Source organism: Olsenella sp. AGMB03486 (genome assembly GCF_040884255.1).
GTDB lineage: Bacteria > Actinomycetota > Coriobacteriia > Coriobacteriales > Atopobiaceae > Olsenella_L > Olsenella_L kribbiana.
Window position 1 is genome coordinate 1 of the sequence record NZ_JBEVTM010000005.1, and the last position, 115,343, is coordinate 115,343.

Annotated in this window: 94 protein-coding genes and 1 pseudogene (1 of these 95 running past the window's edge); 18 read left to right on the forward strand and 77 right to left on the reverse strand. The window is 61.0% G+C overall.

Annotation, left to right across the window (positions count from 1 at the left end):
- The 26 genes from ABVS03_RS03550 to ABVS03_RS03675 form a co-directional block, all read right to left on the reverse strand.
- Positions 1-1,076, reverse strand: a 1,076-nt coding sequence (locus ABVS03_RS03550; RefSeq protein WP_368018073.1) for a Gfo/Idh/MocA family protein, incomplete at its 3' end; no start/stop codon positions are given.
- 123 nt (positions 1,077-1,199) lie between these two features.
- Complete coding sequence (locus ABVS03_RS03555) at positions 1,200-1,889, reverse strand: N-acetylmannosamine-6-phosphate 2-epimerase (RefSeq protein ID WP_368018074.1); 690 nt, start codon at positions 1,887-1,889, stop codon at positions 1,200-1,202.
- Positions 1,890-1,900: 11 nt separating this feature from the next.
- Positions 1,901-2,866 carry an ROK family protein gene (locus ABVS03_RS03560; protein WP_330971199.1) on the reverse strand — a complete coding sequence of 322 codons (966 nt, stop codon included), beginning with the start codon at positions 2,864-2,866 and terminating at the stop codon, positions 1,901-1,903.
- Between the two features lie 25 nt (positions 2,867-2,891).
- Entirely contained in the window at positions 2,892-3,815 is a 924-nt protein-coding gene (locus ABVS03_RS03565; RefSeq protein WP_330971200.1) for a dihydrodipicolinate synthase family protein, read from the reverse strand.
- Positions 3,816-3,853: 38 nt separating this feature from the next.
- On the reverse strand, positions 3,854-4,729 hold the full coding sequence (locus ABVS03_RS03570; RefSeq protein WP_368018075.1) for an acetylxylan esterase: 876 nt from the start codon (positions 4,727-4,729) through the stop codon (positions 3,854-3,856).
- Complete coding sequence (locus ABVS03_RS03575) at positions 4,729-5,685, reverse strand: acetylxylan esterase (RefSeq protein ID WP_368018076.1); 957 nt, start codon at positions 5,683-5,685, stop codon at positions 4,729-4,731. Before ABVS03_RS03575 ends, ABVS03_RS03570 begins: the two co-directional genes overlap by 1 nt.
- Positions 5,686-5,690: 5 nt before the next feature.
- Positions 5,691-6,530 carry an ABC transporter ATP-binding protein gene (locus ABVS03_RS03580; protein ID WP_330971203.1) on the reverse strand — a complete coding sequence of 280 codons (840 nt, stop codon included), beginning with the start codon at positions 6,528-6,530 and terminating at the stop codon, positions 5,691-5,693.
- Between the two features lie 2 nt (positions 6,531-6,532).
- Positions 6,533-8,584: a dipeptide/oligopeptide/nickel ABC transporter permease/ATP-binding protein gene (locus tag ABVS03_RS03585; protein ID WP_368018077.1), complete on the reverse strand. Its 2,052-nt coding sequence runs from the start codon at positions 8,582-8,584 to the stop codon at positions 6,533-6,535.
- 1 nt (position 8,585) lies between these two features.
- On the reverse strand, positions 8,586-9,542 hold the full coding sequence (locus tag ABVS03_RS03590; RefSeq protein ID WP_330971205.1) for an ABC transporter permease: 957 nt from the start codon (positions 9,540-9,542) through the stop codon (positions 8,586-8,588).
- A 119-nt stretch (positions 9,543-9,661) separates the two neighbouring features.
- Entirely contained in the window at positions 9,662-11,281 is a 1,620-nt protein-coding gene (locus ABVS03_RS03595) for an ABC transporter substrate-binding protein (RefSeq protein ID WP_368018078.1), read from the reverse strand.
- 316 nt (positions 11,282-11,597) lie between these two features.
- Positions 11,598-13,589: an excinuclease ABC subunit UvrC gene (gene uvrC, locus ABVS03_RS03600; RefSeq protein WP_368018079.1), complete on the reverse strand. Its 1,992-nt coding sequence runs from the start codon at positions 13,587-13,589 to the stop codon at positions 11,598-11,600.
- Positions 13,590-13,591: 2 nt separating this feature from the next.
- The gene (locus tag ABVS03_RS03605) at positions 13,592-14,731 is read right to left on the reverse strand and encodes a peptidoglycan bridge formation glycyltransferase FemA/FemB family protein (RefSeq protein WP_368018080.1); all 1,140 of its coding nucleotides are present in this window, start codon (positions 14,729-14,731) and stop codon (positions 13,592-13,594) included.
- Between the two features lie 103 nt (positions 14,732-14,834).
- Positions 14,835-15,221, reverse strand: a complete 387-nt coding sequence (gene hisI / locus ABVS03_RS03610; RefSeq protein WP_330971209.1) for a phosphoribosyl-AMP cyclohydrolase — start codon at positions 15,219-15,221, stop codon at positions 14,835-14,837.
- A gap of 9 nt (positions 15,222-15,230) precedes the next feature.
- Positions 15,231-15,998 (reverse strand): imidazole glycerol phosphate synthase subunit HisF, encoded by a 768-nt coding sequence (gene hisF / locus ABVS03_RS03615; protein WP_368018081.1) that lies wholly within the window; start codon positions 15,996-15,998, stop codon positions 15,231-15,233.
- A 2-nt stretch (positions 15,999-16,000) separates the two neighbouring features.
- The gene (locus ABVS03_RS03620; RefSeq protein WP_368018082.1) at positions 16,001-16,744 is read right to left on the reverse strand and encodes a HisA/HisF-related TIM barrel protein; all 744 of its coding nucleotides are present in this window, start codon (positions 16,742-16,744) and stop codon (positions 16,001-16,003) included.
- Complete coding sequence (gene hisH / locus ABVS03_RS03625) at positions 16,741-17,409, reverse strand: imidazole glycerol phosphate synthase subunit HisH (RefSeq protein WP_330971212.1); 669 nt, start codon at positions 17,407-17,409, stop codon at positions 16,741-16,743. Before hisH ends, ABVS03_RS03620 begins: the two co-directional genes overlap by 4 nt.
- Before the next feature lie 12 nt (positions 17,410-17,421).
- Positions 17,422-18,009 (reverse strand): imidazoleglycerol-phosphate dehydratase HisB, encoded by a 588-nt coding sequence (hisB, locus tag ABVS03_RS03630; protein WP_368018083.1) that lies wholly within the window; start codon positions 18,007-18,009, stop codon positions 17,422-17,424.
- Positions 18,010-19,104 (reverse strand): histidinol-phosphate transaminase, encoded by a 1,095-nt coding sequence (hisC, locus tag ABVS03_RS03635; protein WP_330971214.1) that lies wholly within the window; start codon positions 19,102-19,104, stop codon positions 18,010-18,012.
- 2 nt (positions 19,105-19,106) lie between these two features.
- Complete coding sequence (gene hisD / locus ABVS03_RS03640) at positions 19,107-20,498, reverse strand: histidinol dehydrogenase (protein ID WP_330971215.1); 1,392 nt, start codon at positions 20,496-20,498, stop codon at positions 19,107-19,109.
- Entirely contained in the window at positions 20,498-22,162 is a 1,665-nt protein-coding gene (gene hisG / locus ABVS03_RS03645; RefSeq protein WP_330971216.1) for an ATP phosphoribosyltransferase, read from the reverse strand. Before hisG ends, hisD begins: the two co-directional genes overlap by 1 nt.
- A gap of 433 nt (positions 22,163-22,595) precedes the next feature.
- Entirely contained in the window at positions 22,596-24,236 is a 1,641-nt protein-coding gene (gene murJ, locus ABVS03_RS03650) for a murein biosynthesis integral membrane protein MurJ (RefSeq protein WP_368018084.1), read from the reverse strand.
- Positions 24,236-24,739 (reverse strand): Cys-tRNA(Pro) deacylase, encoded by a 504-nt coding sequence (gene ybaK / locus ABVS03_RS03655; RefSeq protein ID WP_330971218.1) that lies wholly within the window; start codon positions 24,737-24,739, stop codon positions 24,236-24,238. The genes murJ and ybaK overlap by 1 nt, the downstream gene beginning before the upstream one ends.
- Entirely contained in the window at positions 24,726-27,635 is a 2,910-nt protein-coding gene (gene uvrA / locus ABVS03_RS03660) for an excinuclease ABC subunit UvrA (RefSeq protein ID WP_368018085.1), read from the reverse strand. Before uvrA ends, ybaK begins: the two co-directional genes overlap by 14 nt.
- A 179-nt stretch (positions 27,636-27,814) precedes the next feature.
- Positions 27,815-28,561 carry a glutamine amidotransferase gene (locus ABVS03_RS03665; RefSeq protein WP_368018086.1) on the reverse strand — a complete coding sequence of 249 codons (747 nt, stop codon included), beginning with the start codon at positions 28,559-28,561 and terminating at the stop codon, positions 27,815-27,817.
- Positions 28,548-29,969 carry a MurT ligase domain-containing protein gene (locus tag ABVS03_RS03670; protein ID WP_368018087.1) on the reverse strand — a complete coding sequence of 474 codons (1,422 nt, stop codon included), beginning with the start codon at positions 29,967-29,969 and terminating at the stop codon, positions 28,548-28,550. The genes ABVS03_RS03665 and ABVS03_RS03670 overlap by 14 nt, the downstream gene beginning before the upstream one ends.
- 367 nt (positions 29,970-30,336) lie before the next feature.
- Positions 30,337-30,792, reverse strand: coding sequence for a YhcH/YjgK/YiaL family protein (locus tag ABVS03_RS03675; protein WP_330971222.1), 456 nt, complete (start codon positions 30,790-30,792; stop codon positions 30,337-30,339).
- A gap of 188 nt (positions 30,793-30,980) precedes the next feature.
- On the opposite strand from ABVS03_RS03675, the gene ABVS03_RS03680 reads away from it, so the two are divergent.
- Genes ABVS03_RS03680 through ABVS03_RS03690 form a run of 3 tightly spaced genes read left to right on the forward strand, consistent with a single transcriptional unit; the run spans position 30,981 to position 34,712 of the window.
- On the forward strand, positions 30,981-31,802 hold the full coding sequence (locus tag ABVS03_RS03680; protein ID WP_368018165.1) for an Mrp/NBP35 family ATP-binding protein: 822 nt from the start codon (positions 30,981-30,983) through the stop codon (positions 31,800-31,802).
- 10 nt (positions 31,803-31,812) lie between these two features.
- The gene (locus tag ABVS03_RS03685) at positions 31,813-33,054 is read left to right on the forward strand and encodes an aminoacetone oxidase family FAD-binding enzyme (RefSeq protein ID WP_368018088.1); all 1,242 of its coding nucleotides are present in this window, start codon (positions 31,813-31,815) and stop codon (positions 33,052-33,054) included.
- Entirely contained in the window at positions 33,051-34,712 is a 1,662-nt protein-coding gene (locus ABVS03_RS03690) for an NAD(P)/FAD-dependent oxidoreductase (RefSeq protein ID WP_368018089.1), read from the forward strand. The genes ABVS03_RS03685 and ABVS03_RS03690 overlap by 4 nt, the downstream gene beginning before the upstream one ends.
- 68 nt (positions 34,713-34,780) lie before the next feature.
- Here ABVS03_RS03690 and uvrB read toward each other — a convergent pair whose 3' ends face one another.
- The 6 genes from uvrB to pepT all read right to left on the reverse strand — a co-directional run bounded on the left by uvrB (position 34,781) and on the right by pepT (position 41,157).
- Positions 34,781-37,036, reverse strand: coding sequence for an excinuclease ABC subunit UvrB (gene uvrB / locus ABVS03_RS03695; RefSeq protein ID WP_368018090.1), 2,256 nt, complete (start codon positions 37,034-37,036; stop codon positions 34,781-34,783).
- A gap of 50 nt (positions 37,037-37,086) precedes the next feature.
- Complete coding sequence (locus tag ABVS03_RS03700; protein ID WP_368018091.1) at positions 37,087-37,689, reverse strand: lytic transglycosylase domain-containing protein; 603 nt, start codon at positions 37,687-37,689, stop codon at positions 37,087-37,089.
- Entirely contained in the window at positions 37,686-38,297 is a 612-nt protein-coding gene (gene coaE, locus ABVS03_RS03705) for a dephospho-CoA kinase (RefSeq protein WP_368018092.1), read from the reverse strand. Before coaE ends, ABVS03_RS03700 begins: the two co-directional genes overlap by 4 nt.
- A 9-nt stretch (positions 38,298-38,306) precedes the next feature.
- The gene (locus ABVS03_RS03710) at positions 38,307-38,711 is read right to left on the reverse strand and encodes a hypothetical protein (protein WP_330971228.1); all 405 of its coding nucleotides are present in this window, start codon (positions 38,709-38,711) and stop codon (positions 38,307-38,309) included.
- A 114-nt stretch (positions 38,712-38,825) separates the two neighbouring features.
- Positions 38,826-39,890, reverse strand: coding sequence for a peptidase M42 (locus tag ABVS03_RS03715; protein WP_368018093.1), 1,065 nt, complete (start codon positions 39,888-39,890; stop codon positions 38,826-38,828).
- A gap of 1 nt (position 39,891) precedes the next feature.
- On the reverse strand, positions 39,892-41,157 hold the full coding sequence (gene pepT / locus ABVS03_RS03720) for a peptidase T (RefSeq protein WP_368018094.1): 1,266 nt from the start codon (positions 41,155-41,157) through the stop codon (positions 39,892-39,894).
- Between the two features lie 251 nt (positions 41,158-41,408).
- Here pepT and ABVS03_RS03725 point away from each other — a divergent pair.
- The 5 genes and pseudogenes from ABVS03_RS03725 (at position 41,409) to ABVS03_RS03745 (ending at position 48,540) form a co-directional block, all read left to right on the forward strand.
- Positions 41,409-43,162, forward strand: a pseudogene (locus ABVS03_RS03725) (ABC transporter substrate-binding protein).
- 86 nt (positions 43,163-43,248) lie between these two features.
- On the forward strand, positions 43,249-44,871 hold the full coding sequence (locus tag ABVS03_RS03730) for an ABC transporter substrate-binding protein (RefSeq protein ID WP_368018095.1): 1,623 nt from the start codon (positions 43,249-43,251) through the stop codon (positions 44,869-44,871).
- Between the two features lie 296 nt (positions 44,872-45,167).
- Positions 45,168-46,592, forward strand: a complete 1,425-nt coding sequence (locus ABVS03_RS03735) for an efflux RND transporter periplasmic adaptor subunit (protein WP_368018096.1) — start codon at positions 45,168-45,170, stop codon at positions 46,590-46,592.
- On the forward strand, positions 46,589-47,320 hold the full coding sequence (locus ABVS03_RS03740) for an ABC transporter ATP-binding protein (RefSeq protein ID WP_330971234.1): 732 nt from the start codon (positions 46,589-46,591) through the stop codon (positions 47,318-47,320). The genes ABVS03_RS03735 and ABVS03_RS03740 overlap by 4 nt, the downstream gene beginning before the upstream one ends.
- Entirely contained in the window at positions 47,317-48,540 is a 1,224-nt protein-coding gene (locus tag ABVS03_RS03745) for an ABC transporter permease (RefSeq protein ID WP_368018097.1), read from the forward strand. The genes ABVS03_RS03740 and ABVS03_RS03745 overlap by 4 nt, the downstream gene beginning before the upstream one ends.
- A gap of 77 nt (positions 48,541-48,617) precedes the next feature.
- Here ABVS03_RS03745 and ABVS03_RS03750 read toward each other — a convergent pair whose 3' ends face one another.
- The 10 genes from ABVS03_RS03750 to ABVS03_RS03795 form a co-directional block, all read right to left on the reverse strand.
- Positions 48,618-49,685 (reverse strand): ABC transporter ATP-binding protein, encoded by a 1,068-nt coding sequence (locus tag ABVS03_RS03750; RefSeq protein WP_368018098.1) that lies wholly within the window; start codon positions 49,683-49,685, stop codon positions 48,618-48,620.
- Between the two features lies 1 nt (position 49,686).
- Positions 49,687-50,763, reverse strand: a complete 1,077-nt coding sequence (locus tag ABVS03_RS03755; RefSeq protein ID WP_330971237.1) for an ABC transporter ATP-binding protein — start codon at positions 50,761-50,763, stop codon at positions 49,687-49,689.
- Between the two features lie 12 nt (positions 50,764-50,775).
- Positions 50,776-51,747 carry an ABC transporter permease gene (locus ABVS03_RS03760; protein ID WP_330971238.1) on the reverse strand — a complete coding sequence of 324 codons (972 nt, stop codon included), beginning with the start codon at positions 51,745-51,747 and terminating at the stop codon, positions 50,776-50,778.
- Positions 51,747-52,682, reverse strand: coding sequence for an ABC transporter permease (locus tag ABVS03_RS03765; RefSeq protein WP_330971239.1), 936 nt, complete (start codon positions 52,680-52,682; stop codon positions 51,747-51,749). The genes ABVS03_RS03760 and ABVS03_RS03765 overlap by 1 nt, the downstream gene beginning before the upstream one ends.
- A gap of 201 nt (positions 52,683-52,883) precedes the next feature.
- Positions 52,884-54,524 (reverse strand): ABC transporter substrate-binding protein, encoded by a 1,641-nt coding sequence (locus ABVS03_RS03770; RefSeq protein ID WP_368018099.1) that lies wholly within the window; start codon positions 54,522-54,524, stop codon positions 52,884-52,886.
- Between the two features lie 276 nt (positions 54,525-54,800).
- Positions 54,801-55,988, reverse strand: coding sequence for a 30S ribosomal protein S1 (gene rpsA, locus ABVS03_RS03775; RefSeq protein WP_330971241.1), 1,188 nt, complete (start codon positions 55,986-55,988; stop codon positions 54,801-54,803).
- A gap of 354 nt (positions 55,989-56,342) precedes the next feature.
- Positions 56,343-57,227, reverse strand: a complete 885-nt coding sequence (locus ABVS03_RS03780) for a PTS system mannose/fructose/sorbose family transporter subunit IID (RefSeq protein WP_330971242.1) — start codon at positions 57,225-57,227, stop codon at positions 56,343-56,345.
- Between the two features lie 2 nt (positions 57,228-57,229).
- Positions 57,230-57,997: a PTS sugar transporter subunit IIC gene (locus ABVS03_RS03785; protein ID WP_330971243.1), complete on the reverse strand. Its 768-nt coding sequence runs from the start codon at positions 57,995-57,997 to the stop codon at positions 57,230-57,232.
- A gap of 91 nt (positions 57,998-58,088) precedes the next feature.
- Positions 58,089-58,571, reverse strand: coding sequence for a PTS sugar transporter subunit IIB (locus tag ABVS03_RS03790; RefSeq protein WP_330971244.1), 483 nt, complete (start codon positions 58,569-58,571; stop codon positions 58,089-58,091).
- Positions 58,572-58,684: 113 nt separating this feature from the next.
- Positions 58,685-59,650, reverse strand: coding sequence for a hypothetical protein (locus ABVS03_RS03795; RefSeq protein WP_330971245.1), 966 nt, complete (start codon positions 59,648-59,650; stop codon positions 58,685-58,687).
- A gap of 317 nt (positions 59,651-59,967) precedes the next feature.
- Here ABVS03_RS03795 and ABVS03_RS03800 point away from each other — a divergent pair, with 317 nt between their 5' ends.
- On the forward strand, positions 59,968-60,750 hold the full coding sequence (locus tag ABVS03_RS03800; RefSeq protein ID WP_330971246.1) for an HAD family hydrolase: 783 nt from the start codon (positions 59,968-59,970) through the stop codon (positions 60,748-60,750).
- On the opposite strand, the gene ABVS03_RS03805 is transcribed toward ABVS03_RS03800, so the two are convergent.
- The 4 genes from ABVS03_RS03805 to ABVS03_RS03820 form a co-directional block, all read right to left on the reverse strand.
- The gene (locus ABVS03_RS03805) at positions 60,747-61,121 is read right to left on the reverse strand and encodes a heavy metal-associated domain-containing protein (RefSeq protein ID WP_330971247.1); all 375 of its coding nucleotides are present in this window, start codon (positions 61,119-61,121) and stop codon (positions 60,747-60,749) included. The genes ABVS03_RS03800 and ABVS03_RS03805 overlap by 4 nt on opposite strands.
- Positions 61,122-61,270: 149 nt before the next feature.
- The gene (gene rnhA / locus ABVS03_RS03810; RefSeq protein ID WP_368018166.1) at positions 61,271-61,750 is read right to left on the reverse strand and encodes a ribonuclease HI; all 480 of its coding nucleotides are present in this window, start codon (positions 61,748-61,750) and stop codon (positions 61,271-61,273) included.
- A 66-nt stretch (positions 61,751-61,816) separates the two neighbouring features.
- Complete coding sequence (gene polA, locus ABVS03_RS03815) at positions 61,817-64,516, reverse strand: DNA polymerase I (protein ID WP_368018100.1); 2,700 nt, start codon at positions 64,514-64,516, stop codon at positions 61,817-61,819.
- A 150-nt stretch (positions 64,517-64,666) separates the two neighbouring features.
- Entirely contained in the window at positions 64,667-66,757 is a 2,091-nt protein-coding gene (locus ABVS03_RS03820; RefSeq protein ID WP_330971249.1) for a glutamine synthetase III, read from the reverse strand.
- A 688-nt stretch (positions 66,758-67,445) separates the two neighbouring features.
- On the opposite strand from ABVS03_RS03820, the gene ABVS03_RS03825 reads away from it, so the two are divergent.
- Complete coding sequence (locus ABVS03_RS03825; RefSeq protein WP_368018101.1) at positions 67,446-67,721, forward strand: hypothetical protein; 276 nt, start codon at positions 67,446-67,448, stop codon at positions 67,719-67,721.
- Positions 67,722-67,944: 223 nt separating this feature from the next.
- On the opposite strand, the gene ABVS03_RS03830 is transcribed toward ABVS03_RS03825, so the two are convergent.
- Positions 67,945-68,430 carry a hypothetical protein gene (locus ABVS03_RS03830; protein WP_368018102.1) on the reverse strand — a complete coding sequence of 162 codons (486 nt, stop codon included), beginning with the start codon at positions 68,428-68,430 and terminating at the stop codon, positions 67,945-67,947.
- A 121-nt stretch (positions 68,431-68,551) separates the two neighbouring features.
- Here ABVS03_RS03830 and ABVS03_RS03835 point away from each other — a divergent pair, with 121 nt between their 5' ends.
- Positions 68,552-68,734 carry a transposase gene (locus tag ABVS03_RS03835; RefSeq protein ID WP_368018103.1) on the forward strand — a complete coding sequence of 61 codons (183 nt, stop codon included), beginning with the start codon at positions 68,552-68,554 and terminating at the stop codon, positions 68,732-68,734.
- Positions 68,735-69,703: 969 nt separating this feature from the next.
- Here the strand turns inward: ABVS03_RS03835 and ABVS03_RS03840 are convergent.
- The 4 genes from ABVS03_RS03840 to ABVS03_RS03855 form a co-directional block, all read right to left on the reverse strand.
- Positions 69,704-70,243 carry an HdeD family acid-resistance protein gene (locus ABVS03_RS03840; RefSeq protein ID WP_368018104.1) on the reverse strand — a complete coding sequence of 180 codons (540 nt, stop codon included), beginning with the start codon at positions 70,241-70,243 and terminating at the stop codon, positions 69,704-69,706.
- 117 nt (positions 70,244-70,360) lie between these two features.
- On the reverse strand, positions 70,361-71,488 hold the full coding sequence (locus ABVS03_RS03845; protein ID WP_330972497.1) for an ABC transporter substrate-binding protein: 1,128 nt from the start codon (positions 71,486-71,488) through the stop codon (positions 70,361-70,363).
- 169 nt (positions 71,489-71,657) lie between these two features.
- A complete protein-coding gene (locus tag ABVS03_RS03850) occupies positions 71,658-72,191 on the reverse strand; it encodes a DUF308 domain-containing protein (RefSeq protein WP_368018105.1) in 534 nt (177 codons plus the stop codon).
- A gap of 110 nt (positions 72,192-72,301) precedes the next feature.
- Positions 72,302-72,877: a manganese efflux pump MntP family protein gene (locus ABVS03_RS03855; protein WP_368018106.1), complete on the reverse strand. Its 576-nt coding sequence runs from the start codon at positions 72,875-72,877 to the stop codon at positions 72,302-72,304.
- Positions 72,878-73,020: 143 nt separating this feature from the next.
- On the opposite strand from ABVS03_RS03855, the gene ABVS03_RS03860 reads away from it, so the two are divergent.
- Complete coding sequence (locus ABVS03_RS03860; protein ID WP_368018107.1) at positions 73,021-73,974, forward strand: hypothetical protein; 954 nt, start codon at positions 73,021-73,023, stop codon at positions 73,972-73,974.
- Between the two features lie 76 nt (positions 73,975-74,050).
- Here ABVS03_RS03860 and ABVS03_RS03865 read toward each other — a convergent pair whose 3' ends face one another.
- The 5 genes from ABVS03_RS03865 to ligA form a co-directional block, all read right to left on the reverse strand.
- Positions 74,051-74,344: a hypothetical protein gene (locus tag ABVS03_RS03865; protein WP_368018108.1), complete on the reverse strand. Its 294-nt coding sequence runs from the start codon at positions 74,342-74,344 to the stop codon at positions 74,051-74,053.
- A gap of 74 nt (positions 74,345-74,418) precedes the next feature.
- On the reverse strand, positions 74,419-75,882 hold the full coding sequence (locus ABVS03_RS03870; protein ID WP_368018109.1) for a glutamate synthase subunit beta: 1,464 nt from the start codon (positions 75,880-75,882) through the stop codon (positions 74,419-74,421).
- A 3-nt stretch (positions 75,883-75,885) separates the two neighbouring features.
- Positions 75,886-80,529, reverse strand: a complete 4,644-nt coding sequence (gene gltB / locus ABVS03_RS03875) for a glutamate synthase large subunit (protein ID WP_368018110.1) — start codon at positions 80,527-80,529, stop codon at positions 75,886-75,888.
- Positions 80,530-80,781: 252 nt separating this feature from the next.
- Entirely contained in the window at positions 80,782-81,951 is a 1,170-nt protein-coding gene (gene tnpB, locus ABVS03_RS03880) for an IS200/IS605 family element RNA-guided endonuclease TnpB (RefSeq protein WP_368018111.1), read from the reverse strand.
- A gap of 233 nt (positions 81,952-82,184) precedes the next feature.
- Positions 82,185-84,371, reverse strand: a complete 2,187-nt coding sequence (ligA, locus tag ABVS03_RS03885) for an NAD-dependent DNA ligase LigA (protein ID WP_368018112.1) — start codon at positions 84,369-84,371, stop codon at positions 82,185-82,187.
- Positions 84,372-84,551: 180 nt separating this feature from the next.
- Between ligA and ABVS03_RS03890 the strand changes: the two genes are divergently transcribed.
- Complete coding sequence (locus ABVS03_RS03890) at positions 84,552-85,811, forward strand: chloride channel protein (RefSeq protein WP_368018113.1); 1,260 nt, start codon at positions 84,552-84,554, stop codon at positions 85,809-85,811.
- A gap of 187 nt (positions 85,812-85,998) precedes the next feature.
- Positions 85,999-86,412, forward strand: a complete 414-nt coding sequence (locus ABVS03_RS03895; RefSeq protein ID WP_368018114.1) for a hypothetical protein — start codon at positions 85,999-86,001, stop codon at positions 86,410-86,412.
- Between the two features lie 93 nt (positions 86,413-86,505).
- Here the strand turns inward: ABVS03_RS03895 and ABVS03_RS03900 are convergent, their stop codons facing one another.
- The 3 genes from ABVS03_RS03900 to ABVS03_RS03910 all read right to left on the reverse strand — a co-directional run bounded on the left by ABVS03_RS03900 (position 86,506) and on the right by ABVS03_RS03910 (position 90,920).
- Positions 86,506-89,097, reverse strand: a complete 2,592-nt coding sequence (locus tag ABVS03_RS03900) for a heavy metal translocating P-type ATPase (protein WP_368018115.1) — start codon at positions 89,095-89,097, stop codon at positions 86,506-86,508.
- A gap of 91 nt (positions 89,098-89,188) precedes the next feature.
- A complete protein-coding gene (locus tag ABVS03_RS03905; RefSeq protein ID WP_368018116.1) occupies positions 89,189-89,521 on the reverse strand; it encodes a metal-sensing transcriptional repressor in 333 nt (110 codons plus the stop codon).
- Positions 89,522-89,705: 184 nt separating this feature from the next.
- Entirely contained in the window at positions 89,706-90,920 is a 1,215-nt protein-coding gene (locus tag ABVS03_RS03910; RefSeq protein WP_368018117.1) for an alanyl-tRNA editing protein, read from the reverse strand.
- Between the two features lie 233 nt (positions 90,921-91,153).
- Here ABVS03_RS03910 and ABVS03_RS03915 point away from each other — a divergent pair, with 233 nt between their 5' ends.
- Both ABVS03_RS03915 and ABVS03_RS03920 read left to right on the forward strand, forming a co-directional pair.
- A complete protein-coding gene (locus tag ABVS03_RS03915) occupies positions 91,154-92,242 on the forward strand; it encodes a DUF2891 family protein (protein WP_368018118.1) in 1,089 nt (362 codons plus the stop codon).
- Between the two features lie 173 nt (positions 92,243-92,415).
- On the forward strand, positions 92,416-93,531 hold the full coding sequence (locus tag ABVS03_RS03920) for a 5-methyltetrahydropteroyltriglutamate--homocysteine S-methyltransferase (RefSeq protein ID WP_368018119.1): 1,116 nt from the start codon (positions 92,416-92,418) through the stop codon (positions 93,529-93,531).
- A gap of 122 nt (positions 93,532-93,653) precedes the next feature.
- On the opposite strand, the gene ABVS03_RS03925 is transcribed toward ABVS03_RS03920, so the two are convergent.
- From ABVS03_RS03925 to ABVS03_RS03965, 9 genes are all read right to left on the reverse strand, one after another.
- Positions 93,654-95,330, reverse strand: a complete 1,677-nt coding sequence (locus ABVS03_RS03925; protein ID WP_368018120.1) for a DUF2130 domain-containing protein — start codon at positions 95,328-95,330, stop codon at positions 93,654-93,656.
- A 128-nt stretch (positions 95,331-95,458) separates the two neighbouring features.
- Positions 95,459-96,793, reverse strand: coding sequence for a S1C family serine protease (locus ABVS03_RS03930; protein WP_368018121.1), 1,335 nt, complete (start codon positions 96,791-96,793; stop codon positions 95,459-95,461).
- 226 nt (positions 96,794-97,019) lie between these two features.
- A complete protein-coding gene (locus ABVS03_RS03935) occupies positions 97,020-97,694 on the reverse strand; it encodes a DNA-binding response regulator (RefSeq protein WP_368018122.1) in 675 nt (224 codons plus the stop codon).
- Positions 97,695-97,879: 185 nt separating this feature from the next.
- Positions 97,880-98,725, reverse strand: coding sequence for an ABC transporter substrate-binding protein (locus tag ABVS03_RS03940; RefSeq protein WP_368018123.1), 846 nt, complete (start codon positions 98,723-98,725; stop codon positions 97,880-97,882).
- A 27-nt stretch (positions 98,726-98,752) separates the two neighbouring features.
- Positions 98,753-99,610 carry an amino acid ABC transporter ATP-binding protein gene (locus ABVS03_RS03945; RefSeq protein ID WP_368018124.1) on the reverse strand — a complete coding sequence of 286 codons (858 nt, stop codon included), beginning with the start codon at positions 99,608-99,610 and terminating at the stop codon, positions 98,753-98,755.
- Entirely contained in the window at positions 99,603-101,042 is a 1,440-nt protein-coding gene (locus tag ABVS03_RS03950) for an ABC transporter permease subunit (RefSeq protein WP_368018125.1), read from the reverse strand. The genes ABVS03_RS03945 and ABVS03_RS03950 overlap by 8 nt, the downstream gene beginning before the upstream one ends.
- A 76-nt stretch (positions 101,043-101,118) precedes the next feature.
- Entirely contained in the window at positions 101,119-101,964 is an 846-nt protein-coding gene (locus tag ABVS03_RS03955; RefSeq protein ID WP_330972474.1) for a transporter substrate-binding domain-containing protein, read from the reverse strand.
- 429 nt (positions 101,965-102,393) lie between these two features.
- On the reverse strand, positions 102,394-103,734 hold the full coding sequence (locus tag ABVS03_RS03960) for a glutamine synthetase family protein (protein ID WP_330972473.1): 1,341 nt from the start codon (positions 103,732-103,734) through the stop codon (positions 102,394-102,396).
- Positions 103,735-103,982: 248 nt separating this feature from the next.
- On the reverse strand, positions 103,983-104,210 hold the full coding sequence (locus ABVS03_RS03965) for a FeoB-associated Cys-rich membrane protein (RefSeq protein WP_368018126.1): 228 nt from the start codon (positions 104,208-104,210) through the stop codon (positions 103,983-103,985).
- A gap of 132 nt (positions 104,211-104,342) precedes the next feature.
- On the opposite strand from ABVS03_RS03965, the gene gpmA reads away from it, so the two are divergent.
- Complete coding sequence (gene gpmA / locus ABVS03_RS03970; RefSeq protein WP_330972471.1) at positions 104,343-105,107, forward strand: 2,3-diphosphoglycerate-dependent phosphoglycerate mutase; 765 nt, start codon at positions 104,343-104,345, stop codon at positions 105,105-105,107.
- Positions 105,108-105,191: 84 nt separating this feature from the next.
- Here the strand turns inward: gpmA and ABVS03_RS03975 are convergent, their stop codons facing one another.
- From ABVS03_RS03975 to ABVS03_RS04010, 8 genes are all read right to left on the reverse strand, one after another.
- Entirely contained in the window at positions 105,192-105,545 is a 354-nt protein-coding gene (locus tag ABVS03_RS03975) for a sensor histidine kinase (protein ID WP_368018127.1), read from the reverse strand.
- Between the two features lie 62 nt (positions 105,546-105,607).
- Positions 105,608-105,751: a hypothetical protein gene (locus ABVS03_RS03980; RefSeq protein WP_368018128.1), complete on the reverse strand. Its 144-nt coding sequence runs from the start codon at positions 105,749-105,751 to the stop codon at positions 105,608-105,610.
- 203 nt (positions 105,752-105,954) lie between these two features.
- On the reverse strand, positions 105,955-106,362 hold the full coding sequence (locus tag ABVS03_RS03985) for a flavodoxin domain-containing protein (protein WP_368018129.1): 408 nt from the start codon (positions 106,360-106,362) through the stop codon (positions 105,955-105,957).
- A gap of 180 nt (positions 106,363-106,542) precedes the next feature.
- Positions 106,543-107,520 carry a type I phosphomannose isomerase catalytic subunit gene (locus ABVS03_RS03990; RefSeq protein WP_368018130.1) on the reverse strand — a complete coding sequence of 326 codons (978 nt, stop codon included), beginning with the start codon at positions 107,518-107,520 and terminating at the stop codon, positions 106,543-106,545.
- Positions 107,521-107,729: 209 nt separating this feature from the next.
- Positions 107,730-108,758, reverse strand: coding sequence for a helix-turn-helix domain-containing protein (locus ABVS03_RS03995; protein ID WP_368018131.1), 1,029 nt, complete (start codon positions 108,756-108,758; stop codon positions 107,730-107,732).
- 158 nt (positions 108,759-108,916) lie between these two features.
- Entirely contained in the window at positions 108,917-111,586 is a 2,670-nt protein-coding gene (locus ABVS03_RS04000) for a ferrous iron transporter B (protein ID WP_368018132.1), read from the reverse strand.
- 127 nt (positions 111,587-111,713) lie between these two features.
- Positions 111,714-111,956 (reverse strand): ferrous iron transport protein A, encoded by a 243-nt coding sequence (locus ABVS03_RS04005; protein WP_330972464.1) that lies wholly within the window; start codon positions 111,954-111,956, stop codon positions 111,714-111,716.
- 41 nt (positions 111,957-111,997) lie between these two features.
- Positions 111,998-112,276, reverse strand: a complete 279-nt coding sequence (locus ABVS03_RS04010; RefSeq protein ID WP_330972463.1) for a FeoA family protein — start codon at positions 112,274-112,276, stop codon at positions 111,998-112,000.
- A gap of 584 nt (positions 112,277-112,860) precedes the next feature.
- On the opposite strand from ABVS03_RS04010, the gene ABVS03_RS04015 reads away from it, so the two are divergent.
- Positions 112,861-113,289 carry a hypothetical protein gene (locus ABVS03_RS04015; RefSeq protein WP_368018133.1) on the forward strand — a complete coding sequence of 143 codons (429 nt, stop codon included), beginning with the start codon at positions 112,861-112,863 and terminating at the stop codon, positions 113,287-113,289.
- Positions 113,290-113,422: 133 nt separating this feature from the next.
- Here ABVS03_RS04015 and ABVS03_RS04020 read toward each other — a convergent pair whose 3' ends face one another.
- Positions 113,423-115,343: the 3' portion of a phosphoenolpyruvate carboxylase gene (locus ABVS03_RS04020; RefSeq protein ID WP_368018134.1), read on the reverse strand. 818 nt of this gene lie beyond the right edge of the window; only the last 1,921 of its 2,739 coding nucleotides appear in the window; its start codon lies off the right edge, out of view — the gene reads right to left on this strand; the stop codon is at positions 113,423-113,425.

Genomic DNA, 115,343 nt, shown 5'->3' on the forward strand with positions numbered 1-115,343 from the left:
TTCTTTTCCTCTTCAGGGTAGACGACACCCCATGCCCTTCTTGTTTCCGTCATGATCTTCATCACATCGGACGCATAGCCAATGAGGCTCTGAGCCTCTTCGTCCCCTGCCACGGCGCGCTCGAGGTCTGCTGCCTCGTAGTCCAAGGCATAGCCTTCAACACCTGCTGCGACCTCTTCGCGCCTGCCATCCTCGGTCCAGACGATCTCTGCCTTGTCAGCGCGAGGATAGTCCATGATCTCGATGTAGCAGCGGTCGAACGAGAGCACGGCACGCTTCGGCTGCTTCGAGTGGAGCGTGAGCGAGATGACGCCGAGCTGGCCCTCCTGGTTCCTGCAGACGATGCCTCCCGCCTCATCGACGCCCGTCTCTGCAAGATTTCCGAGCGAGACGACTTCTCGAGGTGCGCTCTCCATGAAGAGGCGCATGATCGTGAGCGCATAGACGCCGATATCGAGCATCGCGCCGCCCGCAAGGTTCCTGTTCCAGAAGCGGTTCTTGAGGTCGCCGTATTCCTTGTAGCTGCCGAAGGCCACCTGCGCGATATTCATGCGGCCGAACTCGCCGGCACGGGCACGCTGAAGCAGCTCTCGATAGAGCGGCATATGGAGAATCGTCGTCGCATCCATGAGCTGGACCTGGTGCTCCTTGGCCAGCGCGCGGGCCTCTTCGAGCTCCTCCGTGTTGAGCGTGATCGACTTCTCGCAGAGCACATGCTTGCCGGCAGCAAGGGCGCCTCTGAGATAGCGGATGTGCGTGTTGTGCGGCGTCGTGATATAGATTGCCTGGATGGCAGGGTCTGCACAGAGCTCCTCGAACGTGGGGTAGACCTTCTCGACGCCGTACTTCTCGGCGAAGGCCTCGGCCTTGCTCTCGGTCCTGTTCCAGACGCCAGCAAGCTTTCTTCCGGCCAGCGCAAACGACTCTGCCATCTGGTGCGCAATCACGCCGCAGCCGACGACAGCCCATCTGAGCTCGGGAGCCGTGAATATATCATCCGGGAATGGCTGGTTCCTGACTTCCTCGAAGGCTGCATCTGCCGCCTGCGCCGCATCGAGCGCCTTGTCTCTCTTCACTTCAGGCCGCCTTTCCGATAGCTTTTCCTGCCTTCAGTCTAGCGGATACCTGTCCCAGCATAGGGACAGCCCCGCAACTCACACGAGCTGCAGGGCTGCCAAGGGGAGATATGCCGGATGGAATCAGGCCTCCATCGCGGCACGGAACCACTTCGTGAGGCTCGTCGGGTGCGTGATGCCAGTGCCGACGACTACGGCCCAGGCGCCTGCATCCTTTGCAGCCTTTGCATCGGCCGGTGTATGGACATGGCCTTCGCAGACGATGGGCAGGCCCGGGAACTCATGGGTCGCCTCCTGGAGCAGGGCGATATCCGGTCCTTCATCCATCGTCGTCTGGATGGCCGGCTTGTTGTGCGAAAGCGTCGTCGAGACGATGTCGCAGCCGACCTCGACGGCATTCCTGATGTCCTCGATGGTCATGCAGTCTGCCATGACAAGGGTCTCGCACTGGGCACGCAGGTCGCGGACCGTCTCTGCGAAGGTCCTTCCGTCCGGGCGGGGACGGTCGGTCGCATCGAGTGCGACGATGTCGGCGCCCGCGTTCACGCAGGCAATGGCATGGCGCAGCGTCGGCGTGATGTAGACCCCCTCATGCCCTTCCTTCCAGAGGCCGATGACGGGGATCTCGACCCTGCCCTTGATGGCAGCGATGTCGGAGAGTCCCTGGCAGCGGATGGCAGCGCATCCTCCCTGCTCGCAGGCCTCTGCCATCTGTGCCATGGTCTCGGGATGGCGAAGAGGCTCTCCAGGATAGGCCTGGACCGAGACAATGAGCTTGCCTTTGAGCGACTGAACCAAAGGCGCGATTTCCATTTGAGCCCTCCTTAGGCAATCTCGACGTAGGCAGACTGGAGCACGTTCTGCGCAGCACCGATCAAGGGTGCATCGTCTCCGAGCGCACCGTCGACGACAGGAGTCTTCGAGACCGGCGGCATGACAGTCTCGGACCAGCCCTTCTGCATGGCCTTGTGCCAGACAGGGCCAGACTTTGCGACGGAGCCAGAGAGGATCACGCAGTCCGGATCGAACATGTTGACCATCGAGGCCAGGACCTCGCCGATAGCATGTCCCGAGCGCTCCTCGGCAGCGATGGCAGCCTCGTCTCCCGACTCTGCCGCCTCCGAGATATAGGCACCATCGACCGGCGTTCCGTCGTCGAGCGTGCGGCGTCCGCCGAGCTCGAGGTAGCGCTCGATGATGCCAGGACCTGCGGCGATGGGCTCGAGGTGTCCCGTCGCTCCGCAGGAGCAGGGGATGCCTGCAGCATCCGTGCAGGCGACATGTCCGATGTGTCCTGCCTCGGAGTGTGCGCCGAGCATGATGTGGCCACGCTCGACATAGGCGCCGCCGATGCCGGTGCCGACCGCACAGACAAGCGTACTCGTCTTGCCGAAGCCCGCGCCCCAGAATGCCTCGCCGAAGGCGTGGGCATGGACATCGTTCATGACCTTGACGGGGATGCCGAAGATGGCATGGAGCTCGGCTCCGAGGTGCGTGCCGCCCCAGCCCGGCATCATATCGTTTGCATAGGTGACATTGCCGGTCGCAGGATCGATGACGCCGCCGGACGAGACGCCAATGCCGAAGACCCTGCCATCAGCTGCGTCGATGACACGGCGGGCAGACTCGATGGCATGCTGCAGCACGACCTTGCCGCCACGCTTCGCCTCGGTCGGCACCTTCCCGTAAAGCGATACTTCAGGACGCTCGCCCTCCTTGAAGGTCACGAGAGCCGATGCAATCTTCGTGCCGCCGATATCGAGCGCGACTACCTGCCTGGTTTCTCCCATGGTGCATCCTTTCGAAAAAGCTAGCCTACAGAAGCCCGTTCTCCTCGAGTACCTTCTTGATGGCCTCGCGATTCTCGCCCTTGAGCGTACGAACCGGGCGCGGCATCGTGTCGTGGTCGAAGATGCCCATGAGGTTCAGCGCCGTCTTGAAGGCGCCGACACCGCCAGCATAGCCTACGACGCCGGTCGTGACATCGAAGATATGCGAGACCTCGTTGATCTGGTTCTGGATCTCGCGGACACGCTCCCAGTCGCCTGCCTGGTAGGCATCCCACTGCTTCACATAGGGCTCAGGAATCACGTTGGCAAGGCCCGGCACCGAACCGTCGGCACCGGAGAGATAAGCGCCGTCGACGACGATCTCGTGTCCCGTGAGGAGGCTCAAAGGATGTCCTGCCTTCTCGTTCTCCTGGACAAGGTAGCGGAAGTTCACGTCGTCGCCCGAGGAGTCCTTGACGCCGGCAATGACGCCGTCACGGCCGAGCTTGAGCGCCAGCTTCCAGGGAATCTTCGCATGGACGCAGACCGGGATATCATAGGCGAAGATCGGAAGCTTGACCTCGTCGTGGATGATGCGGAAGTGGTCCTCGATCTCCGTGAGGCCGCCCAGGGCATAGAACGGAGCCGTGACGACGATGCCGTCAGCGCCGAGCGCCTCAGCATGCTTCGCATGCTCGATCACGCGGTCAGTCTCCGTATCGATGCAGCCGACAAGCACCGGCACGCGGCCGTCGACGATGCGGATGCCCTCGCGCACAATCTGCTCTCGGTGCTCGTCAGACGAGAAGGCGACCTCGCCCGTGGAGCCGAGGAAGAAGAGGCCATGGACGCCGGCATCGAGCATGCGGTTGATGAGGCGCTCATAGGAAGGCACGTCGACCGTATGGTCAGGAAGATCGGGCGTCACGACAGGAGGCACGACACCGCGCAGAGCAAACTTTTCAGACATTGCGAGACCTTTCTCTTGCATTGCTGCAGAACTGCTTATCAGGACATGAGCCAGCTGGAGACGAACGAGAATGTGGCATCCTCGAACGCATTCACCCGCTCATGCGCCCATCTAGGATAGACGTTGCGTGTGACAGGACCTGAGAGCGCAGAGGCAAGGACATCCTGCGCCTCAGGAGGGGTGACGGGATCGAGCCCCGAGGTCCCGAAGAGCACCGGAGCCCCGATGGCAGGAGCGCATGCTTCTGCCTGGACATACGAGAGCGTACGGAAGAGATCGTCTGACGTCTTTGCCAGAGAATCCTTCTCCCGGAAGTAGCGTGTGAGGCCGGAGGCAATGCCTTCGGGCATCCCCTTCTCCCAGACACGCCTCAAGGCACAGGGCAGAGGGTTGAGGATGCAGAAGAGATCTGCTCCCTTGCCCTCAAGCGCTCCTGCTGCGGCAACGCCCAGACCGGCGCCCAATCCTTCGCCGTAGACAATCAGCGGCACGCTCGGAAAGAGCCTGCGTGCGAGCAGCATCGCCTCTGCCGTATCCTTCTCCTGGCGGACGAGAGCAAGGCTCGCTGGCGCTCCCGCCACATAGCCTTCGCAGACATCCTCAGACCAGAACCTGCGCTCCGGCGAGAGCACGGCGCATCCGAGCGCGAGCCAGCGCCCCAGATGGTGCCAGCCACGCACGGGACGCCCTGCATCGTGGAAGGCACAGACGACGGCGAGCGGCGAGATGCGTGCAGACTCGAGCATGCGTGCCTTGAGCACCTGCCCGTCCTCTGCCTTCCAGAAAACTGTCTGGGCCTTTCCGGAAGCAGTCGAGAAGGCAGGCTCTGGCTCTGTCGACACGAGCTCAGGCACAGCCCCTGAGAGCTGTCCCTTCCAGAAGGAAGCGATCTCTTCGAAGCTGGCGTCTGCCATCAGAGGCCCTCCTTCCCGAAGAAGGCGATGAGCGCATCGTCGAAGGCCTGTATCTCCTCATGCCCGAAGGCAGGATAGAAGAGACGCCGCTTCGGACACTGGAGGCGCTCGTAGACTGTATCCTGCGTCGCAGGCGGGCAGATCTCATCTGCGAGCCCGGTGCCGAAGAGCACCGGACACTGCACATACGGAGCAAACGAGGCCGTATCGATATAGGCAAGCTTCGAGAAGGCCTCCTCTGCTTTGGCGCCGTCTGCATCGAACCAGCGGGCCCAGTAGCGCAGGCCTTCATAGGCAACAGCATCGGCACCGAGCTCCATCACTTTCCGGAAATCCGAGAGGAAGGGATAGAGGATGCCTGCCGCTGCCACTTCAGGGTTCAGGGCCGCCGCGGCAAGACCCACTCCCCCTCCCTGCGAATCGCCGTAGACGAAGGCCTGAGCGTGGGCAAGCCGAGGCTCTGCCGCAAGCACCCGGAAGAGGATCCGGATGTCCTGCTGCAGGCGCACATAGTAGAGGTCCTTCGGCTCGCCTTCGAGCCCCAGCACGACATGTCCTGCGACCGTCGTGCCCGGAAAGCCTCCTATATCTTCCGAGCGTCCTCCCTGGCCGGGGTTGTCCATCGAGACGAGGATCATGCCTTCTGCTGCCCAGGAGGCATTCTCGAGCCAGGAACGGGTGCGTCCCGGATACCCATGGAAGCGCATGAGCAGCGGAAGGGGGCCGCTCCTAGCAAAGGCCTCGGTCGGCACCAGGACCTTTGCATAGAGCTGGGCGCCACGCATGCCACGGAACCAGAGGTCATAGGGCACCGCGCAGGGAGCCGGTGTCACCTCGGAAGCTGGCACGAGCTCCCAGGAAAGAGGCACGGCATCTGCTTCAGCCATGCGCTCTTTCCAGAAGGAGGAGAAATCTTCGGGCTCCCGAAAGCTTTCTATGGGATAGCCGGCATCCATCGCATCTATTGCCCGAGCTTCGGATGGAGAAGCGACGGCGCAGCACCGAGGAGCGTCTTCGTATAGGGATCCTGCGGGTGCTCGAAGACCTGCTTGGCCGGACCTTCCTCCATGATCTGGCCGTGGTTCATGACAATGATGCGGTCAGAGATGTAGCGCACGGTCTGGATATCGTGGCTGATGAACATCATCGACAGCCCCAGATCGTGCTTGAGGTCGGTGAGCAGATTCAGGATCTGGGCACGCACGGAGACATCGAGGGCGCTTGTCGGCTCGTCTGCAATGATGGCAGACGGGTTCAGGGACATGGCACGGGCGATTGCGACACGCTGGCGCTGGCCGCCGGAGAGCTGGCCCGGAAGGGCGCGCAGGGCGCTCTTGGGAAGGCCGACAAGCCCGATGAGCTCGCTGATGCGCTTCTCCTGCTCTGCTTCCGTGCCGACATGATGCACGAGCAGCGGGTCGAGCAGCTGGTCATGCACGATCATGCGCGGGTTCAGAGCCGTGGCCGGATCCTGGAAGACGACGGAGACGACGCGTCCGATCTCCTTCCTGAGCTCGGGCGTCCTCTTCGTGACATCGCGTCCCTTGAAGTAGACATGTCCCTGCGTAGGTGCCTGGAGGCCGCACATGACATTGGCAGTCGTCGACTTGCCGCAGCCCGACTCGCCGACGATGCCGATGGTCTCGCCGGGCATGAGCTTGATGCTCACGTTCTGCACGGCGTGCACGAGATTCGGATGGAGCAGCGTGCCGGTACGGGTCTTGAACGTGACCGATATGTCATCGAGGAAGATGATCGGCGTGTCCTTGTCCTGGGACACGGTCTTGGTATCTTCTGCCATCGCTACTTCGCCTCCTTGGCGCCTGCGAGGGTTGCGAGGTACGGGGTGAGCCCGTTCTCCTCGAGATAGCTGTCGGGAAGCTCGGAGAACTTGTGGTGCTTCGAGGCATCAGGCAGCTGCTTGATGACGGGATGGACATTGAGGCCGAGCGTCGGGTGGCTCGAGCGTGGAGCGAAGCGGTCGCCCTTCGGGAAGTCCTCTGGAGACGGGACCGAGCCCGGCACCTGGTGGAGCCTCGTGCCGTCCTTGGCGCCTTCCTCGATCGAGAGGACCGATCCCAGAAGGCCACGGGTGTACTCGTGGATCGGGTTCGTCAGCAGCTCGCGCGTCGGCGCCTGCTCGACGACCTGGCCTGCATACATGACCGTGATCTCAGAGGCAACCTCTGCCACGAGTGCCAAGTCGTGGCTCACGAAGATCATTGCGAAGCCGAGCTTGGCCTGAAGATCGTTCAGGAGCTTGATGACCTGCTTCTGGACCGTGACGTCGAGAGCCGTGGTCGGCTCGTCGCAGATGACAAGGGACGGGTCGCGCGTCAGAGCCATAGCGATGAGGACGCGCTGACGCTGGCCGCCGGAGAGCTCATGCGGATAGGACTCGAGCGTGCGCTTCGGGTCGAGGCCGACGAGCTCGAGAAGCTCTTCTGCAGACCTCGTGCCGCCGCGCTCCGTGAGCTGCTTCATCTGCGTCGAGATGAGCATGGAGGGGTTCAAGGACGAAAGGGCGTCCTGGTAGACCATGGCAAGCTCGGTGCCGAGGAGCTGGCGGTGCTCTTCGCGCGAGAGCTTCAAGAGGTCCTGGCCCTTGTAGAGCACCTCGCCCGTGATGGTCTCCTTCGGGTCCGTGAGGCCCATGATGACCTTCGTCGTGATCGACTTGCCGCAGCCAGACTCGCCCACGAGCGCCATGCACTGGCCGGGGCGCACATCGAAGGACACATTGTCCACGACGTGCACAGAGCCATGCGACTCGAAGCTGATCGAGAGGTTCTTGACCTGGAGGAGCGGCTCGACCGAGAAGTCGGGAACGTGGCGATCGGTACGCTTGAGCTCGACTTCCTTGAGCGCTGCAAGACGGCGACGGAGTGCCGGCTCCTGCTCCTTGTAGGCACGCACAGGATCGGAGGCGAGGATGTCGTCCTTGCGCCTGGACTCTGCGTTGTCTGCATCGATCGGAGCGCCAGGCGCTGCTGCCATAGCGTCAGTCAGGCCCTCGGAGAGGATGTTCAAGGCAAGGCAGGTGATCATGATGGCAAGGCCCGGGAACACTGCCTGCCACCAGCGTCCTGCAAGGACGCCCTGGCGGGCATTGGAGAGGATGTTGCCCCAGGTCGGCGTCGGCTCGGTGATGCCGGCTCCGATGAAGGTGAGCGATGCCTCGAAGATGATTGCGTCAGCGACGAGCGTGACCGTGAAGACCATGATCGGAGCGATGCAGTTCCTGAGCACGTGGCGCCAGAGGATCCAGGGCGCACGGGCACCGGAGACAATGACCGCACGGACATAGTCCTCGCCGTACTCGGAGACGACGTTCGCACGCACGATGCGGGCAATCTGCGGCGTATACATGAAGCCGATCGAGAAGATGATGGCCGGCACGGAGTTGCCGAGGATCGTCACGAAGACAGCGGCAAGCGCGATGCCCGGGATCGACATGATGATGTCGAGGATGCGCATGATGACTTCAGATACCGCCTTGCGCGACACAGCGGCAAGCGCGCCGATGATGGAGCCGCACACAAGTGCCATGCCGGTGGCACCGAAGCCGATGATCAGCGAGTAGCGGCCACCGTAGAGCATGCGGGAGAGGATGTCTCTGCCCTTGTCGTCGGTACCGAAGAGGAACCCATCTCCTGGTGCCATGCGGGCATTGAAGATTTCGGTCGGGTTGTGCGGGGCAAGGATGGGCGCCAGGATCGAAGCTGCCGCCACGAGGATGAGGAGTACGAGCGAGATCTTCGAAGAGGTGCGCATCTTCTTCCAGCCGCCGAACTTCTTGTTCTGGGCCGCAGCCTCTTCGAGCTTCTTTGTCTGCTCTTCGCGAATCTTCTGCATGCTACACCGTCCTTATGCGCGGGTTGATGAGGAGGTAGAGCATGTCGACCACGATGTTGATGATGATGAAGGAGAGGGCGACGACAATGACGACACCTTGGACGAGCATCGTCTCATTGCCCTGGATTCCTTCGAGGATGGCCGTGCCCATGCCCGGCAGGTTGAAGATGACCTCGATGACGACAGCGCCGCCCATGAGGTAGCCGATCTTGAGGCCGAGGGTCGTGACCGGCGTGATGAGGGCATTGCGCAGGACATTGCGTCCGACGACGACACGCTCAGGCAGACCGGCACCGCGAGCCGTCTTGACATAGTCCTTGTCAAGCTCCTCGACCATGGCGGTACGCACGATACGCGTCATCTGGCCGGTGAGCGGGAAGGCAAGGGCGATGGCCGGCATCAGCATGCGGGCAAGATAGCCGCCCGGATTTGCCGAGAACGCCGGCAGCTGGCCCGATGCCGGAAGGACATGCAGATACGACGAGAAGAGAAGGATGAGAAGCACGGCGAGCCAGAAGGACGGCGTCGCGATGCCTGCAATCGAAATGACGCGAATCAGCTGGTCAGGCCACTTGTCCCTATAGAGTGCCGCAAGGACACCCAGCAGAAACGACACAATAGCGCCGATGATGAGGCCGATGAACGTGAGCTGCATCGTGACCGGCAGGGCCTGGGAGATGCGCTCGCCGACGGAGTAGTTTGCAGCACCATAGGTACCGAGGTCTCCATGCAGGAGATCTCCCATATAGCGGACATAGCGGACTGGCCATGGATCGTCGAGGCCGTGCTCCTCATGGTACTGGGCTACGGCTTCAGGCGTGGCAGACTCGCCCAATGCATTGTAGGCAGGGTCGACCTTCGAGAACGACATCAGGAAGAATACGAGAATCGTGACGCCGAAGGCCATGATCGGCAATGCGATGAGCCGCCGGCCGATAAGGCGCAGAAGGTTGTTCACGCGCTCCCCTTTCTCTTGCTGCGTACATGAAGTGGGGCCCGGAGAACTGGGGTCCTCCGGGCCTCCCGGCGGAGGCATCTATCGAGGCCTCCGAAATTCGCTGGACAAGCCCAGGCGGACTAGGCAGAGACGGTGACAGCGTCGATGAACGACAGGCCGGTCGTGCCGATGCCCTTGAAGTTCTTGATGGCAACGCCGTTGGGTGCCTTCGAGGTGTCCTGCCAGGAGCCGGTGCAGGTCTGGACCTGGAGCACCGGATAGAGGACGCAGTTGTCGGCAATGAGGTCGAAGCACTTGTTCCAGGTCTCCTGCTGCTCGGAGCCGCTCTGTGTGAGAGCGGTGCTCATGAGCGACTGGAGCTGCTTCCACTCGTCGGAGGTGTTCCACGGGCAGCGCGTCTTCATCCAGGTGTTGTCGCCGTACCACCAGTTCATGAGGAGGTCAGGATCGGCGCCGAAGCAGGACGGATCGCCCGGGGCGAGCAGGAGGTCATAGGAGTTGTCGCCGGTGTCGATAGCGGCATAGGTGGCCGCAGACGTATCGGTCGCAATCGTGACATTGAAGCCGAGGGCGTCGAGGTCCTCCTTGACCTGCGTTGCCATTGCCACGACCTGCTCGTTGTCCGTCGTGCGGAGCTGCACGGCACCCGGCGTGATGCCAGCTTCGGCGAGCAGGCTCTTGGCCTTGTCCGGATCGTGCGTGAAGACCGTCGAGGCCTTGTGGTAGTTCGTGAAGTTCTCGGGCAGGTAGCACGTCGGTGCTGCGGCAAGGCCCGCGAAGGCATTGTTGATCATCTTGTCGTAGTCAAGCGCATACATGACAGCCTGACGGACACGCTTGTCGTTCCACGGCGCCTTCGCGACATCGAACATCATGAACCTGGTGCCAAAGCCCTGGACCTTGTCGATGTTGCAGCCGAGGTTCGTGAGCGTATCGACCGCGTCGGCCGTGACCATCTCCATGACGAGGGTGGAGCCTTCCTGCTCGGCCGTCAGGCGTGCCGTTGCATCCTTCAGGATGTCGTAGTGGATCTTCTCGTCCTTGGCAGGATGGTCGCCGTTGTAGTTCGGGTTCGGGACGAGCTCGAGCGAGCTATCGGAGATCGTGTCATACATCCAGGGGCCCGAGCCGATCGGCTTCTTCGTCATTTCGTCCTTCGTCGAGCTTGCCGGCACGACGCGGATGATGGCGAGGCGCTCCTTGATGAGCGAGAAGTTCGGGACGTTCGTCTTGATTATGAGTGTCTTGTCATCCTTCTTCTGGATGTCGGCGATGGGGGCAAGCATCGAGGTATAGATGTTGCCGCTCCAGTCGGCCGCCTTGCCGGACGAGCGCTGGAAGGACTCGATGACGTCCTCAGGCGTCACGGCGTTGCCGTCGGAGAACTTTGCTCCGTCGCGCAGGGTGACCTCGAACGTCGTGTCGTCGACCTTCTTGGGGTCGTCGGCAGCAAGCTCGTTGAACGTGCTGTAGTCATGGAAATCGATGCCATAGAGGCCTTCGACGACCTGCCAGTTCGTGCCGCAGGCAAGAGCGGAGGACGTGCTCGACGGATCGTAGTTCTGCGTGCTGTAGGCGGTGCCGGCCGTGATCGTGCCGCCACCCTCGGTGCCAGCCTGGGAGCTGGAAGAAGACGAGCTGGAGCTGCTCGAGCCCGAGCCTCCGCATGCAGCAAGGCCCAGAACGGCTGCAGAGGCACCCGTCAATCCGATGAAGTTCCTACGTGTGAGATTGTTCATGGTTCTCCCCTTTCGCAGTGCATGGTGCTTGGAACTGCCGCTCCAGACGCTTCCCGTCAAGCGTCTGAGGCCGGCCCTGATGGCACCTATATTGCACTCTTGCAGAAGCTGGAAACGTTACCAATTAGGAAATTGGTAGTAACCATCGCCCAATGGAAAACTGCATAATCCCAGTGGTGCAATACTCCAATCAGACGGTTTGCACGTTCTTTCCACAAACAGGAGAACAGCAGCCCAGCCTTCCTGCATCGCTGAGCTGCCGTTTATCTAAATCGCTGATATAAAAGCTTTTCCGTTACAGACAATTGATGAATTGTTACTTGAGTTTTTCAGGCTTTTGCCCTTCATCCTCGGCGAGCTCCTGCTTTCTGGCTGCATTGTCCTCGTCGAAGGCCCGGAGCGTCTCGTATACCGCCTCTGCGACCGCCTTCGGGATGCCCGGCGTCTCGGCAAGCTCCTCGACGGAGGCGGCCTTGATCTTCTTGAGCGACCCAAAGCGACGCATGAGGGCACGCTTCCTCGTCGGCCCCACCCCTTCGATATCATCGAGCACGGATTTTGTCATAGCCTTGTCGCGGAGCTCCCTGTGGAACGTGATTGCGAAGCGGTGCGACTCGTCGCGGACGCGCTTGATGAGGTAGAGCGAAGGCGAGCCTGAAGGAAGGACGATCGGCGTCTCGTCCCAGGGGACGAAGACTTCCTCGTCGGACTTGGCAAGGCCGCAGCACGGGATATCGAGGCCCAAAATCTTGAGCTGTTCTATGGCAGCCGTGAGCTGGGGCTTGCCACCGTCGAGCACGAGCAGGTCCGGGCGAGATCCGAACTTCTTGTCTGCCATCGTCTTTGGCCCATAGCGGCGCGCAAGCACCTCGCTCATGGACACGAAGTCATTTGCCTCGGTGAGCGGCGTCTGGATCTTGAAGCGGCGGTACTGCGACTTGTCGGGGCGTCCGTTCGTGAAGACGACCATCGAGGCTACCGTGAAGTGGCCATGGATCGTCGAAATATCGAAGCACTCGATGCGCATGGGCGGCGCCTCGAGCGCAAGCGCGCTTTCGAGCTCGAGCAGTGCCTGGTTTGTGCGGTCATCCGCGTATCCGGTCCTTACCATGTAGCGGTTGAGCGCATGATGGGCATTCTGCTCTGCCATCTTGAGGAGATTGCTCTTCTCGCCTCTCTGCGGCCGATGAAGGCGGCAGATGTGCCCCCGCTTCTCCGTGAGCCACTGCGAGATGTTCTCCCCGTCAGGCAGCTCTATCGCGACATCGACCTCGGAGGGGATATCTGCAGTCTCGTCGTAGTAGCGCTTGATGAAGGACTCGGCAAGCTCGGTCTCGGAGACATCGAGGCCCTTGTCGAGGATGAATTCGACGGAACGGATCGTCCTGCCTTCGCGCACGACGAAGACGCAGGCGCATGAGATCGTCTCCTCGCGGTAGAACCCGACGAGGTCGAGGTTCACATCGGAGGCGAACATGACCTGCTGGCGTACATTGAGTGCTGAGAGCGACTCGAGCCGGTGCTTGAGCCTGCCTGCCCGCTCGAAGTCGAGGTCTGCTGCGGCTTCCTTCATCTGGCTCTTGAGCTCGTCGGTGATGCCGCTCCTCTTGCCCTGCAGGAACCTTTCCACCTGGTCCACGTTCTTCGCGTAGTCCACCGTGTCGACGGCGCCGATGCAGACGCCCGGGCCCTTGCCGACGTGGTAGTCGAAGCAGGGCCTGCCTTCGCGGGCCAGAAGCAGGTTCGCGACGTCTATATCGTCGGGATGCGCTTCGAGGATGCGCTTCGCGCGCTTCCACTCGACGCAGTTCGCAGAGCAGATCGGCACGACCTTGCGCAGCGTATCGACCGTTTCCCGTGCCGCATGGGCATCCGTATAGGGGCCGAAGTAGCGTGTCCCCTTGCGGTGGCGCTCGCGCGTGTATTTGATGGCCGGAAACGTATCGGATTCCGTGATGGCGATATAGGGGTAGGACTTGTCGTCCTTGAAGTCGACGTTGTAGTAGGGGTGGTACTGGGCGATGAGATTGCGCTCGAGCACGAGCGCCTCGTGCTCGTTCTCGACGACGATGTAGTCGAACGAGCGCACCTCCTGCATCATGAGCGGGATCTTTGCGCGGTCATCCGTCAGGTTGATGTACTGCCGCATGCGGTTGCGGAGGTTCTTTGCCTTGCCGACATAGATGACCGTGCCCTGGGCATTCTTCCAGAGATAGCAGCCAGGATCGGTGGGGACCTGGTCCACCTGGTCTCTCAGAGACGGCTCCCCATTGCGAGAGATGTCCCAGGGCAGAGGTGCGCGCGCCATGGCTATTTCCCGGACTCTTCCGACTTCTTCTCAGCGTTCTCGGCATCCGCCTCAGCGAGCTTCTCCGACTCATGCTTCGCCTTTTCGGCGTGAGCCTTCTCGAGCTCTGCCCTGTGCTTGCGCTCCGCCTCGTCCTCGGCACGCTTGCGGCGGGCGACAACGACGTCGCGTGCCTTCACGAGCAGCGCATAGAAGCCACGGCGGACCGGGATATCGCGGGAGGGGGCGACCTCTGCCGTCTCCTTCGTGAACTTGCACTTGAACTCATTGAGGCCGAGAAGCGACGGCGCGAAATCGGAGCCGATGCCCATCATGTCATACGACTCGATGCCCTTGTTCTTCGCGAGGTCGCAGCACTCGAAGTAGACAAGCTTGTCCGTCACATGCTGGCGCATATACTCATTCAAGGATGCTCCGTAGTAGCGCACGGCACGCTTGCCGGAAATCGTGACGATGGACCAGGTAGCGACCTTGCCGTCGACCCTGCCCGCATAGACGCGGCAGTGCTCGGGCCCGAGGAGACGGATCATGTCCTCGTAGTCGGAGATCGGTGCCGGCACAAAGCCATCGCGCTTGCCGGTCTCGACCATCACATCGTAGTAGTCCTGGAAGGACTTGGTCGCTGCCTCGGTCTCATCGGCGCAGACCGCCGGGCTCTCGCGCAGAGCCTTCCTCACATCGCGACGGCCACGCGGCTTCATGCGGGAGAGGATCGCGTCATCTCCGCCCGTGACATCGATGATCACGGTATGGTCATACGGCACGGTCGAAAGGGCAGGATGCGATTCTGCGATGTCGTGCACGAGGGCCATGCGGATGAAGACCTGCCTGCGGTCATGCTTGTGGAGATAGTCGGCAAGGGCCTCAGCAAGCTCCTCTTCCTCATCCTCTGTCGGCTCATGGAACCAGATGGGCCCATGAACGGCATTGAGGTAGTGGTAGCCATGCGTCTGGAAATCGAGGAACGAGCACACCGCTACGTCGGATCCGTCCACACTCGCCGCAAGCGCGCCCCAGGGCGTGCGTCCGGAAATCGTTGCCTGATACTTCGCCCAGATAGCGGACTGCTCGATTGGGAGCAGGACGTTCTGGCTCTTGACTTCCTCTTCGAGGCTGCCGAGCGAGATCTCGCGGATATCCATCGTGTAGGGGGCCTCCCTGTATCTGCTTTCTTCCTGAGCACACCATTCTAGCAGCGGAAAGCAGAAGATAGCTGCCCTGCATCAGATAAGCACGTGAAGGTCCTTACGCGATATCGCTCCTGAGCTCGCGGAAGAAGCAGCTTCTGTGGCCGGTATGGCAGGCAGGGCCCGGGGAATCCACCTCGTAGATGAGCGTGTCGGCATCGCAGTCGCAGAGCACGCGCTTGACCTCCTGCATGTTGCCGCTCGTGGCGCCCTTGTTCCAGAGCTCTGTGCGCGAGCGGGACCAGAACCAGGAGGTGCCAGTCTCGAACGTCTTCAGGAGCGCCTCCCTGTTCGCCCAGGCAACCATGAGGACCTCGCCCGTGTCCCACTGCTGCACGACGACGGGGATGAGCCCATGGGAGTCGTATTTCAGCGCATCGAGATCGAGCTTTGTCTCCTGAACAGGCTCTCCTGCATAGCTTCTTGCGGCATAGCCTTCTGCCATCGTGTCCTCCTAGAAGTCCAGACGCACCGGGATGCCCTGGGTCGCGAGATACTCCTTCACCTGGCGCACGGTATAGGTGCCGAAGTGGAAGACGCTCGCGGCGAGCACGGCATCCGCCTCGCCGTCGATGATGCCCTCGGCAAAGTGCTCGAGCGTGCCGACACCGCCCGAAGCGATGACCGGAATCGGGACAGCACGTGCCACCGCGCGCGTGAGCGGGATATCGAAGCCATCCTTCGTGCCATCGCGGTCCATGCTCGTAAGCAGGATCTCGCCGGCACCACGCCTCGCTGCCTCTTCTGCCCAGGCGACGGCGTCGATGCCTGTCGGCAAGCGTCCGCCGTTCAGGTAGACCTCCCACCTGTCGCCCTTGCCGACCTGCTTTGCGTCGATTGCGACGATGACGGCCTGAGAGCCGAATGCCTCTGCCGCAGCCGTGATGAGGCCGGGCTCGCGCACGGCAGCGGAGTTGATCGAGACCTTGTCGGCACCTGCGGCGATCATCGTGCGGCAGCCTGCGATGTCGCGGAAACCGCCGCCGACCGTATAGGGTATGCGGAGCTCTGAGGCTGCACGCGAAGCCAGGTCGATTGTCGTCTTCCTGTTGTCGGACGTCGCCGTGATATCGAGGAAGACGACCTCGTCTGCACCCTCGCGGTCATACTTTCTTGCCAGCTCGACCGGATCTCCTGCGTCGACGAGGTCGACGAAGTTCACGCCCTTTACGACACGGCCGTCCTTCACATCCATGCAGGGAATGACTCGTTTGCACAGCATGGCTACTCCTCACCTCGGGAAGCTGCAAGAGCCTCTTCCAGCGTGAATGCGCCTTCGTAGAGGGCCCTGCCGCAGATGGCTCCCTCGATTTTGTCCGGCCCGAGCGCAGCCAGCGCCCTGATATCGTCGATGCGGGCGATGCCGCCCGAAGCCACGACCGGAAATCCTGCGACCTCGGCGATATGCGCATAGGCGGCCGCATCGATGCCGGTCTGCATGCCGTCACGGGCGATATCGGTAAAGACGAGATGACGGAATCCGAGACCAGAGAGATGGCGCGCGAGCTCGTCAGCAGAGAGCTTCGCATCATCCCGCCAGCCCGAGACCTTGACCTCGCCGTCCTTTGCCGCTATATCGGCCACGACCGCGTCTCCATACTCCTTGGCAGCTGCCTCGGCGAAGGCCGGATCGCGCACAAGCGCCGTGCCGATCGCGACACGCCTGACGCCGAGCGCAAGAAGCTCCTCGATGTCATGAAGGGACCGGATGCCGCCTCCCGCATCGACCGAGATGCCAGGCGTCTTGCAGATGGCCGCAAGGGCACGCCTGTTGGCAGAAAGCGCCTCCTCGTCCTCGCCAAAGGCACGGGAGAGGTCGACGACGTGGATCCAGGAGGTCCCTGCCTCCCTGAACTCCTCGGCGACGCCGGCAGGGTTCTCGCTGTAGACGTCCATATGGGCACGGTCGCCCTTCTGGAGCCGCACGACCTTGCCACCGACCAGATCTATCGCAGGAAAGAGGATCACCGGACTCCCCCTTCTTCGACGATTCTGATGTAGTTCTCGAGCATGCGGAGACCTACCCTCGAAGACTTCTCCGGGTGGAACTGGACGCCGAAGATGTTGCCCTTCCAGATCGCAGAGGCAAAGGCACGCGCATAGAACGTCTTGCCTGCGATGACAGAAGGATCGGTATCCTCGTCGAGCGCATAGGAGTGCGTGAAGTAGACATTGGCACCTTCAGGCACACCTTCGAAGAGCGGGCAGGCAGCACCGTGCTCTGTGAGATGCAGCTGGTCCCAGCCGACATGCGGCACCTTGAGGCGGCTCGACTCGAGACGGGTCGCAGAGCCCTTGATGAGAGCAAGGCCGGAAACCCAGCGTCCGCTATCCGCAGGCTCTGCCACGCGCTCGTCACCGCGCTCTGAGAGGAGCTGAAGCCCCAGGCAGATGCCCAGAAGCGGCACGCCACGCTCGACCGCATCCAGCACGGCATCCTTCTCGCCGCTCTCCTCGAGGTAGATCATCGCGTCCTCGAAGGAGCCGACACCGGGGATGATGAGGCCAGAGGCGGAGGCAATCTTCTTCGGTTCGTCCGTTATCTCGGCGTCGCCGCCTGCCTCGGTGGCAGAGCGGACGACGGAGAGCAGGTTTCCTTTGTGATAGTCGACGACGGCAATGCGTCTGGGCATAGCATGCCTCCTCTAGAGCGTGCCTTTGGTCGAAGGGATGCCGGTCACACGCGGGTCGGACTCGACGGCAGACCTGAGTGCCCTCGCGCAGGACTTGAATGTGGCCTCGATGATGTGATGGGCATTCGAGCCACAGAGCTCACGAAGGTGCAGCGTGATCCCTGCCTGGCGGGCAAAGCCGCAGAAGAACTCCTGGGCAAGCTCTGTATCGAAGGTCCCCACCTTGTCAGGGCCGATCGGCACATCCCAGAAGAGCTCTCCTCTGCCAGAGATATCGAGGGCGCACTGGATGAGCGCCTCATCGAGCGGCACAGCACAGTCCGCAAAGCGGCGGATGCCGCGCTTGTCGCCGAGCGCCTGGGCAAGCGCCTGGCCGAGTGCTATGCCGGTATCCTCGACCGTGTGGTGGTCATCCACCCACGTATCGCCCTTGACCGCGATATCCATATCGATCAGGGAGTGGCGGGAGAGCGCCGTCAGCATATGGTCGAAGAAGCCCACGCCTGTATCAATCGTGGATGCTCCTGTCCCATCGAGATCGATCCTGATCTGGATATCGGTCTCGCCGGTCTTGCGTGCCACTTCGGCAGTGCGTCCCATCTAGGCCTCCCTTGAGAGCAGCGCCTCGAGCGCTGCGACAACTGCTTCGTTCTCCGTATGCGTGCCCACCGTAATCCTGAGACAGTCCTCGAGGCCCGGCATCGCCGAGAAGTTCCTCACGAGGATCGAGAACTCGTCCCGAAGCGCTGCCCACTTCTCAGCTGCCTTGGGCACCCGCACGCAGAGGAAGTTCGCAGAGCTCGGCCACACATGCACGCCCGGAAGCTCCGAGAGCGCCTCTGTGAGCCATCCACGTTCTTTCACGATATCGTCGATGGCCGCATCGAAGGCACCAAGCTCATGAAGGCATGCAAGCGCCGCTGCCTGGCTGAACGAGTTCACGGAGTAGGGCTGGCGCACGGCGACCAGGGCATCGAGCACGTCAGGGGCACCCAGGAGATAGCCGATCCTGCCGCCTGCAAGGCAGAGCGCCTTCGAGAAGGTGTGGAGCACGATCAGGTTGTCGCACTCGTCGAGCAAGGGGGCAGCGCTCATGCCGGCGGGCGCGAACTCGCCGTATGCCTCATCGGCGAGGACGATGCCCGGGCAGGCTTCGCAGATGCGCTTCACATCAGCGGGAGCCATACAGTCTCCTGTCGGGTTGTTCGGCGAGGTCAGGACCACAAGCGAGGCAGTCTTTGCAGCCTCGACGAGCCCGTCCACATCAGGCAGGAGCGTCACCGGATCGCGCGGCACCTCGACGACCGGCGTCTCGACCATCTCGGCGTAGAGCTTGTAGACAGAAAACGTCGGCGGGCATGTCACCATGGTGTGCCCGGCGCCTCCAAAGGCGAGGAACAGGTTGAAGAGCGCCTCGTCGCCGCCATTCGAGACAAGCACCTGCTCGGGCGTCACCTCATGCCACTCGGCAAGGGCCTCCCTGAGCTCAGGAGCCAAGGGTGCCGGATAGCGGTTCACGACGACATGCGCCAGCGCCGCCTGCACGGAGCGCCTGACCTCTTCAGGCATCCCATGCGTGTTCTCATTGGCAGAGAGGTTGATGCGTACCGGCGTGAAGCCGGGATCGTACGGCTCGAGATCGGCGACACTCGGACGGGCGAGCGCACGCACACGGGGAGAGAGTCCTTTCCCCATGGCTACTCCCCCAGAGGCACGCGGCCAGGGGTGGAAAGCTTCGTCGGCCAGGCAATTTCCTGCGCCCCGGCAAAGGCAGCATCGGCGTCAGCGATGTGGTCCTGGCCTTCCTCGACGAGCTTCCTCCTCAGTCCTGCCGAAAGGGCATGTGCCCAGAGGCCTTCCGCTTCTGCCATGGCCTGGGTTGCCGGGGCATCTGCCATGAGGCCCTGGGGCGTATAGGAGATGACGGAAGAGCGCTTCTGGAAGTCGTAGACCCCAAGAGGATTCGAGAAGAGCGCCGTGCCACCGGTCGGCAGCGTGTGGTTCGGGCCTGCGACGTAGTCTCCCAGAGGCTCGGAGCTCCAGGGACCGCAGAAGATGGCGCCAGCGTTCTTGATCTTGCCGAGGATCGAGAAGGCCTCCGGCACATGGAGCTCGAGGTGCTCAGGGGCGATCACATTGACGGAGTCGATGGCAGCGTCGAGCGAAGGCGCAATCACGATCTGGCCACGGTTGTCGAGGCTTGCCTTCGTGATCTCGGCACGCGGACTCTCCTTGAGAAAGCCATCGATTGCAGCAAGCACCCTGTCCGGCAGCTCCGGCGCATCTGTCACGAGGTAGCACGCAGCCATCGGGTCGTGCTCTGCCTGTGCCATGAGGTCGGCAGCGACGATCACAGGATCTGCCGTCGAGCCGGCGAGGACGCAGACCTCGGAGGGGCCAGCCACCATATCGATGCCGACATCGCCCGAGACATAGCGCTTCGCAGCGGCCACATAGGCATTGCCCGGACCGACAATCTTCGCGACCTTCGGGATGGACTCCGTGCCATAGGCAGCAGCAGCGATGCCCTGGGCACCGCCGACAGCGTAGACCTCGTCGACCCCTGCGATGGCGGCAGCGGCGAGCGTATAGGCAGAGAGCGTGCCATCCTTCTGGGGCGGCGTCAGCATGATGACACGCTCGACGCCTGCAACCTTTGCCGGGACCGTGTCCATGATGACGGTAGAGGGATACTGGGCGCGTCCTCCCGGAACGTAGACGGCAACAGAGGGCACCGGCGTGACCTTGACGCCCAGGATCGTGCCATCAGGCCTCGTCTCGAACCAGGAATCCTCGCGCTCGTGCTCGTGGAACTCGCGCACCTGCGCATAGGAGCGCTTCACGGCCTCGACGAAGCGCGGATCGACTTTCTCGAGCGCGCCTTTGACGGCCTCGTCGGGCACGCGGAAGCTCTTGGGGCAGGCACCATCGAACTTGAGACAGAAGTCGCGGACAGCCGCATCGCCGCGCTCGCGCACCTCGTCGACGATTGCCTGGGCAGACTCCATGACCTCCTTCGGCAGGGCACCTGTCCTCTTCAGGTCAGCATTGGTGAGGGTCTCTCCCTCGGACAGCACGATCTTCCTCATTATTCCTCCTTGCTGGCTGCAGCCGCGAGGCGGTCAGCCAGGGAACGTATGCGGGCATCGGAGCGATAGGCAGCAGGGCCTGCGAAGAAGCGGGCACTGCACTCGAGCACGTCGTCGACAATCTCGAGGTCGTTCTCCCTGAGCGTCGTGCCCGTCGCCGTGATATCGACGATGCGGTCTGCCATGCCGACAATCGGGCCAAGCTCGATGTTGCCGTGGAGCGGCAGAATCTCGACCTGCCGGCCGATACGGTCATAGTACGCCTGCGTGATGTGGGGGTACTTCGTTGCAACGCGCTCGTAACCGCGCCAGGCATAGGCACGGTCGGTCTTGCCGGCAGCGCTTCTCGGCTCTGCGACGACGAAGCGGCAGGCACCGTAGCGCAGGTCCACAAGCTGCAGGAGCTCGACCTGGGCCTCGAGGATCGAGTCGTTACCGCAGATGCCGCAATCGGCACCACCATAGCCCACGAAATACGGGGCATCCTGGGCACGGACGATCACATAGTCGACCCCGTCCTCATGCACGATGAGGCGGCGTCCCGGGTCCTTGAGCCCCTCGACCGGAAGCCCAGCCTTCTCGAGCAGCTTCACGGTATCGCCGAAGAGCGATCCCTTCGGCACGGCAATGCGGATCGGACGCTCTGCCAGGCGCACGCCCGGCGTCACGACGCCGGTATCTCCCATCTCGCCCAGGACCTCCTGGAGACGCTCGAGCGAGAGGGCGAAGCCGCAGGCGCAGGTATCGGGCATGCCGAGGTTCTTGAGGACTGCATCGTAGCGGCCGCCGGAAGCAAGGGATGCGGCGATGCCTTCCGAATAGGCCTTGAAGATGATGCCCGTGTAGTAGTCGAATGAGTTGATGATCGAGAAGTCGAAGGCAAGCTCCCCTGCCTGGGCAAGGTCGGAAAGCGATGCCACGAGGGCCCTGAGCTCAGAGGTGCCTCTTCCCTCCTGGGGGACACCGGCACCATCCAGGAGCTCGTCGAGCGCATCGATCGTCTCAGCTCCGCCATTGAGCCTTGGCAGCTCGTGGAGCGCACGTGCCGCCTCGGACGCAAGCGAAGAGGCTGCGACAAGCTCATCCAGGCTCACAAGATCGCTCTCATGGACGAGGGCAAGCGCCTGCTTCGCGAATGCCTCATCCGGTGCGCAGGTCTGGAGCAGCGCCTTCAGGGGCGAGACAGAGCCGCAGACAATCTTCCAGGCCGGCACATGGAGGGCCTGGAGCACCTCGCCCAGAAGGGAGACGACCTCGGATTCTGCCTTCACGTCGTCTCCGCCGATGAGCTCGACGCCGAGCTGCGTGAACTGGCGCGGCTGGCCCTTGAGGCTTGCACGCTCGCGCACGACAGGCGCCACATACCTGAGGCGTGCCGGCAGCTGCCCTGCCGCGAACCTTGCTGCTGCCATGCGCGCGATCGGCAGCGTGAGATCGGGCCTGAGCACGAGGAGCTCGTCGTCCTCCGCGTCGAAGAGCTGGAACGGCAGGTTCTTGATGCGTCCTGCCTCCTCGAGGGTATGGCGGTCTTCGAGAAGCGGCGTCTCGACCGGAAGATAGCCATGGCTCGCGAAGCAGCTCCTGACTGCGTCGCAGATTCGCTCGCGCGCCAATGCCTCCTTCGGCAGGATGTCGCGGAATCCTTGGGGTGTACCGCTCAGCACGATGTCGCTCCTTCATGTCCAGGATGCTTCTGCATCCATCTTGTCTGCTGGTGGCACTTTAGCACACTAAAGTGCTTGCCGCAGCGAGGACGCCGCTCTGTAACGTAGCGGCAATGGAGCGTGCCTGCCCATCCTGGAGCCCGGCCTATTTCCCCAGATACTTCTTCAGCGCCTGGATTGCGAGAATCAGCAGGTAGAAGACAAGGACCATGAAGACGATGACGGGAATCCAGATGAGGGCAGAGAGTCCTCTGAAAAGAGATCAAGGAGCATGGCACATCTTCTCCGGCAAGCGTGGGCTCTTGGGTTCTGTCCCGCATGGTACCAAGCAGGCAAAGGCCGAGATCTCACCTGTGCCATTGTTTCGGCAGATGCAGCGAGGCCCCCGCCAAGCGGAGGCCTCGAAATCGTTTCGATGCTATCTGGCTGTTCTCTACCTGCGCAGGCGTGCCGGCAGGAAGCGGTCCATGAGGCGGCCGATTGCATCAGCCTCAGGGATCTTCAGGGCGACCGCTCCGCCGTAGGTCACGATCAGGGCCGGGATGCCGCCGATGACGGAATAGAGGATGCCCTTGAGCATCGAGCCGTCCGTGGGGCCGAAGAAGTGTCCGAGGAGCTGGAGGATGAGGAAGGCAGCGACAGCGCCTGCGGCACCGAGTGCGAGCGAGCGCACGGCAGAGACTGCCATATGGCGGATGCCGACACCGCCGATCCGGTGATGGAGCTCCATGAAGGCCACGATATCGACGATCACATAGAAGACCGTGTTGCCCCAGGCCGAGCAGTTGAGGCCGTATCTCGGCGTCGCGACCATGAGGTAGATGACCTCGACGACGCCGGCCACGATGTTGGCAACAGCGAAGAGCATCATATGGCGCATCGAGGAGCAGATCTTCTGGAGATAGATATAGACGCCGTAGAGCGGAAGCGAGAACGCAAGGGCGATGAGGAAGCTCGCCGTCATCTCGATCTCATCAGCAGAGAAGCTCCTGCCTGCCATCACGGTAATCAGGGGCGTCGAGAACACGATCAGGAAGAGCATCATCGGGATCAAGAGGAACAAGATCTTGCTTGTGCCGGACGAGATGCCGCGCCTATATCCCGTCATATCGTGCTTCGCATAGAGGTCTGAGAGCTCTGTGAACATGGCCGTCGTGATTGGCACGCAGAGAATCGAATACGGCAGCGTATACCAGATGCGGGCATAGTAGGCGACCGAGGAGCCGGAGACCGAAGACTGCATCTCGCAGGATGTCTGCACGGAGGACGTGACGAACATCACGATCGTGCAGAGAAGCGACGGGATGCCGATGGAGAGCGTGTCCTTGATGGCAGGATCGTGGAGGTCGATCTTGAAGTGGATGCGCACGCCCATCTTGTGGAGGCTCGGCAGCTGCACGAGGAGCTGCACGGCAACGCCCAGAGGGTTGCCGAGCGCCAGGATCAGGAGCGCCAGCCCCTGGTTCGTGGGAACGAGCCAGGCATAGAGCACGAAGGAAGCGATCGTCACGAAGTTGTTGAAGATCGGCGCTGCCGTGCTCCAGAAGTACTCGCGTTCGGCATTTAGGATGCCGGAGACGACGGTCGAGAGCGAGTAGAGCATGATCTCGATTGCGAAGAAGCGGAAGAAGTAGACCGAGAGGTCGAAGTCGAACTCCTTGGTCGCCGAGAACGTCTGCGTCCACACGACCGGCGCCGCGAAGATGATGCAGAGGATGGAGAGGCCGCCCATGATGAGGAGGATGAGCGAGAAGAGGTTCGAGGCGTAGGCATTGGCACCTTCGCGTCCGAGCTTGCGCTTCACGTTCATGTAGACAGGCAGGAATGCCGTGACGAGCATGCCGCCCATGACAAGCTCATAGAGCAGATTCGGGAGGTTGTTCGCGATTGTGTAGCACGAGGCGAGCATCGTGACGCCGACGGCATATGCCTGCGCCCAGGTGCGGAAGAAGCCCGTGATACGCGAAATCATCACGAGCACGCTCATCATTGCAGACGAGCGGCCTACCGACTCGGCAAGCGCCTCTTCCTCGTCAGTCTGCTGCTCCTCGATGTCCATTTCTCTGTTCTCCATCATCGCCCTTCCTGCACGATATCGACGAAGCGTGCGTCCAGGAACTTGGCCAGGGGCTCCGGTGCCACGATGAGGCCGACGCCACGCTTCCCGCCCGAGATGCCGATCTCATCGAAGAGTTCGGCCGTCTCGTCGATCAAGGTCGGGAACTTCTTCTTCATGCCGACAGGGGTGCAGCCGCCACGCACATAGCCCGTGACGCTCTCGAGCTGCTTTATCGGCATGAGCTCGAGCGACTTCTCCCCTGCTGCCGCTGCTGCCTTCTTGAGGTCGAGCTCTTCTGCCACAGGTATGCAGCACACGACGTGGTCCCGTGTCGGCGAGACGCAGACAAGCGTCTTGAACTGGCTCTCGGGGTCTGCCCCGACCTCTTCTGCCATGCGGACGCCGAGTCCTCTCGAGATATCCTCTTCACCCTCGACGACCTGCACCCTATAGGGGATGTGTGCCTGGTCGAGCTCGCGCATCGCATTCGTCTTGACCTGCCCCTCACGCTTCGACATCTGCTGCATCCTCCTTCTCCATGCGTGCCCGGTCGCGCGCAAGGATCGGCGCAAGATAGCGTCCGGTATACGATTCTTTGACCTTCGCGACCTCTTCGGGCGTGCCATAGGCAACGACCGTGCCACCCCCATCGCCGCCTTCAGGGCCCATATCGATGAGACGGTCCGCCATCTTTATGACGTCCAGATTGTGCTCTATCACAAGGACCGTGTTGCCGGCATCCACCAAACGCTCCAATACCTGAACAAGCTGGCGCACGTCCTCGAAGTGGAGACCCGTCGTCGGCTCGTCGAGGATATAGAACGTCCTGCCTGTCTGGACACGCTGGAGCTCCTTGGCAAGCTTCACGCGCTGTGCCTCGCCGCCGGACAAGGTCGTTGCCGGCTGTCCCAGGTGCACATAGCCCAGGCCCACATCGAAGAGCGTCTCGAGCTTGCGGCGGATCTTCGGGATGTTCTGGAAGAATGAGAGCGCCTCTGTGACCGTCATGTCGAGGACATCGGCAATGGACTTGCCGTTGTACTTGACCTCCAGGGTCTCCCTGTTGTAGCGCTTGCCATGGCAGACATCGCAGGGTACATAGATGTCAGGCAGGAAGTTCATCTCGATCTTGATCTGGCCATCGCCCTTGCAGGCCTCGCAGCGGCCTCCCGGCACGTTGAAGCTGAAGCGCCCTGCGCTGTAGCCTCGGGCACGGCTCTCAGGCGTCGAGGCAAAGAGCCGCCTGAGATCGTCCCAGAGGCCGATATAGGTGGCCGGGTTCGAGCGCGGCGTGCGCCCGATCGGGCTCTGGTCGATATCGATGACCTTGTCGATGCACTTCCTGCCATCCTCGTCCTCGAGCCCCTCGAGCGTACGGTAGGGGCCGACAGGACGCTTCGAGTGCTGGATGATGTTCGTCAATGCTGGTGCCAGGGTATCGGTCACAAGCGATGACTTGCCCGATCCCGAGACGCCCGTCACGACCGTGAAGGTACCGTATTCGACCTTGACCTTCACGTTCTTGAGATTGTTCGCGCGGCAGCCCGTGATCTTGAGGGCACCGCGTCCAGGATTCCTGCGCTCCTTCGGAAGGCGGATCATGCGCTTGCCGGTGAGGTAGGCGCCCGTAAGCGACTTCTCGTCTGCCATGATCTCTTCCGGCGTTCCTGCCGCCACGACGTGGCCTCCGAGCTCGCCGGCACCCGGACCCATATCGATCACATAGTCGGCAGCACGGATCGTATCCTCATCGTGCTCGACGACGATCACGGTATTGCCCTGGTCGCGCAGGCTCTTGAGCGTTGCGATCAGGCGGTCGTTGTCGCGCTGATGGAGGCCGATCGAGGGCTCATCGAGGATATAGAGGACGCCCATGAGGCCGGCGCCGATCTGGGTGGCCAGGCGGATGCGCTGCGCCTCGCCGCCGGAAAGCGTCGCCGAGGCACGCGAGAGCGTCAGGTAGTCGAGACCGACGTTCACGAGGAAGCGCAGGCGTGCGCGGATCTCCTTCACGATCGGCCCGCCGATCACCTCATGGCGCTCATCGAGCTTGAGATGATCGAAGAAGTCGAGCGCCTCCTTGCAGGAGAGATCGCAGAGCTGCTTGATGCTGAGGTCTCCCACCGTGACTGCCAGATACTCAGGCTTCAGGCGTGCGCCGTGGCAGGTCGGGCAGGGCTCTTCGCGGATGTACTTCTCGAGGTGTGTCCTCATGGTCTCAGACGTCGTCTCCTGGTACTTCTCGAAGAGGATCGTCCTCACGCCTGAGAACTTCGTGAGCCAGCTCGTGTCGCGCCCATCGAGCGTGCGGTAATCGACACGGATCTTCTTGTCTCCCAGGCCATCGAGCAGCGCATTCTGGGCCTTGCGGGGCAGCTCGTCCCACGGCGTATCGGCAGAGACGCCGATATAGTCGCAGACTGCACGCAGGATCTGCGGATAGTAGTTCGAGCGGTTGAAGAGGCTTCCGAAGACGCCCTGGGCAACGGAGAGATGCGGATCCTCGATGAGCGAGCGTGCATCGACCGTCTTCTTGAAGCCGAGGCCATCGCAGTCAGGGCAGGCGCCATAGGGCGCATTGAACGAGAAGTCGCGCGGCTGCAGGTCGTCGATCGAGTGGCCATGGATGGGGCAGGCAAGCGCAAGCGAGTACTGCAGGAGCTCTTCCGGCATGTGCTCGGGGTCTTTCCTGTCGGCAAGCAGGAGCACGCCGACCTTGCCGGAGGCGAGCTTCGTCGCCTGCTCGACGGCCTCGGCGATGCGGCCGAGGGAGTTCTCGCGGATCACGATGCGGTCGACAACGACCTCGATCGTGTGCTTGATCTTCTTGTTGAGCACGATCTCTTCGGTGAGCTCATGCACCTCGCCGTCGACGCGGACGCGGGAGAAGCCTTCCTTTGCAAGGTCCTGGAAGAGCTTCTGGTACTCGCCCTTGCGGCCAAGGACGACAGGCGCGAGCACAAGCGCACGCCTTCCCTGCCCGGCTGCCAGCACCTTGTCTGCGACCTGGTCCGTCGTCTGGCGCTCGATGACACGTCCGCACTCGGGGCAGTGCGGCACGCCGACGCGGGCATAGAGCAGGCGCAGGTAGTCATAGATCTCCGTGACGGTGCCGACGGTCGAGCGCGGATTCTTCGACGTCGTCTTCTGGTCGATGGAGACAGCCGGCGAGAGGCCTTCGATTGAGTCCACATCGGGCTTGTCCATCTGGCCCAGGAACTGCCGGGCATAGCTCGAGAGGCTCTCGACGTAGCGCCTCTGGCCTTCTGCATAGATCGTGTCGAAGGCAAGAGACGACTTGCCGGAGCCCGAGAGGCCGGTGATCACGACAAGCTTGTCGCGGGGAATCGTCACATCGACGTTCTGCAGATTGTGCTGCCGGGCACCGCGAATGACGATGGAATCTGATGCCATGCTTCCAACCTTCTATCCAAACGGCAGCAGGAACTGTCAGTCCCTGCTGCTGAAGAGCAGTCTTCACCCATCTCGAGATGGATACATCCATGGTAGCAATAAGGACCCCGCCCCGAACCTCCAAGGTCCGAAGCGGGGTCCCGAAACCCGCATGCCACCAAAGAACCAACAAGAAATGGCTATATCGTGAGATGCATCCCCGGCATACGGAACGTGCGCACGCGCGTGTCATGGGCAGCCCGTGCCTCCTCCTCGAAGGCAAGGGAAGCGTCCTTCTCCCCCATCTCGTCCAGGAGCCAGCGCACGAAATCGGGATTCTCCGGCAGGAGCGGACCTATGATCCAGGTAGCGATGAGGCCGCCCCGTCTCCAGCCTTCGAGCTTCGTCTCGACGTTGAGGCCGAATCCCACCTCGTCCTCGCAGAAGAAGCAGGACTCGTTGTGCCCTTCCATCTGCGTGAACTGTGCCTTGAAGCCGGCAATCTCGATAGGGTCTTCCCCCGGTGCCGGCACGAACGTGCCGAGCACGACATCGAGGTAGCGCTTCGGCATGTTCCGGTGCGTCGTGAAGCTGAAGAGGTCGAGTGCAGGGTTCGTCGTGCCGTCCGGATCCACGATCCAGGTGCCGAGGAGCTCGGCTGCGCTTCCACAGAAGAGCATGGGGACGCCACTATCGGCCAGCTCGGCGAGCCTCTCCTTATAGGGCATGAGCTCCTTGACCGATATGTCCTGCTGCTGCTCTGTCATGTTGCAGCAGAGGATGAAGGAGGGCACGTGCTCTGCGAAATAGGGCACATCTCCCCTATGCGTATGGATGAAGCGGGCATCGGGCAGGCAGGCTCTGAGATACATCTCGTTGCCATTGTCTCCGCCCTGGTTTCCGAACTCCGGAAAGAGGACTTCGATCGTCGTATCAGCGCTCACCATCTGCCTCCTCGATCCTTTTCGCCAGGGCATCTGCTGCCTTGCTCGCGATGCCGACATTCGAGACGGCAAAGGCGATGTAGGTCGCATCGGCTTCCATCGGATGCACGGCATTGACGGCATCCTCCCAGCCTGCGACCTTTGTGATCTTCTCTGCCGGCACGCCTGCCAGCCGCAGGCGCAGCGCCTGCTCATCTGCCGTCGCGCCGACGAGCACGATCTCCTTCACGGATGGATCGTCCAGGAGCTCATAGTCCGTGAGATAGAGCCAGCCCGGGTATTCCACTTCATCGGCATTCTCTGCCATGTGTCCATCGGAAAGGAGCATGATCAAGGCCTTCGTGCCCGGCTCCGACATGACGGTCTGAAGCGCGACCGAGGTGGCTGTGCCGTTCTCCCCCTTCGAGGCGATTGTCACGATGCGCCTGTCGCAGACGCTGCGTGCCTGGTAGCGCTCGGTCGTGATGTTGATGCCATGCTCGAGCGAGTGCGCAATCTCCTCGGCAGAAAGCCCCATCTCGCGCACGGCGACGATAGCGGCAAGCAGGTTGTATGCGTTCGTGATCGAGAGCGACTGAAGATAGTACTCATGCGCAGGCGACCCCTCGTGGCAGCGCTCCTCTATCGTCAGGAGATGCTTCTCGTGGTCAATCTTCGTGAGCACATAGTCGGGCTCGGGATTCGTGTAGCCGCAGGACGTGCAGCGTGCATGGCCGAGATGGCGGAAATGGGCGTAGTCATACTCGAGCCTGCCGCCACAGACCGGGCAGGCCGGCAGGTCGCAGACGATGCCCTGGGGCTCCTTCGTATCCTCGGGCTGAGGGGCTATCGCATAGTAGACACGGCTCTTCGTCTGCGGTGCCATGCGGCAGGAGATGAGGTCGTCTGCATTGAGGACAAGGCGCGTATCCGGCGAGATGTTCCTGCTCATGACCGAAAAGACATAGTCGGGATTTGCCGAGCGCGTGAATGTGTCCGAGTAGAGGTTCGTCACGACGACGAGCTCCGGGTCCACATAGGGCATGACCTCATTGAAGCAGATCTCGTCGAGCTCCATGACAGCCGTATCGGCACGTGGATGGCCGCCCGCGTCAGCATTGGCAATGAGCGTCGAGGCGATGCCGGTACCGATATTGCCGCCCTCGCGGTTCGTCACGAGCATCCGCCCGTTATCGAAGAGGATATCGGCGATAAGGTTCGTGGTCGTCGTCTTGCCATTCGTGCCGGACACGAACACGAGGTGCTCCGGCATCGGGATATGTGCAAGGAAGTCTGGATCCACCTTCTCGGCAACGACGCCGGGAAGCTGTCCTCCCACATGTCCGGTCTTCCTGAGCACGCCGCGCACAAGCTTCGAGGCTGCCAGCGCGCAGCGGAATCTGATGGGGGAACCCATGCGTGATGCGGCCACGTTCTTGCTCCTTTGCCTAATCGCCTCCAGCGCAGAGAGTCCAGGGCATGTCTTGGCCACAGCCATGCTGCCTGGTCCCGCGCATCGTCTGCACCACCCTGCCCAGATGCGTTCCCGGAGAGCGGACAATCTTTTCATTATTTCTTAATGGTACCTTAAGATGCATCCTGTGCCCACCCAGAAAGGCATCGTCCAGAGTAATTCGGCAAGATTGCCTTTCCGCAGTTCAATTCAGCACCTTCCTCCCCTGGGCGTAAACATGGTACAGAGAGCCTTCGGCTTTCTCCTCATGCCAAAGCATGAGAGGCATGAGAAAGCCCCCGCCCAAAGGCAGGGGGGCCAAAGACGCTGGATTCTGTGTCGTACGCTACAGGGCGACCTTCACAACGACCTTGCGTACATGCTCGGGACCTGCAAGGGCACATCCTGGCTTGTGTGCCTCCTCGGGACCCAAGATCATGAGCTCGCCTGCATGGAGCGGAACCCACGAGCAGGCCTTTGGCTCGTCGTAGAGGCAGAAGTCGGATGCCTCGTCGAACTCCTGGAGTGCCTTGACGCCTTCGACCGGCGTAACGGCAATGGCCTCCTCGCCCGAGATGATGTATTGGATATCGAAGTAGCGCCTGTGCGCCTCATAGTGCTTCTGGGCTGCCGGCACCGTATCGTATTCCTGGACGTTCGCGAATACCTCGTCGCCTGCGACCTCATGCTTCCCGAGCGGAAGTGCGCTGAGGTCGTTCTGGCGCAGGAAGGCATAGGCCTTCTGGAATCGCTCGTTCGAAAAGTCGTAGCGGTCGACATAGCCAAGCGTTGCTGCAAGCATGCTCAATCCCTTCAGACGGATGCATTGCCTCCCATTATGCACCCAGAGGCGGCTTTTCAGGCACCGCAAGCATGGTGAAAGGGCCGTGCGGGGTATGATAGGTGGGAAACAGCATTTACCTAAGAGAAAGGCGCACCATGCCGCTTTCACCTGAAGAGGAACAGCAGATACGCGAAGAGATGGGCCAGATGCACGAAGATGCACCCCAGGCCGAGCAGGGACCCCAGATCTTCCCGCTCAACGAGAACTCGAACATCAAGCATGTGATCGGTGTCATCTCCGGCAAGGGAGGCGTCGGCAAGTCGCTCGTGACCGGCATCCTGGCCACCGAGCTTGCCCGTCACGGTGCCTCTGTCGGCATCCTCGACGCCGATATCACCGGCCCCTCGATCCCGAAGATGTTCGGCCTCGCCGACGATATGGTCACCGCTGACGGAAACAACATGGTCCCGTGCGAGACCGCGAACGGCATGAAGGTCATGTCGACAAACCTCCTGCTCGAGCACAACGATGATCCGGTGCTCTGGCGTGGACCCATCCTCGCTGGCGCCCTCCAGCAGTTCTGGGGCCAGACGAACTGGGGCAACCTCGACTTCCTGCTCGTCGATATGCCTCCAGGAACCGGTGACGTAGCCCTCACCGTCTTCCAGTCCCTCCCAATCGAGGGTGTCATCATCGTCTCCTCGCCGCAGGACCTCGTCCAGATGGTCGTCGGCAAGGCCGTGAAGATGGCATCGATGATGGAAGTGCCGTGCCTCGGCCTCGTCGAGAACATGGCCTATCTCACCTGCCCGCACTGTGGCGAGAAGATCGAGCCGTATGGCCCGAGCCGCGCCGAGGAGACTGCAAAGCGCTACGACCTCGACTTTTTGGGCCAGCTGCCGATCGATCCTTCCTTCGCGCAGATGTGCGATGCCGGCAGGATGGAGCAGGACCTCCCCGACGGCCTCATCCCCGATGCGATTGCCGCGATCGTCGCCTCTGCGACCGTGATGGACGCACTGAAATAGAAAGGCTCCCATGGCAGGAGGCAGAAGACAGAAGACCGCACGCTCGCAGCTGCGCGAGCGTGCCCTCGATGCTGCGATGAAGGTGGCACCGCCAAAGATTGCAGATGTCTGCGTGGTCGGCGGCGGCGCCTCAGGCCTTGCCTGTGCCATCACGGCAGCAGAGGAAGGCGCCTCAGCATGCGTCCTCGAAGAAGCCCTCGAGTGCGGCCGCACGATTCTGGCGACCGGCAACGGACGCTGCAACTTCACAGCGGCAGATCTTGCTCCCTCCTTCTACAACCACCCCGATTTCGTCGAGTCAGCCGTCGGGCAGGACATGGCAGATGAGGTCTTCGCCTTCTTCCTGGCATCAGGCATGGCATGGACGGCAGACGACACCCGCTGCTATCCCCTCTCGAGGCAGGCAGCATCTGTGCGCGATGTCCTTCTTGCCCGCGCCCAGCGTGCAGGAGTCCTGCTTCTGCCAGGACGCGGTGCCAAGAAGCTTGAATCCCAGGGCAAGGGCTGGAAGGTCTCGTTTTCAGGCGAGGCCGGCGAAGGTGCGCTTCTAGCCTCCTGCGCCATCCTTGCAGGCGGCGGACACCTGGCCGAGACGCTTGTGCCACAGCTTCCCCGCATCGCACCGGAGCCCATCCTCTGTCCGCTTGCGCTCAAGGGGCTTCCGCTTGAGGCCCTCGACGGCAGGCGTGCCCATGGCAGAGCCACGCTTCTGCGCGGAGCAGAAAAGATCGCCGAAGAAGCAGGGGAGTTCCTATTCAGGCCCTATGGACTCTCCGGCATCGCTGTCTTCAATCTCTCACGGCTGGCCGAACCAGGCGATACACTCGCTCTCGACCTCGCGCCGGATTATGCCGCATCGCAGCTGTCCCGCCTCATCCGCCTGGCACATACCGCGGAAGGCGTCTCAGACCCACGCCTTGCAGAGCTCCTCTGGAAACGTGAAGGCGGAGATCCCGACCGCATCGCGCAGGCGCTCAAGGCCCTTTCCTTCACGGTCGAAGGACGCACAGATACCGGACATGCTCAGGTCACGCGCGGCGGCCTTGCCATCTCTTCATTCGCGCCGACCCTTGAAGCAGATCCTGCCCTTGCCGGCTCCCGTGGCCTTTTTGCCTGCGGCGAGGCGCTCGATATCGATGGGCCCTGCGGAGGATACAATCTGGGCTGGGCCTGGACCTCGGGCATGAAGGCCGGAACAGAGGCTGCCAAAGCCGCCCGAGAGATCCGAACTAGAAAGGAGCGCTCCCTGTGATCGAAATCTCAAACATAGCAATACCTCTGGGAACGCTGGATGGGACCGTCGAGTCCGAAAAGCACATCGTCGAGCAGCATGTGCTGAAGAAATACCATCTCACGAAGGCACAGATCGCCTCGTTCGAGCTCAGGCGCCGCTCGATCGATGCCCGCAAGAAGTCGGATGTCCACCTGATGTTCACGGTGCGCATCGCGCTTGTGGGCGGCAAGGAGAAGGAGCGTGCTTTCCTGCGCCGTCTTGCCCACCACCGCCAGGACAGAAACGTCCGCACGGTCGACGAGGTGCCGCCCCGCTTCCCGCAGCGGCATACCTCGACGCTCGATGAGCGCCCGATTGTCGTCGGGGCCGGATGCGCTGGCCTCTTCTGTGCCCTCACGCTTGCAGAGGCAGGCCTCTCCCCGCTTCTGATCGAGCGTGGAGATGACGCGGAGCGAAGGACCGCGCGGGTCAGCCGCTTCAATGAGACCGGCCTCCTCGATACAGAGAGCAACATCCAGTTCGGCCTTGGAGGCGCCGGCACCTTCTCTGACGGCAAGCTCCAGACCGGCACGAAGAGCCCGCTCCATAGGCTGATACTTGAGACCTTCGTCGAGGCAGGAGCTCCCGAGCGCATCCTCTGGGACGCAAAGCCCCATGTCGGCTCCGACATCCTGCCCCATGTGGTCACGAACATCGTGCACCGCATCGAGGAAGCAGGCGGCGAGGTCCGCTTCCGCTGCAGGCTTGATGACATCTACCTTGCCCAGGATGGCTCGATCTCAGGCATCCATGTGACGCAGGAGCATGAAGGCATCGAGCGCGGCGAGGATATCGCAGCGCATGAGGTCGTGCTTGCCTGCGGCCATTCGGCCCGCGATGTCCTCGAGCTCCTCCATAAGAAGCAAGTAACGCTCGAGCGCAAGACCTTTGCCATGGGTGCCCGCATCGAGCACCTCCAGGCACAGATAGACAAGGCGCAGTATGGACCTGCTGCAGGACACCCCGCACTCGGCGCTGCCCCCTACAAGCTCGTGAGCCACCTGCCTTCCGGCAGGAGCGCCTTCAGCTTCTGCATGTGCCCGGGCGGCTATGTGGTTGCCGCAGCCAGCGAGGAAGGCGGCGTCTGCACGAACGGCATGAGCCTCTCCGACCGCGCCGGCACAAATGCGAATGCCGGCATCCTTGCGAATGTCTTTCCCGAAGACCTTCCCGGAGACGACCCTCTCGCAGGGCTGTCGCTCCAGCGTTCCTGCGAGAGGAAGGCATTCGAGCTTGGCGGGGGCGCCTATCAGACACCGGCACAGCTTGTCGGCGACTTCCTCAAAGGCCAGCCATCGTCAGCAGCAGGCACCGTCCAGCCGACCTATCCGCGCGGCGTCACCTGGGGTACGATCGAGCCAGCTCTTCCTCCCTACATCGCAGAGACCCTGCGTGCTGCGATTCCGCAGATGGGCAAGCACCTCAAGGGCTTCGATGTGGCAGATGCCGTGCTCACCGGCGTCGAGACCCGCTCCTCTTCTCCGGTGCGTGTCGTGCGCGAGAAGGATGGCCAGTCCGTCTCTACAAGAGGCCTCTGGCCCTGCGGCGAGGGTGCAGGCTATGCAGGCGGCATCATGAGCGCAGCAGCAGATGGCATCAGCTGCGCCGAGCACCTGATACGCGAGATCAGGGAATAGGGCACAGAAAGAACTGACAGATGTGAAGCGGGGGCAGCGCGTGCTGCCCCCGCTCTTTTCTGCATCTTCTAATGCTTGCGCGGTCCCCGGTAGCGGCGCCTTGTCGCATGCTCGGAGCCCTTCCGGGCACCGGCCTTGAGGCGGCGCATCACATCCTCCTCGGTCGTGTGCTCGACGAGCGCCTTCACCTGGACGAGCTGGTCGCGCACGCGCGCTGCCTCCTCGTAGTCCATGGACTCGGAGGCTGCTGCCATCTCTTCCTGGAGGGTCGAGATGAGGCGCTCGACCTCGGTACGCGGCAGCTTTTTCAGGTCCTCCGTGAGCTGCTCTTCTGTCATGGCAGGAGCATCTCCTGCTTCAGATCCTGCCGGCGTGAAGAAGACGCCGTCCTTCCTCTCCTTCGTATCGAGCGTATCGTGCGCCTCTGCCAGGAAGGCCGAGATATCGTTGATCGCCTTGCGCACGGTATGCGGCTCGATATGGTGCTCCTCGTTGAACTTCTCCTGGATCGAGCGGCGCCTCCTCGTCTCGTCGATGGCCTCGCGCATCGAGTCCGTGATCTCGTCTGCGTACATGATGACCTCGCCCGAGACGTTTCTGGCGGCGCGTCCCATCGTCTGGATCAGCGACCTTCTGTTCCTGAGGAAGCCTTCCTTGTCGGCATCGAGTATTGCGACGAGCGAGACCTCGGGGATATCGAGGCCCTCGCGCAGGAGGTTGATGCCGACAAGGACATCGATCTTGCCTTCGCGGAGCTCGCGGATGATGCGGACACGGTCGAGCGTCGCTGTATCGGAGTGCATGTAGTTGACCTTGATCCCCTCGTCGAGGAGATGGTCGGTCAAGTCCTCTGCCATCCGCTTCGTGAGCGTCGTCACGAGCACGCGCTCCTTCTTTGCCGTACGCTCCTTGATCTCGCTGATGAGGTCGTCAATCTGGCCGCGGACCGGACGCACCTCGATCTTCGGATCGAGAAGGCCGGTCGGCCTGATGATCTGCTCCACCGTCTGCTGCGAGACCTGCTCCTCGTAGTCTCCCGGCGTCGCCGAGACATAGATGAACTGCGGGATGCGCTGCTCGAACTCGTCGAAGCGCAGTGGGCGGTTGTCGAGAGCGGATGGAAGCCTGAAGCCATGCTCGACGAGCGTGACCTTGCGCGAGCGGTCGCCTTCATGCATGCCGCGGATCTGCGGCACCGTGACATGGGACTCGTCGATGATGCAGAGCATATCGTCCGGGAAGTAGTCGATGAGCGTATAGGGCGGCTCGCCCGGCTTTCTGCCATCGAGGTGGCGCGAGTAGTTCTCGATGCCATTGCAGTAGCCCATGTTCTCGAGCATCTCGAGGTCGTAGGACGTGCGCTCCTTCAGGCGCTGTGCCTCGAGGAGACGGTTGTCTGCCTTGAGCGCGGCGAGACGCTGCGTGAGCTCGTCGTTGATGGTCTTGAGTGCGTGGTTGATCTTCGGGCGCTCTGTCACGTAGTGCGATGCCGGCCAGATGGGGATGGCATCGAACTCGCGGATGACCTCGCCCGTGACCTTGTCGATCTCGGCTATGAGCTCGACCTCGTCGCCGAAGAACGAGATCCTCAAAGGATTCTCTGCATAGGGCGGCCAGACATCGACCGTGTCTCCCCTTACGCGGAACGTGCCGATCGAGAGGTCGAGGTCGTTTCGGTCGTACTGGATATCGATGAGGGAGCGTATGAGGTCGTCGCGCTCGAGCGGCTCCGACTTGTCGATGTTCGGAGCGAGCCCTGCATAGTCCTGCGGAGACCCGATGCCGTAGATGCAGGAGACGGACGCCACGACGATCACATCACGGCGGGAGAGCAGGCTCGAGGTCGCCTGGTGGCGGAGCTTCTCCACCTCCTCGTTGATCGAGGCATCCTTCTCGATATAGGTATCGGACTGCGGCACATAGGCCTCAGGCTGGTAGTAGTCGTAGTAGGAGACGAAGTAGACGACGGCGTTGTTCGGGAAGAGCTCCTTCATCTCGCCTGCCACCTGCGCCGCAAGCGTCTTGTTCGGCTCCATGATGAGCGTGGGCTTGTTCACGGCCTCGATCGTCTTTGCCATCGTGAACGTCTTGCCCGATCCCGTGACGCCCAGAAGCGTCTGATAGCGAAGGCCGCGCCTCACGCCGTCTGCCAGCTTCTCTATGGCCTGGGGCTGGTCTCCTGCCGGCTCATAGGGCGAGACGACCTCGAGCTTCGAGGAGTCTGCACCGAGACCGAATCGCTTCAGCTCGGCACCGAAGCGCTCGCGCGCCTCCTTCGAGCCGGCAAGCGGCTCTGAGAACTGATCTTCATCCTTGTCTGCCATCATGACCTCCTGCAGCTATCATACAGGAACATCTGTTCTTGCAACAGAGCTCAGGCCTTTGCAGCAAGGCCTTCCGTATAGAGTGCCCGGTAGCGCTCATAGGCATTCTGGACCTTCTTGAGATAGGTCGCCGTCTCGGGATACTCCTGGGAAAGCTCCGAGATGGAGCCCGTGCCGAATGCGAGCCACTCCTTCACCTTGCCGATACCGGCATTGTAGGAAGCGATGACCTCATCCGTGCTGCCGAGCTCGTGCCTTGCAAGCTCGAGGTAGGCACAGCCGAACTCGATATTTGTCTCCGGATCATAGAGTGCATCTGCGCTGTACACGCTGCCATCCACATAGCCCTGGCGTATGAGCTCTTCTGCGGTTTCCGGCATGAGCTGCATGAGGCCACAGGCGCCGGCATCCGACGACACAGATGGATCCCAGTTGCTCTCGCACTTGATGACGGCACAGACAAGAAGCGGATCCACGTTGTGGCGCTCAGACGATGCGAGTATCGCCTCGTCGTAGGAGACAGGATAGGCAAGGCGCTCTGCCTTCTTCGCATAGGGCTCGAGATCGGCTCCGAAGAGCTGCCAGATGAAACCTGCCACCAGGACACAGACGATGATGCGCAGAAGGCAGCCGCCGCAGCCATGTGCCCTCATCGCGCCCTCCCCTGCCAGCCGGCAGCCTCACGCTTCTTCCACCATGCATCGAGCTGCGCCTTGAGCGCATCCTCGTCGCCGTCGTTCCTGAAGACGGTATCTGCCTTCTTTTCGAGGTAGGCATCGGTCGGCTGCTGGGCGACTCGATGGTCGAAATCGGCTCCGTCCATGCCACGCGCGATGGCACGCTCGCGGCGGAGTGCCAGAGGCGTGATCACGCAGGCAATCTCATCTGCCTCGTCGAAGTAGGACTCTGCCCTGTCAAGCAGAGGAATCTCGACGATTGCGACCTCGGCCTGTCCCTCGGAGAGGATGGCCTTCAAGGCACCTGTGATATGGGGAAGCTCGATGTCTTCGAGCCTCTTCGTCGAGGCTGCATCCTTGAAGGCCCGCTCTGCCAGAAGGTGGCGGTCGAGGATGCCGGTCGCAGGATCGACGAGATCGGATCCGAAGGCATCGGCAATCTCTCTAACGCACGGCTCTCCCGGCGCCAGGACGGCACGGGAGAGCTGGTCGAGATCTATGCGCAGGGCGCCCTTCTGGGCCAGATACCTGGCGGCAGAGGACTTGCCGGAGGCAGTGCCTCCGGCAAGGAAAAGGCGGTACATCGAATTCTCCTAGGAGCGCGTGTCGAACTTCTCATGGCAGCGCGGGCACGTGACGCGGATGGCGCCCTTGCCGCGCGGCACGCGGACCATCTGGCCGCAGTGCGGGCACTGGAGATGCCTGTACTGCTGCGACTCCTTCAGGGCAGCTGCCGGGTCGCGCAGCCACGGCGCGACGGGGCCGACGATCTTCACGAAGTGCTCATTCTGCTCCCTCAGCTGCTCGGATGCCGGTGCAAAGAAGCGGAAGAGGCCATAGGCGACGAAGGCCAGGACGACAATCGTGAGCCAGAGCTGGCTGGCGAAGATATTGATGATCAGGAGAATGAGCGCAGCGCAGAGCGATGCTACCGCAAGCTCGTCGGTGCCGTTCCTGCCGCGCATGAAATCGTTCAGGTTCTTGTTCCCCTTCTGCATGGGCCAGTCCTTCCTCAGTGCCGCTCCCGCGGGTCGTTCAGTCACTATCTATGATGCCCACATGGAGCAGCTCTTGCCACCATGTTTTCCCAAAGACCGAAAAGCACCACGAGGCTATGCGCGGCCCTGGCCCATGAGGTAGGCACGGGCAAGCTTTTCCGTCTCGACGAGCGCATCCACATGGCAGCGCTCGCGGCCATGCGTGTTCATGCAGGCCATGCCGAAAGCACCGGAAGCGAGATTGTTGCCGAGGACATAGGCAGCATTCGCATCCGTGGAGTAATGGAAGCAGACCTGCGTGTTCCAGTGTCCCGGCGTGCAGGCACTCTCGGCACAGCGGATGAGGCGGTTCGTGAGCTCCCAGTCATAGGGGCCCTTGTGGTCTGCGCAGATGATGCCGACATTGTGTTCGTCGGCATCGTAGTCAGGACCGATGAGCGTGATATCGAGCGCCACATACTCGGAGACCTCGGGGGGCACATATGCTCCGCCGTGCCCTATCTCCTCGTAGATCGGGAAGGCGAAGAGCGTCGTCACAGCGGGCTTCTGGCCGGTCTCATGGAGCCACAGGAGCGTATCGAGAAGCGCTGCCACGGCTCCCTTGTCGTCGATGAAGCGCGAGACGATATAGCCGTTATCGAAGGACTCGAAGTGCGGGTCGGGTGCCACGATGGCACCCTCGGTGATACCGAGCGCGCGGTCATCTTCAGGGGACTTCACGTCGCCTATGACGGAGACGAACATCGTATCCTCGGTGCGCTCGACGGTCTTCGCATCCTCGAAGACATGGACCGAGTGCTTCTCGCAGATGACCTGTCCTGGCACGACACGGCCATCGCGGCAATGGATGCGGCAGCACTCGCCCTCGAGCGAGTGGTAGTTGACGCCGCCAAGCTGGCGCACGCGGAGCGTCCCGTCGTCGTTGAAGCCACGGACGATGAGGCCGAGCGTATCGAGGTGGGCTCCCACCATCACGGTCTTGGACGTGTCCTCGCCCTCGACCTTCACATAGGCCGTTGCCTTGTTGTCCGTGTACATCTCATAGCCCCAGGAAGCGAGGCGGTCTTTGAGCCATGCATGGATCTCAGGGTAATAGCCGACAGGAGAGTCGACCGATATGAGCTCGCGCGTGAGGGCGAGAAGGTTCTCTGCCTTGACCTCGTTTGCCGTATCTGCCACCTTATGCCTCCTGCTTCTTTGCGTAGAGCTGCACGAGCTCCACGAGCATGTCCACCATTGCCTCGAGCTCCGGCACCGGCACGAACTCACGGACGCCGTGGGCGTTATAGTAGCCGGCACTCAGGTTGCAGCACGGGAAGCCACGGAAGCTGAGCTGGGAGCCGTCGGTGCCGCCCCTCATCGGGATGCAGCGCATGTCCTGGCCGATCTTGCCGTACGCCTCGCGGGCATTGTCGATGAGGTGCCTGTACTCGGGCTTCGTCACGACATCTGCGAGGTTATGGTACTGGTCGTGAATCTCGATCCTGAGCACCTCCTCGCCGTACTGGAGGTTCACGAGCTCGACCGCGCGGCGCATGAGCTCCTTCCTCTTCTCGACGAGCTCCTGCTTGTGGTCGCGGATGATGTAGTCGGCCTCGGCGACCTCGCAGTTGCCCTCGACGCGCTCGAGATAGTAGAACCCGTCATAGCCTTCCGTGTACTCTGGACGCTCCTGGGCAGGGATCATGCTGTGGAACTGCCAGATAGCCTCGGACGCATTGATCATGAGGCCCTTGGCCGTGCCAGTATGGACCGAGCGACCCGTTGCATAGACCTTCGCCTCGGCGGCATTGAACGTCTCGTAGCAGAACTCGCCGAGCGGTCCGCCGTCGATCGTGTAGCCATAGTCGGCACCGAACTTCTTGAGGTCGAGAAGGGCAGCACCGTGTCCCAGCTCCTCATCCGGCACGAACGAGAACGCAAGGCGCGGATGCGGAATCGAGGGGTCGTCCTTGAGACGCTTGAGCAGGCTCACCATCTCGGCGTCTCCTGCCTTGTCGTCGCCACCGAGAAGGGAGGTGCCATCGCTTGTCACGAGATCCCAGCCGACCATGTGCTCAAGTGCCGGGTTCGTCTTCGGACTGATCGTGACCGGCTTGCCATCGCGCCCGGTGCCGATCAGAAGCTCCCCTCCCTCGTAGTGCTTGATCTCGGGATGCACCTCATCGCCCCAGGTCTGCCAGGCCGTATCGATATGGCAGCAGAAGCCGAGGCACGGCAGGTCCTCGAGGCCTTCGCTTGCTGGCCAGTGGGCGATCACATAGGCATGCTCGTCGACAGAGACATCCTCTGCGCCAAGCTCCCTGAGGTCGTCTGCAATAGCGTTGGCAACAGCGAACTGCGTCTTCGTCGTCGGGATGTTCTCCGGCTTCGTGATATCCACCGAAGGGTCGGACTGCGAAGCGATTGCGCAATAGCGGACAAAGCGGTCGACTACATCGCTCATGGAAATCCTTTCTCTCGTTCTCAGACCTCTCCATTGTGCGCCGCCAGGGCAGGGCGCGCACGGGGCATCCATCAATTTTTGCGAGGTGGACATGTTTGCAGCTCCGTGTCGCCTGTTTCCATTTCGCTGCAATCTCAGAAGGCTTCGCCTCCATCGATAGTGCTGCGCCCCTGCAGCGCGTACCGTTCATCCTATGCACTTTATCGATAACCCGAGCTCCGGGCATCCCGGAGAGGCTGGAGCTGATCTTCATGGCCGGCCATCAGACCTTTGCCATCGCGCATGCGCTTCCGGCATCCCTCACGCGCCGCTCGTTCCTCAAAGGAGCGCTCGGCTCTGCCGTGGCGGCAGCTGCCATCAGCGCCACCGCCTGCTCCGGCGGAGAGGCTGCCTCCACCTCCGGCTCCTCCCCTGCCGTGCTCAAGGTCGGCGTCGAGAATCCGAAGGCCTCCTTCGATACGCAGACGACCTCTCTTACCTGGGGCGCCTCTGAGAATATCTGCGAGACGCTCGTCGAGCTCGATCCTGACACGCTCGAGGTGAAGCCGGTACTTCTGACGAAGCTTCCTGACGTCTCAGACGATGGCCTCACATACTCTTTCGAGCTCAAGGACGATATCAAGTTCCATGACGGACCGACGATGACAACAGAGGATGTCGAGTACTCGCTCACGAGGCTTCTGGCCGAGAAGGCAGAGGCAGACTCCTTTGTCTACATCGAGGGCGGCCAGGAAGTGCTCGACGGCACGGCCACGACGCTTTCCGGCTTCACCGCCACCGACAACACGCATTTCACGATCAGGCTGAAGCAGGTCTACTCCTCCTTCTTGAACATGCTCTGCCAGTTCTATGCCTCGATCTATCCGAAGGCAGCCTGCGAGGCGGCAGGGGATGCCTGGGGCCAGGGCACGAACTTCATAGGATCGGGCCCCTACAAGCTCGACTCGAACGATGATTCCTCAGAAGTCGTCCTCAAGGCCTTCGAGGACTGCCACGAGGGCAAGCCAGGCCTGGACGAGATCGATGTCTACTACATCGACGATGCGAACACCCGCATGATGAACTACAAGAACGGCGACATCGGCCTCTGCTTCTTCAGCACCTCGCTCCTGACACAGTACGAGGCAGACTCTAACGTGAAGGACCAGATCCAGATGTACATGCCGGGCTCCACGCAGTTCGTGAACTTGAACCTGAATGAGCCGAAGCTCCAGGATGCGCGCGCGAGGCACTCTCCTTCGCAATCAACCGCCAGGAGCTCGCAGACACCGTGCTTTCCGGCTCGGCCGAGCCCTGCTGTGGCTTCATCCCGCCCTCAGTCACGAACTCCGACGAAGGCGCCGATGTCCTCGAGTACGACCCCGAGAAGGCACGTGAGCTCCTCGCCGAGGCAAAAGTCACAGATCTTTCCCTCACCGCCCAGGTCAGGAGCCAGGACCAGTCTGTCATGGTCGCAATCCAGAACTACTGGAGCCAGATTGGCGTGAATCTCGATGTCCAGACCATCGATGCCGGCCTCTGGCGCGAGGAGCGTGCAAACGGCGCTCTCACGGTCACACTCGTGACCTGGTCGACACTCTCCTTCATCGGCGTGGAGTTCATGGCCTCATACTTCTACAGCTCGAATGCTTCCCAGCGCTCGAGCTTCTACAGCTCGTCTGCCTTCGACGGCTACGTCGATGCTGCCAGGACGACGCTCAACGAGGACGAGGCAAAGGAAGACACGATTGCCGCAGTCCGCCAGCTCGTCCGCACGGACTTCGCAACGATTCCTGTCGTGTGGCCGAAGACCCCCCTATGTCCTGCGCGAAGGCTACGATGGCCTCTCGGTCCTCGTGAACTTCCACTACAAGGACATGTCCAAGAGCGCCTGGAACTGAACGAAAGACACATCGCAAGCCGGTTGCACTCCAGCCTCTCCGAAAGCTGCTCCATTGCCGAAAGCAGCTTTCGGAGAGGCTGGAATTGTTACATGATGGGTCTCGAGGCATGGAAATCAATCTAATTCCTAGTAAAGTGTAGCCATTAATCTTGCATGTCCGGGGATGCTGCCCTGCCAAGCCGCAGAGCCGCCAAGAGAGAGGAACCCGCATGACCAACCCGAGACAGACGGTGCTCAGCCACATCCTGCCCGAAAGCGTCACAAGGCGCTCATTCCTGAGGGGAGCGCTCGGCGCCGCCGTTGCTGCCTCTGCAGCAGGCCTTGCCGCCTGCGGCGGCTCGAATGCCAGCACGTCCACGACCGACTCCTTCGTCCTCAAGGTCGGCACGACGAACTCGAAGACCTCGTTCGATACGCAGACGACGTCGAGCACCTGGGGTGCCTCGGAGAACATCTGCGACACGCTCGTGACGCTCAACACGAAGACGCTCGAGGTCGAGCCTCTGCTCGTGACCCAGCTGCCGACGGTGTCCGATGATGGCCTGACGTATTCCTTCGAGCTCAAGGACGGCATCAAGTTCCATGATGGCTCGACGATGACATCAGAGGATGTCGAGTACTCGCTCACGCGCCTTCTTGCCAAGAAGGCCGAGGCCGACTCCTTCGTCTACATCGAGGGCGGCCAGGAAGTGCTCGATGGAACAGCGGAGACGCTTTCCGGCTTCACCGTGGTCGATGATACGCACTTCACGATCAAGCTCCGTCAGGTCTACTCCTCCTTCCTCAACATGCTCTGCCAGTTCTATGCCTCGATCTATCCGAAGGCAGCCTGCGAGGCCGCAGGGGATGCCTGGGGCACCGGCACGAACTTCATCGGTTCCGGCCCCTTCTACCTCGAGTCGAACGATGAGTCCTCCGAAGTCGTGCTCAAGGCCTTCGAGGACTACCACCAGGGCAAGCCTGCCATCGACGAGGTCGACGTGCTCTACATCGATGACGCGAACACGCGCATGATGAACTACAAGAACGGCGATATCGACCTCTGCTTCTTCAGCACGTCGCTCCTGCAGCAGTATGAATCGGACGACGATGTGAAGGACCAAATCGTCTTCTACACGCCTGCTGCAACGCAGTTCGTGAACCTGAACCTCAATGAGCCGAAGCTCCAGGATGCCCGCGTCCGCCAGGCCCTCTCCCTCGCAATCAACCGCCAGGAGCTGGCAGATACGGTCCTTTCCGGTGCTGCCATCCCCTGCACGGGCTTCATCCCGCCCTCGGAGACCGGCTCCGACGAAGGCGCCGACATCCTCGAGTACGACCCCGAGAAGGCACGTGAGCTCCTCGCCGAGGCAGGAGCGGATGGCCTCTCCCTCACCGCCCAGGTCAGGAGCCAGGACCAGTCTGTCATGGTCGCAATCCAGAACTACTGGAGCCAGGTCGGCGTGAATGTCGATGTCCAGACCATCGATGCGGGCCTCTGGGCCGACTCCCGCAAGAACGGCACGCTCCAGGTCACGCTCGTGACCTGGTCGACGCTCTCGTTCGTCGGCGTCGAGCACATGGCATCCTACTTCTACAGCACGAATGCCTCCCAGCGCTCGAGCTTCTACAATTCATCTGCCTTCGACGGCTACGTCGATGCCGCACGTGCCTCCCTCGACGATGCGACGGCGAAGGAGAACACGATCAAGGCAGACAACCAGCTCGTCCGCACCGACTTCGGCACGATTCCTGTTGTCTGGCCGCAGAACCCGTATGTCCTGCGCAAGGGCTACGACGGCCTCGATATCTTGGTCGACTTCCACTTCAAGGGAATGACGTACAGCGCATAGCAGCTGGCAGGCATAGATTGGGCTTCTTGGGGAGGAGGGCATGCGCCCTCCTCCCTTTCTTTGTGCCTGCCTTACAGAGATGTAAGGAAAGAGACGGACATATCGATGGATAGATGGGAGGCGGAAAGAGACGATAGCATCGAGAAGCCAAAAATCCGCTGGCCGATATCTGGTTCCAGCGCCTCGCGCCTTCTGGCTTCTATGGGTACCTTTGATTCAAGCTTTCTTTCAGAACTGCATCCCCTATCTCTTATGTGTAATGGCCCCTCCCTCAGACAGACAAAGGAGCGTGCACCATGGCTGAGAACGAGCACGTGCCGGAAGACAGAGCGCCGAAGCCCCTCAATGTCCTGGCACCTGGCGAAGGACTCGGAAAGACGGCTGCCACGACACAGCTGCCACGCACCGAGGCCGAAGAGGATGCAGAAGGCCTTGCTGCCTTTGCTGCCTTGGAGCGCGTCCGCAGGGAGAAGAAGCGCAAGAAGCGTATCCGTGCCCTCATCGTCTGTGCTGTCATCGCGGCTGCTGCCGCAACGTTCATCCTGCCGCAGTTCTTCGCCTCTCAGGGCACCGGCACGATCGAGCACGTGACGACCTTCGTCTACAAGGGCGACCTCATCTCCTCGGTCACGGTCTCGGGCTCTGCCCAGCCGGTCTCGAGCACCGTCGTGACGCCTGAAGTGGATGGCATCATCCAGGATGTGCGGGTCTCGGAAGGCGACACCGTCAATGCAGGCGATGTCCTCTTCACCCTCAAGAACGACAGCCTCGACCGCGCCGTGACGCAGGCCCAGCAGGAGGCAGCCTCCGCCCAGCGCGCGCTCGACGATGCGAATGCTGCCTATGACCAGGCGTACCGCACGTACAAGAAAGCGCTGAACACCTGGAATAGCGCCAAGACTGCAGAAGAGCAGACCATGATGCAGGACCCGGACGATGTCTGGTACTCGACGGTCGTGCCTGCTGCAAGCTCGGTCGATGCTGCAAAGACGACGCTGGCAAATGCCCAGCAGGCTGTGGCCGATGCCCAGGCAACGGCTGACAAGCGCACGGTCACCGCTCCCGTCTCCGGTTCCGTCATCGCCGTCAATGCCCAGAATGGTGCCTCCTGGGGTGCCGCCGCTGCATCCGGCAGCGCAACGACAGGACCCCTTGTCCAGATAGCCGACCTTTCGCAGCTCCGCGTCACGACCTCGGTCGACGAGATGGATATCTCCTCGCTTGCTATCGGCCAGAGCGCCACGGTCACGTTCTCGGCACTGCCTGATGTCGCGCTCGAAGGCACGGTCGAGCGTGTCGCCACGGCCTCTGAGAGCTCGGAGAGCTATGGCTACGGCTACAGCAGCACAGCCACCTACAAGGTCTCCCTCATCATCCCCGCTCCCGATCCGCGCGTGAAGCCGGGCATGACAGCAGATGCGACCATCGTGACGCAGGATGTGCCCGACTCGCTGATCGTGCCGATCGCAGCGCTGCACGAGGCAGAAGACGGCTCCTCCTATGTCTGGATACTCAAGGGCAACGATCCTGCCCAGGAGGGAAGCTGGGAGAAGCGCACGGTCGAGATCCTTGCGAAGAACGCCGATGAAGCTGCCATCACGAACGTGAAGGAAGGCGACGAGGTCGATATCTCCGGCTACGATGCAGCAGATTCCGATTCCTCCTCATCCCCTGCCTTGGGCGAAGGTGCCACAGCAGGCTCGACGAAGGTCTCATCATGACCCCGATCATCGAGATGCAGGGCATACACCGCATCTACGACGAAGGAGGCATCCCGACCCATGCCCTGCGCGGCGTCTCGCTCACGGTGAAGCGTGGCGAGCTCCTGTCGATCATGGGGCCCTCCGGCTCCGGCAAGTCGACCCTCATGTACATCATGGGCTGCCTCGATACGCCGACCTCGGGCTCATACAAGCTCGAAGGCCTCGATGTCTCGAAGCTCACAGACGACGAGCTTGCCCAGATCCGCTCTGAGCGCATCGGCTTCGTCTTCCAGTCCTTCAACCTGCTGCCGCGGGCGACGGTGCTCCGCAATGTGATGCTGCCGCTCCTCTATGGCCCGCTGCCTCCGAAGGAGCGGGAGCAGCGGGCCTGCTCAGCCCTTGCCGCCGTCGGCCTTCCTGCCGAGTACTATGACCACCGCTCGAACGAGCTCTCAGGCGGCCAGATGCAGCGTGTCGCAATCGCCCGTGCCCTCGTGAACGACCCGGCGCTCATACTTGCCGATGAGCCGACCGGAAATCTCGACTCTGCAACGAGCCGCCTCATCCTCGAGACCTTCCTGAAGCTCAGGGATGAAGGAAAGACCATCGTCCTTATCACCCACGATGCGGAGGTCGCCTCCTGGACAGACCGCTGCGTCCATATCAGGGACGGACATCTGCTCACCGACGAGGAGGAACGGGCCTGGGTGGCCCAGTCCGGGTCCCACGAAAGGGGGCGCACATGAGAGCAAGAGACTACTTCGAGGAGACCTGGGAGGCGCTCGATGCGAACCGCGGGCGCTCCCTCCTCACGATTCTCGGCATTGTCATCGGTATCGCTGCCGTCATAACGATGACAGGGCTCATCGGCGGCGTCCGCGAGTCCATCATGGGCGAGATGGGCGCAAACCGTGCCCGGATCATCACGATCGGCGTGGGATCGGGCATCAAGAGCACCGACATCGACTCGCTCAAGCAGAGCGTGGACGGCTATGAAGCCATCAGCCTCACGAACAATGCCGGCGTCGACCTTTCGAACTCCTCGCAGAATGGCGGAAGCTCCGACTCCTATCTCCAGGTCCAGGGCGTCGAGGCCAGCTACTTCAAGATCATGGGCACGAAGCTCATTGCCGGCCGCTTCTTCACAGACATGGAGGACGAGGAAGCCGCGAACGTGGTCCTTGTCGACGAGGGGGCGGCAAAGAGGCTTACTGGCATGGACGCAGAGGATGCTGTCGGCCAGAAGGTACGCCTCGTCAATGCGAACTTCACGATCGTCGGCGTGTATGAATCTCAGGCAGGCTTGAGCTCGATCCTCACGTCCTACATGCCGTTCAAGACCTGTCAGAGGCGCCTCGGCTATCCAGGCTCTCCGGCATTCATGGCAATAGGCCTCGCCCGCAAGGACCAGGATGTGATGGAGCTTGTCGCAGAGACCGATGCCTGGGTCCAGAAGCACTATCACATCGAGAGCTCGGAAGACCATATGGGGCAATATGACGTATCAGCCATGCAGTCTGCGATCGATCAGGTCAATAGCGCGATGATGACGTTCCAGCTGCTCATGACAGCAGTGGCCTCCATCTCGCTTGTCGTCGGCGGCATCGGCATCATGAACATGATGCTCACAAATGTGACCGAACGCATCCGCGAGATAGGACTCAGGAAGGCGCTGGGTGCCCGGAGCTCCGACATCACGAAGCAGTTCCTGCTCGAGTCCGTGATCTTGTGCATCACGGGCGGCATCTTCGGCATCGTCTTCGGCTATCTCGGCTCTCTTGCCGTGGCGCAGCTGGCAGGCTCTCTTCTGGCCTCTGCCGGCTTCGGCGGCATCACGCCGGTGCTCGACCTTGCCTCGATCGCCATTGCGACCGGCATCTCGATCCTGATCGGCATCATCTTCGGCTACTACCCCGCACGCCGGGCTGCCAAGCTCGACCCGATCGAAGCACTCCGCTACCAGTAAGCATCAGCTTCAGGGCTACAAAGAGCGCGCCGGCACCCTCAGGATGCCGGCGCGCTTGCTCTCTATGGAGTCAGCTTCTAGGAGAGGGCATCTGCCTTCTCTTCTGCAACAAGCGTCTCGTTGAGTTCGAGCTGGCGCTCTGCCTCGGTGAGGTCCTTGTCGAAGAGGTGGCAGGCGCAGAAGTGGCCCGGCTCCACCTCGTGCATCTCGGGTGCACGCTCGGTGCAGACCTTCATGCAGCTCGTGCAGCGCGTATGGAAGACGCAGCCCTTCGGCGGATTCGTCGGGGATGGCACGTCGCCCTCGAGGATCTTCTTGTCCTGGATGCGCTCGTGGCGGATGCGGGGAATGACATCGAGCAGGGCCTTCGTATAGGGATGGAGCGGATTGGCGTAGAGGTCCTTCTTGGAGGCGAGCTCCATCGTGTGGCCGAGGTACATGACCATCACGGTGTCGGATATGTGCTTCACGACCGACAGATCATGGCTGATGAAGATGTAGGAGAGCCCGAGCTTCTTCTGGAGCTCTATGAGCAGGTTGATGACCTTGGCCTGGACGGAGACGTCGAGAGCCGAGACCGGCTCGTCGCAGACGACGATCTCAGGCTCGAGGACGATGGCACGGGCAATGCCGATGCGCTGGCGCTGGCCACCCGAGAACTCGTGCGGATAGCGGTACTTGAACTCGAGGTCGAGGCCGACGGCCTTCATGATTTCCTCGACGCGGGCATCGCGTTCTGCCTTCGTCTTGTAGGTACCTGCGATATCGATCGGCTCTGCGATGATGTCAGAGACGGTCATGCGCGGGTTCAGGGAGCTATAGGGGTCCTGGAAGATGAGCTTCATCTTCTGGCGTGCCTTCGTGAGCGCCTCTCCCTTGAGCGCCGTGAAATCCTCGCCGTCGAGGATGACCTTGCCCGACGTGGGCTCCGTGAGGCGCAGGATGCACTTGCCGGTCGTCGACTTGCCGCAGCCGGACTCGCCGACGATAGCAAACGTCTCGCCGCGGTGCAGCTCGAACGAGACATCCTCGAGGGCATGCACGACCTTGTCGGAGTGTCCGAACACGCCTGCCTTCACAGGATAGTGCTTCGTCAGATGCTCGACCTTGAGCACGACTCCATTGCTTTCTGCCTCGCTGCTCATGCTAGTCCTCCTTCCATGCATCGGTGTACTTCCAGCAGGCGACCTTGTGGTACTCGTCGCCGTCGATTGCCTCGAGCTTCGGGCACTGCTTGCGGCAGATGTCCTTTGCAAACGGGCACCTCGGGTTGAAGGGGCACCCATCCGGCAGCGCATTCAGCATCGGGACATTGCCTGGGATTGCATAGAGCGTATCCACGTCGTTGTCGAGAGACGGAATCGAGTTGATGAGGCCGACGGAGTAGGGATGCTTCGGATCGGTGAAGAGCGTTCCTGCCATCGTGTACTCGACGAGGTGTCCGGCGTACATGACGATGACCCAGTCAGCCATCTCGGAGACGACGCCCATGTCGTGGGTGATGAGCATGACAGCGGTGCCGAGCTCCGTCTTCATGCGGTCGATGAGCTGGAGGATCTGTGCCTGGATCGTTACGTCCAAAGCCGTAGTCGGCTCGTCGCAGATCAGGAGCGACGGCTGGCAGGCAAGAGCCATAGCGATCATGATGCGCTGGCGCATGCCGCCCGAGAGCTCATGCGGATAGCTCTTGAAGACCTTCTCCGGGGCGGGGATGCCGACAAGCTTGATCATCTCGAGAGCGCGCTTGTCTGCCTCTTCCTTTGCCATTCCCGGATTGTGCACGAGGATGCCCTCGCGAATCTGCTTTCCTGCCGTCATGACCGGGTTCAGCGACGTCATGGGCTCCTGGAAGATCATGCCAATCTTGGAGCCACGGTACTGGCGCATCTCATCCTCGGAGAGCTTCGTGAGATCGGTGCCCTCGAGCTTGATGGCGCCGCCCGTCACCTTTGCAGGCGGCTGGGGCAGAAGGCCCATGATCGAGAGCGCTGTCATCGACTTGCCGCAGCCGGACTCGCCGACGACAGCGAGCGTCTCGCCACGGCGCATGATGAAGGACAGATGCTGGATTGCGGGAAGGGCGCCATCTTCCGTGAAGAGCGTGACGCAGAGGTCGTCCACATCGAGCAGGACATCCTTCTTGTGAGCCTGCTTCTGCTGCCTCTCGAGCTCCTGCGCGTAGATGCGATCCGCTTCCGATATGGCATGTACGGTATCAGTCATGATGCTCCTCCCCTACGAACGCATCTTCGGGTCGAGCGCATCGCGGAGGGCGTCGCCGAAGAGGTTGAATGCCATGACCGTGATGATGATCGCGATGCCCGGTATAACGCTGTAGTAGGTATTGGACTGGATGTAGGGCTGGGAGGCCGAGATCATCTGGCCCCAGCTCGACATGGGCGGCTGGACGCCGAGGCCCAAGAACGAAAGCGATGCCTCGCTCATGATGGCAGAGGGGATGCCGAGCGTGGCCGTGACGATCAGGGTCGAGGCGCAGTTCGGGAGCAGATGGCGGGTGATGACACGCCAGCTCGAGCCGCCGGAAAGTATGCAGGACTGGATGTACTCAGAGCCCTTGAGGCGCATGACATCGCCGCGGATGAGTCGTGCTGTCGAGGTCCACATCAGAAGGCCGAGTGCGACATAGAGGTTGATGAGGCCAGGACCCATGACGTACATGACGACAATGGCGAAGAGGAGGAACGGGAAGCTCGAGAAGACCTGGATGATGAAGGAGATCACGGCATCCACAGCGCCTCCGAAGTATCCGGCACAGACGCCGGCAAAGAAGCCGATGAGCGTTGCGATGAGCTGGGAGACGACGCCGACGGAAAGCGAGACGCGGCAGCCATAGATGACACGGGACAGGATGTCGCGGCCATACTCGTCCGTACCGAAGAGATGCTCTGCCGAAGGTGCCTTGAGCATGTTCGAAAGCGTCTGGGCATCAGGATCGTAGGGTGCCAGCACCGGCGCCAGGATTGCGACGGCAATCAGGAAGATGATGATGCCGAGGCATACCATGCCGACACGGTTCTTCTTCATGATCTGCCAGGACACGGCCCAGTAGGTGGAAGCGCGCTTCGATCCGGCCTTGGCAGATCCTGCCTTGGCCGAAGCCTCGAGGTTGCCCCTTGCGATATCGTCTGCAATGCGCTCAGCATTCTGTGTGCGCTTGTCGTTCTTGTCGCTGTTCAAGAGTGCCATTATTCAGCAGCCTCCCCTCCGAGACGGATGCGCGGATCGACCACGGCATACAGGATGTCAACGATCAGATAGACGACCACGCATATGGCGGCAATGTACATGACGCCGCCCTGGATGAGCGGCAGGTCGCGCGCATTGATGGCATCGAGCAGGAGCTTGCCCATGCCCGGCAGCGCGAAGATGGACTCGATGAGGATCGATCCCGTGAAGATGTCGCCGAGCTGGGTGCCAGCAATCGTGATGATCGGGATCAGGGCATTGCGGAAGCCATGGCCGAGGATGACGGACCACTTCTTGAGGCCCTTTGCCTCTGCAGTCCTCATATAGTCCTGGTTCAGGACATCGAGCATCGAGGTGCGCGTGACACGGGCAATCGATGCTGCATAGCGCACGCCCAGAGCTATCGTCGGCAGAACGAAGGCCGCAGCCGACTTCGTGCCTGACAGCGGGAACCACTTGAGGTTCAGCGCAAAGACGATCTGGAGGATGATGGCCACCCAGAAGGCCGGTGCAGAGATGCCGAAGATGGCAAGTCCCATGAGGACACGGTCAAGCGCCTTGCCGTGGTTCACGGCAGCAAGCACGCCGAAGATGAGGCCCAGTGCCAGCGCGAACAGATACGCAAAGCCTGCGAGGCGCGCTGTCACGCCGAAGGCATTGCCCATGAGGACCGAGACTGCCTTCTTCTGCGTATATGAGGTGCCGAAGTTGCCCTGCAGCATGTTCGTGATCCAGCTGATGTACTGCTCCCACACCGGACGGTCGAGGCCCATGGTGTGGCGGACCTGCTGGACCGTGTTCTCATCGGCCATATCGCCCATCATGATGCGGACGGGGTCGCCTGGCACGATGTTCAGGACGAAAAAGGTGATTGCAGAGATGCACAGGATGACACCGAGTGCCTGCAGGATCCTCTTCACGAGGTAGCCCTTCATCGTCGCTCCTTCCCACGTGTTCTGTGGCTCGCAGCACGGAAAGGAAGGACGGCTCCCTTGGCCCTCGTCCTTTCTTTCTGTCCTGCAGCCCTCTCCTAAAGTGACGGGAGGATGCCCCGGAGAGGCACCCTCCCAATCAGCATAGACAGTTCAAGTTTCTATCTCGTATACGGCATGCAACCTTCAGAGACTTGATACCACCTACTCGACAGGGCTGTAGTCGTCCTTCGTCGTGTCGATGTCCACATCGAACATGTGGTAGATCAGGTTGCCGACCTTTGCGTTCAGGACGTAGTCCTTTGCAACGAGCTGGTTCTTCGGCCAGTAGAGCGGAAGCGTTGCATAGTCCTGGCGCGTGAGCAGATCGTCTGCCTGCTTGTAGAGGTCTGCACGCTCGGAGGAATCCTGGGAGACGCGGGCGCGGCTCACGAGATCGTCGAACGTCGCGTTGTTGTAGAACGAGGACTTCTTCGCAGCGTTGGCGCTGTAGAAGTACGTGTACATGTGGTTGTCTGCATCGGCATAGAGCGGGAACCAGCCGAGTGCGGTGATCTGAAGAGAGCCTGCTGCCCAGTCGGAAGACCAGACGCCGTTGTCCTCGACCTGGACGTCCAGGTTCACGCCAATCTCCTGCCACATGGCCTGGATTGCCACGAGCTGGCGCTGGTTGACGCCGCTCCTGACCTTGGCCGTGAGGGAGAGGTTCGTAGCGCCTGCGTCGGAGAGAAGCTGCTTTGCCTTCTCGACGTCGTACTCGAAGGCAGGTGCAGAATCGTCGTGGCCCGGCGTCTGAGGAGCAAGCCAGCCCGTAGCGACCGTGCCAGCGCCGTTGACGACGTTCTCGACGATCGAGTCGCGGTCGATGCCGAGGGACAGTGCCTGGCGGACACGGACATCCGTGAGGCCCATGCCGTCGGAGAGGTTCAGGTTCACGAACTGGACACCGAGCGTCTCATACTGGTTGATGAGCGGAGCGACTTCGGGGTCATTCTGGTACTGCTGCAGGAGCTCTGCGGACAGGTCGCAGTAGTCGATGTCGCCGTTCTTGAAGGCCATGAGCTTCGTGTTGTTGTCGTCGTAGAAGACATACTTCAGCTCGTCGAGCGCCGGCTTCCCGTCATGGTAGTCATCGAAGCGCTCCATATCGACCTCGGTCGTATCGTCGTTCGAGACGATCTTGTACTTGCCGGTGCCGATGAAGTTCGTGCCGGTGCCCCAGGCATCGCCTGCTGCCTCGCATGCCTCATGCGGGAAGATCTGGGCATAGGAGATGCCGAGGTTGTTGATGAAGGTGACCATCGGCGACACGATGTGGAACGTGAAATTGTAGTCGTCCTCGCACGTGATGCCTTCGTCGAGGTTGTCACGCTCGCCTGCGAGCATCTCCTTGGCGCCGACGATCATGTCGTACATATAGGTGGACTTGGCACCCGTCGACGGCGTCATCATGCGCTCGAACGTGTACTTGACGTCCTTCGAGGTGAGCTCGGTCCCATCGTGGAACTTGATGCCCTGCTTGAGCTTGCAGTGGAGCGTCACGCCGTCGGACTCGAACGTCGGGACCTCCTCGAGCAGGCAGGTGACAAGCTCGTTGTCCTCGTTCCAGCGCAGCGGAGCCTCGCAGACGGACTCGGAGATCGAGGACTCGGCGGAGTTCGTCGACTTCTGCATGTCCATGCCTTCCTTGGCATTGGACTGACCGAAGCGCAGGATCTTCTTCTTGTCGCCGGATTCAGTCGTGGCCGTGCCAGAGCCACCGCAGGCAGCAAGGCCCAGAGCAGCAGCGCCAGCACCTGCGAGGGCAGAGCCCTTCACGAAGCTGCGACGTGTCACATTCTTCATGTTTGTCCCTTTCTGTGTTCTCCCCTTCCGGGCACAAGGCCCGAAAGCCACACTGGAAGCAGACGCCTCCAGAGTTATGCAGGTAACAAAGTAGCCTATTGCTTCCTGAAAGGAGCTGTTCGGGCAGGAGCTTAACGGGCAGTTTACATTTTCATGGAAACGGGACCTGAATCGTAGCCAGCTGTCCCGATTCGTTCACGCCCCGTAACGAGACAGAAAAAGCGGCAGGAAGCTACCTGGCTTCCTGCCGCTTGGGCAGCACTATGGAGCTAGAAGCTACTCGGCGTCCTTCTCAGCCTCTGCCTCAGCAGGAGCCTCCTCGCCTTCCGGCTTGTCGAGCGGCTTGACCTCGACCTCGACGCCCAGCGTCTCGGCAGCAGCCTTCATGGACAGGGAGATACGACGACGATCGAGATCGATCTCCATGACCTTCACCTGGACCTTGTCGCCGACCTTGCAGACCTGCGACGGAGCGTCGACGTGCTGCTTGGCCATCTCGGAGATGTGCACGAGACCCTCGATGCCATCGCCGAGGTCGACGAATGCGCCGAAGGTGACGAGCTTCGTGACAGTGCCCTCGACAATAGCGCCGACCGGGTACTTCTTGACGAGGGAGCGCCAAGGATCTTCCTGAGTCTGCTTGAGACCGAGGGAGATGCGCTCGCGATTGAGGTCGACGTCGAGCACCTGAACCTCGACTTCCTGGCCGACCTTGACAACCTCGGAAGGATGGTTGACATGGTTCCAGGAGAGCTCGGAGATGTGGATGAGTCCGTCGATGCCGCCGAGGTCGACGAATGCGCCGAAGTCGACAATCGAGGAGACGGTGCCCTTGAGACGCATGCCCGGCTTGAGCTTCGAGAGGATCTCGGAGCGCTCTGCCTTGCGTGCCTCTTCGAGGACGACGCGGCGGGAGAGGACGACGTTGTTGCGGTTGCGGTCCATCTCGATGACACGGGCCTCGATGCGGGTGCCGAGGTAGGCGTTGAGGTCCTTGACCCTGCGGAGGTCAACGAGGGAAGCAGGCAGGAAGCCACGGAGGCCGATGTCGAGAATGAGGCCGCCCTTGACAACCTCGATGACCTCGCCCTCGACGTTCTCGCCCTTGTTGAACTTCTCCTCGACGCGGTTCCAGGCGCGCTCGTACTCAGCACGACGCTTGGAGAGGATCAGACGGCCTTCCTTGTCCTCCTTCTGGAGAACGAGAGCCTCGATCGTGTCGCCGAGCTTCACGATGTCAGCAGGATTGACGTCCTTGCGGATGGACAGCTCGCGGGCAGGAATGACGCCTTCGGACTTGTAGCCGATGTCAAGCAGAACCTCATCATGCTCGATCTTGACGACCTCACCGGTCACCAGGTCGCCCTCATCGAAATCGGTGACGGAGCCGTCGATGAGGTTGTTCATCTCCTCATCGGACACATCATCCAGGGAGAAGATGGACGAGTTCTGAATCTCACTCAAAGGTGGACCCCTTTCGGAAACGGGGCCCCGGTCGTCATGATTGCCGCTTGCCGTGCGGAGAGGCGCTATAGTGCACCAGACACAGACCGCAGAAATTGCATGCTCTCGGGGGCCAACAGATACAGGTACACGACGTTATCGTCATGCAGTATTAAGAGTATCTTCATCGGCGAAGAAATTGCAAGCTCGCAGGGCGAATCTCCCGATATTTCTGGGAGGTGACCCATGCTTTCTTTATATGGCAACTCTAGATATATCTATTCTTACTATGCCTGCATCAGAGACTCTCCACAAAAGAGCCTGGCCTCCCCTTCCAGGGAAGCCAGGTCTTGAAAAGCTCCTGTTGCGCTGAACCTATGCTGCAGACACCGTGAGGATGCCGCAGAAGTAGCCGACGATCGCGATGACGAGGAAGAGCAGCATCGTCTTGCCAGCAGACCAGTTCTTCTTCACCATGAGCCAGTACGTGATGAACGACAGAATCAGGACCGGAAGGCCCGGCATGATGGAGTTCAGGATCGTGCCGAGGTTGATCGAGAGGTCGCCGCTCGTATAGGTCCAGCCGATGTTGAACTGGGCATAGGAAGCCGTGATGGCGCCGACGACCACAAGGCCGATCGTCTCAGCGGCGCGGGTGACCTTGTCCTTGATGCCGCCAGAGAGAATCTTCTCGGCTGCATTCGCGCCTGCCTTCACGCCGTAGCTGAAGAGGAACCACGTGAGCGGCAGCATGATTGCGAGGAACACGACGATGTAGAAGATCGGTCCCGTGAGCTCGCCGTTCGGGCACATGCCGAGTGCGATGGAAAGCAGGATCGGGATGAGCGTGCCCGGAAGGAGCGAGTCGCCGATGCCGGCGAACGGGCCCATGAGGGCAGTCTTGATCGCGTTGATGAACTCAGGCGTGATGTCCTCGTTGCCTTCTGCGCGTGCTGCCTCCATGCCGACGACGATGCCCGGCACGATCGAGCCGAGGTACGGCTCGGTGTTGAAGAACACCTCATGGCGCTGGAGCATCTCCTGCTGAGCTTCCTTGTCGCCCGGATAGAGGTCTTCACGGATGTCGCCGAGCATCTTGATGATGGCAGGCCCCTGCATCCTCTCGAAGTTCTGCACGGACAGGTTCCAGAACATCCAGTCCCAGTAGGCCTTGCGGATCGCCTTCTGGCTCAGATGCTTGGCACCACCCATCTCGGTCGAGTCTTCGATCTCCTGCTCGATATTCTTGGCTTCAGACATGGCTATTCCTCGCTTTCAGAGACGGGGGCGGCAGTGCTCTTGTACTGCATATAGGCGATGCAGAGCGCCAGAACGACGATGGAGATCATGTCGAGGCCCAGAGACTTCACAAGCACGAAGCCGACGCAGAAGAGGATGAGCTCGAGGTCGGTCTTGCAGATCATACGCATGAGGAGCATGAAGCCGACGAGCGGGAGCATGTTCGCGAAGATCTGGAGGATGTCGGTGACCTGGGTCGGCATCATAGCGACAAGCTGGGAGATGAGATCGGCACCGAAGTAGTTGATGAGAAGGATCGGGAAGAAGCGCAGGACGAAGTTCGTAATCTGGCCAATCACCGGGATGCGGGCAGCCTGATCGAGCTTTCCTGCATCGACGAGCTCATCCTGCTTGTGGACGAAGAACAGGTTGATAGCGCAGAGGCCATAGACTGCCAGGACGCCGAGCGTCGAGAGCGGCACAGCGAGGGCAAGCGCATATTCCTTGCCGGCGCCTGCGACCATAGCGAGAGGGATGCCAATCCAGGCCGCAAAGTTCACGTCGGCCGGCATCGTGCCGCCCGGGGTCACGAGGCCGATATAGAGCATCTGGATGGCAGCGCCCATGATGATGCCGGTCTGCACATCGCCCAGGATGAGGCCGATGATCATGCCGGAGACGAGAGGCCTGCCGATCGTATACCAGCCGGCAAGGCCGCCGATGAGGACAGGCGAATAGATCGATCCCATCCATCCGAAGAGTGCAAGAAGAAATGCCTGGAAGAATGTCATACGATGCCTCCTTGATAGCACGTCCCCAGCTCCCCGCTGCGCAGGGAGTCAAAGACGCTCATGCATTCAGTTCTTCTTTCAGCCAGACCGCCTAGAAGCGGTCCTCGACATCAGCCCATTCGATGCGGGGCTGGCTTGGCACCTGCTGGAAATAGATGTGGGCACCCTTTGCGACGCTGGCTTTCACTGCCTCTGCCTCCTTGGGCAGGAGATGGCAGGCTGCGTGCACCTCTGTCGTGCCCTTGCGCTTCGACATCGGGCCGACATTGAGCTCCTTCGGCATGTTCGGAACCTTCTCCAGGAGCTGGGCATAGACCTCCGGCGACTTCATGAGCACGAGTGTGCGCACGTCGTCGTTCATTGCCGCCTCGATCTTCGGCACCGCCTGGTCGACGGTATAGACGTTGGCATGCATGGATGGCGGAACGGCTGTCTTGAACACTGCCTTCAGAACAGAATTCGTGGCCGTGAAATCATCCACGACGATGATGCGGTCGATCTTCTGGTCCTTCACGACGACAGTCATGGTCTGGCCATGGATGAGCCTGTCATCGCAGCGTACAAGCGCTATCATCTCTCCTCCTTCTCTTGTAAGTGCGCCAGAAGCTGGCCTCGCCTCTGGCAGCTATCTCTCGGAGCCCTGCGCGCCAAAGCTCCGCCTGGAACCTGGAACATATGCCAGCTGCGCTAGGCAGCGGCTTTCAGAAGGACGCTTTCCCTCACCTCGGCCGAGACGATGGCGCGGCGCCCTTCGGATGACTGTTCGAAATAGATGACGGGGACAGAAGCGCTCCCCTTCTTCCTGAATCCAGCCATAGCCTCGCGTACCGCTTCGAAGCGGCCCGTCCGGCTGCTGGAGAATCCGGTGAACATGAAGAAGATCGCTTCGATCGTGAAAAGCTGCATCAGGAAAGACAGAAGTTCCGACAGGGTATCTGCGAAGGAGGGGCCTGCGGCGGGTCCGAGCGTCTCTGTAAGGTCGGCAGAGCTGCCTCCGCGCAGGTTCACGGTCTGTCCCTTCTGGGCGATGCTCACCCGCACGCGCGAGCCGAAGGCCACGAGCAGGTGGTTGTCGCGCACGGTCTCCGCCTGCCGGCTCAAGATCTCTGCTTCCGCACACTCCTGCTCATCGCGTTCGCATACCGGCACCCCGTAGCGTTCCTTGAGCTGACGCAGAAGATGCGCACGTGCCTCCCTGTCATCGGCACCAGGTGCACCATCGCACCAGACAACGCCGATGCCGCGGAGCTCCCGTCCGAAGGATGTCGGATCGGGCAGGACATGGCAGATGCGCTTCAATGTCTTCTCTGCCGTTTCGGCATAGGCAAGCGGCACCGATGCCGTCTCCTTGAGGCTGAAATCGAAGAGATGGACCACGAGGCCGTAGCACTCGAACTCAATCAGGGCGACGATGCCGTAGCTTGGATTGATGATGATAGGGATGCGGCTCCTGCCCTCTGTCGCGACAAGCGCCGTATCCTCGGCGAGGATGCCGACCGTCATGAGGTAGGCGACGACTCGTGTCACCGTGGCCGTCGAAAGCCCTGATTGCTCGGCAATCTCTGTCCGTGAGGGATGGCCGGCATCGAGGACGCACTGAATCACGAGGCGCCTGTTTGCCATGACCACTTCGGTCGGACCCAGCTTCCCCACAGTGCACCCCCGTTCCACTTGCTCAAGAACCTGCTGGCCACATGCTTAATTTCACTTTGAAAATAGCGCATCCCAAGACACCTGAATGCCTTGGGAACCGTATTTCCCGCTCAGCGACAACCATAGCGCGGCAGACGGCATATAAGGCTTCCCGCGCATGAAAGGAAGGATGCAGACAGGTTTCCAGCCAGGGACGCTCCTGTTGCCCTGGACCTCCGAATGGTCTATTCCTGCACCTTCGTCCTATCCTCTGCATAGATGAGCTGCAGGCGGGGAACGGTGTAGTAGAGGTTTCGGCAATTCCGGAGGGTGCTTCGATGATCAAGGCGGTCCTATACGACCTGGACGATACGCTGCTCAATATCAATCTGACTGCGTTTGTGGCCCAGTATCTCTCGGGCGAGGCGAAGCTGCTCTCGAAGATAGCAGGAATCCCCTATCCGAAGACGATGCTCGCAATCACCCAGGCCTACCTGGCAGTTGATAGCCAGGAGCGCACCGATGACCTCACGAACCGCCAGCTCTTCGATTCCATCGTGTACGCCCGTACCGGCATCCCCCTGGCAGATCCTGCGATTGCCGATGCCGTGACGTGCTACGAGGAGACAGAGCTCCCGATGATGCGCGACGGCCTTGTCCAGGCACGTCCGCGTGCCGGCGTCCGCGAGGCGCTCGAAGCCACGAAGAGCCTGGGCCTCATCTCGGCCCTGGCAACGAATCCCCTGTTCTCGCTTGCGACGGACGAAGTCCGCATGGTCTGGGCGGGCGTCACGGACGACGACTTTGCCGCCATCTCGACGCTTGACAACTCGAAGCGCTCGAAGCCGTCAGCCCGCTACTACGAGGAGTTCTGCGCAAGCATCGGGTGCACGCCTGACGAGTGCCTCATGGTCGGAAACGATGCCCGCCGCGACTTCCCGCATCCCGATATCGGACTGCCGACAGCCTATGTCGGCCATGCCTGGCCGAAGCGCGCCATGTTCCGCGGCGACCTCCTGAGCTTTGCAGAAGCCCTCCCAGGCATCGTGGCGTATCTTGACGCCGCCGACACCCAGAAGGGCTGTCTGAACAATATGCCTGATGGAAAGGGCGAGGCCTAGGCGAGCCTGTATCCTGCTTCCTTGACCGCACGGGCAAGTGCCGCCTCGTCGATCTCCTTTTTCGAGCGCACATGTGCCGTGCCGGAAGCAAGGTCGACCGTTGCCCAGGTCCCATCGACAGAATCGAGCGCATTCGTCACATTGCGGGCGCAGTTCTCGCAGTGCATGCCCTTCACGGCAAGATCTGCCACATACGGGTAGTGCGACTCATCCGTATCCTCGATCCTGCGGGTCGGGAACGTCTTGGCACCATCCTTCTTGGCACCAGAGCAGCAGTCGCGCTTGCCAGAGAATGTCTGGCCGGCACGGCGCGCCGCAAAGAAGAAGGCAACCGCGACAATCGCGATGATGATGATATCGACAGCACTCATAGGCACTCCTTTGTCCCTGTCTGTTTGATGATGCTAACTTAACACCCCTGAGGGGTATATGCAAGAACCACAAAGCTCTCCCCAGAGCAGACACAAAAGAGGGACAGGATGGATATCCCGCCCCTCAAGAGAATCTGCTTGCCTGTACCCTATCCAGCAAATCCCGGATCTTCTGCCCAGGATGCACGGTCATCTGCTGCCGTCGTTGCCAGCTCATCGCAGCGTTCGTTGAACTCGTGGCCTGCATGCCCCTTGACCCAGATGAAGCTCACGTCGTGCGGACGCATCGCATCGAGAAGACGCCGCCAGAGATCGGGGTTCTTGACCGGCTGCTTCGAGGCGGTCTTCCATCCCCTCTTCTGCCAGCCTTCGACCCAATGCTTGTTGAACGCGTTCACGACATACTGCGAATCGGAGTGGAGCTCGACCGTGCAGGGACGCTTGAGCGCCTCGAGCGCGACGATCGCTCCCATGAGCTCCATGCGATTGTTCGTCGTGAGCCTGTATCCCTGCGAGAACTCGCGCCTGTGGACCTCGCCCTTCGAATCCGTGAAGAGAAGCACAGCGCCGTAGCCGCCCGGTCCCGGGTTTCCCCTGCTCGAACCATCCGCATAGATGGTGACCTGCATGCGCCGGGGAGCCTGAGACACATCCTCCGGGTGCTGGCGCTGGAAATCGTCGAACGATGCCATTCCCTACTTCGCCTCCGCCCAGTTCGCACCATAGGAGACTTCGGCAATCAAGGGCACGCGGAGCTCTGCCACGCCTTCCATCGTCTCCTTCACGAGCTGGGAGAGTGCCTCGATCTCGTCTTTCGGCACCTCGAAGTCCAGTTCGTCGTGAATCTGGAGGACAAGCTTCGATTTCAGGCCCTCTGCTGCAAGCTTCTTCGGCACTTCCACCATTGCCATCTTGATGATGTCAGCAGCGGTGCCCTGCATCGGGTGGTTCATGGCCGTACGTTCGGCAAACGAGCGACGCTGGAAGTTCGAGCTCTTGATATCGGGCGTATAGCGGCGCCTGCCATAGGCAGTCAGTGCATAGCCCTTCTCGCGTGCGAACTGGATGCACCAGTCGAGATAGGTGCGCACGCCCGGGTAGACCTCGAAGTAGCGGTCAATCATCTGCTGTGCTTCGGCACGGGAGATCTTGAGCGACGTCGAGAGGCCATAGGCCTGCTGGCCATAGACGATGCCGAAGTTCACGGCCTTGGCACGGCTCCTCTGGGCAGGCGTGACCTCCTCGACTGGCACGTTGAAGACACGTGCTGCGGTCTGGCGGTGGAAATCGGCCCCGGAGCAGAAGGCATCGATCAGATGCTCATCGCAGGAAAGATGTGCCAGGAGCCTGAGCTCGATCTGCGAATAGTCGCAGGCCAGAAATACCGAGCCCTCAGGCACTGTGAAGGCACGGCGTACCCTGTGGCCAAGCTCAGAGCGGGTCGGGATGTTCTGGAGGTTCGGGTCGGAGCTCGAGAGGCGTCCCGTAGCTGCGACGGTCTGGTTCAAGGTCGTATGGATGCGGCCATCCTTGCGGATGTCTTCCGGCAGGGCGTCGAGATAGGTCGAGCGGATCTTGTTGCGCTCGCGGTAGTCGAGCACCTCGCGCACGATCTCGCTCGTCTCGGCAAGGTCGGAAAGCACCTTCGCATTCGTGGAATAGAAGCCCTTGCGCGTCTTCTTGAGGCCGGCTGTGGGCAAGCCCAGCACATCGAAGAGCACATGGGAGAGCTGCTGCGGCGAGTCGATATTGAAGTCCTCGCCTGCCTCCTCGTGGATCTTCTCTGCCATAGCATCGATCTCGGAACCAAGCTCCTGGCTCTGGCGGGCAAGCTCTCCTGCGTCTGCATGGAGTCCTGTCCTCTCCATCTGGAGGAGCACCGGCAGAAGCGGCATCTCCACCTCGCAGAAGAGCTCATCGCACTCATCCTCCTTGAGATGCTTTTCGAGCTCGGGCACGAGGAGCTGGGACCCATAGGCTTCGAGTGCGGCCGCCGGCGCCTTGTCAGTCGGCTCAGGCAGAGGAGCCGAGAGCACACGGGAGCAGATGTCAGGTACGAGATAGGAGACGCCTTCCGAGCGCAGCAGGTAGTCTGCAACGCCGACATCGAAGATGCGGGAAGGGTCTATCTCTTTAGCTTCCACTTCGGCAGCATCTGCCGAGTCATAGGGGCACACGAAATGGAGAAGCGCCTTCACATCTCCTGCGGCAAGCTTCCCCTCATGTACAAGGCGGCAGAGCGCCTCTTCGCACGCATCTCCCTCGAAGCGCATGAGGACCGCATCGGTTGCTGCCCAGAGCACGCGCTTCGGAGCATCCGAGAATAGGTCGAGCGACATCTGCTTCTTGTCCTCGAGAGGCTCAAGTGCACATCCTACCCACGAACCATCCTTGATTGCCTTGTCGAGTGCTGCCTCTGCCTTCTTGCCCGTGACGACAGCTGGAAGCTCCAGCGCGGCAGGCTCTGCCGGCACCTCGGCACCCTTCCCCTCGAGCTCGATGAGCCTTGATGTCATGCCCGTGAATCCGAGGTCGCCGAAGGCCTTTGCGACCTTGGCCGGGTCGAACGTCGGGAACTTTGCATCGGCGAGGTCGATATCGATCGGTGCATCGCGCCTGATCGTCGCGACCTTGCGGGAAAGGAGCGCATCATCGATGTGTGCCCTCAGGTTCTCCCCCATCTTGCCTTTGACCTCGTCGGCGTGTGCCACGACGTTGTCGAGGGTGCCGTACTTGACGATCAAGGCTGCTGCCTTCTTGGGGCCGATGCCGGGAACGCCCGGGATGTTATCGGACGTATCGCCCTTGAGTCCATAGAAGTCAGGCACGAGATCGGGGGTGATGCCGTGATAGAGGTCGTCCACCGATTCCGGCGTCATGATCTGCACGTCGGAGACGCCCTTCTTCGTCGAGACGATCTTCACATGGTCCGTTGCAAGCTGGTACATGTCGCGGTCGCCCGTAAAGAGGAGCATATCGTAGCCCTCATCCTCGCCCTTCTTGGCAAGGGTGCCCAAGATATCGTCACCCTCCCAGCCTTCGCATTCGCAGACCGGCACATCGAGGGCGCCCAGAAGCTCCTTCACCATCGGGAACTGCTCGTGGAGCGCTTCGTCCATGGGAGGGCGCTGCGCCTTGTACTGCGGCAGCATATCGATCCTCACCTGCGGCTTGCCCTTGTCGAAGGCACAGATGACGCCGTCAGGCTTGAACGTCTCGACCATCTTGATGAACATGTTGAAGAAGCCGAAGAGGGCATTCGTGGCACGTCCGTCCGGTGCGCTCATCGGCTGCATGATTGCGTGATAGGCGCGGTGCATGAGGGAATTGCCGTCAATCACGGCAATGCGGCGGCGCTTCTCTTCCGCTTCCTGGGTAGCTGCTTCTTCAGCCATGACTGACCTCCTGCTCGCTTGTTTTCCCCACCATTGTACCGGGAGAGGCGAGCACAGCCCTGTGCGAGAAGAGGTCTACATAGAGCAGCGCCCCCGGTTGCTGAGCAGCCAGGGGCGCCGTCATAAGCATTTGGGGGAAGAAATGCTTCCTTACACGTAGAAGAGCATCTTGTTGTAGGAGGGAACCGGCCAGTACTCGTGGCTGCAGATCTTCTCCATTGCATCGACATCGCTCCTGAGCTTTGCCATTGCGGGGATGACCTTGTCACGGTAGCCATCGTCCTCAGCCTGGATGTCATCCTCTGCCTTGACCTCGTCGTTCGTCTTCTCGAGCGCGTCAACGTCGGTGAGGATGGCATTGATGCCGTCAGTGAGGGTCTGGACGAGCTTCTTCTCGCCTGCAGCATCGATGCCGATGGCATCCTTCGTGGCCACGGTCTGCGCGATGTCTCCCGAGTAGTCGGAAAGCGCCGGCAGATACATGTGCCTGGTCATGTACACCATCGTGTTGACCTCGATGTTCAAAAGCTTTGCATACTGCTCGGCCTTCGCGATGTAGCGTGCATGGATCTCGGAGTCGGAGAGGACGCCGTACTTCTGGAAGAAGGCGATGTTCTCCGGCTTGATGAGGGCAGGAAGGGCATCAGGCGTGGACTTGAGATTCGGAAGGCCGCGGCGTGCTGCCTCCTCCTCCCACTCCTCGGAGTAGCCATTGCCGTCGAAGAGGATGCGCTGGTGGTCGCGGAACGTGTGGCGCACGAAGCGCATAGCGACGGTCGTGAAGTCCTCATCGGAGCGGTCGGCGACATAGTCGACGAAGCGCTCGCACTGCTCTGCGACAGCGGTGTTGAGGACGACATTCGGGTCGGACAGGTTCTGCTGGGAGCCGCACATACGGAACTCGAACTTGTTGCCGGTGAAGGCGAACGGAGACGTACGGTTGCGGTCCGTGTTGTCGCGCAGGACGTTCGGCAGGGCCGGGACGCCGAGATCCATGACCTCGCGGCCATGGTTCTCCGGCTCCTCCTTCTTGATGAGAGCGTCGACAATCGGCGTCAGTGCATCGCCCAGGAAGACGGAGATGATTGCGGGAGGCGCCTCGTTCGCGCCGAGACGGTGATCGTTGCCGGCAGAGGCGACAGAGAGACGGAGCAGGTCTGCGTGGGTATCGACAGCGGCGACCAGGCATGCGAGGAAGACGAGGAACTGGAGGTTGTCCTTCGGATCGTCGCCCGGCTCGAGCAGGTTCTTGCTGTCGGCACATACTGACCAGTTGTTGTGCTTGCCGGAGCCGTTGACATAGTCGAACGGCTTCTCATGCTGCAGGCACACAAGACCGTGATGGGATGCAAGCAGGCGCATCTTCTCCATCGTGATCAGGTTGTCGTCGATAGCAAGCGAGCCGCGCTCGAAGATCGGGGCAAGCTCATGCTGGCACGGTGCAACCTCGTTGTGCTTGGTCTTTGCCGGGATGCCGAGCTTCCAGAGCTCGTCGTCGAGCTCCTTCATGAACTCGTTCACGGTCGGACGGATGGAGCCGAAGTAGTGCTCCTCGAGCTCCTGGCCCTTGGCCGGCTCGCAGCCGAAGAGGGTGCGGCCCGTGAGGATCAGGTCCGGACGCTGCTTGTAGTCGTCCTCCTTGATCAGGAAGTACTCCTGCTCAGGGCCGACCGTCGTGAAGACACGGTGCGGATTCTGGCCGAAGAGGGCAAGCACGCGCTTCGCCTGCTTCTCGAGTGCGACCTCGGAACGCAGAAGCGGCGTCTTCTTGTCGAGGGCCTCGCCCGTGTAGGAGATGAAGGCCGTCGGGATGCAGAGCACCTCGTCCTTGATGAAGGCAGGAGAGGTCGGATCCCAGACCGTATAGCCGCGGGCCTCGAACGTGGCACGAAGGCCGCCCGACGGGAAGCTCGATGCATCCGGCTCACCCTGGACAAGCTCCTTGCCGCTGAAGGCCATGAGCACGGTGCCGTCTTCGCGCGGGTTGATGAACGAGTCATGCTTCTCGGACGTGATGCCGGTGAGCGGCTGGAACCAGTGCGTGTAGTGGGTCGCACCATGCTCGAGCGCCCACTCCTTCATCGCATGGGCAACCTCGTTCGCGATATCGATGTCCAGAGGATCGCCGTTCTTGATGACGGTCTGCAGCTTCTTGTAGGTCGGCTTCGATAGCCGTTCCTGCATGTCAGCATCGGTAAAGAGCAGACTGCCATACTCTGCTGTTACCTTGTCTGTTGCCATGTACGCCTCTCTCCCTTGAGCAAGTGGTACGTATCTGGTAGGCGGATGCAGCCAGTGGCCGCATCTGATGATTCAAAGACTACCGCCACATTGTTTCATCAAATGTTTTCTCATGTTTCCCACAGATAAAAGATTGCAGACCAGCACAAGACCGACACGTATCCACGATCCAAACAGAAAAGAGGCCCCGGTCCGATGGGCCAGGACCTCTGAGAGTTCGCTCATAAGGTTGCCGGATGGGTGGATGCGACAAGGACTCCGGGCAATGATCCAGCTGTCGGACATTCATACCTGTATGTATATGATGGCTGGAATGGAATGGCTTATATCGATTATAACTATCCAGGGTTTACATCTACCTTTGGGACTTTTTTCAGTGGTTAGAAACTAGGCTGCAGCAGTTTACTATTGGCATTATGGAAGGGCACTGATGCGAAAACAGATTGGTCTCATGCTTGCTGTCCCCTCGCTCATCCTGCTGTTACTCACATTATTGCTTGTACATCTCGCTGCTAGCGATCAAGGGGAAAAGCATAATCGAAGCGATGCCCTTCCTCCTATGCAGCTTGCCGGCACAGTCAGAAGGGTCACTCCCGGTATTCTGAATGAAGATGATACGTATCTCTATGTCGAGGTTACGAGCTGCAACTGGGATTCCCTTCCCCAGCCAGGTGAGACAGCCTGCCTTGTGTATACACCTGAGCGTCTCGAAGGCCCTGCTCCTGCTGCAGGAGACGCGATAACTGCTCTCGTAGACAAGGACATGGTCCATGCCACGATCGAGGGGGCGAGCCAGAATGTCGTTATCGTCTATTCGATCAGGACCATAGCCTACGCAGAAGAGCAGCAGCAAGCTGAACAGGAACGTCGACAGGACTACGAGAAAAACCGAAAGACCTATGAGGAACTAGATCGCAGGCTCAAAGAGCAAGTCCAGGCCATGCAGTCTCCGCAGCTTGGCTGACATTCTTTTCCATATCTCCCGCGCTTGTCCACAAGGAGGAAACCTGTTAGGGAAACGCTGAATAAATAGCGTCGCACTCGCGGGCTCCCGGCCGCACGGGATACCTCCAAGTGGGATAATAGGCATGTCTACCAGCGCAGATATCCTTCCGGAGGCATTCTGAGGTGGACCCCAATCTCCGCACACTGCCAGGCAGCGAGCCTTCCTGCATGCTCCATGGGGGTCAGCCATCCTGGACGCTCCTGCCCCCTGCGATCGCTGCAGCAGTCGGCGTGCCTGCCGGCAGACGCCATGGCCCCCTCGGAGGGAGATGCGCCGCGTCTCCCATCTGCTCCTCCATCCGTCCCCAGAAGCTCCCGATGCATGCACTGTCCCGGCAGCAGGCCCGCCTGGACATGGACTGCCGGATTCCGGGCTCCCTGGGCCTGTCCCGGCAGGCCCGTGCGGCATGGTGGGCGCCCCGATCCGAGCATGCCCAGATGTCGTCGGGAAGGACGAGCTCTCTGAGCTGGTCATATGTGTCCAGCACGAGCCTCTCCTCCATCGAGATGGAGCATTTTTGGGCAAGCAGCACATCTGTCTGGCAGTCCAGGATTCCGGACATGCAGACGAAGCCCTCGTCCATGCATGGGAGGCAGGCGATGTCGGTGGAGACGGCCTTGAGGGGAGCGCCGCGCCTGAAGTCCCTGTCCACGGCATTGGGCGCCACCTTGGGCTCCCGTCCTGGCCGATCGGGCCGCAGGGCCTCCTGCGCTTCCTCTCCCACACGATGCCGAACTTCCTCATGATGCGCTGCACCTTCCTGCGGCTCAGAGCGCAGGAAGGCGAGCGTGAGGGCCCATGTGGAGCACGTCTTCCACATCCTCAAGCAGACCTTCGGCTTTTCGAAGGCGCGCTGCCGGGGCCTGCGGAAGAACGGATGCAGGATGCGCATCCTCTTCACGGGCGCCAACATGTTCATGGTCGCAAGGGCAGGAAGGCAGGCAGACTTCCTGGGGCCCGCCATAGCCTAGCTGCCAGAAGGCGGGCCTCCAGGCGTCCGGAGCGGCCCTGCGGATGCCTGGAGGCGGATGCGGGCTGGTGCGCAGGGCATGGAGAAGGCCTGCGGCAGCCGCTCCGGCTGCTGCAGGAAAGCGGGATGCCGCTGCTCGCAATTGTTCAGCGTTTCCATAGCGCACCGCAATAATCGGCACCTGAAGATATGTGCTTAAAGCTCACTTGCTAGACAGTCTGCCCCAAAACTCGGTAGTGTGAAAAAGTTGGTGTAGAGGCCCGTTCTGGCCAGGCAGGGAGGCCGTCCTGAATCCGTCTCGCTGGGTGCTCATATGACCCGAACCCCTGTCAAGCGGCAATGCGGTCGCGGAAACAGGTCAGACGGCCCGATTGCGGCAGCGATGCAGGCCTCGTAGTCCTTGGAGGATCCCTTTCTCCTGGACTTTCCGGGTCCGTGCCCTGTCCCGGTGTCATCGGAGTGCATCCCGCCGGGCCATGCGCGCCCCAGCAGCACAGTACGGCATGGCCTCGATCCTGAACTACCGCGAGCAAGTGCCGCAGCCTCCCCGGATTCCTCAAGAATGAGCGGGAGCCGGATGAGCTGGTATCTGTTGCATCCCGCACCGGGCGCTGTTTCCTGATATGCGACCCCTGCGCCGCCAACCTTCTGTCCAGGTAGCCTGAGCGCCCTCTCTTTCGTTGTCTTGTCTATCCGAGGCTCCTTCCGCTTCGTGATGGACCGAGCTTGTTCCAAGGAGGCATAGGCGGCATTTCCGCCCGACGCAAAACCAATTCGTAGACCCAAATAAAGCTCGAAGGTTGCGACTGGTCGATATGCAGCAGGGCGACAGGGACTCGTTCAAGAAACAGAGGACCTCCGCCGTGCGTCGTGGATCAGGCTTTGGCTGCACGACCGGACTGCCGCATTATGGAAAGAGGCTCCGGCAATGTAGGCCAAGACCTCCGGATTATCGGTATTGCCGTGAGATTCAGGCGTCTTCGTGCTTCTTCATGCGGATGCCGTCGACGATGCTCATGACGCCTGCATAGACGAGAGTGACGCCTGCCACCATCATCGATACGCTTGCCATCATGAACGGCGACATCATGAGCAGAAGGCCCAGGAATGCCATGAGGAAGCCTCCGAACATGGCGCCGCCAGAACCGGAGACGCCGAGCATGCGCAGGGAGTTGGCAGCAAAGACGGAGTTGAAGCCGGCAATCATCACGTAGATGCCCAAAAGCACGAAGATCCAGGCTACGAAGAACTGCGGCCAGTTCACGACCAGGATGCCCAGGAGCAGCGCCAGAAGGCCGCCGTAGAAGTCGAGCTGCGAGAGCATGATGCTGAAGTGCGTGAATGCCATCACGAGGCCGCAGACGCCGAGCACGATGAGGACCCAGCCCGTGACCTCGGTCAGGAAGAGCGTTGCATTCGCTGGATGCGTGAATGCGACGATGCCCAGGATGATGAAGGCGATGCCAGAGAGTATCGCACCTGCCTTCGAACGCTGAAATCTGAATTCCATAGCTGCCCCTTCTCTCGAAGACGCACAAAGGGCGCCTTCAGGTATATCCTTGATGAGGCTCATACCCGCTTTGGCGCCCTTGAATCCGGCTTGTCGGTTTCAGTTCTTGTTTCGTATCTAGCGTTCGAAACGCGAGTCCGTGCCGCCTATGATGCCCATGATCTCCTGGACATAGGCAGTCGTGTGCTCCTTCGCGTTCTCGAAGTCGTAGTCCATCACATTGTCCGGGTTGAGCTTGTGCTTGCTCACCTGGGACGGCTGCGTCGCGTTGTCGATCACGAGGTTCTGGTAGGAGCCGTTCTTTGCACCGAGCTCGACGCACTCAGGCGAGAGCGCATACTCGAGCCAGAGCTTTGCGGCATTCGGATGCGCGCAGCCCTTGAGCGCAGCCGTAGCGCCGATCTCGTAGGAAACGCCCGATGTCGGCTGGACAAGCTCGATGTTCTCGTAGTGGTTGTCCTCGATCTGCGCAATTCCGTCGTGCAGGAAGCCGACAGCGATGACGCACTCCCCCGTGCCGAGGTTCTTGACTGGCATGGCGCCGACCTTCGTATAGACCTGGACGTTCTTGTCGAGCTGCGTCAGGTACTGCATGCCCTGGTCGTGCCCATAGAGCTGGACGATCGTGTTCATGAAGAGGCGCGCGGTGCCGCTCGTCTCGTAGTTTGCGGTCCAGATGAGGCCCTTGTAGGAATCGGAGAGCAGGTCTGGCCAGTCCTTCGGCGCATCTGCCCCGAGACGCTCGAGCTCCTCCTTGTTGTACATGATGCCCAAGAGTCCCTTGTAGATGCCGAACCAGTCGTTGTTCGAGGACATATAGGACTCGCTCATGAGGTGCGAGGAGTTCTTCGGCAGATAGGAGCTGTCGAACAGCTTCTCGTCCGAGACGATATTGTAGGGATCGGTCGTGCCGCCGAACCAGATGTCGTAGGTGGGAGCTCCGGCCTCAGACTCGATCAAGGACTGCGCCTCGCCGGTCGCGAGATGCTTGTAGTCGACCTTGATATTGTAGAGCTCCTTGAAGTGCGCAGCTGCTGCCTTCAGGTACTCCTCGCCACAGGAGCCGAGCACAGAGATCGAGCCCTCTGCCTGCGCTGCCTCGATGAGGTCAGACCCTGCACCGACCGGATCGGATGTGGTCGTCGTCGTGCCAGAGGATGAGCCCGAGCTGCAGGCAGCAAGTCCCAGAGCTGCCGCAAGCGTGCCGGCTGCACCGAAGAAGTCCCTGCGGGTGATATTGTCCATGGCCAACCCTTCCGATCCTGTGCCTATGCGCGGGCATCCTGTCTGTTCAGTGCCATTCTCCTACATTCGGAATGAGCCGGCAGCTGCCGGCCCCAGAATGCGCCAATTCTTCGGCAAGACGCCCGCCTGCTCATGTGCAGACGGGCGTCCAGCCAAGATTCCTTCTGTCCTACCGCTTCTTCGCGAAGCTCTCCTCCGGCATCTTCATCGATGCGAGGATCTGCGTGGAGCCCGCCACAAGAAGGGCCAGGCCCGAGATGATGCCGATCGCGTTGATGAAGGCGAAGGGAGCGATCGCCATGATTGCACCGAGGACGATATCGCAGATGCCGACAACCTTGTCGTGCGTGCCTGTGCCTTCCTTGCTCTCCTCGACCGCCGTGATGCCGCAGCCGATGACGGCAATGCCCAGGATGATGAAGACGATCACGATGAAGGCATCGGGAGCAAGGGTCAGGATCAGGCCGAGGACGACCTCGACGACGCCTGCGCTCACAAGCGCCGGGTCCTTCATCTTGTTGATGAAGACATCGACGAACTTCGTGATGCCGAGGACAAGCGAGACGATACCGACAAGGCGGACGATACCGAGGACGGCATCCTCGGTATAGCCGAGGCAGATGACGCCGAGAAGCGCAAGGAACGCGCCCGAGAGCAGCGTGCTCGACTTGCCGTGACGGAATATGCGTTTCAGGAAATCCATTGAGGAAAGCCTCCTTGAGGAAAAGCCAGCATTCATAAGCCAATTTGTGCCAGAGCCATTGTTACCCATTCGCCCACCTGCATAGACGGGCGCCCAGAATCCATACAGAGCTACAGGAAGCAGGCCTTGAGGCCGATAAGGATGAGGACACAGCCGCCTGCGACTTCGGCCCTGTCCCCCAGAAGCGTGCCGAGGCGGCGTCCGATGAAGAGCGCCACGATGCAGAACGCGAAGGTGGTGCAGCCGATGATGGCTGAGGAGGCCAGGATAGGCACGCCCTCGGCACGAAGGCTCACACCGACCGCGAAGGCATCGATAGCGGTGGCGATGGCCTGAAGGATCAAGGTCCAGACCGTAAGGTGCCGGCTTGTGTCGCCGCAGCATTCGCAGTCTTCCGGCTTCTCCTTCTTGAGCGACTTGATGCCTTCAATCAGCATGCTGGCGCCGATGATGCCCAAGATCACGAGGGTAACGATGCCTGCATATCTCTCGATGAGATCTGCCGCAAGGCCGCTCAGCACATAGCCGAGGCAGGGCATGAGCGCCTGGAAAAATCCGAAGAAGACCGGCATCAGGAACAGTCGGCGCCGCCGTTCATGGGTATAGGTACAAGCATCAGAGACAGTGACAGCAAAGGCATCTGCCGACAGAGCAGCACCCAGAAGGACGATCTCGGCTATGTTCACGCGTGGCCTCGAATTTCTGGCACCTGTTCTCGAGGCGCCTCCCGCAGCAGCAAAGTGCCTATTCTAGCCGCTTTGCCAGCTGAAAGGTGCCATATGGCCTTTGCTGCACGTTTCCATCAGATAAGCTGAAAGCGAGGTTCTTCATGCCTGCACTCATCACCCACAGCCTCTTTGCTAAGGAGACGCTCCCCTATCTGCCGCACGAGCTCTTCTCGAGCGGCGAAGAGCAGCGTGCCTATATCCTCGGCTCCCAGGGGCCCGATCCCTTCTTCTGCCGCTGGACAGGACCGGTCACCCACAACCACACCTGCCACGTGCTGGCAAACCAGATGCACGCCGAGAAGGTGGCAGCAGCGCTCGAATCCCTGCGTGCTGCTGTCCTGGCCCTGCCCAAGGAGGACCAGGGCATCGGCCGTGCCTTCACGGTCGGCCTCTTTGCCCACTACTGGCTCGACTCCCACGCGCACCCCTTCGTCTATGCAGAGCAGGAGGCGCTCGGTGCCCAGGATCCAGACCTTGTCTCCGCGCATAGCGAGGTCCATGCCGTGATAGAGGCCGATATCGACTCTTGGCTCCTGTGGGCAAGGAAAGAAGAAGGAGCAGAGACCGGCGAGGCAGCGCAGCGTGCCCTCGAGACGACGCCCCAGATCTCGCGCATAGGCTCTGCCCTCTTCTCCCAGACAGCGCACGAGGTATATGGCCTTCCGCTCGACGGCAAGCAGTATGGCCATGCCGTGCGCGACTATGCGCGCCTCTACCATGCACTCGAGCCGAAAGGCAGGCTCTCCGAAATCACGCTCACGAATGTTGAGGAACTTGCCCGCGAATATTCGATGCTCGCCTCCCTTGTGCATCCGGCACACCACGATACGTCCTGCGCTTCTGCCAATACGGAGCACCATGTCTGGAAGGATCCTGCTACCGGGAAAGAATCCACCGAGAGCTTCCTCGATGTCTTCGAGGCGGCCGAGAAGAGCTGGCCAGAGGCTGCAGAGGCCTTCCTTGCCGGCAAGGACCTCTTCCCTCTGACTGGCAACAGGAACTACAACGGCGACTTCATGTCCGAAGGAGAAGGCGCCCCTGATATCATCCGCTAGACACAAAAGACATGCCTGAGACAAGACGAGCGGCCCGGAGCCTCAAGACCCCGGGCCGCTCGCAACTTCAGATCTTCTACACCCATTTCAGGAGGTCGTCCTTCATGCGGCGGCGCTCCGCCTCTTCGGGATCCTCCTCGTGCTTGGGCTTCTCTTTCGGCTCGCGCTTCCGCTCGTCCTCCAGCATCGTGTTCATGACATCAAGCCAAGGCTCGTTGTCTCCCATTGCGGGAACGAAAGGATGCTCGTCGCCGTTCTCCATCCATACCAGGGGAATATCGCTTTCCCCGTCATCTTCGGAGGTGCCATCGACCCACTGGGGTGCCTGAGGCGCATCCCCGCTTTGCTGTGTGAGATCTCTTTCCGCCATGGCCGCCCCTTTCAAGACTCGGACGTGCTGCAAAGAAACCAGGCGCAGCGCTTGAGGCTGCGCCTGGACGTAGATCAGAGTGCTTCCGCTGCTTCCTTGGCGCAGGCCAGGCCATCAGCGATGGCCGTGACGACGAGCGAGGAGCCATTCCTCGTGTCGCCTGCCACAAAGACCGGGGTCTCCCCTTCTGCCTCCGCGCGATGGGAGTCTTCCGCCGCAAGCGTCGGACGGACGCCGCCGCGGAACTCGTGCGAGCTCACACCGAGTGCAGAGAGGACCTCGGCCGTGGGGCCAGAGAAGCCCATTGCGATGAGGACAAGCTGGGCCGGCAGCTCATGCTCGGAGCCCTCGATACGCTGCGGCTTGTCGGCGCTCCAGTCGAGGTCTGCGACCTTGAGGCCCTGAAGCGAGCCATCCTCGCCACGGAGGACCTCCATGGTGTCAGATGCCCAGGAGCGCGGGTCGGCTCCCTGGACTGCCTCAGCCTCGAGCTGGCCATAGTCGGTCTTCTTCACATTCGGCCACTCAGGCCAGGCGTTGCCGGGCTTCCTTGCATCCGGAGGAGCAGGCAGGAACTCGAGCTGGTGGACGCTCTTGGCACCCTGGCGAAGCGCCGTTGCGACGCAGTCCGTGCCCGTATCGCCGCCGCCGATGACAACGACGTCCTTGCCCTTGGCAGAGATGGCAGGAGCCTTGCCGGAAAGGACCGACTTCGTCGAGGAGGTCAGATAGTCGACGGCGAGGACGACGCCCTCCCCGTCTGCACCCGGCACCCTGAGCGTGCGGGCAGCGCCAGCGCCTGCAGCGACGACGATAGCGTCGAAGCTATTCTTGAGCCACTCGGCAACGGCCGGATCGGTCACATCACGGGAGGTCTCGAACACGATGCCGGAGTCCTCCATGAGCTTGACACGGCGCTCGACGACCTCCTTCGGGAGCTTCATGTTCGGGATGCCATACATGAGAAGGCCGCCTGCACGGTCAGACTTCTCGACAACCGTCACGGCAAAGCCGCGGCGGGCAAGCTCCCAGGCAGCTGCCAGGCCGGAGGGGCCAGAGCCCACGACGGCGACGCTCTTTGCGTCGTCTGCGTGCTTCGCAAGCGGCTTCATGTAGCCGGACTCCCAGGCGTGATCGGAGATGGCACGCTCGTCGTCCCTGATCGTCATCGGCTCCTGGTGGAGGCCCAGGTTGCAGGCCACCTCGCAGAGTGCCGGGCAGACCCTGCCCGTGAACTCGGGGAACGGGTTCGTGAGGCTCATGCGTGCAGCCGCATCGTCCCAGAGGCCGCGGTAGAGAAGATCGTTCCACTCAGGAATCAGGTTGTGGAGCGGGCAGCCGGACGTGCGGGCCGGACCGAACGAGATGCCGGTCTGGCAGAACGCGACACCGCAGTACATGCAGCGGCTGGCCTGCAGCTCCTGCAGCTCTTCGGAGAGAGGCTGGGCAAGCTCGCCGAAGTCCTTGAGCGCATCCTTGGCAGGACGCATGCCATGTTCCTGGCGATCGATCGAAAGATATGCTCCTGGCTTTCCCATGGCCTACATCTCCTTCCTCATGGTCTCGAATGCATACTCGACTGCATCCTCGTGGCTCTTGCCCTGCTTCTCCGCCTCGCGTGTGAGGGTGAGGGCACGCTCGTACTCGTGCGGGATGACCTTCACGAATTCAGGCACGATATCGTCGAAGCGGTAGAGCATCTTGATGCCGAGCGGGCTCTTCGTGCGGCGGACATGCTCCTCGATGAGGCTGTGGATGAGCGTGATGTCGTCCTCGTCGACCGGCTTCAGGCTGACCATGTCCATGTTTGTGCGGTCCTTGAGCGTGCGGTGCTCGTCGAACACGTAGGCGATGCCGCCGGACATGCCGGCTGCGAAGTTCTGTCCGACCTCGCCGAGGATGAGTGCCACGCCGCCTGTCATGTACTCGCAGCCGTGGTTGCCCACGCCCTCGCACACGATCGTGGCGCCGGAGTTGCGGACGCCGAAGCGCTGGCCGGCAAGACCGTTGATGAAGCCCTTGCCCGACGTGGCGCCGTAGAAGGCAACGTTGCCGATTGCGACATTCTCGTTGAACTTGAACGTCGCCGATGCAGGAGGAGCCACCGTCAGGATGCCGCCGGAGAGGCCCTTGCCGAAGTAGTCATTCGCATCGCCCGAGATGTTGAGCGTGATGCCCGCCGGCAGGAAGGCGCCGAAGGACTGACCACCCGAGCCCTCGCAGTCGATCGTGATCGAGCCCTCAGGCAGGCCCTCGGGATGCTTTGCCGTCACGGCAGAGCCGAGCATCGTACCGACGCAGCGGTTCACGTTCGAGATGTCCGCATGGAAGCGGATAGGACGAAGCGATTCCCTGGCCGTCTTCGTGTACGGGATGAAGAGCGTGGAGTCGAGCGTCTGGGAGAGCCCTGAGTCCATAGCCATGCTCGGCAGATAGTGCTTTGCCTCGGCGCCCGGGATATCCTTGCCGAACTCGTTCGTGACCTGGGCCAGAATCGGCGAGAGGTCGAGCGTGTTGGCCTTCCAGTTGTTCTCCACCTTGACCTGGCGCAGGCACTCGGGATGTCCGACCATCTCGTCGACCGTGCGGAAGCCGAGCTGGGCCATGTACTCTCTGAGCTCCTCTGCCACGAACATCATGAAGTTCACGACGTGCTCAGGCTTGCCGACGAAGCACTTGCGCAGGCGGCAGTTCTGGGTGGCAAGGCCGATCGGGCAGGTGTCCTGCTGGCAGTCGCGCTGCATGAGGCAGCCCATGGAAAGGCAGACCGCCGTCGCGAAGCCGAACTCCTCGGCACCGAGCAGACATGCTACGGCCACATCGCGGCCGTCCATGAGCTTGCCGTCAGCCTCGAGCACGACACGGGAGCGGAGGCCGTTCCTGAGGAGCGTCTGCTGCGTTTCGGCGAGGCCAAGCTCGAGGGGCAGTCCTGCATGGTAGATGGAGTCGCGCGGGGCTGCACCGGTACCGCCATTGGCGCCGGAGATCGTGATCTTGTTCGCGCCACCCTTGGCTACGCCTGTGGCAATCGTGCCGACGCCTGCCTCGGAGACGAGCTTCACGGAGATGCGGGCGCCCGGGTTGGCATTCTTGAGGTCGAAGATGAGCTCTGCCAGGTCCTCGATCGAGTAGATGTCGTGATGAGGCGGAGGCGAGATCAGGCCGACGCCCGGCGTCGAGCGGCGAACCTCAGCGACCCACGGCCAGACCTTGCGGCCCGGCAGGTGTCCGCCCTCGCCCGGCTTTGCGCCCTGAGCAAGCTTGATCTGGATCTCCTTTGCGCTCATGAGGTAGCGGCTCGTGACGCCGAAGCGCGCCGATGCCACCTGCTTGATTGCAGAGAGCTTCGAATCGCCGTTCGGAAGCGTCGTCTCGCGGGACGGGTTCTCGCCGCCCTCGCCGGTGTTCGACTTCGCGCCGATGCGGTTCATTGCGATGGCCATGCACTCATGTGCCTCTTCGGAGATGGCACCGTAGGACATGGCGCCCGTCGTGAAGTGCTTCACAATCTCAGAGGCAGGCTCGACCTCGTCGAGAGGCACAGGACCCGAGGCGAGCGGCACGAACTCGAGGAGGTCGCGAAGGACGATCGAGCGGTTCTTCGGATGGAGCGCCTTCGAGTACTGCTTGAAGAGATCGTAGTCGCCCTCGCGCACAGCACGCTGGAGAAGGTAGATGACCTGCGGCGTGATCATGTGGTCCTCGCCGCCGAGAGGCCTCCACTTCGTGAGGCCGGAGCTTGCAAGCTGGTCGGGAGCCGGGCTCTTCTTCAGAGCCTCTGCCTCGTCGTAGCGCTCGTTGCACTCGCGCTCGACATCGGCCACGCCCAGGCCGCCGACACGGGAGACCGTGTTCTTGAAGTTCTTGTCCACGAACTCCTTCGAGAAGCCGACGATCTCGAAGATCTGGGCAGAGTGGTAGCCCTGCATCGTCGAGATGCCCATCTTGGACATGACGGAGACGATGCCCTTCGTGATTGCCTTGTTGTAGTTCGCGATGCCCTCTTCGGCGGAAAGGGCAAGCTCGCCCTTCTCGGAGAGTGCACGGATGCAGTCATGGGCCATGTACGGATAGATGCCGGAGGCAGAGTAGCCGACAAGCGTCGCGAAGTCATGCGGCGTGATTGCATCGCCGCACTCGACGACGAGGTCGGCACGGGTACGGATGCCAGCAGCAAGCAGGCGGTTGTGGACAGAGCCGACAGCAAGAAGCGACGGGATGGAGACTTCGCCGTCTGCTGCACGGTCGGAGAGGACGATGATGTTCACGCCCTCGCGCACGGCTGCGACGATCTCGTCGCCGAGCTCGTCAAGCGCCTTCTCCAGTGCGTCATCTCCGCCGTCACGCTTGTAGGTGGCGAAGAAGCGGCGTGCCTCGAATCCCTCATGGTCGATAGCGCAGATGCGGTCGAACTCGTCCTTCGTAAGGATCGGGCCCTGGAGACGCACGAGGCGGCAGTTGTCGCGCATGTCCTCGAGCATGTTGCCATGGTTGCCGAGATAGAGCAGGGTCGACGTCACGAAGCTCTCACGAAGCGCATCGATAGGCGGGTTCGTGACCTGGGCGAAGAGCTGGTTGAAGTAGTCGAAGAACGAGCGCGGGTGGCGGGAAAGCACTGCCAGAGGAATGTCTGCACCCATGGAAGCCAGAGGGGCTGCGCCCTTCTGTGCCATAGGAAGTATTGCCTCTTCCACATCGTCGAAGTGGTAGCCGTGGCGGGCAAGCCTCGTCACGAGCGGCACCTTTGCATCATGCTGCTCGAAGGGATCGGAGTCTGCAGGCTTCAGGTCCTCGACGTCGATCGTCTCTGCGGCAGCCCAGTCACGGTATGGCTTCTGGTTTGCGAAGGCCTCCTTGATTTCGTCGTCCCAGAGCACGCGGCCCTTTGCAGGATCGACAAGAAGCATCTGGCCCGGGCCGAGAGAGCCGGTCTGGAGCACCTCTTCAGGGTCGCAGCGAAGGGCACCGACCTCGGAGGTGAGGATCAGGCGGTCATCACGTGTCACATAGTAGCGGGCAGGACGAAGGCCGTTTCTGTCAAGGGCAGCGCCCGTGACGATGCCGTCCGTGAAGGCGATGGCAGCAGGGCCATCCCAGGACTCCATGAGCATGGACTGGTAGGAGTCATAGGCGCGGCGCTTTTCCGAGAGGCTCGGGTTCTTGTCCCACGGCTCAGGCAGGAGCATCGAGACCGCACGCGGAAGCGAGCGGCCGTTCATGGTCAGGAACTCGAGCACGTTGTCGAGGATGGCAGAGTCTGAGCCCTCACGGTTGATGATGGGGATGACCTTTTTCAAGTCTGCACCCATGACAGGAGAGTACAGGCCCGGCTCACGGGCACGAATCCAGTTCACGTTGCCCTTGAGCGTGTTGATCTCGCCGTTGTGGATGATGTAGCGGTTCGGGTGTGCACGCTCCCAGCTCGGCGTCGTGTTCGTGGAGTAGCGGGAGTGCACAAGCGCGATCGAGGACTCGGTCGAAGCATCGGCCAGATCAGGATAGAAGCGGCGCATCTGCGTCGCGACAAGCATGCCCTTGTAGACGATCGTGCGGCTGCTCATCGAGCAGACATAGAAGATCTTGCCCGAAAGCGCGCTCTCAGCGTCGGCCTTCTTCTCGATGACGCGGCGGCAGACATAGAGCGCACGCTCGAACGCCTGGCCACGCTCCACGTTCTCGGGACGGCCCAGGAATGCCTGGACGATTGTCGGCATGCATGCCCTGGCGGTCTCGCCGAGGTCGTGGGCATCCGTCGGAACCGAGCGCCAGAAGAGCAGAGGAATGCCCTGCTCGGCGCAGCCATCCTCGAATACGCGCTTTGCGACAGCGAGGCCCTCTTCATCCTGCGGGAAGAAGAGCATAGCGACACCGTAGTCGCCCTCATCCGGCAGAAGGTAGCCATAGCGCTGTGCCTCGCGGCGGAAGAAGCGGTGCGGCACCTGGAACAGGATGCCGGCGCCGTCGCCGGTATTGTGCTCGAGGCCCTTGCCGCCACGGTGCTCGAGGTTCACAAGGACGCTCAGGGCGTCGTCGATCATCTGGTGGGAACGCTGGCCCTTCAGATGGGCAAGCGCGCCGATGCCGCAGGCATCATGCTCGAACTCGGGACGGTAGAGTCCCTCGTTCTCTGAAGAAGCGCAGGCCTGCGCATGCTGGTCGGCATGCAGCTGGTTGTCTGAACTCATAAGGTTTCTCCCTTGCGTGTCTTCCCTCTCAGCTTCGATGTGAGTCTACGCAAGGATTGTTTCCACCCAGTGAGCACCCCCGGGAAGACAGAAAGGCTTCTCGGAGTTGTCATTCGAACGAATCATGCCCGAAACATAGCCAAACACACGCCCGACATGTTTTCAGCACCCTTGACACTCCCCATGGCTGAAGCTGGGGGATTCTCGCTTCGACGCAGATAGCCTTCCTCCGCCTTGCGGCGGAAGCTGGTCTTACGCCTGCTCCACGAGCGTTCGGGACGCTTTCGCGTCCCCGGTTCCCGCAAGCCCTGCGGTACCGTCTGCTTTGTTTAGAAGCCGCGCTCCTTCCCGCGCGATGTTGACCGCCGCGTTGAGGTCGCGGTCGTGGCTCGCCCCGCAGACGGGGCACGTCCACGCACGGACGGAGAGCGGCAGCTCCTCTAGGACATGCCCGCAGCACGAGCACATCTTCGAGGATGGATACCAGCGGCTCACCTTCACGAAATGCCGCCCGTGCCAGGCGCACTTGTACTCCAGCTGGCGGGCCATCTCGGACATGGAGGCATCCGCGACGGATTTTGCCAGACGGCGGCTCTTCTCCATCCCTCTGACGTTCAGGTCCTCGACGGCGATGGCTTGGCTCTCGCGCACCGCCTCGGTCGTGGCCTTGTGGATGGCGTCCTTCCTCTGGTTTGCTATCCGCTCATGGATGCGGGCCACCTTCCTCTTCTGCTTCCGTCTGCTGGCGGAGCCTTTCCGCTTGCGGGACAGGCGCCTCTGCTCCCGGGCGAGCTTCCTCTCGCCTTTGGCAAGCGCCTTGGGGTTTGCGACCTTCACGCCATCGCTCCGGGCCATGAGGTCGTGCACGCCGGCGTCGATGCCGAGCACCGCGATGGCGCCCGGCGCTGCCTCGGGTTCCGGGCAGTCCGTGCAGCACAGGCACACGAAGTATCTGCCAGAGGGCACCTGCTTCACCGTTGCCGAGAGCACGCGGCCCTCGATCCTCCTGCTCACCCGCGCCTTCACGAGGCCGAGCTTGGGGAGCTTCACATGGCGTGGGTCTGGGACGCATGCCATGTTTGTGCGGTACGACCTGCGGCCTGCATGCTTGGACCTGAACTTCGGGAACCCCGTCCTGCCTGGATTGCGGAAGAAGTTCTGGTATGCCCTGTCCAGGTCGCGCAGGGACTGCTGCAGCGCCATGGAGTCCACCTCCGCAAGGAAGGGCGCGTCTGTCTTCTTCCAAACCGGCAGCTGCGTCATGTACGAGCCGATGCCCCGGGACTTTCCGTTCCGCCCATATTCTTCCTGGCGCATGGCAAGGACCCTGTTGTAGACATATCTGCAGCAGCCGAAGGTTCGCCCAATGAGCTCTCGCTGCCGCGCGTTCGGATAGATGCGTATCTCATAGGAGCGCTCCACTCCAGGCCACCTCCTGCCCTCTCCCGGAATCCCTGCCCATGCCGCCTGCAAATATTGGCCTGCGGCGTCTCCGTGCCCTCTGGATGGATTATGCCACGCCCTGCTGTCCGCGTGCCTTCATGCTGCCGCTGCGCCTCATATCCCCATAGCTGAAGCCAGGGGTTTTACGGCGCTTTTGATAAAGCCGGCATAGGAAAAGGACGGATACCTGAAGCTGCATCCGTCCCTGGCTCTTACGCCTCTGGCACCTTGCCGGTCGCTATGATCTCTTCGAGCGCTGCCTCGTCGAGCACAGGCACGCCCAGGCTCTGCGCCTTCGTGAGCTTCGAGCCTGCCGATGCTCCCGCGACGACGTAGCTCGTCCGCTTCGAGACGCTGCCCGAGACCTTGGCGCCCATGGCCTTGAGCTTCGCGCCTGCCTCATCTCTTGTATAGTGCTCGAGCGTGCCCGTGAGCACGAACGTGAGGCCGGAAAGCGTCTGCGGCATTTCCGGCTCCTTACCGAAGCCGGGCTGCTCGAGCATCACGCCTGCCGCACGCAGGCGCTCGAGCACAGCCACGTTCTCCTTGATCTCGAAGAACTCATGCACAGCATGGGCAATCTTGGGACCGATGCCCTCGATCGAGGCGATCGTCTCCTCATCGGCGAGCATGAGAGCCTCGAGCGAGCCGAAGCGCTTGGCCAGAAGCTGTGCCACATTCGTGCCGACATGGCGGATGCCAAGGCCGAAGAGGACGCGCGAGAGCCCCTGCTTCTTGGAGACCTCGATCTGCTCCATGATCTTCTTTGCAATCGTGGGGCCGACGACGATCGCGTCGCCCTCGATATGATCCTTCGTCGTCGTGTCATAGACGCGTCCGGTCTGGGTGCCGGCAAGCATGTCCTCTGTGAGATGGTCGTAGTAGTCAGCCACATCGCGCACGGCTCCCTCATCGAGAAGGCGCTTCACGATCTCCTCGCCGAGGCCGTCGATATCCATCGCAGGACGGCTGCCCCAGTGGATGAGACGCTCCAGAGCCTGTGCCGGGCAGTCGATGGAGACGCAGCGGTAGGCGACCTCTCCCTCTTCCTGGACAACGGGGCTTCCGCAGGACGGGCATACCTTCGGCATCTCCCACTCGGGCCGCGCTGCATGCTCTTGCGCCATCTCTCCGTCAAGCACCGGTCCCACGACCTCGGGGATGACATCGCCGGCTTTGTGGACGACGATCGTGTCGCCGACACGCACATCGCGGCGGTGCACCTCGTCGATGTTATGAAGGGTTGCCCTGGCAATCGTGGATCCAGCAACGACGACCGGATCGAATTCGGCAACCGGCGTGAGCACGCCCGTGCGGCCTACCTGCACCCTGATCTCGCGGAGCACGGTCTTCTTCTCTTCAGGCGGAAACTTGAAGGCAATCGACCAGCGCGGAGCGCGTGCCGTGAAGCCCAAGGTCTCCTGTCCCGAGAACTCGTCGACCTTTACGACGACGCCGTCGATATCGTAGTCGAGGCTGTCTCTGTGGGCCAGAGCATCGGCGCAGTACTCGTGCACGGCCTTCGAGCTTGTGACGCGCCTCGCATGCGGATTCACGCTGAAGCCGCAGGACGAGAGCCAGGCGAGGAAGTCGTGCTGCGTCGTCACGGCTAGTGGCCCTTCGTCTGCGACGGCGTAGATGAAGGTCTCGAGGTCGCGGGCACCTGTGACCTTCGGATCCTTCTGGCGCAGCGACCCTGCGGCAGCATTCCTCGGGTTCGCGAAGGGCGGACGTCCTGCCGCATCGTTCTCCTCGTTCAGGCGCTGGAAGCTGTGGCGCGGCATGTAGACCTCGCCCCTGACCTCGATCGAGCGACCGAAGCCACCGTCGGCGATCTTTGCAAGGCCTGCCCTTGCAAGCGTGCGCGGGATGTCCTTGATCGTGAGGGCGTTCTGGGTCACATCCTCGCCTGTCGTGCCATCGCCGCGGGTGGCAGCACGCACAAGTCTGCCATCACGGTAGGTAAGCGCAATGCCCAGGCCATCGATCTTGAGCTCGCACGTATAGGCAAGCGGATGCTCCGGCGAGGCGCCGAGCGCCTCGTCCGTGCGTGCGAGCCACTCGTCGAGCTCCTCGAGGTTCATTGCATCGTCGATCGAGTACATGCGCTGGGCATGGCGGACGGGTGCGAACTGCTCGCTCACGAAGCCGCCGATGCGCTGCGTGTAGGAGTCGGGCGTCACAAGCTCGGGGTGCGCGGCCTCGATGCCCTGGAGCTCGCGGAGATAGCGGTCGAACTGGGCATCGGTCATCTCCGGCGCATCGAGCGCATAGTAGGCATAGGCCGCATGGTTCAAGATCTCGTTCAGGCGTGCCGCATGCTCCCGGGGCGTCTCTTTCGTCCCTTCGCCTTCCGGCACCGGCGTGCTTCCGCCGAAGAGCGACATCTGGTCTGCCATCTTCTGCCTCCCTATCGAAGATGCACAAGGCATCGAATCATTTCATCCTCTGACAGGGTAGCGCACCAGGAACGCACGGTGCCGCCCAAAGCCCATCCCCACGGCGAAACCCGAAGCGCCCTGTACGCAGGAGCGGGTATAGTCAGCCCTGTGTGCATGCAACCTTGAAGGAGCTCATCGATGCCCCAGCCTGAAACACCCTCACATACCCCCACGCAGAAGGCAGAGACCTTCCTCGCCTTCCTCCTGCTTTCGACCATCCCTGCCTTCGTCGCCGGCATCGGCACCTTCGCTGCGCTCTGGGCTGTCGACAAGCTGCGCGATAGCGTCTGGGACGCAGCGGCAGAGCAGCTGCCGCCTGTCCTCTCCCAGCTCTCCCCGCTTCTGCTCTGCCTTGCAGGCGGCCTCATCATCGGCCTCTGGACGAGGCGCTGCGGCTTCAAGCTCGACACGATGCACCAGGTCTTCGGCATCTGCCGTAAGGAGGGCGGCTACCATATCCCGCACCTCGGAAAGACCCTGGGCCTCTTCTTCGCACCGATCGTCTTCGGCGGCGCCATCGGCCCCGAGGCAGGCATCGCAGGCTTTGCCGCAGCAGGATTCACGGCGGTGCTCGACAAGACGAGAATCGGTGGCACTGGCGCCCTGAGTGCCGACACCCATCCCTTCCGCCGCGCCATCAGGACGCTCCTCGATACAGACGACGAAGCACAGGCCTCGAAGGAGGCAAAGGAGACGCTTCAGGAGCTGCCGCTCAGAAAGCTCTGGAAGGTCCTCCTCTGGATCCTTGCTGCCATCTTCTTCGTGCTCGGCTGGGCTTGCGTATCGCATGTCCTCGGCTCTGCTGGCGAGATGCCGCGCTTCGAAGGCATCGACTACGCCACGGCCGACTGGGGTGCAGGCATCGTGGCGCTCCTGCTTGGCTACGCGTTTGCACTCTTCGCACTTGCCGCCCAGAAGGTGGCCGCGAGCATCTCTTCTGCCATAGGCCCCGACCCCTTGAAGAAGGCGCTCCTTGCCGGCCTTGTGCTCGGCGGCCTTGCCTGCATTCTTCCCGACCTCACGTTCTCCGGCCAGGACGATATCGTGGACCTCATCGATACCTGGCAGAGCTGGGCACCAGCACTTCTCATCCTCGTTGCCTTCGTGAAGATATGCATGACAAAGATGTGCGTGGCGCTCGACTGGACAGGCGGCGAGTTCTTCCCGACGATCTTCTGCGGCGTCGCGCTTGGCTACGCCGTGGCATCGCTCATGGGTGCAGACCCGCTCCTGCCGGTTGCTGTTGCTGCAGGAGCTGCGGTCGGCGGCTGGACAAGAAAGCCGATCCTCTCGACTGCTGTTCTGGCACTGTGCTTCCCGCCGATCACATTGCCGGTGGTGCTTGCAGCCTCCTGGATTGCCGCAGAGCTTCCCCATCCCCAGAAGAAGGCAGCATAAGCCAGAAAGATATGGCTTCCAGCAAGCGGGCAGGCACCACGCCTGCACGCTTTTCAGCAGCCGAATCCTGTCACCTGCAGAGCCTGCACTGGACATGCCTGGTACCTTCAGTCTTGGAGATGCATATCCATGGTACAGAGAGCGATCGTCGAGCACCGGGGGCTGCGGCTACAGCTGCTTCACGACATTGGCCATCCTCATCGTGGCCGCGCTCCTCATTGCAGTCCTTCCCTATGTGGGAGCGGTGGCGGCAGGAGTCGGTCTCTATTTCCTCATGCGCTACATCTGGCGGCAATACGTCCAGCAGCGCCCCGATGCTTCCTTCGTGCAGTGGGGCCTGCAGTTCGCGCTGATCACACGAAAGATCATGGCAGCGCTGCTCTGCTGCGCCTTGGCCGCTTCCCTCATGGTCGCCTTTGCCGCAAGTGCAGGGATGAGCGCCGAGACGAGGAATGCCATGACCACAAGCGAGCAGCAGGAAGAGCCGCAGAGCCGCAATGAGCCTGAGGCTGGCCAGAGCGAAGAGTCCCAGAGCACCGTCACAGTAGGCTTCGTGCCCGCAGATTCCGAGTTCTCCGCCAGGCTCCGCATCTCTGCCTAGACTGAAGCCTCATCTCATTGGCGTGCAGAAACAGCAGGACGGGCAGGTCCCGAAGAGCCTGCCCGTCCTGCCATTCTGCCTTGTATGCAAGAGCTACTTGATTGCGGTCACCGTGTAGCCGGCGTCTGCGACGGCCTTCTTGAGCTTGTCGTCGGACACGAGAAGCCCGGCGTCGAGCGTCGCGTTCTTGTTCTCGAGCGAGACGTGGACGTTCTTCACGCCGCGGACACCCTCGAGTGCCTCGGTCACGTGCTGGACGCAGTGCTCGCACATCATGCCATCGATAGAAAGCGTCTTTGCTGCCATATCTTTTCCTTCCTCTCCGGACGGATTCTCATCCGTCCCCTCCGATACGCTGACTTTCGTTTCCTTTGCCGAAGCATCTGCCTTGGCTTTGGAAGGCTTCCAGGCAAAGAGCCTGAGCGCGTTCGAGACGACGAACACGGACGAGAAGCCCATTGCCGCTGCGCCCACCATCGGGTTCAGCGTGATGCCCCACGGGGTGAGCACGCCGATTGCGACCGGAATGCAGATCGCATTGTAGAAGAGCGCCCAGAACAGATTCTGGCGGATGTCCCTCATCGTCGCACGGGAGAGCTCGATCGCCGTTGCGATATCGGCCGGATCGGAGTGCATGAGGACGATATCGGCAGAGCCGATCGCCACATCCGTGCCGGCACCGATCGCGATGCCCACATCGGCGCGGGCAAGGGCCGGCGCATCGTTGATGCCGTCACCGACCATTGCGACCTTGTGTCCCTGGCGCTCGAGGTCGTGGACCTTCTTCTCCTTCTGGTCGGGAAGGACGCCTGCCACGACCTCGTCGACACCGACCTCAGAGGCGATGACAGAGGCGGTCTTCGGCTGGTCGCCCGTGAGCATGATGGCATGTATGCCCATCTGGTGGAGGCGGGCGATTGCAGAGGCAGATGTCGGCTTCACGACGTCGGCGATTGCGACAAGAGCGGAAAGCTTGCCGTCAGCAGCGATGAAGAGCGGGGTCTCAGCCTTGGCTGCTGCTGCATCTGCTGCAGACACGAGCTCGGAGACATCGACACCGCGCTCCTTCATGAGGCGGGCGTTGCCGATCAGGAGCTTCACGCCCGAGACAGTGCCGGCAAGGCCGCCACCCGGAATCTGGGTGAAGTCTGAGACGTCTGCGTCAGCTGCTGCCTTCTCGTCCTCTGCGTAGCTCACGACAGCCTGGGCAAGCGGGTGCTCGCTTCTGCTCTCGAGCGCTGCCGCAAGGGAAAGGACATCCTTTCCAGCAGAAGCTGCCGCCACGAACGATGTCACGCGGGGCTTGCCCTCCGTGATCGTGCCTGTCTTGTCGAGGACGACCGTATCGAGGTCTCCTGCGCACTCGAGCGATTCTGCGCTCTTGATCAGGATGCCGACCTTGGCGCCACGCTCCGTGCCGACCATGATGGCGGTAGGAGTGGCAAGGCCCAAAGCGCAGGGGCAGGAGATGACAAGGACAGAGACGGCGTGGTTGAAGGCAGCAGCGAAGTCTCCGGGTGCCAGGAACGCGAGCCAGAGGACGAAGGTCGCCGCAGCAATGGCCATAACGATGGGGACGAAGACGCCGGCGATGCGGTCAGCCGTGCGCTCGATCGGAGCCTTCGAGTTCGTGGCCTCATCGACGAGCTTGATGATGTGGGATAGGGTCGTATCGGCACCGACAGCGGTCGCACGCATCTGGAACCAGCCAGCCTGGACGACCGTGGCACCCGTCACCTTGTCCCCTGCTGCCTTCTCGGCAGGGACGGGCTCGCCCGTAATGGCAGACTCATCGACAGATGCCGTGCCTTCGGTGAGCACGCCGTCGACCGGCACAGACTCGCCGGTGCGGACGACGAGGATATCGCCTTCGTGCACATCGTCAGAAGAGATCTTCTGCTCTTCCCCGTCACGGATAACCGTTGCGGTCTTGGGAGCAAGGTCCATAAGTGCTGAAAGCGCGCTTGTCGTCTTGCCCTTGGCACGCGCCTCGAAGTACTTGCCGAGCGTGATGAGGACCAGGATCGTGCCGGCAGAGTCGAAGTAGAGGCTATGCATCATTGCATAGTGGGCAGCCTCCATGTCCATGACGCCCAGAGCCTCTGCCATCTGGTAGACACCGACGAGCGAATAGAGATAGGACGCAGCCGAGCCCACGGCGATGAGCGAATCCATGTTGGGCGAAAGATGGAAGAGCGTCTTGAAGCCCATCTGGAAGTAGCTTCTGTTCACAAAGAGCACGAACGTCGCAAGAAGGAGCTGCGTCACCGCGCTTGCCATCATCCCTTCCATGCCAGCAAGGCCCGGAACCTCAGGCCAGCCGAGCATGGGACCCATTGCGATATAGAAGAGCGGCACGCCGAACACAAGCGACCAGATGAGCTGCTTCTGCTTCGCGGCAATCGCCTTGTCTGCCGCAATCTTGGGATCGACGAAGGCAGCTGCCTTCTCGGATGTGCTTGCACGGGAGCGCGGGGCAGCGCCGTAGCCTGCCTTGTCGATAGCGGCAACAACCGCATCGAGCGTCTTCGGCTTTCCGTCGTAGACGAGCTCCATCGAATTCTTCAGCAGGTTGACTTGGGCCTGGCTCACGCCTTTGACGCCTGATGCGGCACGCTGCACACGTGCTTCGCACGCCGCGCATGTCATGCCCGAGATATCGAAGGTCTCCTTCGCATCAACCATGCTGGCCTCCTTTCAATACCCATATGGGGTATATCGCAGTGACAGATATGCCTCAGCTCTCCTGCAGAAGGGCCTGCAGGAGGCAAGGCTCCTAGTAGAACTTCTTGAAGAGGTCCATGACCTCGTCGACGACCTCGACGTTTCCTTCCTGCACCTGTTCCACGACGCAGGTCTCGAGGTGGTCGCGCATCACTTCGCGCGAGATTGCCTTGACTGCGCTCTCGACGGCGGCGAGCTGTGTCAGCACATCGCCGCAGTAGCGGTCGGAATCGACCATGTTCTTGATGCCATTGAGCTGGCCGATGGCACGGTTGATGCGCCGGTCCACATCATGCTTGAGCTTCTCGGAGCGCGGCGTATGCTTCTGGCTTCCGCATGCCGGGCAGCTCTCCTGCTCTGTGGCTTCCGTCTTCTCTTCTGCCATCGCCGGTCCCTCCTGTCATACCCCCAAGGGGTTCTTGCTGCTGCCTACTATATGCCCCTTGGGGGTATATCGCAAACAGAGAGATCCTCTCCATACGGAGGTCACATTCTTACCAACGAAAATGTCCCTCCCGCTCTTTGGAAGCGGAGGGGACAATAGAGCAGGACGGTCAATGTTTCTGGACTTATCCGAGAAGCTCGCGGACAGATGCTTCTGCAGCATCCTTCGTTGAAGCCCAGCTGCCCTGGACCATCTGGGGCTTGCCGCCGCCACGGCCATCAAGCTTCTTGTTGAGCTCCTTGCAGGCAGGACGCAGGTCTTCTTCCTTCGCTGCCAGGACATAGGCTATGCGCGCTGCATCTCCCGGCACATCGGAGAGGGCTGCCACTTTCTCGACGTCCTCGCGTGCAAGCGCGGTCTCGCAGACAAAGCGGAGCTCGTCGATCTCGAGCCCCATCTGGAACCAGAGAAGGAAGCTTCCTTCCGGTGCAGCCGCAGCCACATCCTGTGCAAGCTTCTCCTTCCTCGCCTGCTTGAGCTCGTGCTTGTACTCATCCTTCTCGGCAGACAGGCGCTTCACGGCCTCAGGCACCTCTTCGTCTGCAACGGAGAGGAAGTTGCTCGTATCCCTGAGCTCCTCCATGCGCTCCTCGCAGAGCTCGAGCGCACGCCTGCCGCAGAGCAGCTCGAGGCGGGTCTTCTTCTTTTTCGTGCTCATGCGCACGATCTTGATGAGGCCGACCTGGCCCGACGACGAGAGATGCGTGCCGCAGCAGGCGCAGGTATCGACGCCTTCGATCTCGACGATGCGGATCTGGCCTTCGTGGTCCTTCTTGCTGCGGTAGTCCATTGCCTCGAGCTCATCCGGCGTCGGCAGAAGGGCACGCACCGGCACATCGGCGCGAACGGCTGCATTGGCACGGCGCTCCACGTCGAGTGCATCCTCTGCTGTGAGCACGCCGTCGAAGTCGACCTCGATGCTCTTCTCCCCCATATGGAAGCCGATGTTGTCGTAGCCGAAGAGCGCATGCACGATGCCCGAAACGATATGCTCGCCGGTATGTGCCTCCATGTTGTCGCGGCGCCAGGTCCAGTCGAGCGCACCGTGTACCTCAGAGCCGACAGGAAGCGCCACATCGCTCAGATGCACGACACCTTCTTCGCTGCCATCTTCTGCCTTGCCAGGCACCGCTTCTGCGACATGGGCGACTACCGCATCCTCGCCCTCGCCGAGCGTGAGCGTGCCGCGGTCTCCCGGCTGGCCGCCACCCGTCGGATAGAAGGCCGTTTGAGATAGCTCGATGGCATATCCCCCATCGTGCGGCTCGCACGATGTGACTGATGCCACGAACTCCTTTGCATAGGGCTCCCGGTAATAGAGATCGTCGAATGTCTGCATGAAGTTCAGGTCCTTCCGAAGATGCCTTCTGGCACCCAATCGTTTCTGTACCGGGACATGATAGGTCCCAGCGCCTTTGCTGCGCAAACCGAGAAGATGCCCTGCCTGGCATATGTACGGCTATCGCTGTATCTTCTGCATTTCCGCTGGCGGGATGGCAGGCCATGCCAGCATCGGCTTCCTCCACAATGGATAGGCAGGCAGAGGACCTATCATTCTTGGAAGGATGACCCATGATCGGCGACAGGGGCTTTGATATCACCGCAGATGCATATGCCGAAGCCGGAAGGCGTGAGGCGCTCAGAGGCGTCTGCAGATGCGTGCTTTCCCAGATAGAGCGGCCCTACCCCTGCTCAGAGCGCCAGACGCTCACCTGCGCCGAAGACCTCGAGCTGCCCCGCAAGCGCTTCCCGGCATTCTATGGCTCCTTCGACTGGCATTCCTGCGTCCACTCGCACTGGACGCTTGTCCGCATGCTCAAGGACAATGTCCTGACAGACGTACCTGAGCTCGAGAAGGCTGCAGCAGCGCAGCTCTCCCGCACGTTCGCGCCTGACCTTATGGAGCAGGAGGCCAGAAGCTGGAAGGAGAAGGTGCCCCAGTGGGAGGAGAAGCCCTACGGCTGGACCTGGGAGCTTGCCCTCGATCAGGAGCTGGGAAAGCTCGCGAATGCTGCGAAAAGCCCCTACGCCGATGAGGCCAAGGCCTGGCAAGCAGCCCTCTCCCCGCTCACCGAGGAGATGCACAGGCGCGTTGCAGGCTGGATAGCGCATCTCTCGCTTCCGGCCCGCACCGGCATGCATTCGGACACTGCCTGGTCGCTTGCCATGGCAGCAGACTGTGCAGAGGCGACAGATGACCAGGAGCTTCTGGAGTCCGTCTGCATGGCAGCCGTCCGTCTCTTTGGAAATGACGTGGAGGCACCTCTTGCCTATGAGCCCGAGGCCAATACCTTCACCTCGGCAATCCTGAATGAAGCCGCCCTCATGGCAAGAGTCCTGTCTGGGGAGGCATATCTCTCCTGGATGAAGGACTATATGCCAGCGCTCTTCTCCGAGAGCTTCTCTTCGCCTCTTCTGGCAGATCTTCCCGGCAAGTGGGACGGCACCGGATACCTCGAGGTGCATACCGTGGCACTTCCGACCTCCCGTGCCCTTGCCGCAAGGGATGCAGCAGCTGCGCTTCCTGCCGGCACCGCGCGTGACCGCCTCTCCCAGGAGGCTTCGCGCTGGCTCGTCCAGGGTATCCAGGATGTCGAGCTTTCGGGATATCTCGCCGACCACTGGGTCGGCAGCTTCGTCTGTGCCGCCCTTGCCGACTGAGGCTGGCATAGGTTCGCTCCCAAGCCTCAATCCATAGTCTCATGCTATGGATATCGCTCGCTAATAGATAATTTTCTATGTAGCACCTATCTGGCACCATTTCTGTCCGTACACCAGAGAACCGTTCAGGGCACGGCAGCAGACGGGTGCCCGCCATCCAGGAGGAGATGCGCATGACCATCAAGCAGCCGCCCTATACCTACGATATCGTAGGAAGCTTCCTGCGCCCCCAGCGTCTCAAACGTGCCCGTGCAGCCTTTGCCGCCGGCAAGATCTCCCGAGATGAGCTCACCGCTGTCGAAGATGAGTGCATCACGGAGCTTGTGGAAAGCGAGAAGAAGGTCGGCCTCAAGGCCGTGACCGACGGCGAGTTCCGCCGCGCCATGTGGCACCTCGACTTCCTCGAGGAGCTCGAGGGCGTCGAGCATGTGGATACTGCCAACTGGTCCGTCGAGTTCAAGGGCCCGAAGCCCAAGGGCGCCCAGCTCCGCTTCACGGGCAAGATCGGCTTCGGCGACCACCCGTTCTTGAAGCACTACGCAAAGCTCAGGGAGATTGCAGGCAACTACCCGACGAAGATGACGATACCGTCGCCGTCGATGCTCCACCTCATCCCCTGTGTCCGTGGCAAGGCTACGTATGAGCCGATCGACCGCTATAAGGACGAGCAGGCCCTCTTCGACGATATCGTCACCACCTACCAGGACGCCGTGAAGGCCTTCTACGACCTCGGCTGTCGCTATCTCCAGTTCGATGACACAGCCTGGGGCGAGTTCTGCGATGCAAAGAAGCGTGCTGCCTACGAGGCGGAAGGCATCGATCTGGCCGAGGCAGCAAAGCACTACGTCACGACGATCAACCGCATCCTCGAGGCAAAGCCCGAGGACATGACCATCACGACGCACATCTGCCGCGGCAACTTCAGGAGCACCTGGTTCAGCTCCGGCGGCTATGAGCCAGTCGCAAAGACCCTCTTCGAGGCGAACTATGATGGCTTCTTCCTCGAGTACGACTCAGACCGTGCCGGCGACTTCGAGCCGCTCCGCTATGCGAAGGACAAGATCGTCGTCCTCGGCCTCGTCACGTCGAAGTTCCCGGAGCTTGAGGATGAGGATGCCGTGATCGAGAGGATCCACGAGGCAGAGAAGTGCGTGCCCTTGGAGCAGCTCCGCCTCTCTCCGCAGTGCGGATTCTCCTCCACCGAGGAAGGAAACGTCCTCACCGAGGACGACCAGTGGGCAAAGTGCGCCCTCATCAAGCGCATCGCAGAGCGTGTCTGGGGCGCGTAGGCTACAAGAGACAGACCCATAGCCACAAGCAGAGCGGAGCTCGTCGCAAGACGTGCTCCGCTCTTCTCATGCTGCGCTTATGTCTCTCGTTGCCAAAAGCTCTGAAAGGCTCTCTGATGTGCCTATTCGACCTCGTCCGGATCCAGGGGCACATCCCCCTCAGCAAGCGACAGGCTCTCCTTCCGGGCCTTCTCATTGGCCGCCCTCGCCTCTTCGAACTTCTCCTTCATGGTCGGGTTCTTGTAGGTGAGCTTCCTGATCGTGAGCCCTTCTGCCTTGTCATTCGCAAGCCGGAGCTGGCGCTCGGAGGAGAGGAGGTTCTCCTTCACCTTGTTCAGGTGGTCGATCGTCGAGTCGATCTCCTTGATAGCGTTCTGGAACTTGTTCGAGGCAGCAGCATAGTTCTTCCCGAACTTCTGCTTGAAGTCGCCGAGCGCCTCCTCGAAGTTCGTGATATCGATGTTCTGCTGCCTGGTCTCGGCAAGCTCGCGGCGGGCATCCACCGCGTTGAGCCCCGCATTCCGAAGCAGCGTGATCATCGGGATGAAGAACTGGGGTCTGATCACGTACATCTTCGGATACTCGTAGCTCACATCGACGATGCCCTGGTTGTAGAACTCGTTGTCCGGCTCGAGCATCGTGACGAGCACGGCATATTCACAGTGCTTGTTCTTTCGGTCCTGGTCGAGCTTCTTGAAGAAGTCCGCATTCTTGTGGCGGTTGGCCTTGGCAGAAGCCTCATCCTCGTTCTTCATCTCGAACATGATCGAGACGATCTCTGTGCCCGAGGGGTCGTTCTCGCGGAAGACATAGTCGCCCTTGGAGCCTCCCACGACGTCGTTGTCCTTGTGGAACTCGGCGTTCCGGAAGCCCATCATGCGCCACTTGTTGAACTCCATCTCGCAGTGCTGCTCGAGCGTCTCGCCGATGAGCTTCGTCGAGAGGCGGGCACGCTGGTTCCTGAGCCTCTCTATCTCATCCTGCTTGTCCTGGATGAGGACATCCTTGTCGCGGAGCTTCTCCACCATCTCCTGCCTGAGCGTCGCTTCGGCCTGCTCGCGTTCTGCCTTGGCCTGCTTGACCTCCCCTTCGAGCCCGGCAATCTTCTGCTCGAGAGGCGAGGTCGCCTCGGTCAAGGCCAGCGCCTTCTGGCTTGCGAAGGCCTCTTCGCGCTCCTTTGCTGCAGCTTCGAGCGCTGCAATCTTCTGGTCGCGGTCAGAGAGCGCAAGCGCCTTCTGGTCCTGATAGGCCTGCTCCTTTGCCTTGGCTTCGGCCTCGTATGCCTGCTCTTTGGCCTTTGCCTCCGCCTCGAGCGTCGCTATCTTCTGGTCGCGTCCGGAGAGCGCCTCGGCAAGCGCTGCCTTCTGCTCTGCCTCCTGGCGGCTCTGGGCATCCTTGGCAGCAGCAAGGGCGCTCTCGAGCTCTGAGATCTTTGCCTTGAGCTCGCCGAGGCCTGCCTCATGCGCAAGGTCGCTCTCACGCTTCTGGGCGGCAAGCGAGCGCTCGGCTTCTGCATCCTTGGCAGCGAGGCTCTGGTCTGCAGCCTTCTTCTGCGCCTCGAGCTCATTCTTGAGAAGGGCAATCTGGCTGTCACGCGCGGAGGTCTCCTTCAGAAGCTTTGCCTTGAGCTCGTCTTCTGCATGCTGGACCGCCTGCTCGCGCTCGCGCCTGAGCATCTGCTCCTGCTTCTGTATCTCTGCTGCGAACTCCCGGTCGCGTACCTGCTTCACGATATCGGCGTAGCTTGCCTCATCGACCGTGAACACCTTGCCGCAGTGCGGGCACCTGATTTCCTGCATGGAAGGCCTCCTATCGCCCTTGTTCTCTCCCTTAGAGCGTAGCAAATGCATCTGACAGAAATGAGCCACATAGAAGATGCCCCACCCTCCGGAGAGGATGGGGCATCCCATGTGCCTATGCAGGAGCGCTACCTGCTGCTGCCAAGGCCATTCGAGCTCGAGCCATTGCCACCAAGCCCATTGCCGAGGCCGTAGCCGAAGATGCTGGAGCCGGAATTGGAGTTCTGGTCCTGCTGCTGTTCTGCCTGGAGACTCTCATCCGAGCCGAGCGTGACCTGGACCGTCTGCTCCTTCCCATCACGGACAAACGTGACGCTCACGGTATCGCCGACATTCTTCGAGCGGATTGCGAGGATCATGCCATCAGCAGAGGTGATGGACTCGCCGTCGACGGCGGTGATGATGTCACCCGACTTGATGCCTGCGGTATCAGCAGGGCTGCCCGACGTGACTTCGACGACATAGGCGCCGCTCGAGGCACCGAGGCCATAGCGCTGGGCAAGAGACGAGGTGACCGTCTGCATCGTGAGGCCGATATAGGGGTGCACGACCTGCTTGCCAGAGATGATCGTATTCGCGACCTCGATAGCGTAGTTCGAAGGAATGGCAAAGCCGATGCCGGCAGAGGAGCCGGACTCGGACTCGATCAGGGTGTTGATGCCGACAAGCTTGCCCTCGGAGTCGACAAGAGCGCCGCCGGAGTTGCCCGGGTTGATGGCAGCATCGGTCTGAATGAGGTTCGTATAGATCGTGTTGCCGCTCGTGGACTGCATCATCGTGGAGCGGTAGAGGGCAGAGACGATGCCCGTGGAGACGGACTGCTCAAGGCCGTACGGCGAGCCTATTGCCATGACCCACTGGCCCATGACAAGGGAGGAGGAGTCGCCGACCTCGATCGGGGTGACGGTTGCGCCTTCGAGGTCTGCCTTGATGACAGCGAGGTCGGAGGACTCATCGGAACCGACGACCGTGGCCGTATAGCTCTGCCCCTCGATCGTGACGGAGATCTCTTCGGCGCCGTCGATCACGTGGTAGTTCGTGAGGATGTTGCCATCCGTGTCGAGGATGACGCCAGAGCCGAGGCTCGAAGAGGACGATGTCGTCACATAGACAGAGGCGACAGACGGCACCGTCTTGGCAGCGACTGCCTCGGCAACCGTGGCATCCTCGGTATCGGCGTTGATCGTGATGTTCTGGGTCGGACTCGTGCCTGAGGTCGAAGTCTTCAAGCCTGTCTTCACAAGGCCGAATCCGAAGAGGATTGCAACGATTGCGACAGCGCCGATGACGCCGCCGAGGACAGAAGCCAGGACGACACGTCCGCTGCCCTTCTTGGGCGGCTTCTCGTCGCCCGTGCCGCCCTCGCCCGTCCCGACAGGAGAGGGAGCCATATGCTTCGTTTCCTGCACCTGGGTCTCGTCGTAGCCTGGCACGGGAGGCCTTCCGTCATTTTCTTTGCTCATAAGGCTTCCTTTCTGGATGCCGCCTCTCACCCAGAGCAGACGGCTCCGAAGGTTTTACTTCAAGGCACTTTGTACCCAAACAGCCTTCTTCAGGGCACAATTGAAAGCCTCGCCCGCATCCAACATCTGAGCGGCACCATACTTCAAGAATTCTGAAAGCTGAGAATCGCTACGAAAAAAGCCGGCCACGAGGCCGGCTCTGTACCTGCGAATATGTATCTATCCTCTAAATCTTGAAGAGGTATCCGACGCCACGGACGGTCACGATGTGGTTTGCGACCTGCGGACCCACCTTCGAGCGGACACGACGGATGTGGACATCGACCGTACGGGTGCCGCCGCAGTATTCGAAGCCCCAGACGCGGTGGAGCAGCGTCTCCCTCGAGTAGGCACGTGACGGATGGGTCGCGAGGAAGGACAGGAGCGAGTACTCCATGAGCGTCAGGTCGACCGGCTTGTCGTCGATGTAGACCTGGTACGTCGCAAGGTTGATCGTCATGTTGTCGATCGTCACGATATCGGCAGGAGCGCTCTCCTCGCCCGGCCACAGAAGCTGCGAACAGCGGACCTCGAACTCCGCCTCTCCTGCCGTGGAGAGGATGAAGTCCGCCTTGCCCTGGACAGGCATGTGGAGCTGTGCAAGCTTGTCCTCGTCGGTAATGAAGAGGATGGGGATGAAGCCGTTGTCCACGACGTAGGCATCGACAGCATTCAGGATGTCCTGGGAGGCGCCGACAACGTCAAGTATGACAAGATCGAATTCATGGCCGGAAGTGATGGCCTGATTGAACGTATCGGGCGTCGCCAGAAGCGTCGAGACATCCAGCGCGTGGGAAAGTTCGCGCATGCGGTCGTGATGGCGAGTGGTACGCGCAATGAGGAGTATGTTCTTGTGATGCATCGAGACTCACCAATCATCGATATTAAGAACAATCTGACAGTAGTCAGAGAATAGCACACTCATCGGCCAATGGTTTCCCACGAGCTCCCAATGCCCTGAATATAGGCGCAATTATGGTGAATGGGTGCAGCTACCTGCAAAGGAGCTGCACCATATTCAGCTTTTATGCAGCTTCGCTCATACGATCAGAGCGTGCTTCCGAACCACTTCGTCTCGATCTCGTCGCGCTTGCCGGAATCGATCACTGCCTGCAGCGCCTCGTTCACGGCATCCAGCAGGGCCTTATTGTCCTTCGACACTGCCATGCCGTACTGGTCGCCCGTCGGCACCTCGATCGCGACAGAGAGGTCCGTATAGGACGTCGTGCAGAGGTACTTCACGACCGGCAGGTCTGCGCAGGCTGCATCGTAGAGGCCAGTCTGGACGCCCGTGAGCGCTTGTACTGGGTCATCGAGGGAGACGACCGTGGCATTCGCGAGGTTCTCCTGAGCCCACGCCTCGCCCGTCGTGCCTGCCTGGGCAGCGATCTTCTTGCCCGAGACATTGAGCGCTTCCTTGGTCGTCTCGGTGCTGTCCGCCTTCGTGACGACGCCGAGGTTCGAGTCGATGTAGGGATCGGAGAAGTTGATCTCCTGCTTGCGCTCGTCCGTGATCGTGATGTTCGCGACACCGAGGTCTGCCTTGCCTCCCTGCTTGATGAGCGGAATGATCGTGTCGAACTTCGTGGCAGGCAGCCATACGGACTCAAGGCCCATCTCCTCGGCAACTGCAGCCATAAGGTCGACCTCGAAGCCCTTGGGCTCCGTCGAGCCCGTGTCATAGTAGCTGAAGGGTGGGTTTGCCATATCGGAGACCGAGGTGAGCTTGCCCTCGGTCACGAGGTTGAGCGAGCTGTTCGCGCTCGTGGACGTATCGGCAGAAGCGCTCGAAGACGTGCTCGAGGAGCCGTTCGAAGAAGAGCAGGCTGCGAGGCCAAAAAGCGCGAGTCCGGCGCTTGCGACAAAGCCGCGCCGTGTCAGATTCGTATTCATATATAGATCCTTGTCTCAGAGAATTCTTTACTTGATATTGCCGATGAAGGCTGCCGTACGCTCGTTCTTCGGGTGGTCGAAGACCTCTTCAGGCTTGCCCTGCTCGACGACGACGCCGCCTTCCATGAAGACGACACGGTCGGCGACTTCGCGGGCAAAGCCCATCTCGTGCGTTACGACGATCATGGTCATGCCCGAGTTCTCGGCGAGGTCGCGCATGACATCAAGGACGCCACGGACGAGCTCGGGGTCGAGGGCACTCGTCGGCTCGTCGAAGAGCAGCACATCCGGGTGCATGGCAACAGCTCGGGCAATTGCGACACGCTGCTGCTGGCCGCCGGAGAGCTGGGCTGGCTTGAAGTCTGCACGGTCGGCAAGACCGACAGCCTCAAGCTGCTTCAGGGCCTCCTTCTCTGCCTCCTCCTTCGACTTCTTGAGCACCTTCGTCTGGCCGATCATGACATTCTGCTTCGCCGTGAGGTGCGGGAAGAGGTTGAACTGCTGGAACACCATGCCGAGGTTCTGGCGGAGCTTGCAGACATCGGTGCCCTTGGCCGTAATCTCCTTGTCCTCGATGAGGATGTGTCCTGCCGTCGGCGTCTCGAGCAGGTTGATGCAGCGGAGCATCGTGGACTTGCCGGAACCGGAAGGTCCGAGCACGACGACGACCTCGCCGGGCCAGACATCGAGATTGACATCGCGCAGGACCTGCGTCTCGCCGTCGAACGTCTTGTTCAGATGCTCGATGCGCACAATCGGGTGCTCGCCCTTCTTGAAGGCATGATGTGAAAGAGGCAGGTCATGCTCGAAGGCAAGCTCGGCAGCCTCGTCTGCCGGAAGAGCCGCCGGCACCTGAGGTGCCTCGATATGGTGGTGCTTAGGCATTGTCGAGACCTTCTTTCAAGGAGTGGGAGCGGAAGGGGGCAGAAAGTGCATCGAGGATGGAGGAAGAGTCCTCGTCCTTTGCCTCCATGTGGCTCGCCCCTGCGTCCACCACAGCTTCGTCCCCGGATGCATCAGAGGCAGCGCGGACAGCTCCGCCCTTCGGACGGGGGCCTCCGCCCGCTTCCGAGCGGGCAAGGCGCTTCTCGACGATGGAGACGACCTTGATGAGCGGCAGCGTGACGATCAGGTAGTAGATCGCTGCCGTCATGTACGGCGTGATGTTGCCGGTGACGGTCGTCAGGTTCTTGGAGTACATCATGAGCTCCATGACGCCGACGGAGGACAGAAGCGAGGTGTCCTTGTAGGCCGTGATGAAGTCGGAGGTGACGGTCGGAAGGACACGGCGGATCGTCTGCGGCAGGATGATGGAAAGCATCGTCTGGCTGTAGTTCATGCCGAGAGACGACGCTGCCTCATACTGTCCCTTCGGGATGGACTGGATGCCAGCACGGAAGATCTCGGCCAGGTAGGCAGAGGAGTTCACGGCCATTGCAATGCCGCCCAGAAGATAGTTGTTCACGTTGATGTTGAGCATCGGCAGGCCGAAGAAGAGGATGTAAATCTGCAGGAACAGCGGCGTGCCGCGCAGGATGTTGATGTAGATGACAGCGATGGCACGCACGACCGTGTGCTTCGAGATCTTCATGAACGCGAAGAGCAGGCCGAGCACGATCGCGAACGGGTAGCAGAGGATAACGATCGTGAGGCAGACAAGCCAGCCGGAGAAGAGCGACGAGAAAGATTCGAGCATGATCTGCGGCTTCAGGAACATGTTGAGGAACGGCACAGAGTTCCATGCCTGGACCCACGCCTGGTTGTCGAGCCAGTTCACGGCTGCCTGGAGCGGCGTATTCGCAATCGTCGTGATGGCAGGCGATGCGGCAAGCTGCTGCTCGCCTGCATCATTGGTATAGGTGCCCGTGACCTGGACGTCTCCGCCCTCGGTCGGGAACTTCATATCCTCGATCTCGAGACGCAGAAGCGAGCCGGAAGCGACAGGCTCTGCGAAGTCGATCTTGATCGTGTTGCCGGAAGGCGTGGCCGTGGCATCGGTCGAGATGCGCTTGAGTCCCTCGAGCACCGTGACCTTCGTGGACGAGCCATCGAATGTGCCATCATCCGGCAGCTGGAGCGTGATCGAGGAGACCTCCTCTCCGTCGTCGACGGTAGCCTCCCAGGTAAGGCGCGTCGCGATGCCACCGATGACAGAAGATCCGCCATCCTCGTTCGGACGTGCAGTCGCATTCGAGACAGTCAGCGCCTCGGCGGTCATGGGCAGGCAGGCGAAGGCAAGCGCCACAGCTGCCATGATGGCAGCAAGAAGCGCCACAAGCCGCCTTCCGCCTGTCTTCTCTCTCAGTGTCAGATCCATGGAATGAAGCTCCTCTAATGCTCGATGGGGCCTTCGCTCCCGCAAAGACCCCATCGGATTCCTACGTCTATCGAACCTAGATCGTGGTTCCGAACCAGGTAATCTCGAGGTTGTCGAGCGTGCCATCATCCTTGATGGCGGCAAGCGCCTCATTCAGCGCCTTCGTGAGGTTCGGGTTGTCCTTCGAGACGGCAATGCCGTACTGCTCGCCCGTTGCGATCTGCTGAGAGATCTGCAGATCGGTATAGGAGTTGGTAATCATGTTCTCGGAGACCGGCAGGTCGCAGACAGCTGCGTCATAGAGTCCGGTCGAGACGCCCGTGAAGCACTGGACGAAGTCATCGAGCGGCACATAGGTTGCCTTCGTGAGGTTCTCCTGTGCCCAGTCGCCACCGGTCGTGCCGGACTGTGCGCAGATCTGCTTGCCTGCGACATCGAGCTCGTCCTTCGTCGTGGCCGTAGCGGTCTTCGAGACGACGATAGCCTGGTTGGAGTCGAGGTAGGGATCGGTGAAGTCAATCTCCTTCTTGCGCTCGTCCGTGATCGTCATGCCCGTGATAGCGACGTCGGCCTTGCCACCCTGCTTGATGAGCGGGACGATCGTATCGAACTGCTGGGAGGGCAACCAGGTGGACTCGAGGCCCATCTTGTCGGCAAGAGCAGCTGCGAGATCGACATCGAAGCCCTTGATCTCGCCCGTGTTCTCATCCATGGACTCGAACGGCGGGAATGCTGCATTGCAGACGCACGTCAGCTTGCCGTCCGTGACGAGCTTGTAGGAACCATCGTCAGAAGAGGAGCTCGAAGAAGAAGACGAGGAGCTCGAAGAGTTCCCGCATCCGGCAAGCATGCCAGCTGCCGCCATTCCACCCCCGATGGCTGTGGAGACCTTGAAGAATTCCCTGCGCGACAGACTGCTCATGATGTATACGACCTTCCTTTTATAGCGAGTATGACCGTGGGAGAAAGCCTATCCCGGACCGTATGTCCATAGCCAAGAGTTTCGGTGTTTCCGCCGCGGATGGAGCAGAATGTATCATCCTTTAACTCAATCTTCATTAAGCGACCTGCGGATATGCCGAATGTAACAGGCATTTTTCTTCATATTTTCGCGATTGTATACATGCTTCATCACGCATCCAGACTCTTTGCCTTCATGTCTTCGCACGTCAGACAGAGAGTTTTATTTTGTCGCATTCGTGAAATGTTGGATGCAGAAACCGAATCGAATCCTTTCAGCCAGGAGCTCAGCACTCCTGGCTTCCTATCAAGAATTGAGCTAGTTCCCTTAACCGAAAAGAGGGCAGGCGCCGAAGCGTCTGCCCTCTCCAAGGTTCATATATTCCAGATCCTAGAAGCCTGCGTAGTAGTGCTCGCGCTCCCAGTCCGTGACGGTCGTGTTGTAATCGTCCCACTCGCGACGCTTCTCCTGGACGAGGTAGTCGCAGATATGGTCGCCCAGGACCTCGCGGCAGAAGTCGGACTTCTCAAAGTTGTCACATGCCTCGCGCAGATCTCGCGGCAGGCGCTTCACGCCCTTCTTTGCAAGCTCGGCCTCGGTCGCCGTGATGTCTTCCTGCGTCGCCTCATCCTGGAGCTTGAGCTCCTCCTCGATGCCACGCACGCCGGCTGCGAACGTGATAGCAAGCGCGAGGTAGGGGTTCGCCGTAGGATCGGGCCCGCGGAGCTCGATCCTCGTGGACTGGTGCTTGCCCGGCTTGTGCATGGGCACGCGGACAAGAGCAGAGCGGTTGCGGTGTCCCCACGTCGTGTAGCAGGGCACCTCCCCCATCGGACGCATGCGCTTGTAGGAATTGACGGTCGGATTCGTGATGAGGGTGTACTCCGGTGCATAGCGGAGCACGCCTGCGATGAAGTGGTTGGCAAGCTCGGAGAGATGGTCGGGGTACTTCGAGCTCGGGCCCCAGAACAGGTTGTTGCCATCGTGGTCCATGAGAGACTCATAGAGGAACATGGCAGAGCCCTCGGTCTCCGAGAACGGCTTCGGCATGAACGACGCGAACATGTCATTCGCGAAGGCCTCCTGCTTGATCACCAGGCGGGCGGTCATGATGTTGTCGGCGCAGCTCCTGGCCTCGGACCAGCGGAGCTCGATGCCGTTCTGGGACGGTGCCTGGGCGTGGAAGGAGTACTCCACAGGGATGGACATGCGCTCGAGCATGAGCGTCGTGTCGCGGCGCAGATCGCGGGCGGAGTCCCACGGCGTGAGGTCGAAGTATCCTGCCTTGTCCTGCGGAATCGGCTTCACGGAATCGCCGAAGTAGAAGTACTCGATGCGCGGAGCTGCGCAGGGCACATAGCCCTTCTTGTCGAGGTCCTCGAAGACACGCGTCAGCACGGCACGCGGATCTCCCTCGAACGGCCGGCGGCCCGGCGTCTTGATGTCGCAGAACATGCGGGCGGCACCATTCTGGCTCGGACGCCACGGCAGCACCTGGAAGGTATCGGGTGCCGGGAAGGCGAGCATGTCGGACTCCTCGAGCTGGGCGAAGCCATCGACGGCCGATCCATCGAAGCCGACGCCCTCATCGAATGCCTCTTCGAGGTCTTCGGGAGAGATCGCGAAGGACTTCAGGTTTCCGAGCACATCGGAGAACCAAAGACGGATGAAGCGGATATCGCGCTCCTCTACGGTACGCAGGACGAAGTCGACATTCCTATCGTTTGACATTATGAACCCCCCGGTCAAGCAGCCATGCTCCTATACGCATGCTTCCGCCACCGAATCTCGTATCCGTTCTGAAACTCTGGCATACACGTGTTTCATCCATGTTTCATGGCAAGAAGCTACGCGGAACCGAAACAAAGGCCAGCTCAAAGCTGCCATTCAGGCTCATACGTCTACCGCTCGCCGAGCGTACAGAATCCACACGGACGGCCATCATACATCAGTTTTTGAAGCGACAGCGAATCTGCGCATCAGCGCCTGTTCTGGACCTTCGGGAGCTTTCCCTCATCGACCGCCATCTCAGCACGCGCAAGCATATCTTCTGCCGCAGGGCAGGGGCTTCCGGTCGCGGCAGCAGTGCAGGAACCCCTGCTTCCGCACTCGGCGCAGCCGTTCTTTGAGCCTTTGATGAGCGAACGCACAGCAAGGACAAATGCAAAGACGACCGCAAGTATGATAAGGACGTCTAGAATATTCATAGCAACCCTCCTGATGGAGCCGAAATGGCATCTGTTAGCTACGGGTTACTATACCCTTCTAGGCAGTTCCCGGACGGGGTATGGCCCGGGTCCGGCAAAAGTTCGCATTGGCGCAACGAGGAAAGGAACGCTATGGCAGACGATCAGAACATGCATCTTGTCATCATTCGTCACGGTGAGTCTGAGTGGAACAAGCTCAACCTCTTCACCGGCTGGACGGACGTCGACCTCACCGACACCGGCCGCGCTGAGGCTGCAGCTGGCGGCAAGGCCCTCAAGGAGCAGGGCTATGACTTCGACGTATGCTACACCTCGCTTCTGAAGCGCGCCATCCACACGCTGAACATCGTCCTCGACGAGATGGACCGCGCATGGCTGCCTGTCCACAAGACCTGGCGTCTCAACGAGCGTCACTACGGCGCTCTCCAGGGCCTCAACAAGGCAAAGGCTGCCGAGGAGCACGGCGAGGAGCAGGTCCTCATCTGGCGTCGTTCCTTCGACGTCCAGCCGCCTGCACTGACGCCGGGCGACGAGCGCGACCCGCACGTCCAGCCGATGTTCCGTGACGTCCCCCAGGAGGACCTCCCCTACACCGAGTGCCTGAAGGACACCATCGCCCGCGCATGGCCGTACTTCGAGCAGGAGATCAAGCCGCAGCTCGAGAGCGGCAAGCGTGTCCTCATCGCTGCTCACGGCAACTCCCTGCGCGCTCTTGTCATGCAGCTCGAGCACCTCACGCCGGAAGAGATTCTCAAGGTCAACATCCCGACGGGCGTTCCTTGCTCCTACACCTTCGATAAGGACTGGAACATCCTCGACAAGCACTACATCGGCGATCCTGCCACGATCGAGGCAAAGATCAACGCTGTTGCCAACCAGGGCAAGGCCAAGAAGTAGTTCATCTCTCAAAGAGATGCCAGGAGCCGGAAGCTTGCACGCTCCCGGCTCCTTTTCTATCTCTCTATCGTGGCGAATGCTGCATCAGACCGTTTTGTCCTGAGAGGCAGCAGGCAGCGTGATTGTGAACGTTGTCCCATGGCCCGCTTCGCTTTCGAGACCAATCGTGGCGCCCGTCACATCTGCTGCCCTCTTCGCCAGTGCCATGCCGAGGCCATTGCCCTTTGTCGCATGCGATGAGTCGCCCTGATAGAACTTCTCGAAGACGCACCGCTTCGCCTCCTCGTCCATGCCGCAGCCCGTGCCTGCGACCGTGACCATGGCCCTGCCTTCGGGCCCCTCATGCATCCCGATCGATATCTTCCCATCAGGACACGAGGAGCCGGAAGGCCTGTGCCTTCCGGATCCATTCCTGTCGGATTCCAGGCTGGAGGTCATCTCGGGTGCAGGTCCATATCCTGCCCCGGGCGATACAAGGGCGCAGCCGCCCGGAGCAGCAACTACTCTCTGTTTCCGCTGTCCTTCCTGTCGTTCTTCTTCCCATGCCTCTCGAAGAGCCGCTTCACGGCAAAGATGGCAAGGACCGCAAGGGCAAGCATTCCGAAGATCCAGAACATGACAAAGACTTCCGCAGGACCAGGCATGGCAGCCTTCTGCCGCACGTCTTCTTCTGCACTGCTGGTACAGGGCATGCAGATGGATGCCGATATATATAGCATCTTCTGGCACTTTTCCGGAACACAAGGCAGCCGCCGGCGATAGGGAGTCGCCGGCGGCTTGATGTCTGCCCTTCATGGCATCGGGGAGAGGGTCCGCTGCCACAAGGACCGTATCAACGGATTGGATGCTACTGGGCAAGCTTCTGGCCGAGAGCCTTGAGCTCCTCGAGCGCATCGCCTTCAGGCTCGCCGTTTACAGCAACGGTGGAGACGACGTTGACGCCGGCATCTTCAGCCTGGGACTTCCAGGTATCCAGATACTCGCCGCCGCCCCAGCCATAGGAGCCGAAGAGCGCGACAGGCTTCGAGCCAAGCTCAGGCACGCACTCGTTCCAGACCGGCTCGAACTCGTCGGGCTCAATCTCCTCGGAACCCGTTGCCGGACAGCCGAAGGCAAAGGCATCGTAGTTCTTTGCATCTGCAGCAGAGAACGAAGAGACTTCGATGGCCTCGGTTCCCGCCCCTTCTGCCACCGCTTCTGCCATGGCCTGGGTATTGCCGCTCTGGGACCAATAGACAACTGCGACCTTGCTCATGAGACCCTCCAAAGATTCGAGCACTGCTTCGCGTGTGGATATGTTTGCTGTGACTAACTTAGCAGATACAGCCAGTTGTTTGCTCAGGTTTACTTCTCTCCACATCCTGCACACATATGAAAGCAGGGCTGGATGGCTATCCGTCCAGCCCTGCATGCCATCTGTCCTGGAATCTCTTCCCTACTCCGGCAGGTGCGAGGTAATTGCCGAGAGCTCTCCTTCAAACTCCATCGTGCCCGCGTCGGCAAGAGCGAGGAAGTGGGAGCCCTTCTTCAAGGGGTAGCGCGTGCCACATACCGTGACCGCGCCTTCGCCTGCATAGACGCTCACGCACATGAACGGCCACTTCTGCTCGATCGACTTCTTCCCTTCGACACGCACGCGGTCGACGACGAACTTCGGGCAGTCCATGAGCTCGGTGACACCGTCCACCTCAGGAGCGCGCACCTTTCCGTCCTTCGGTGGCACCTGGGCGTAGTCCACGACATCGCAGGACTGGTCGATATGGAGCTGGCGCTTCGTGCCATCCGGCTGCACACGGTCGTAGTCATAGACCCTATAGGTGACATCGGACGACTGCTGCGTCTCGATCACGAGCGTGCCGGCGCAGAGGGCATGGATCGTGCCCGGCAGCACCTCGAAGAAGTCTCCGGTGTGGATGGGGACCTTGTTGAGGAGCCTGTCCCACTCCCCTGCCTCGACCATCGAGCGGAACTCCTCGGCGTTCTTGGCATGCTGGCCGATGATGATCTGGGCACCCTCGTCTGCATGCACGACATACCAGCACTCGCGCTTGCCGAGCGAGCCGTTCTCATGCGCTCCGGCATAGGCATCATCCGGGTGCACCTGGACAGAGAGGCTGTCGGAGGCATCGAGGATCTTGATGAGGAGAGGGAAGCGTCCCTGGTCGCCTTCGCAGTTCGCGAAGAGCTCGCGGTGCTGATCCCAGAGCTCGGAGAGGCGCATGCCGTCAAAGGGGCCGCCGGTGATCGTGCAGTCCCCTGCCGGATGGGCGCTGATGGCCCAGCATTCGCCGATCTTCCCATCCGGAATCTTGTAGCCGAACTCGGTCTCGAGCTTCCTGCCGCCCCAGATCTTCGGCACGAAGATCGGCTTCATGAAGACGACGCCCACAGGCGCCCCAGTATATCCTGCCATGCGACTCTCCCTTGTTCCGCAATTGGATGCCACTGTATCCTGCCTGCATAAGCGTAAGGGGCTTGCCGCTGCTATGCAAGCATATTGAACATGTCTTCTTTATTTCTGTACATGTCTTTTATGCCCATACAGGAGAGGCTGTCCGGATTGTCTCCAGACAGCCTCGCGAAATGTCCTATGTCTCCAGAGGGCAGGACAGGAGCTTCCCTTCAGCCTGCAACGCCTCTTTCTGCCAAGGTCCTGCTCCTCCAGGCATGGGGCGTCTCCCCCATCGTGTCGGAGAAGGCCTTCGTGAACTTCGAGGGGTTCGCATAGCCCACCGAGGAGGCGACCTCTGCAATCGTGAGATCGGTCGTCTTCAGGGTCTCCGCTGCCTGCTTGATGCGGTAGGCACGGTACCACTGATAGATCGGCTGGCCGAAGGTCTCGCGGAACGCTTCCTTGAGCACGGTCGGCGAGGTACCGCACATCGTTGCCAAGGTCGTGATCGTAATCGGCGTCGCGAGGTTGCCCATCATGATCTGCTGCGCCCTTGAAGCCAGCTCGACGTGGGAGAGCCTCGTCGTCCTTCTGTGGCCCATGTCCTGGGGCTGTGCAGCCTTCGGATCTGCCTTCGTGAGCAGCTGGAGCGCCTCGACCGCCTTGAGCCGGTACATGCTCTTCGACGCTTCGGCATGGCCGAAGCACAGAAGCTCGAACGTGCCGACGAGCTCGGGGCGAGCCGGCACCACATGGAGCTTCTCCTTCTCATGCGCAAGCGAGCGCACCGCTGAGGGGTCCACCCCGAAGGTCATGAGCACACGCCGTGCCTCGGCACGCATCGCACGTGAAAGGACGATTGCGCAGCCTTTCACATAGCCGACAGGGCACCTGAGCACAAGACGGCGCTCATCGGATGCAGCGATGCCGACCTCGCCGATCTGGACGACGGAAGAGAGCTCGTCTTCACGGTCGAACTCAGCTGAGCCCTGCTTGATGTAGACGATATCGATCGTATCATGGAGGTTCAGGCGCGCTGGCACCTCATAGAACTCGCCCAGAACCTTGCTCTTGAGCTCGAACTGCACAAGCGAGATGCCGGGGAAGAGCTCGACGATCGTCGCTTCTCCACGCGTGCCATCATCTGCTGCGACCTGGTAGTGGACCGTGCTCGCGGCACGATGTGCCTCATTCGTGAGCGAGAAGCTCGTGACAGGCTGAGCGCTGTTCCAGGCACGTGGCTGGTTCGTATCGTCCATCACAGGCTCCTTTCCAGCCGGTCGCGGATCGTGACGCAGGCAAGGCTCACCAGACCGGAAAGCATCACTGCATCGAAGAGTTCCATAAGGTGTGCTCCCAACATAGCAGAAGCGCTGCCGCTGTGGTGCAGCAGCGCTTTGCCAAACACGCACGGTGACTAGGCGACGTCTGCATCCAGCGTCGTCAGGATCTTGTCGTCTTCCTTGTCCCACTTCGGCATCGGCTTGAAAAGCTGATAGAGGATGAGAGCCAGAAGCACGAAGGCTACGACTGTCCAGAATCCGAAGTTGCCGAGGACGAACAGCTCCCAGAGCTGGTTGATGATGCAGCCGACAACCCAGGCGAAGCCGCACTCATAGCCGATTGCGAACCAGAACCACTTGGGGTCGTTCATCTGGGAACGGATCGTGCCCATTGCTGCGAAGCACGGAGCGTCGAGCATGTTGAAGGCGACGAAGGCGCACATGGCACCGGCGTGAAGGACACCAGCAGGATCGGTGAACATGGCAGCGAAGCCATTCCACATCGTGACGGAGTTCTCCGTTGCATCGCCCAGGCCATAGAGCGAGCCGAACGTGCCGACGAGGTTCTCCTTTGCGATGAGGGCGGAGATAGAAGCAGCGGTTGCCTGCCAGTAGTCGCAGCCGAGCGGCGCGAAGATGAAGCCAAGAGCGTTGCCCACAGCAGCGAGCAGCGAGTAGTCCATGTAGTCGTCGCCAGCGCCTTCCATGCCCTCGAGGAAACCGAAGGAGCCGGAGCCGCCTTCCCAGGAAGCGAAGCCGAAGCGGGAGAGCACCCAGATGCCAACAGCTGCGGCGAAGATGATCGTGCCTGCCTTCTTGATGTAGGCGCTCACACGCTCCCACACATGCAGCCACCAGGAGCGGATGGACGGGAAGTGGTAGTTGGGAAGCTCCATAACGAAGGGAGCAGGCTCGCCTGCGAAGGGCTTCGTCTTCTTGAGCATGATGGCGGAGATGATGATGGCGGCAAGGCCCATGAAGTAGAACATAGGCGCGACCCACCACATCGTGGAGCCGCCGGCGAGGACGCCCATCACAAGGGCGATGATCGGGGTCTTTGCGGAGCACGGAATCATGGTCGTGAGCATGGCCGTCATGCGGCGGTCCTTCTCGTTCTCGATCGTCTTCGTAGAGAGGACGCCCGGAACGCCGCAGCCAGAGGAGACGATCATCGGGATGAAGGACTTGCCGGAGAGGCCGAAGCGGCGGAAGACGCGGTCCATGACAAAGGCAACACGGGACATGTAGCCGCAGTCCTCAAGGAAGCAGAGAAGCACGAAGAGCACGAACATCTGCGGGATGAAGCCAAGGACGGAGCCCACGCCGCCGATGACGCCCTCGACCACAAGGGAGATCACGACGTCGGATGCGCCGGCTGCCGTGAGGGCATCCGTCACAGCGTCAGGGATGGAAGGAACGAAGCCATCGTAGTCGGCAGGATCGGGCTCGTCTGCCATGCCGTCGACAGCCGTCTCGAAGTCTGCGAGCGTGACCGTATCGATTGCATCGATCGTCTGGCCGGCAGCTGCAACAGGGCTGCCATCAGAGTCGAGCGTCGTGATCACATTGCCGTCGGTATCGGTGTAGTTGCCATCCTCGTCCGTCGTCGGGACGTCCGTGGCAACGACACCTGCTGCACCTGCTGCTTCCTCGAAGTCAGCAATCGTGACTGCATCCTCGTCCGTCGGATCCTCGGCGTCGATGGCCTCCTGGACGCCGTCCGTGTCGACGCCTGCAGCGTCAGCTGCTGCGATGTAGCCAGAGATCTGGTCGGCGTAGTGGTTGTCGGTCCACGCCTCGTTGTCCTCGTCGTAGGCATCCTGGCCCGTGGCGCTCACGAAGAAGCCGTCGCCGAAGAGCTGGTCATTGACCCAGTCCGTGGCAGCCGTGCCGACCGTGCCGATTGCGATGTAATAGACAAGGCAGATGACAGCGACGAAGATCGGGATGCCGAGCCAGCGGTTCGTGACGATGCGGTCGATCTTCTCCGACGTCGAGAGCTTCTTCGGTGCCTTCTTGACGCAGGACGCTATCACATCGGCGATCCAGTCATAGCGGTCGGACGTGATGATGGACTCGGCGTCGTCGTCACGCTCCTTCTCGAGTGCAGAGATGACCTTCTCGCAGGCATCGAGATCGGCCTTGGAAAGGCCAAGAGGCTTGATGGCCTGGGCATCGCGCTCGAAGACCTTGATCGTGTACCAGCGGAGCTCTTCAGGCTGTGCCTTGCGCTCGATCGCCTTCGAGATCTTGCCCAAGGCCTCTTCGACCTCAGGAGAGAAGCACTTCGTGCCCGCAGTCGCCTTGCCAGCCTTGGCTGCAGCGATGGCCTGCTTCACGAGCTCGTCGAGGTTCTTGCCGTGGAGAGCGGAGACCTCGACCACAGGCACGCCGAGCATCTCGGAAAGCTTCTTCGTGTCGACGACGTCGCCGCGCTCCTTCAGAAGGTCGCACATGTTGAGGCCGACGACGACCGGACGTCCTGTCTCCAGGATCTGGGTCGTGAGGTAGAGGTTGCGCTCGAGGTTCGTGACGTCGATGAGGTCTATCACGGCATCAGGACGATCTCCGAGAAGATAGTCGCGGGAGACGACCTCCTCAGGAGAGTACGGGGAGAGGGAGTAGATGCCCGGCAGGTCGACAAACGTCACGTTCTTGTCTTCTCGCCAGTCTGCCATCTTCTTCTCGACCGTGACGCCCGGCCAGTTGCCGACATAGCCGTTCGATCCGGTCAGCTCGTTGAAGAGCGTGGTCTTGCCGCAGTTCGGGTTTCCTGCAAGACCGATATAGATGCTATCCGCCATTTCCTGCCTTCCTTGTGGAGCGAATATGGTGCCACGCTGTGCCCACCTGTTAGCCAAATGCTACTTTGTTGGAAACAATTGTTAGTTATGGCTTACTTGTTGGGCAAATAAAAAAGGGGGTCTCCCCCTAGCGCTCTCCGTCTGCGACGTCCTTGACCTCGACGCAGGCAGCCTCATCCTTGCGGACGGAAAGCTCGTAGCCACGCACGGTGAGCTCGATCGGGTCGCCGAGAGGTGCCACCTTCTTCACATAGACATCGGTGCCCTTGGTGAGGCCCATGTCCATGATGCGGCGCTTGATTGCGCCCGTGCCCGTGAGCTTCGCGACCGTTGCGCTCTGCCCTACCTTCACGTCTCTCAGAGTTGGCATTATGCTCCTTCCATCAAGCTGCAGAAAAAATCCTGCTGCCCTTAATACACAGAGATATGCGATGTCATCGTTCTGTTGAGGCCGAACGTCGCACCCTTGACAGAGACGATGCAGTCGCCGTTCACGCGGCTCACGACCTTGACTTCAGCTCCCTCGATGAAGCCCATCTCAGCAAGATGCTGCCTGAGCTCCTTCGAGCCACGGACCTTGGAAACCACGGCCGTCTGTCCCGCTTCCACCATGGACAGCGGCAGGTTTGCCGCGGAGACATGGGATGCCATGTTCTGGCCTGCACCTATCCGTGCCATATCTACCTCCATGCGTGTCCTTTCTTGGTCGCAGCAGGATGAGTCTGGTCCTGCGGTCCCCAAAGTTATACGGAGTTGATTTACGCAAAGTGTATACCGCTGCAAACTCATCTGGAAGGGATAAATTGTGAGATTGGTCGAACTTTTTTGCTCCAATAAGCCACATATCCTGCCAGATGGGCCACTCCATGAAGCCAAATATGGCCGTCTGCCTGACAGAATATGCCGCAGGCAGAAAAACTCTTTCCTTTTTGCCACCTCTCCAGAACGACACCCACACGTTGCAGGTGCGCCCTGGAGGACGCCCGCATAGACATCCGGATACATTTCTGGCCATATGCCTCAGGTCCAGCGAAGATGCAGGACAGCTTCCCGGCAAGAAGGTGGCACAGCGGAAGGTGCGGCTTCGCTTGCCGACGAATTCTTGCGTTCTCCGATGGATCGAGCTGCCAGGCTGAAATGATTCCAAACTCAGCTTAGGCAGCAGCTCCGGCGGAAGCCATCAATGGCTGCCCGGAGATAGAGGACATCTTTTCCAAAGGAGCTCAGATGCCTGCCATATCAGCCCCCAGCCCTTGCAGAAAAGGAGGACAGCCATGAGGCCACAGATACGCACCTTCGACAGACGCGATGCTCTATCCCTGGCAGTCATGCTCATCTCGATAGCTGCCTCAATTGTCTACTGGTTCTTCCTTGCCGGCCAGGCAGCATACACGTACAACGCCTTTCCCGATGCTCTGTATCGCTACCTTGTCGAGCCTGTGATGCTGGGGTCGGCTGCATTCTTCCTTGCAAGCCATCTCCAAGCACGCATCGCAGCCAAAGCATCAACGCTCCATGCAGCCAAGACCGTCTGCCTGCTCCTGGTTGCCGTCTATATCGTCTGCCTCGGTGCGGTCATAGCGTTCGGGACAGCGATGGCATACGAGCTGCTCGTGGCCTTCATGGGATATATGCAGGTGTTCCTGCGCTTTGCTCCCGTCTTCATAGGAGCGATCCTGGGCATCAGGATGGCTGAGAGATAGCACATGCTGGCAGCCATGCTCTCGTTCATCCTCGGGCATCGTCTTCTTGCGTGCTGGCAGGCATGGCGCATAAGGAAACGCTCCCCTTCCCGGAGGAAGAGGAGCGCTGATGAAGTATATGTCTGGGAAAACCTCACCCGGTGTTCTGGAGGCCTGCGGCAACTCCGGAGACAGTGCAGAGGATAAGGAAGATGAAGCGCTCCTTCTCCTCGGGTGTGAGCTTCTCGGACTCGTCCTCGCGCCTCAGGCGGTCAAGCGCCTTCATCTGCATGATCGAAAGCGCATTCACGAACGGCAGACGTGCACGGACAACCGGGCCGAGGACGCGGCGGTGCTGGAGCGGCCCATCCTCGTTGAGGATGGCAAAGACCCACTTCTTCGTGAGCGCGAGCTCGTCCATGACCATCTCGGAGAGCTCGGGCCTGTTGCCGAGGCCCATGTACATCCAGGCGATGCGCTCGTCGGTCTTGGCAAGAGACATCTCGATGTTGTCGATGAAGGTCTGGAAGAGCGGCCACTCCGCATAGGCATGGCGGAGAGCATCGAGGTCCCCGAAGGCCTCGCAGGCGCTTCCCAGGCCGTACCAGGCAGCGAGGTTGATGCGTGCCTGGCTCCAGCTGAAGATCCAGGGGATCGTGCGCAGGTCGTCCAAGGACTTTGCACCGAGGCCACGCTTGGCAGGACGTGAGCCGATAGGCAGAAGACCAATCTCGGCAAGCGGCGTGACACAGCTGAACCACTCGGCAAAGCCATCCTGGTTCAGGAGCTTGAGGTAGGTCTCGCGCGATTCCTTCTCGAGCTCTGCGGCCATATCGTGGTACTTCTCGGTGTAGATCGTATTGATCTTGCCGATCTCAGGCGAGGAGTGCATGAGCGTTGCTGCTGCGACAGACTCGACATGGCGGCGGGCAAGCACAGGATTGCCGTAGCGGGCAAAGATGACCTCGCCCTGCTCCGTGAGCTTGAAGCAGCAGTTGACAGAGCCTCTCGGCTGCGCGAGCACAGCGTGGTTTGCCGGGCCGCCGCCACGGCCGACAGCACCGCCACGGCCATGCATGAGGACAAGGTCGATGTTGTTGGCCTGGGCCCAGTCGGCAATCTCCTTCTGTGCCTTGTGGAGCACGAGGGTAGCCGAAGTCGGGCCTGCATCCTTCGAGGAGTCGGAGTAGCCGAGCATGACCTCGAGACGGCGGTTCGTCTGGGCAAGGCGCTTCTTCACGTCGGGGAGCTCGATGATCTGGGAGAGCGTCGTGACGGCGTTCTCGAGGTCCTCGACCTGCTCGAAGAGCGGAATCACATCGAGCGTCGGGACGTCCTTCTCATGGGCGAAGGAGAGGCGTGCCAGCTCATAGACATCTGCCACGTTCTGGGCGCTCTTCGTGAACGAGATGATGTAGCGGCGTGCAGCCTCGACGCCGTTCTTGCGCTGGATGGCACCGATAGCGCGGAACGTGTCCACGACTTCGCGCGTCATCGGCTGCAGCTGGCCTGTGCGGCCATGCTCCTTGAGGTCGGCAAGGGCGCGGGAGTGCACGACCGAGTGCTGGCGGAACTCCATCTGCACCATGTTGAAGCCGAAGGTCTCGGTCTGCCAGATGAGCGTCTGGAGAAGGCCATATGCCTCACGGACAGCGCCTGCCTCGACAAGCGAGTCCTGCACGACGCGCAGGTCGCCCAGGAACTCATCTGCATCTGCATACATGAGGTCTGCCGTGCGGGCAATCGTTGCACGCAGGCGCTCTGCCATGACGAGCATGACAGCACGATGGAGCTCCGAGACAGAGATCAGCATCACACGGTTGCAGAGCTCTTCGTTCATCTCGAGCTGGTGGCTCCAGAGATTCTGAAGCGCTGCAGAGGGCTTCGTCGAGCCCGACTCCATCGTGAGCGAGCGTCCGACATATTCCGTCGCGTCGGCAAGCTTCGTGAGCATATGCACGCGGAACTTCTCTGCGACCTTGCGCGAGACCTTTGCCGTGACATTCGGGTTGCCATCGCGGTCAGACCCGATCCAGGAGCCCAGACGGAAGAAGGCTGGGCAGACCGGCTTCACG

Bases quoted from the DNA above. Each gene is read 5' to 3' on its own strand.
- ABVS03_RS03700 (WP_368018091.1), bottom strand. From the start codon at position 37,689: ATGAGGGCACATGGCTGCGGCGGCTGCCTTCTGCGCATCATCGTCTGT.
- hisI (WP_330971209.1), bottom strand. From the start codon at position 15,221: ATGGCAGAAGGCTATGCCGCAAGAAGCTATGCAGGAGAGCCTGTTCAG.
- ABVS03_RS03745 (WP_368018097.1), top strand. From the start codon at position 47,317: ATGAGAGCAAGAGACTACTTCGAGGAGACCTGGGAGGCGCTCGATGCG.
- ABVS03_RS03585 (WP_368018077.1), bottom strand. From the start codon at position 8,584: ATGCAGAAGATTCGCGAAGAGCAGACAAAGAAGCTCGAAGAGGCTGCG.
- uvrC (WP_368018079.1), bottom strand. From the start codon at position 13,589: ATGGCGCGCGCACCTCTGCCCTGGGACATCTCTCGCAATGGGGAGCCG.
- ligA (WP_368018112.1), bottom strand. From the start codon at position 84,371: ATGGCAGACCAGATGTCGCTCTTCGGCGGAAGCACGCCGGTGCCGGAA.
- ABVS03_RS03865 (WP_368018108.1), bottom strand. From the start codon at position 74,344: ATGGCGGAAAGAGATCTCACACAGCAAAGCGGGGATGCGCCTCAGGCA.
- ybaK (WP_330971218.1), bottom strand. From the start codon at position 24,739: ATGTCGAAGCGTGAGGGGCAGGTCAAGACGAATGCGATGCGCGAGCTC.
- ABVS03_RS03985 (WP_368018129.1), bottom strand. From the start codon at position 106,362: ATGAGCAAGGTCGCAGTTGTCTATTGGTCCCAGAGCGGCAATACCCAG.
- ABVS03_RS04010 (WP_330972463.1), bottom strand. From the start codon at position 112,276: ATGGAGGTAGATATGGCACGGATAGGTGCAGGCCAGAACATGGCATCC.
- gltB (WP_368018110.1), bottom strand. From the start codon at position 80,529: ATGAGTTCAGACAACCAGCTGCATGCCGACCAGCATGCGCAGGCCTGC.
- ABVS03_RS03845 (WP_330972497.1), bottom strand. From the start codon at position 71,488: ATGGACAATATCACCCGCAGGGACTTCTTCGGTGCAGCCGGCACGCTT.
- ABVS03_RS03560 (WP_330971199.1), bottom strand. From the start codon at position 2,866: ATGGGAGAAACCAGGCAGGTAGTCGCGCTCGATATCGGCGGCACGAAG.
- ABVS03_RS03750 (WP_368018098.1), bottom strand. From the start codon at position 49,685: ATGAGCAGCGAGGCAGAAAGCAATGGAGTCGTGCTCAAGGTCGAGCAT.
- polA (WP_368018100.1), bottom strand. From the start codon at position 64,516: ATGGCTGAAGAAGCAGCTACCCAGGAAGCGGAAGAGAAGCGCCGCCGC.
- gpmA (WP_330972471.1), top strand. From the start codon at position 104,343: ATGGCAGACGATCAGAACATGCATCTTGTCATCATTCGTCACGGTGAG.
- ABVS03_RS03770 (WP_368018099.1), bottom strand. From the start codon at position 54,524: ATGAAGAATGTGACACGTCGCAGCTTCGTGAAGGGCTCTGCCCTCGCA.
- hisB (WP_368018083.1), bottom strand. From the start codon at position 18,009: ATGGGACGCACTGCCGAAGTGGCACGCAAGACCGGCGAGACCGATATC.
- ABVS03_RS03840 (WP_368018104.1), bottom strand. From the start codon at position 70,243: ATGGAATTCAGATTTCAGCGTTCGAAGGCAGGTGCGATACTCTCTGGC.
- ABVS03_RS03805 (WP_330971247.1), bottom strand. From the start codon at position 61,121: ATGAGTGCTGTCGATATCATCATCATCGCGATTGTCGCGGTTGCCTTC.
- ABVS03_RS03740 (WP_330971234.1), top strand. From the start codon at position 46,589: ATGACCCCGATCATCGAGATGCAGGGCATACACCGCATCTACGACGAA.
- ABVS03_RS03905 (WP_368018116.1), bottom strand. From the start codon at position 89,521: ATGGCAGAAGAGAAGACGGAAGCCACAGAGCAGGAGAGCTGCCCGGCA.
- ABVS03_RS03780 (WP_330971242.1), bottom strand. From the start codon at position 57,227: ATGTCTGAAGCCAAGAATATCGAGCAGGAGATCGAAGACTCGACCGAG.
- ABVS03_RS04005 (WP_330972464.1), bottom strand. From the start codon at position 111,956: ATGCCAACTCTGAGAGACGTGAAGGTAGGGCAGAGCGCAACGGTCGCG.
- uvrA (WP_368018085.1), bottom strand. From the start codon at position 27,635: ATGGCATCAGATTCCATCGTCATTCGCGGTGCCCGGCAGCACAATCTG.
- ABVS03_RS03940 (WP_368018123.1), bottom strand. From the start codon at position 98,725: ATGAATACGAATCTGACACGGCGCGGCTTTGTCGCAAGCGCCGGACTC.
- ABVS03_RS03820 (WP_330971249.1), bottom strand. From the start codon at position 66,757: ATGGCAACAGACAAGGTAACAGCAGAGTATGGCAGTCTGCTCTTTACC.
- ABVS03_RS03760 (WP_330971238.1), bottom strand. From the start codon at position 51,747: ATGGCACTCTTGAACAGCGACAAGAACGACAAGCGCACACAGAATGCT.
- hisF (WP_368018081.1), bottom strand. From the start codon at position 15,998: ATGCTGTGCAAACGAGTCATTCCCTGCATGGATGTGAAGGACGGCCGT.
- ABVS03_RS04000 (WP_368018132.1), bottom strand. From the start codon at position 111,586: ATGGCGGATAGCATCTATATCGGTCTTGCAGGAAACCCGAACTGCGGC.
- ABVS03_RS03680 (WP_368018165.1), top strand. From the start codon at position 30,981: ATGCACGAAGATGCACCCCAGGCCGAGCAGGGACCCCAGATCTTCCCG.
- ABVS03_RS03890 (WP_368018113.1), top strand. From the start codon at position 84,552: ATGCCCCAGCCTGAAACACCCTCACATACCCCCACGCAGAAGGCAGAG.
- ABVS03_RS03950 (WP_368018125.1), bottom strand. From the start codon at position 101,042: ATGGATCTGACACTGAGAGAGAAGACAGGCGGAAGGCGGCTTGTGGCG.
- rnhA (WP_368018166.1), bottom strand. From the start codon at position 61,750: ATGCAGGTCACCATCTATGCGGATGGTTCGAGCAGGGGAAACCCGGGA.
- hisD (WP_330971215.1), bottom strand. From the start codon at position 20,498: ATGAGGAAGATCGTGCTGTCCGAGGGAGAGACCCTCACCAATGCTGAC.
- hisC (WP_330971214.1), bottom strand. From the start codon at position 19,104: ATGGGGAAAGGACTCTCTCCCCGTGTGCGTGCGCTCGCCCGTCCGAGT.
- ABVS03_RS03785 (WP_330971243.1), bottom strand. From the start codon at position 57,997: ATGACATTCTTCCAGGCATTTCTTCTTGCACTCTTCGGATGGATGGGA.
- murJ (WP_368018084.1), bottom strand. From the start codon at position 24,236: ATGGAGAACAGAGAAATGGACATCGAGGAGCAGCAGACTGACGAGGAA.
- ABVS03_RS03965 (WP_368018126.1), bottom strand. From the start codon at position 104,210: ATGAATATTCTAGACGTCCTTATCATACTTGCGGTCGTCTTTGCATTT.
- ABVS03_RS03960 (WP_330972473.1), bottom strand. From the start codon at position 103,734: ATGTCAAACGATAGGAATGTCGACTTCGTCCTGCGTACCGTAGAGGAG.
- ABVS03_RS03710 (WP_330971228.1), bottom strand. From the start codon at position 38,711: ATGCAGAAGGGGAACAAGAACCTGAACGATTTCATGCGCGGCAGGAAC.
- ABVS03_RS03900 (WP_368018115.1), bottom strand. From the start codon at position 89,097: ATGGTTGATGCGAAGGAGACCTTCGATATCTCGGGCATGACATGCGCG.
- ABVS03_RS03675 (WP_330971222.1), bottom strand. From the start codon at position 30,792: ATGCTTGCAGCAACGCTTGGCTATGTCGACCGCTACGACTTTTCGAAC.
- ABVS03_RS03555 (WP_368018074.1), bottom strand. From the start codon at position 1,889: ATGGAAATCGCGCCTTTGGTTCAGTCGCTCAAAGGCAAGCTCATTGTC.
- ABVS03_RS03735 (WP_368018096.1), top strand. From the start codon at position 45,168: ATGGCTGAGAACGAGCACGTGCCGGAAGACAGAGCGCCGAAGCCCCTC.
- ABVS03_RS03930 (WP_368018121.1), bottom strand. From the start codon at position 96,793: ATGAGCAAAGAAAATGACGGAAGGCCTCCCGTGCCAGGCTACGACGAG.
- ABVS03_RS03990 (WP_368018130.1), bottom strand. From the start codon at position 107,520: ATGGCAGGATATACTGGGGCGCCTGTGGGCGTCGTCTTCATGAAGCCG.
- ABVS03_RS03945 (WP_368018124.1), bottom strand. From the start codon at position 99,610: ATGCCTAAGCACCACCATATCGAGGCACCTCAGGTGCCGGCGGCTCTT.
- ABVS03_RS03980 (WP_368018128.1), bottom strand. From the start codon at position 105,751: ATGCCTGGTCCTGCGGAAGTCTTTGTCATGTTCTGGATCTTCGGAATG.
- hisH (WP_330971212.1), bottom strand. From the start codon at position 17,409: ATGCCCAGACGCATTGCCGTCGTCGACTATCACAAAGGAAACCTGCTC.
- ABVS03_RS03790 (WP_330971244.1), bottom strand. From the start codon at position 58,571: ATGATAGCGCTTGTACGCTGCGATGACAGGCTCATCCATGGCCAGACC.
- ABVS03_RS03870 (WP_368018109.1), bottom strand. From the start codon at position 75,882: ATGGGAAAGCCAGGAGCATATCTTTCGATCGATCGCCAGGAACATGGC.
- ABVS03_RS03975 (WP_368018127.1), bottom strand. From the start codon at position 105,545: ATGACCTCCAGCCTGGAATCCGACAGGAATGGATCCGGAAGGCACAGG.
- ABVS03_RS03915 (WP_368018118.1), top strand. From the start codon at position 91,154: ATGATCGGCGACAGGGGCTTTGATATCACCGCAGATGCATATGCCGAA.
- ABVS03_RS03575 (WP_368018076.1), bottom strand. From the start codon at position 5,685: ATGGATGCCGGCTATCCCATAGAAAGCTTTCGGGAGCCCGAAGATTTC.
- ABVS03_RS03685 (WP_368018088.1), top strand. From the start codon at position 31,813: ATGGCAGGAGGCAGAAGACAGAAGACCGCACGCTCGCAGCTGCGCGAG.
- ABVS03_RS03955 (WP_330972474.1), bottom strand. From the start codon at position 101,964: ATGAGCAGTCTGTCGCGCAGGGAATTCTTCAAGGTCTCCACAGCCATC.
- pepT (WP_368018094.1), bottom strand. From the start codon at position 41,157: ATGAGCGATGTAGTCGACCGCTTTGTCCGCTATTGCGCAATCGCTTCG.
- ABVS03_RS03570 (WP_368018075.1), bottom strand. From the start codon at position 4,729: ATGGCAGACGCCAGCTTCGAAGAGATCGCTTCCTTCTGGAAGGGACAG.
- ABVS03_RS03755 (WP_330971237.1), bottom strand. From the start codon at position 50,763: ATGACTGATACCGTACATGCCATATCGGAAGCGGATCGCATCTACGCG.
- ABVS03_RS03665 (WP_368018086.1), bottom strand. From the start codon at position 28,561: ATGGTGAGCGCTGATACGACGATCGAAGTCCTCTTTCCGGAGTTCGGA.
- ABVS03_RS04015 (WP_368018133.1), top strand. From the start codon at position 112,861: ATGAGGCCACAGATACGCACCTTCGACAGACGCGATGCTCTATCCCTG.
- ABVS03_RS03910 (WP_368018117.1), bottom strand. From the start codon at position 90,920: ATGCAGACATTCGACGATCTCTATTACCGGGAGCCCTATGCAAAGGAG.
- ABVS03_RS03800 (WP_330971246.1), top strand. From the start codon at position 59,968: ATGATCAAGGCGGTCCTATACGACCTGGACGATACGCTGCTCAATATC.
- ABVS03_RS03935 (WP_368018122.1), bottom strand. From the start codon at position 97,694: ATGCATCACAAGAACATACTCCTCATTGCGCGTACCACTCGCCATCAC.
- uvrB (WP_368018090.1), bottom strand. From the start codon at position 37,036: ATGGCAGACAAGGATGAAGATCAGTTCTCAGAGCCGCTTGCCGGCTCG.
- ABVS03_RS03580 (WP_330971203.1), bottom strand. From the start codon at position 6,530: ATGGCAGAAGATACCAAGACCGTGTCCCAGGACAAGGACACGCCGATC.
- ABVS03_RS03565 (WP_330971200.1), bottom strand. From the start codon at position 3,815: ATGTCTGAAAAGTTTGCTCTGCGCGGTGTCGTGCCTCCTGTCGTGACG.
- ABVS03_RS03850 (WP_368018105.1), bottom strand. From the start codon at position 72,191: ATGGATTTCCTGAAACGCATATTCCGTCACGGCAAGTCGAGCACGCTG.
- ABVS03_RS03860 (WP_368018107.1), top strand. From the start codon at position 73,021: ATGCCTGCACTCATCACCCACAGCCTCTTTGCTAAGGAGACGCTCCCC.
- ABVS03_RS03925 (WP_368018120.1), bottom strand. From the start codon at position 95,330: ATGCAGGAAATCAGGTGCCCGCACTGCGGCAAGGTGTTCACGGTCGAT.
- ABVS03_RS03605 (WP_368018080.1), bottom strand. From the start codon at position 14,731: ATGGATATCCGCGAGATCTCGCTCGGCAGCCTCGAAGAGGAAGTCAAG.
- coaE (WP_368018092.1), bottom strand. From the start codon at position 38,297: ATGTACCGCCTTTTCCTTGCCGGAGGCACTGCCTCCGGCAAGTCCTCT.
- ABVS03_RS03730 (WP_368018095.1), top strand. From the start codon at position 43,249: ATGACCAACCCGAGACAGACGGTGCTCAGCCACATCCTGCCCGAAAGC.
- ABVS03_RS03920 (WP_368018119.1), top strand. From the start codon at position 92,416: ATGACCATCAAGCAGCCGCCCTATACCTACGATATCGTAGGAAGCTTC.
- ABVS03_RS03995 (WP_368018131.1), bottom strand. From the start codon at position 108,758: ATGGACGATACGAACCAGCCACGTGCCTGGAACAGCGCTCAGCCTGTC.
- ABVS03_RS03595 (WP_368018078.1), bottom strand. From the start codon at position 11,281: ATGAACAATCTCACACGTAGGAACTTCATCGGATTGACGGGTGCCTCT.
- ABVS03_RS03765 (WP_330971239.1), bottom strand. From the start codon at position 52,682: ATGAAGGGCTACCTCGTGAAGAGGATCCTGCAGGCACTCGGTGTCATC.